Below are 115343 nucleotides of genomic sequence, written 5' to 3' on the forward strand. Positions count from 1 at the left end.
TGTTTATAGTAATATTATTACCCCATTCAGTCTACATTAAAGACTTTAATATAGACAAATAATCATTCTTGTATTGATAGTGCCTGCTAAGAATAGAGTAGTTGTAACTTTAAGAAGTTTTTAAGCCATAGTTATGAAAGTATCACGTAGGGCATTTAAACATTAGGCTATATCTGTTTATAATTTAGCCTACCTCAATCAGCGTTAAATCTTCCGGTGAGAATAGTTGGTTGGACGTTTCTATTATAGTTTGTGAAGTGATGTGATAAATACTTGATAAGTATTTAGAGTAGTAACTGTAGTCTAATGAATAAATATGAATGTTTTTAAATTTACTCATTAGGCTAAAAGGACTATTCATTTGATTTGTGAATTGTCCTAGCATGTGATTTTTGATCAGTGCTAGTTCAGAGTCTGTGATTAATCCTTGTTGTAACTTTTGTATTTCACTTTTTACGGAGGCTATTGCATCATCTTTACTGGCTTTAATGACATCTGAGGCTATAGTTAGGTAGGAGCTATATTTAAGCGCTACAATGCTTGAATGAATGCCGTAGGTATATCCTTTTTCTTCTCTTATTGTTTTCATTAATCTAGAACCGAAATACCCGCCTAAGATATGTGAGGTAATTAGACTGTTGAAATATTTATCTGAGCCTTTTATAGGCATTAACTTACCAAGTCTTATAGAGGTTTGTACTGAGTTGGGCTTTTCCAGATAAATGTTTTTAGGTTGAGACTCATCCGAAGGGTGGATTGGAGAAGTAGGCCTTGGAGGCGTTTTGATGTTGTTTGAAAAATATTTAAAAATGGACGATATTGTGGTACTTGTTATTTTGTCGGCCGTGATCAATAATTCGAATTCTGAAAGGTTACTTTTATGGAATTTAATAATATCATTTAGTGTAATGTTTGAAATGGCCTCTTCGTTTATTAGTTTTCCGTAAGGATGGTTATTTCCAAAGAGAGCATTTCTAAACATTTTTGAAGCTACTATAGAATTCTTCTGTTTTTTCGCTTTTAAATTCTGAAGCTGAATTTGTTTTAGGCGGTCAAAATTTTCTTGTGCAAAGAGTGGCTCATAGATTATTTCAGAAAATATAGGGAGCACATTTTTTAAATGTTTAGATAAAACATAAAGAGATATTGAAGGGTAGTCGAATGATGGCGATACATCTATATATGCACCGTAGAATGCTAATAATTCATTGAAGCGGGCTAGAGGATATGATTTGGTACCTTCTTTAAGAATAGCCAGTGTAAGGAATGACTGACTAATTTTTTGCTCGTGATATGAACCGCCAAAAGGGAAGAGAACTTCTAGTTTAACCACAGGTTGGGTGCCTGCGGCTAAACTAAAAGCTGTAATGTTGTTGAAATTATTTTCAGAAACTTTAGGTAAATCTAAAGTATGAATATTCTTTAAATCAGGAGCAATCGATCTATTAATCATTCACTAATCTACTACAGAATTTTGGTTTTTAGTAGCTTGATCGAAGTTAAATAATATACTAAATCTCAATGTTTCTGCTAGTGGATTTTCTTGTTTGGACGGTACTAAGTATGCAAAGTCGATTCCGAATACTTGGTATCTAAATCCAGCACCTAGAGTAAGGTATTTACGGTTTCCTTTATCTTTAGCTTCATAGAAATAACCTAATCTTGCAGCAAAGGTATTATTGTACCAATATTCTACGCCTATAGAAGTAGTTATCTCTTGTAACTCTTCACTAAAGCCATCTTGCGCATCTGTGAATGAACCAAAAATTCCGCTTAATAATGTTTTATCTTGTTCAGTACTATCTGATTGTGGGCTAGGTACTAAAAGTTTGTTGAAATCTAGGGCAAATGTAAGCGTGTTATATGGGTCAAGTCCAGCAGTGTAAGCAGCTCCTAAACGCAGGTTTGTAGGTATGAAATCTTTGCTGTCTTCATCAGAATAAGTGATTTTAGAGCCAATGTTGCTTATTACAGCTGCAAGGGCAAGGTTGGAATTGTTTCCTGCTGAGGGAAGTTCAGCGTTATAGAAAATACCTAAGTCAGCTGCTACACTATTACCAGGCTGAGCATCAGATCCACCTGTTGAAAAGCTTCCAATTAAGTTAGAGTGTATATAGCGACCTGTTAGACCTAAGCTTAAGTTTTGACTTAATAGACGAGAGTAGGTTGCGTCAAAAGCAAATTCTTTAGGACTAAAATCTCCAACAGGAGCTCCTCCTGCATTTCTTAAGAAAATATCTCCAAGGTCGAAGTATTTCATTGACACTGAAATGGCCTGTTCTTTCGAGAATTTGTAATATCCTGACAGGTAAGAAATTGACATATCATTGATGATTTTACCTAGCCAAGGAGTATAGGAAAGGGAAAAACCTATGTCATTTTCAATAAAAACCAATTTGGCAGGATTCCAATAACTAGAATTGGCGTCAGCTTTGGTAGCAGCACCTGTGTCACCCATACCACCTGCTCGGGCATCAGGTGTAATCGTTAGAAAAGGAACCGCGGTGGTAATTACTCTTCTATCTTCCTCAACACCCGTTACTTCGTTGGGATTTTGTGGTGTATTTTGAGCGAAAGCACTTATTGCTAGTAAGCCAAAAAGTATGCTTAAAAGATGTTTCATAAATAAACTGATATAACAAATAAATTAATTTACAAGTATTAGTTTCTGGTATGCAGTATTGCTAGCTCCATCTTTGAGTGAACGAACAAACAGCCTGATGTAGTATATACCAGGGATTAAATTTTTATTATTGGCATCACGAGGTGACCAAGTATACAAAGTAACATGACTAGAACTATTATCAATAGCAAAAGTAAGATTACTTATTACTTGGCCCTGATTATTGATAACATTGAGCTCTGCTTCTAGGTCTTCTCCTGCTCTATTATGATCGAAGCTGATACTAGTTTCATAATAGAAAGGATTGGGGCTATTTTCTAAATTTAATATTTTAAAGCTTCCTTCATCGCTCACAGTGAAGGATATTGTTTTCGTAGAATTATTATTATACGTGTCCCAAGCGCTTACTTTAAGGTTATGCAAACCAGGCTTCAGGTTTTCTAATGGGAAAAGTACCCAGCCTTTTTTGTAATTATCAATAGTGGCCGTATAATGATCATTTAGAATGATAACATCCTCGTTATCAATGTTTGCTGTAATATTGTTATCAACCCCATATTTTGAAATGTTGATGCCATGTTCATCTTCTAATTTTAAAACAAGGAGTGTGTTGCTACTAACTGGAGTGCCTGACCTATAAGTGCTATCACCGAAATAAATGTTTATATCTGGTCCAGTGGTGTCATTGTCAGGATTTGCGCTACTTCCTCCTACAATAATTTTGTTGTAACCTGATGCTGCATCTTGTAATGAATTGCTGCTTGAAGCGTATAAACTTATTTTTCCTTCACCTAAAGTGTAGCTAATATTTTTGGGTACTATAAAGTCAAAGGTGAAAGATCCATTTTTGACAGAAGCTTTACCTCTATAAATGGTATTTTCTCGAGCCAAAAATTGATATGGCGTACTTTCGTCTCCTTTAGTGAGCATAGGTGTTTCTTTATCGAAAATTTCAACATCTAAAACTCCATTGTAAGTTTCATTATTTACCTTGCCGGCTATTGTTATTAGACCTAATGCCTTTAAAGTATCAGTAGGTATATTGTTAATACTTTGAATAGTAATTGCCTGTTGTGGATATGCCAATTTCATGGCTGGGTCTCCCAAAAGGCTAAAGTTCCTGTTTCCTACCTTCGCAGGGTCAATAGCGTTGTTTATGCTATTGTTTTTAGTCTGTCTGATTACATCTCCTAATGTAGGGTAATTATTGTCTATTTGTTTGAAAATTTCGTTGTAGAAGGCTTTGTTTAGCTCAAAGTTGGATGCTGAGTAAACAGCTCTGCATGTGGTTATTAACCCTATAGCTCCTTTATTTTCACTTTTTAGGAGCAGTTCTCCTCCAGATTCATTGGCGGGGTCATCGTGCACTCCGAAATTACATGTGGCTGTTACAAACAAAGGAAGTTTATTGTAGTTTTCTAGCTGGTTAATAACGGATTCTGTCAATACACTTTCTTGCATCCATATGGCTCTGCCTCCATGGCCAGTATAGTTGACAACTAAAGCACCTTTATCAATTTGGTCAATTAATACTTTTTCCATTGCTTCCGATCGAGTTTGCGCCCCGTTGGAAGTTTGTTTATAATAATCTAGAAATAATTTTTTATAGTTGAAAGCGACAAAGGTTGTATCAATGTAGGTTGCTAACTGGTCAGCCTGATCAGCGTGTGTGTTATTATCTCCATCATCTGCTACAAAGACAATTTCTTTGCGCCAATTACCTAACGATGCTCTATCAGTGTTATAGTTAATGATTTTATCTACTACAATTTTTGCTTCTTCGGGAGTAGTTACAGGCAGCCTGCCAATACCCAGTTCTAAAGTGTGGTTACCCCCATTTTCCTCTAGCCATTCGCCCTCTTCATCTTCCATAAAACCATAATAATCGTCTGAAGGAAATGAATACAGAGGGTGTAAAGAGTTATTGGATTCATATATAGGAACCAAGTTTTGAACATCAATATCCAAAACGTTTTTATAATCGTAAGAACCTTTGCCAAAGAGCAGCACATATTTGAGTGTACTGCTTTTATCATATTGTTGTTTAATGAAATCTCTTATGGCAGTGATGTCTTGTTTTCCAGAACTATACTCGTTGTAAATTTGACTTACAGTGTAGACCGCGCTCGTTGTAGACGTACTGTTATGATAATTTGATAATTCTTTTGCTTCATTAATTAAGCTGTTGTGTGTTATTATAATCAATTCGGTGTTGACTGCAGCATGTAAATTTTGATTATTGATAGCGTTGATATCTGTAGGAATATCAATTTTAGATTCGTCAAAGGCGATAAATTCCTTCAAAAAATCAGTAGGCGTGCTAAATTGAAGGGTATTTCCTGAGATGCTGAAAGATTGACTATTTACTTTTAAAGGATCTGTTATGTTCCATATTTTGGTATTGGAGTTACCATTACCAACCTTAAATGTAGTAACAGTATTAGTTTTACTTTTTATCGACCTAAAGATGGTTTGTGTTTCATAGAGGTTTAATGCTCTTTGAAATTCGATTAAAAAATAATTGAGGTATCCATCGCATAGTCCAGAAGTGTTAATGGAGAAGGAGTAATCAATGTTGATATTACCTTCTTGTATATCATTTATAGTAAATGCAAATCGCTGTAAATCTTCTTGCCCTTTTATGCTATACCGGTTAGGGTTATTTTGACTAGGTGTAATATAGTTAGGTATACTTAATAAAGTTTGGCTACCGATTTTAGCTCCATTAACGTTAATATTAAAATTGGAAGTAGCAAACGACTGTGCCATAACAGCAGAGGACATAATGACACTACTACCCGTTAATAAGCCTGGTGCACTAAAAGAAAAGCGTTGGTCTTTATTGTTTGTAGAGTTGAATAATGAACTATACCATTCTCGTCCAGAATTTAACACATTAAACTTTTCATCTTCATAATAGATGAAATCGTCAAATTGGTCTATCACAGGATAGCTGCCACTGACATTTATTTCTTGACCTACTCTAGCTCCTTCTTTTTGTCCAAAAGTGAGATAATAATAATTTTTATCGCTATATATATTGTTGATATAGCTTAATGAATCATTACTATAAAAATATGAATCGGGGCCTTGAGCATAGAATATAATATAATCAGAAGGGTTAAATGCACCATCTGCTTCACCTGTAACGTAGATATTATTTTCAATTAAATCATTGGGGCGACTTTCCGCATTTTTTTGAGGTAACATACCTCCCCCATTTCCATATAATTGGAATGTTTTCGGAGAAATATTGTCTACAGGTAAGCCCGCAGATTTTAATGTGTTATAATCTAACTTATATGCACCATTTTTTTCAATTCCTATTTTTAACCATTGCCCATTTTTTAAAACGCTTGAGATTTCTTGAGCTTGACTTTTAATCGCTACAATTCCACAAAGGCAAAGAAAAATATATTTTAGCTTTTTAGACATGGCAATGCTTTCCTTATCGAATAGGATGAAATTTGTTAGAAACGTTTTTCAGTACTGTTTTTATTTAATGCTAACCTAATAAGAGACAGTAATATATAAGTTATAATAATCAAAGGTAGCGCGTAAAGTTGAAAAGTTACGATTAGCACTACGCTTGATACAACTAAAATAATAGGGAATTCATTCCCTTTCCATTTAGCCGCTTTAATTTTTAGAGAGAATAACTCTACGGGGGCTACTAATAACAAAGAAAATATTATGGTAATGGCCAATAAAACGGGGAAAGTTAATAAGTCCCGATATTGTGAGCTTTCTATATAAGTCATTGAAGAAATGAAAAGTGCATTGGCAGGAGTAGGTAAGCCAATAAACACGGATTGCTGTCTATCATCTATGTTAAATTTAGCTAAGCGCAAGGCGGAAAATACGGCTATGCTATAAGCTATAAACGGAATAAATATATTAATATCATAGGCTAATAGCATTTGGTACATCATTACTGCCGGGAGAACTCCAAATGTTACCATGTCGGCCAAAGAGTCTAATTCTTTACCTATTGGCGAGCTAACTTTAAGTAACCTCGCAACAAAACCGTCTAAGAAATCAAAAACTAACGCGGCCCAAATAAAATAGGTGGCGGCAATAACTTCACCATTAAAAGTTAGTGTAATGCCAATACACCCACAAGCTAAATTACTAGCTGTAAGGGTATTGGGGATGTGTTTTTTTATATTCAATGTGAAAAACTTTAAACGATTTTACAAAAGGGGTTAGTTAACTTTTCTTCTTTGATGGTAGTAGAACCTCCATGACCAGCAAAGACCACAAAATCGTCTCCTAAAGGAAATATTTTGTTGTGTATACTCTTAATTAAAGTTTCATGATCTCCACCTGGCAGATCAGTACGGCCTACGCTGCCTTGAAACAAAACATCGCCCCCAATACAAACCTTGTCATTATGGTTAACGAAGGCAATATGACCAGGCGCATGCCCAGGTACAAAAAGTACATCTAATTTAGTTTCTCCAAATGAAACAGTATCTCCTTCTTTTAAGTATTCATCAGCTTCGGCTTCATGATAGGCGGCAAAACCATATGAAGGGGCATAAGCTTTTACTGACCTTAATGTAACTTCATCATCTTTATGAATATGAAGTTTTACATTATAAGTGTCTTTTATAAACTGGTTGCCCAAAACATGATCAATGTGACAATGCGTATTTAATAGCTTGTTCACTGTCAATTCATTATCTTCAATGAACTTTTTAAGTTCTTCTTTTTCATAATTTTCATAACACCCCGGATCTATCACAACACACTCTTTAGTATCATCGTAGAGAACATAAGTGTTTTCCATAAATGGATTAAATACAAAAGACTTTATCTTCATCATTATATTTTTAATAATCAATTGTCAAATTTGTGTAAGGATGGCAAAATTACTCCATTTCTCCAAAAACAGAGTGAGATGAAATTAGTTACGAATTACGATTATATAATTATAGGACAAGGGTTGGCAGGTAGTGCGCTGGCTTATCATTTAATAGACTTGGGCAAAAGCGTTTTGGTAATAGATCAAAATGAACAAGTCACCAGTTCAAAAGTAGCTGCAGGTTTGTACAACCCAGTTACGGGCAGAAAAATGGTTAAAACTTGGATGGCCGATGATTTATTTCCATGCATGGTTAACTATTATAAGCAGGTAGAACAATCTACAGCTAATAGTTTTTTGCATGAAATACCAATCTATAGACCTTTTATTTCTGTAGAAGAGCAAAATGAATGGATGGGGAAAAGTGGAAGTGCAGAATATGATTTGTTTATTAAAGAGGTGCATCAAAAACCGTTGTATAGTTTTTCCAATGATCCTTATGGAGGAGTAGAGCTTGCACATTCGGGTTACTTAGATATTCCTTCTTATTTACATGCATATAAGTTAAAGCTTCAAAAGCATAACGCTTATTTGGAAGAAGAATATAAAGATGAGTATCTGAGTATTACTGACCATGTAGTAAGTTATAAAGAATATAAAGCATCAAAAGTAATTTTTGCTAATGGGTTAGGAGCATTAAACTCTCGATATTGGTCTTGGCTGCCGTTTCACTCTGTAAAAGGTGAAATTTTAACTTTAGAGATAAATCAATCTTTATCGCATATTTTGAATAGAGGGGTATTTTTACTTCCCTTGGCCAATGGCACTTTTAGAGTGGGTTCAAATTACAATAACCGAGATAAAACGCTTGATGTTACTCCTGAAGCAAGACAAGAAATAGAAGGAAAGTTAAACGACCTTATTACTTGTGGCTATGAAGTTATAGCACAAAAGGCAGGTATAAGGCCAGCAACTAAAGATAGAAGGCCCTTTGTAGGTCTACATCCTGACTATGAAACTGTTGGCCTTTTTAACGGTTTAGGAACTAAAGGAGTATCTTTAGCGCCATACTTCGCAAAGCAATTTGCCGAATACCTTGAAAAAGGCAGTGACTTGGCTGATGAAGTCAATATTAGTCGCTATTTTTCGTTATATTATGATGCATTGAAAGACATTCATGAGAAATAAAAGAATTATACCCTTAATAGCTTTAGTGTTTTTTTGTCTGGTTGGTATTTCTGCTCAGGCGCAAATGTCCTCAGAGACATTTGGAAGAAACCGAATTCAGTATCGTCAGTTTGAGTGGGAGTATTTAAGCTCAGATAATTTTGATATTTACTTCTATGAGGGTGGAGATAAAATAGCAAAAGAGGTCAATGATTACTTAGAAGAAGAGTTTGAAAAAATAACCGACCTTATCGGTTATCCGCCATATTCTAAAACTAAGCTATTTCTTTATAACTCTGTAGCTGATTTGCAGCAGAGTAACGTTGGTGTAAATGATGTTTTTTTTAGCCCAGGGGGGGAAACGAACTTTATTAAGTCCACTATTGAAGTCGCTAATCCAGGAAATATTGAACAGTTAAAAGAAGAGTTGCTGTACAAGGTATCGAGGCTATTGGTTAATGAAATGATGTTTGGAGGGAGCCTTACTGATATGTTTCAAAGTTCAGTGTTACTTAACCTACCAGAGTGGTTTATAGAGGGGGCTGCTTTGTATGTGTCAAAAGGGTGGACTATAGAGATGGATGATTATGTGCGGGAGTTGATGGACAAAAAGAGACCTACTAAACTTAATAGGCTTACTGGTAAAGAAGCCGCACTTGCAGGCCAGTCAGTTTGGAATTTTATAGCTGAAAAATACGGTAGAAGTAACATTAGCAATATTCTTAATTACACGCGCATCATTCGTAATGAAGAGAAAAGTATTACCATTACGCTAGGGATGTCTTATGACAGAGTAATGGTTGCTTGGAAAGAGTTTTATACACAAATAGATAAGCAGGTAGCCGAAAACTATGTGACCATAAAAGAAGATAACCGTATTGTTGATAAACATAATGGTAAAGGGCTGATCTATACTAACATTAAGTTAAGTAAAGACGGCACCAAGCTGGCTTATTCTGTAAATAATCGAGGTCGTTTTCAGGTTAGGATTAAAGATCTAAGTTCGGGAAAAGAAAAAACAGTATTAAAAGGTGGTTATAAGGTTATAGCTCAGGAGATAGATGCCAATTTGCCATTGGTAGAGTGGATAGATGAAAATACATTGGGCATTGTGCAAAGCAAGAAAGGGCAAATAGAATTTGTTCAGTATGATTACCCAACAAACAGTGCTTTAGCCAGACCGCTGAATAAATTTGAAAATGTAAAAAGTATTGATTTTTCGGATAACGGAAGGCTCTTTGTTGCTTCTGCAGTGGTAGATGGCAAAAATGATTTGTACTTAATGAGTACAAAACGGGATAGAACCAAAAGATTGATGAGTGATATTTACGATGATACTCATCCTTCATTTGTGCCAGGAACTGACAATCAAATTGTGTTTAGTTCTAATAGAATTACTGATACACTTAGTGTGAAAGAAAAGAAGCTTAACGGAGTAAGTGATAATTATAATTTATTTTTATTTCATTTAGATACTACTAAAAATGTGGTGCATAGGCTCACCAATACTATCAGTAAAGATACCAACCCCTTAGCCGTATCAGGCTCTAAGATTTATTATTTAAGTGATCAAAAAGGTATAACCAATATATTTTCTTATGATCTGAATACTGGTATTTACACACAGGTTACTAATTATGATAAAAGTGTGGTTAATTATGATATCAGCACTGAAGGTCAGCAGCTTGTTTTTACCATGAAGGAAGATGGTAATGATTATATTTATTATCAAAACAATTTTGACTTTACCCAGCAAATATTTACCCCATCAACCATAAGGCAGCAGCTCTTGCAAGCCAAGGCATTCAAAGAAAAACAACAAAAAAAGAAAGGAAAGCCAAAGACAATAGAACAACTGGTAGAAGAACGTTTAGCCCAAGCAGAATCTAATGAAGAAATTGAAGAGCCTGACACAGAAGTTGTAGACACTGTTATCAGTGAGCTGGATACAGCGCAAATTATAAGTGATACCACTGCCGTGGAAAAACCAATAGAAGAAAAGGAGCAAATACCAACTATTGAAGTCATAGATACAGATAACTATACTTTTGAAGAAGACACTTCAGCAACAGAAGGGGAAGACACTGAACCAACAAAGGCTGAAGATATAGATGTAGAAATCATTGATACCGATGATTATGTCTTTGATAATGATGTAGTAAAGGATGATAAAAAGGATCTTTTTCTGAATTATAGACAGCTAAGGAAAGATAATCAGATAGATGGCCCTTATCCGTATGAGCCCAGGTTTAGTACTAACAATCTACTGACCTCATTCATAATTGATCCATTGAGAGGTTTTGGCGTGAAAATAGAAACACAAATGGCTGATTTGTTAGAGAATCATAAGATTCATGGAGGTATAATGTCTACTACGGATTTAAGAAATGGTGACGTTTTTGCAGAATATCAATATTTGAAAAATAGGATTGATTATAATGTTAGGTACGATCGTAATGTCTACTTCTTTGATGAAATACTTCATCGTTTTACTAAAAACCGATTTCAGGTAGGGGCAGCGTTACCATTTAATACTAAAACACGGTTAGCTGTTAATCCTTTTTACTCTAGGGTGCACTCAGAAGATGTCGATAATTTATCTGGAGCCTATGCTGTGCCAGAGTTAGACCCTCGTACTGATGAATATGTAGGAGCAGATATTGAATTGGTGTTTGATAATTCAGTAATCAACGGGATGAATTTAATTGAAGGGACAAGAGCTAAAGTAAAGCTAGAGCACCATCAAGGGCTTTCTGATCAAAATTTGAGCTTTAGTAATATCAGTGTGGATTTTAGACATTACCAAAAGTTATACAAAGAAATAGTATTGGCAGGACGGGTCTATTATGGAAATAATTTCGGTAATAGCCCTAAGCAATATTTGCTTGGTGGTATGGATAATTGGCTTTTTTATGATGAAAACACTGAAGGGGATGGAAATCCACTTTTGTTTAATAAAGAACGATACAACACAGACTTAGTATTTACGAAATATGCTACTAACCTGCGAGGGTTTGATTATGCTACTTTAGTAGGTGAAAGTACATTGGTATTTAATGGAGAGCTAAGAGTGCCAATAATTAAAGCATTGAGCAATGGTCCTGTTTCCTCTAATTTTTTCAGTAATTTACAGTTTACAGGCTTTTTTGATATTGGCTCAGCTTGGACAGGTACTTCTCCATTTCATGAAGAAAACAATGTAAGTACTAAAACTATTGAGGAAGGTAATTTTACAATATCATTGAAAAACTACAGGAACCCTTGGTTGTATAGCTATGGTGCTGGTTTAAGAACCATTATTTTAGGGTACTATATGAAGTTTGATGTTGCTTGGCCTGTGGAAGATTATGAAGTTGGGTCACCACACTTATATGTAACACTAGGATACGACTTCTAAGTCATTTAAATTTGTGGTTTAATATTTTTTAATATTTAAGTTATAGTATGCTTATATCAATGACGGGTTATGGTTCATCAGTATTGTCTGATGACAACCTGAGTATTAACATTGAGGTGAAAACCTTAAATTCAAAATATCTTGATTTAAACTTTAGATTGCCAAAGTCTTTTTCTGAAAAAGAGATTGAATTAAGAAATTTACTTTCTGATAAACTTCAGAGAGGAAAGGTGGTGCTAACCATCGATTATACTAATGAAAAGGACACTTCTTTAAAGCAGCGCTATAATGAAGAACTTTTTACTAAATATTACGCTAATCTTAAGCACTTAGCAGATAAGGTAGTAGCTCCTTATGATGAGCTGTTTAAGTTGGCACTTAATGCTCCGGATGTGATTATCAATGATCAGAAAGAGGAGATTAGTGAAGAAGAGTGGGGACGGTTGAAAAACTTAATTACGGATGCGATTGACAATTGTAATGAGTTTAGAAAAAGAGAGGGAGCAGAATTGCAGGTTAAATTCGAGTCCTATATACAGAGCATTGATCAAAACTTGTCTTCTATAATAGCATTAGATCCTGAACGTATAGAGCGTATTAAGGCAAGAATAAAAGGTAATTTGTCAAAGTTTGTGGAAGAGGAACAATTGGACAAGAATCGTATAGAGCAGGAGTTAGTTTATTATATCGAAAAGCTGGACATTACTGAAGAAAAAGTAAGATTGAAGAGCCATTTAGATCACTTTGCAGAAGTATTGCAAGCGCCAGAGTCTCTGGGTAAAAAGTTAGGATTTATTTCACAAGAAATCGGTAGAGAAATAAATACTATTGGCTCTAAAGCTAATGATGCTTCTATTCAAAAGCATGTAGTAGCCATGAAAGAAGAACTTGAGAAGATAAAGGAACAAATTCTCAATGTGTTATAAATATAAAGGGCCATATAGGCCCTTTTTTATAAATATTCAACGGTATCTTCTAGCCCAATACTGCGAGAGGCTTTTACCAAAATAATAGCGTTTTCAAATGAATTATCCTTTAGGTGATCAACTAGCTGCTGCTTGCTATTAAAATAGAGTGCATTGCTAGCATGTTTCTGAGCACTTTTTATATCCTCTCCACACAATAATATTTTTGTAAATGAATACGATGAAATGCTTGCGCCAAGTTTTTCATGCTCGTTTATACTTTCAGGTCCTAACTCTTTCATGTCTCCAAGAATAACCACCTTATGAGCACCTTCCATTTGCGATAAGTTTTCTAGAGCACTGGCCATAGAACTGGGGTTCGCATTGTAAGCATCTAAAATAATGGTGTTACTTCCTTTTTTTATTATTTGAGAGCGATTGTTTTGAGGTTCATAAGCTGCTACAGCATTATTCGCTAATTCATTATCTACTTCAAAAAATTTACCTATGCAGAGAGCAACGGCAATATTTTCGAAATTGTATTTACCAATAAGGTGAGTAGATACTGTTTGATCATTCTCTGCCTTTATTTTCACAAAAGGAGATGCTTCTAAAAATTCACAATGATAATAGTCACCTTCTGAGGGGTAAAATAATGGGGCTTCAAAACGCTTGGCCATATTGCTGAGTATTTCATTGTTGCTGTTAATCCAAACGGTGCCATTCGTTTTAATTAGATAATGATACAGTTCACTTTTAGCACGTATTACACCTTCAAAACCACCAAAGCCTTCTAAGTGAGCTTTACCTATATTGGTAATTAGGCCATGGCTAGGTTTGGCTATACTGCTCAGTAAAGCAATTTCACCTACGTGATTGGCCCCCATTTCAATAATGGCTATTTCATGTTCTGGCTTTATGGATAATAGTGTTAACGGTACTCCTATGTGGTTATTTAGGTTGCCATTTGTGGCTAACACATTATACTTGGCTGCAAGTACAGTACGTATTAGTTCCTTGGTTGTGGTTTTTCCATTACTTCCTGTTAAGCCAATAACAGGTATTGTCAATTGATCTCTATGATAAGATGCTAGGCTTTGCAGGGCTTGCAAAGTATCATCGACCACAATGTATCGATCATCTTTTTTATATTTCTCTTCATCAATGATAACAATAGCAGCACCTTTTTCAATGGCTTGATCTGCAAATTGGTTAGCATTAAAATTTTCTCCCTTTAATGCGAAAAATACATCTCCAGCTTCAATTTTTCTTGTATCGGTAGATACTCTTCTACTGTTTAAATAATGTTTATATATATTTTCAATCATTGTTTCTTCTCTTGAATTGCTAAGATATATGAAAAAATGTCTTTTACGAACCCTTCAGTCTTGTCTTGTTATATTGTGAAATACTATTTAAAACTTTCAAATTTGAACCTACGTTAGTTATCTTAACTGTAAAACCTTCAAATGAGATACTTTACCGCATTATTTATTGTTTTAATGGCTTTTGCTAATGCTAGAGGGCAAGTAGGCTATAGCATTGAATCTTCAATAGAAGTTGATGGGCTTAAATATCCGTGGGGTGGAGGCTTAAATAGCGGACAGTATAGTAATATCGATCTGAATTTAGATGGTATTGATGATGTAGTAATATTTGATAAATCAGGGAGTAGGCTCCTTACATTTCTGTATGAGAATGGGGAGCTGAGCTATAAACCCGAATATGCGGCTTATTTTCCATCAGGGTTAAAAAATTGGGTGCTTTTTAGGGATTTTAATTGTGATGGTAAGGCAGATATGTTTACTAGCGATCCATTAGGGATGAGGGTTTATGTTAATGAATCTACAAAAGAGGCTGTAAAATGGAGGCTTTTCGATGATAGAACTCCGAGCTCTTCGCCTTTGCTAACAAAAGGGTTCACTTCTAATATCAATCTTCAGTTAAATGCTTCAGACCTGCCAGCTATAGAAGATGTAGACGGAGATGGTGATTTGGATATTTTAGTATTTAAACCAACAGCAAACTCTACAGTGGAGCTTCATATTAATTTAAGCATGGAGCGCTCTGGTAATTGTGATTCATTACAAATGGAACGAGTTACACAGCGTTGGGGAGATTTCCAAGAATGTAATTGTTATTCGTTTGCTTTTGCTGATGATGAATGTGGTGCCATTGGAGGGCGAGAAATGCATCAGGGAGGAAAAGCTTTGTTTTTATATGATGGCAATGCTGATGGTAAATTGGATGTGGTAGTTTCTGAAGAAACATGTTCTTCTTTGCGGTATTTACAGAATACAGGCACTTCAGTTCAAGCTAATTTTTCATCTTTTAACACTAGCTTTCCTAATGCTACCAATCCTGTTGATATAGATATTTTTCCTACAGTTTATAAAGTAGACATGGATAACGATGGTGTTCAAGATATAATAATATCACCAAGCTTTGTTAATAACGATAATGGTAGTATAGATTTTAAGCATTCAAACTATTACTATAAAAACACCGGTACTGATGCAGCTCCAAACTACAGTTTTAGTTCAAATGACTTTTTGCAGAGAGAAATGATAGAGGTAGGGGAGAATGCTGCTCCTGCTTTTTTTGATGTAGATAGTGACGGAGATTTAGACATGATTGTGGGCTCATACCTCGAGGAGCATTCTTCTGCATATGTCGCGCAGCTTAAGTTATATGAAAATGTGGGTAGTTCTACCACTCCTGAGTTTCATTTGGCAGATTTAGACTATCTTAATTTTTCTTCTAGACGATTATTTAATATTAAGCCTCTTTTTTATGATATCAATAATGATGGGCAAAAAGATTTAATCATAAGCGCTACTACTGCATCTGACTTTACAACAAATATATATTACCTATTAAATGATAAAGGCTTCGATAATTCAGGCACTCTGAAATTTCTTTTTAATGTAAGCGCTGCGGGAACTTACGGAGAAAATTACACTTTAGCTGATATCAATAATGATGGCCTTACCGATGTTTTAATAGGTAGGTTAAATGGTAGAGTGGAGTATTATCATAATGTAGGAACAGCCGATTTTCCAAAGTTTAGTTTAGTAGATGAGAGTTTTTATGGTCTAGATTATAGTACTTCTCGTTTAAACCCAGCTATCTCGTTTGCAGATTTAGATGGAGATGATCATCTGGATATGGTAGTAGGAGATAACTCTGGTAGAATAACGGTTTATACTGATGTACTCAATAACTTAGAAGAACCTCTTGCAGGGCAGAGTGAGTTGGTGGAAATTAATGGTATTGAAACGCTCACCACATACCAGCTAGGGAGTAGGTTAAAGCCTGTGGTTGTGAATTTATTTAATGACCAAAACCCTGGAATTATGGTGGGAAATGGAGAAGGAGGGCTGCAGTATCTAAGGTCTACAGGCAATGAATTTAATCCTGAATTATACTCATTAGATGTTTATCCAGTGCCTGTAAGTAGATCTGTGCATAGGCAAATTACCCTGAGGTCTGACATTGCAGGGCAGTTACAAGTAGTGTCAAGTTTAGGGCAGGTAGTTTACACCCAAAACGTGGAGGGTAATAAATATTATTCAATAAATGTTACGCAGCTGTCACAAGGCTATTATTCTGCAGTGGTCATTGGAGGAGGAGAGCAGCGAGTAATTCAAAAATTTATAGTTATAGAGTGAGGTTATTTTTGCACATAAAAATTACGGATAATAAATTCAGTTTTTCTAATACTTTATTTAAGAGCGCTGATAGTGATGTTGAAGTATTAGATATTGATAATTTTTCTGATTCAGTAACTGTGGCACTGACCGCTGATGTTATTCAGAAATCTGCTAAGTGTTTAATTTTCATAGATATTATGTCAGCAGAAGAACTGAATAATGTTATTAAGCTTTTTAGGGCTATGATGAATTATAAAGGTGAGCTGAAAATAGCAGTGTCGGGTACACACACTATTTTGGATAGTCTACTCATACCTTTTGAAGACCGAGTAGAACAAAGATCAGATAAAGAGTTAACAGATGACTTTAATTGGCTACTCATTTAAAAATGGAGCTTGAAATGAATCTGCATCTCTATGAGCTGGAAATTTTTTTCTATAAGACATTAAGTTGTCAGCACTAAGAAGGGTCGTTTGTATGTCTTCTGTGTTTTCTTGAAAATAGAGGGGCTCACCTTTGGGTGAATTTACAGCGCTATGCCCATTGTAGATAATTTCGTTACCATCCGTGCCTACTATATTTACACCTACAGAATAGCATAAATTTTCAATTGCCCTGGCTTTTAATAAAGTATCCCAAGCATTAATACGAGCGGCAGGCCAATTGGCTATATAAATTAATAGATCAAAATCTAGTTGGTTATCAAGGCTTGTGTTTCTACTCCAAACAGGAAAACGAAGGTCATAACATACCAGTGGGCATACTTTCCACCCTTTGATGTTTACAATTTTTCTGGTCTCACCTGCAGCAAAATGTTGGTGTTCATTAGCCATTCTAAAAAGGTGTCTTTTATCGTAAGTAACATAGCTGCCATCGGGCTGCATCCAAACTAAACGGTTGTAATATGACTTACCTTCATTAACAATATAGCTTCCGCAGATTACAGCTTTTTTTAACTCGGCCATTTGTTTCATCCACTTAAATGTGTGGAAGTTCATGGGTTCACCCAGCGCTTCCGCCTCCATGCTAAAGCCTGTATTGAACATTTCAGGCAATATTATCAGGTCGGTATCATTTTCTATTTCCCAAATTTTTTCCTCAAGCATGGCCATATTGGCCGATTTGTTTTGCCAGTGAAGAGAAGTTTGTATGGTGGTTATGGTTAAATCTTGCATAGAAGTTCGGCTGCTTGGTTTAAAGTAGATTCATTTTTGGCGAAACAAAATCTTAGTACTTTTCGGTCAGTCTTATTTTGATAAAACACAGAAATAGGAATAGAAGCTACTCCAATTTCTTTTGTTAAAAACTCGGCCATTTCCACATCTGATAAAGAAGCTATTTTTTCATAGCTAAAAAGCTGAAAATAGGTTCCGTGAGAAGGTAAAGGAGTGAATTTTGAATCGCTCATTGCACTTAAAAAATGATCACGTTTGGCTTTAAAGAAATTAGAAAGCGCACTAGTTACATCATTTTGAGATAAGTATTTGGCCAGAGCTAATTGTATAGGAGTATTAACACTAAAGGTTAAATATTGATGAATTTTTCTGATCTCTTTGGTTAGAATTGGAGGCGCAATGGTATAGCCCATTTTCCAGCCAGTAGCATGTAGCGTTTTGCCAAAAGATGAGATAGAAATACTTCGTTTGCTTAGCGCTGGGAAACGATGAATGTGGTGATGCTTGAGGTCATCAAAAATAATATGTTCATACACCTCATCACTAATAATATATAAGTTGTTGGCAATCGCTATTCTTTCCAACTCTTGCATGTCTTCCTTTGAAAGGATGCTGCCAGTAGGGTTGTGAGGAGAGTTAATAATGATCACTTTTGTTTTATTGGTGATCTTTTCTTTTACCAGCTGCCAATCTATGTTGTAAGAAGGGAACGCTAAAGGAATATGTACCGGAATACCCTTTTGAAGTAAAATGGCCGGCTCGTAACTGTCGTAAGCCGGATCAAAAACTATTACTTCGTCACCAGGTTGCACTAGTGCTGCAATACTACAAAACAAACCTTCAGTGGCTCCTGTAGTCACAGTAATCTCCTCTTCTGGGTCAATGTTTATTTGGTACTGACGTTTTATGAGGCTGGCTATTTCTGATCTTAAAAGTGGATGCCCAGGCATGGGGGCATATTGGTTGTGGCCCGCAAGCATTTCTTCGTTAACTAAAGAAATTAACTCAGGAGCTACTTCAAAATCAGGGAAACCTTGAGAAAGATTAATGGCTTCATAATCTGAAGCCATTTTAGACATAATGGAAAAAATAGTAGTCCCTGTGTCTGGTAGTTTAGAATTCAGGGAGTTCATTTTATTTAGGTAGAACTACTCTATAGTCTACTTTCATTTTTCCTTTTGTAATATTTTGTAGTTTGCCTTTAAGCATTCTTTTTTTCAAAGGAGACAGGTAATCAGTAAAGAGTTTGCCTTCAATGTGGTCATATTCATGTTGAATAATACGAGCTTTCATTCCGTCAAATTCATCTTCATGCTCCACCCAATTCTCATCAAAATACTTGATTCTGATTTTTTCAGGTCTGTTCACATCTTCCCTTATGTTAGGAATACTTAAACAACCTTCTTCAAATGCCCACGGTTCACCTGTTTCTTCCAGCATTTGCGGGTTAATAAATACTTTACGGAAATTTTCCATCCCTTCCTCTTCAATGGGGGTTCCATCTACCACAAACATTCTTAAGCTTTTTCCAATTTGTGGAGCGGCAATACCTATACCGCTTGCAGCTTCCATAGTTTCGAACATATCGGCACTAAGCTGCTTTACATCAATTTCTCCCTTTATTAAATCCTGACCTCTCTTTTTTAATACAGGGTCGCCATATACTGTAATAGGGTATATCATAATATAATTTTGCTTCTGCTATAATACAGCTGCAAAATTAGTGATAATTTTATTAAGATGGGTGACTATCTAAATACGATTGAAGTATCAGTGAGGCGCTAACCTTATCTAGGTTTCCTTTTTTTTGTCGGTCTTTCTTTTTCATGCCTCCTGCTACCATTATCTGGCTGGCCATTTTACTGGTGTAGCGTTCATCCTCTTCGTATACAGGTATGTTGGCGAAAGCTTTTTTTAACTCCTTTATAAAGTTTCTTACATAAGAGGTAGAGTCGGTGTCTTCATCTTGCAAGTTTTGAGGTAAGCCAATTACAAAAAGCTCCACTTCTTCAGTAGCAGTATACTCTTTTAGAAATTTTATAGCCTTTGGCGTATCAACTGTAGTTAATGGTGAGGCTATAATTTTTAATGGGTCAGTAGCTGCTAAGCCTACTCTTTTTCTTCCGTAGTCTATTCCTATTATTCTTGGCACTAGTTTAAAGCTATTTTTTGCGCCAAAGATGCCTTAATTTCCTTTTCTAGCATTAACGCTTTCGGAAATAAAATTTCATTTTCTACTCGGGCATGCGTGATAAGGCTACTTTCTAAGGCTTTTAGTTCTGAATAAATAACCTTAACATGCAAAGGAGTACTTTCATCAGTGTGGTAGCCTTGTGTTATTTTACGGATTCCCTGCATTTCATCATCATGCTGTTCGTGTTCCATAGCATGAGTTTGTATGGAGTGATTTTCCATTAAATAATAAACCTTGGAGATGTTGCCTTTCCCTTTTAAAAAGTTTTGCAAATATTCTATGTAAAAGAACAGTGTGTCTTCTTCCTCATATATATGATGAATGAAATCTTCAACAAAAAGAGGGAATACAAACTTAAGGTCTTTCTCTATAGCGTTATAACTAGAATGATGTGCTGAAAAATTATTGATTACCCTGGCAATGTACGGCAATTTTTGTTTGATAAAAATATAATGCGCGTGCTTAAGGTATTCTATAATTAAATCAATTGGGTAGGAGTCTAAAATCGGTGGCTGTTCCTTGCTGTCACTTACTGATTCAAGCTTTTCTATTACCACGTTAATGTTTAGCCCCCTCTCAGTACATACCTGCGCGAGGGTTTCTTCTGAATAGTCATAAAACTCTATGCCAAAGTAATATAGTACAGAGGCATAAATATAATTATCATCTACGATATCAGATATTTTTTTATGATTCAAAATTCAAATATTGGCTTGATTTCAGACTTACGAATATTGTAAATATACTAAATCTATGGTATTTTAAACGAAGGCAACATTAATTAATGCATTAAGGTTTTTGAAAATTATTTTAACATAAATATAACTGGATGAACGGGGGCATGCAGCGTTAAAATTAATGGTGGAGGCGGAGATTTATGCTGGATGAGTAGAAGAGGTATTATTTTAAGTCAACAATTGCCTGAAAGTTGCCGTTATTAATTATTATTGGTTGATAGAATAGATTTTTCACAAACACAAAAATGATTTTTTCATTGTGAGTAATTATAATAATTCAAAGTTTCAAATCAGGCTTCCTCTTATTTTATGTATAGGAATAGCAGCAGGCATTTTAATAGGAGCAAATTTTACAGATTCGCCCTCTTCAAAAAATGATTTAAGCACTAATCTTCAGAAGTTTAAGGAGGTGCTTACTTTAATAGACAAAGATTATGTGGATGAGGTGAATGTTAATAAGCTGGTAGACGATGCCATAGAGCAAATGTTAACTGAGCTAGACCCGCATAGTGCTTATATTCCTGCATCAGATGTGAAAATGGCTAATGAAGATTTAAAAGGCAATTTTGAAGGCATTGGCGTTGAGTTTAATATTTTTAAGGATACCATAGTGGTGGTTACCCCTTTGAGCGGTGGCCCTAGTGAGGCGGTAGGTGTAATGTCTGGTGATAGAATTATAAAAATTGATGGGAAAGATGTAGCGGGTGTTGGTTTCACTAACAGAGATGTTCAAACCCATTTAAAAGGAGAGAAAGGGTCTCATGTTTTAGTTACAGTAAAGAGGAAGAATAAGAAAGAGCCCATTGAATTTGATATTACAAGAGATAAAATACCTCAGCAGTCAGTAGATGCCAGTTATATGTTGTCTGATAAAATGGGATATATTAAAATTAACCGTTTTTCTGCTACTACTTATGAAGAGTTTATAGAAGCACTTAAAAAATTAAAGAAGGAAGGCATGTCTCAGTTGATTTTAGATCTGCAGGGCAACCCGGGGGGGTATATGAATCATGCTATTAAAGTGGCTGATGAGTTTTTGAAAGATGGAGAACGTATAGTGTATACTAAAGGGAAGCAATCTCGTTTTGATCAAGAAGCTGATGCTAGTAAAAAAGGTGTTTTTGAAAAAGGAGATCTTATTGTACTTATTAATGAAGGATCGGCTTCTGCTTCTGAAATAGTAACAGGTGCACTTCAGGATAATGACCGAGCACTAATTGTAGGAAGAAGAAGTTTTGGAAAAGGTTTGGTACAAGCTCCAATGGATTTGAGTGATGGCTCTGAATTAAGGCTTACTATTTCTAGGTACTACACACCAAGTGGCAGGTCTATTCAAAAACCTTATGATGATAGAGATGACTACGCTAAAGATATTGTAGAGAGATATAATAACGGTGAATTTTTTAGTGCTGATAGCATTCATTTTAATGATTCACTTAAATATCAGACCACCCATGGTAGAGTTGTTTACGGAGGAGGAGGTATTATGCCAGATTACTTTGTGCCATTAGATACCGCTATGAATTCACCTTATTTAAATGAGTTGTTTAATAGTAATTCTATTCAAGAGTATACATTTAACTATGTAGCAAAGCACAAAGATGAATTAGAGAAGCAAGGTTTTAAAGCGTTTTTTAAAGACTTTGTGGTTACAGATGGCATGTTTAAAGATTTGGAAAAGATTGGATTAGCTAATGGGATAAAGGCAAAGCCAACTCAGATTAAGGAATATAGAGGTTTATTTCAGTTGCATATGAAAGCGCAAATTGCTAGGCAAGTATGGGGTAATGATGGTTTTTATCCTATTTACAACCAAACTAATGAGGTTTTGCAGCAGGCAATGAAGCTTTTTGACCAAGCTGAAAAACTTGAACATTCCAAAATGTAAAAGTTGCATAATCGAAGTATTATGAAGTGAGGAGCGGATAAATTTCGCTCTTATGCAGGTCGGCAAGAAAGTTATTTTAATATAATGCCATGCGCATTAGGCTTCAGTCAAGGAATGAATTACTTCTATATAAAATAACTGTGCTGTTGCTTTGGGCAGCAGCCTTGTATTTATTTCTGCATGGCATTAATGGTTCTGAAAATCATATTTTGTTAAGCCTGTTCTCACTTATTTATTACTTTTTTTTCTTTTACAAGTTGTATGTCCTGAGGGCTCATTTATTGCGAGCCGTTTCTTTTGATGATAAAGGGTTTTATTATTTTATCAATAGAAAACAGAAATGGGTGCCATGGAATAGGGTGTTGAAACTGGAGCCTCATTTATATCCTGATGTACATAAAGTTGTTTTGGTAGAAGAAAATATGCGAAGTAGAGAGGTGCTTTTTAAGGCGCATTTAAGTTTTATTCACACACATGACCTGAAAACTAGCGAGGTGCTGAAGCGTTTAAATAGTTACGTAAAAAAGGCTCATAAAAGACAGGAAACAGCCGCAGTTTAAGAGGTTAAAAGTAAAAGCATTTTTTAGATATGGAATTTATTTTGGGAGTAGTAGGCATACTAGTTGGCGCTCTAGTAGTATGGCTAATATTAAGTAATAAATATAAAGCATCTTCAGGGGGGATTATTGCGCAGTTGAGGAGTAGTGATGAGAAAATTGTGTTTTTGCAAAATGAGTTAAGCGCACTGAAGAAGGAGCTGGCTCAAGAAAGAAATAGATTTATTAATGTTAATAGCCAATTTTCCTCAGCAAAAACAGAATTAAAGAATGCTCAAGAAAGGCTTCAGGCTCAGAAGGCTGAAACGCTAGAGCTACAACAACAGTTTGCTATACAATTTAGAAACCTTGCTAACGATATTTTTGAAGAGAAAAGTAAAAAGTTTACTGATCAAAATAAAGTGAATCTTACAGCGGTATTGTCACCTTTGAAAGATAGAATTTTGGAGTTTGAAAAAAAAGTAGAAGATTCTAATCGTCAAAATTTAGAACAAAATACCGCGCTGAAGGAGCAGTTATTCATTTTGAAAGAAATGAATTTGCAGATTACTAAAGAAGCCTCAAATCTTACTAAGGCGCTTAAGGGAGATTCTAAAACTCAAGGTACGTGGGGTGAATTTATTTTAGAGAGCATCTTAGAAAAGTCTGGTTTGGAGAAAGGACGTGAGTATGTAATACAAGAATCGCATACCACTGATGCAAGGAGAAGGTTGCAGCCTGATGTAGTGATTAAACTGCCCGAGCGAAAAAATATTATAATAGACTCCAAGGTTTCGCTTGTAGCATATGAGCGTTATGTTAGTGATGAAGAAAATGAGGCAGCTTCTCACCTTAGAGCTCATATTATGTCTCTTAGAAGTCATATAAAAGGTTTGGACCTGAAGCAATATCAAAAACTGCATGGAGTAGAAGGACTTGATTTTATTTTAATGTTTGTACCCGTGGAGCCCGCCTTTAGTGCTGCTGTGCAGGCTGATCCTAATTTATTTAGTGAGGCTTATGATAAAAATATTGTTATAGTGAGCCCATCTACCTTAATGGCTACGCTAAGAACGATAGCTAATATTTGGAAGAATGAGTATCAAAACCGAAATGCACTGGAGATTGCTAGGCAGGGAGGTAATTTATATGATAAATTTGTAGCCTTTACTGAAGACTTGAAAAAGGTGGGAGTGAGTATTGATCAGAGTCAGGGAGCTTATAGTAGTGCAATGAAGAAACTCTATGAGGGGAAAGATAATATTATCAGAAAGACGGAAAGACTGAGAGAGCTTGGAGCCAAAACAAGTAAAAGTATAGATAAGAATTATTTAGATAAAGCTTGATTTAGATAAAACTGTAATTAAAAATGCAAAGCATTACTCCGGATAGTAAACTAAAGAAACTGATAATAATAGGTGATCGTGTTTTAGTACGACCTATAAAACAATCTGATAAAACGCAAAGTGGTTTATTTTTACCGCCAGGTGTTCAGGAGAAAGAAAAAATTCAGAGTGGTTATATTATAAAGGTAGGACCTGGGTACCCATTGCCGATGCCTACAGATGAAGATGATTTGTGGAAGGGGAATGAAGATAGTGTAAAGTATTTGCCTTTACAGGCTCAGGAGGGAGATTTGGCTATTTTTATGCAAAAAGGAGCCATAGAGGTGATGTATGAAAATGAAAAATACCTTATTGTGCCTCAAAATTCCATTTTAATGTTAGAAAGAGAAGAAGATTTTTAAGATACCAATATGAAGGGATTGTCATTTAATGCTATGCGTGTAGGGATGAAGTATAAGCTTGTAAACTTTGGAGAGGAGTATGAGTTCGAGACTTTACAGAAGTTAAGTGGAGATAACTTTCTGCTTAAAGACTTATACACCCTTGAAAGGTATGAAGTGGAAGATTTAGTGAGGTTTGGGAAAGGGGAAGATTTTGAAATAAGAGAGATATAAAAAGAGCGACCATGGTCGCTCTTTTTATATGTTTTATAATTGTTTTTGCAGCTGTGCAAATTCTTTTGCGCAGTAAGTTAATATAATATCTGCGCCAGCACGTTTCATGCTTAGTAACATTTCGTTCATTACCGGCACTTTGTCTAACCACCCCTTTTCTGCTGCCGCCATTAGCATGGAGTATTCTCCACTTACATGATACGCAGCTATAGGAAGGTCATAATTATCCTTTAAAAGTTTTATTACATCTAAGTACGCCAAAGCTGGCTTTACCATTAAAAAGTCAGCACCCTCTTGTACATCAAGATCCGCTTCAATAAGTGCCTCTCTTAAGTTGGCAGGGTTCATCTGATAGGTTTTCTTGTCTCCGCTTTTAGGGGCTGAGTCTAATGCATCTCTGAAAGGGCCATAAAATGCACTTGCGTATTTAGCTGTGTAAGACATAATAGAAACGTTAGAGTACCCATTAGCATCAAGTATATCTCTAATATATTCGACTCTTCCATCCATCATATCTGATGGCCCTATAATATCAGCGCCTGATTGAGCTTGAGATAAAGCCATTTTTCCAATAATCTCTAATGATTCGTCATTAAGGATGATGCCATTTTCATCAACAATGCCGTCATGCCCGTCAGAACTGTAAGGATCCATTGCTACGTCAGTCATTATACAAGCTTCAGGAAATTCGTTCTTTATCTTTTGTAGTGCCTGTTGGTAAAAAAAAGAATTGTCGTGGCTTTTTGTTGCCAGTTTGTCTTTATGCTTTTCGTCTACCACAGGAAAGATATCAAACGCTTTTACGCCAAGCTTCATACATTCTTCAATCTCTCTAAGCATATTATCAACCCCCAATCTAAATATTCCGGGCATTGATTTTACTTCGATTTTTCCTTTTGGATCTTCAAGTAAAAAAAGAGGTAATATTAAGTCGTCAGTAGTTACATGAGTTTCCTGCACTAATGATCTTATTGCTGCTGATTTTCTATTTCTTCTTGGTCTTTGAATCATTGCTAGTACGGTTTGTAAGAATTGCGCAAAGATAGGCGATGGGCCTTTATTTCGGCTAGGAATGCGGTTTATTCTGAATAATTATTCAATAAAAAAGGCAGCTTTATAGCTGCCTTTCAATTATTTATTTACGAGAATTGTGTTATTGTTTTTTCTATAATATCACAGCACTCGTGAAGTTCGTCTTCAGTCATTACTAGTGGAGGAGCAAACCTGATAATGTTTCCATGTGTAGGTTTCGCTAAAAGTCCATTATCTTTTAATGCTACACAAATGTCCCACGCGGTAGAGCTATCGGGCGAATCATTAATAACTATAGCATTTAATAAGCCTCGGCCTCTAACTAATGTCACTAATTCATTTTTTTCGATGAATTGATTTATACGTTCACGGAAAAGTTCACCTAGCTTTTCTGCATTTTCAGCGAGCTTTTCTTCCTCTACTACCTGAAGTGCGGCCATAGCTACTTTACAGCCAAGTGGATTACCTCCAAAAGTACTTCCATGTTGGCCTGGTTGAATAACCTCCATTACTTCGTTATCAGCTAGCACTGCAGATACTGGATATGCCCCGCCAGAAAGCGCCTTGCCAAGAAGTAGCATGTCTGGTTTTACATTTTCATAATCACAAGCAATGAGTTTTCCTGTACGTGCAATACCGGTTTGTATCTCATCGGCAATAAATAAAGCTCCATTTTCTTTACACAATTCTCGTGCTTGTTTTAAATAACCTTGGTCTGGCACTACTACACCAGCCTCGCCTTGAATGGGCTCCACTAAGAAACCTGCTACATTGTCTTGCTTTAAAGCGTTTTCTAATGCAGCTAAATCATTATAAGGTACGTGGATGAACCCCGGAGTATAAGGGCCAAAGTTATCTCTGGCGTCACTATCGTTAGAGAATGATATAATAGTGGTTGTTCTTCCATGAAAGTTGCCATCACACACTATTATTCTTGCTTTGTTTTCGTCAATGCCGCGTTTTTCGTATGCATATTTTCTGCAGATCTTTAAGGCGGTTTCAACAGCTTCTGCTCCGGTATTCATTGGGAGAACCTTTTCGAAGCCGAAGAAAGATGTTAAAAACTGCTCATATTCTCCTAGCACATTATTATAGAAAGCCCTTGAAGTTAAGGTAAGGGTTTCGGCTTGTTCTTTAAGTGTGTTAATGATTTTAGGATGACAGTGACCTTGGTTTACAGCACTGTATGAAGAAAGAAAGTCAAAATATTTTTTACCTTCTACATCCCATACGTACACACCTTCACCTTTGGCAAGTACTACCGGAAGCGGGTGATAATTATGTGCGCCATATTTATCTTCTAATTTAATCGCTTCGTCAGATGTTAATTGATTGTTTTTTAAATCAGCCATATAAAATAAGGAATTTACTGTGATGAATAATATACTGCTACTTATCGCGGAAAGTAGCCATCCTTTCCTCATTGGTTCATGGAGAGAAATCATCCTTATTAGCAAAAGTAAGAAATATAAATAGTTATCTGAAGGGCCGTGAACTTTTGAATAATGGAGAATTGTTAATAACTTCGCGAAGTAAATCTCGAAAAATAGGAAATGTCCTGAATAATAATTCAGGTTCTGTTTTGAATATTGCCAAAATTTTTACGATATTTGCAGACCGAATTAAAAAAGGTACAAATTTTAATTTTTTATAAAGATGTCAAGAGTTTGCCAGATCACCGGAAAGAGGCCTCAAGTAGGAAACAACGTTTCTCACGCAAACAATAAAACTAAAAGAAGATTTAATCCAAATCTTCAAAAGAAGAGGTTTTATATCCCTGAAGAGGATAAGTGGATCACTTTAAAAGTGTCTACTTCTGCTATAAGAACTATTAATAAAAATGGTATTACTGCCGTTTTAAAGAAAGCCAGGGCAAACGGTAACGTATTGGTTTAAGGAGTAAAAGCATTTAATAAAACGTATTATGGCTAAGAAAGGAAATAGAGTTCAGGTGATATTAGAGTGTACTGAACATAAAGAAAGTGGTATGCCTGGCACATCAAGGTATATTACTACTAAGAATAGAAAGAATACGACCGAGCGTATAGAGTTGAAAAAATACAACCCTATTCTTAAAAAATATACTATTCACAAAGAAATTAAATAATCATGGCTAAGAAAGTAGTTGCAACTCTTCAGAAAAAAGAAGGTAAGAATTATGCGAAAGTAATCAGGGCCGTTAAATCTGAGAAGACGGGTGCCTATACTTTCAAGGAGGAAATGGTTCTTGTAGATCAGGTGAAAGACACTTTAGCAAAGAACTAAGTTCAAAACTTATTGACAATATTGTTGAAAGTCCCTTCCGGATAGTAATCGGAAGGGACTTTTTTATTATTTTCACCACTTTATAGTGTATTAGCCTGGCGCAGGTAAACAGTCTGTGCTCTAACTGAATAGATATGGCAATTTTCGGAGGTTTATTTTCCAGAGAAAAAAAAGAATCCCTCGATAAGGGGTTGGAAAAAACAAAAGATAGCTTTTTCACTAAACTGGGAAAGGCGGTAGTAGGGAAGTCTAAAGTAGATGAAGAAGTACTTGATGAACTTGAAGAGGTGCTCATTACTTCTGATGTAGGTGTAAACACTACCATCAAAATCATAGAAAGGATAGAAGAGCGTGTAGCCAAAGATAAATATCTTGGTGTAGAAGAGCTTGATGTTATTCTTAGAGAAGAAATTGCTGGATTACTATCCGAAAATAATACCACAGATCTAGCTGATTTTAGCATTCCTAAAACTGACAAAAAGCCATATGTAATTATGGTAGTTGGTGTTAATGGTGTTGGAAAGACTACAACCATTGGTAAGCTTTCAGCTCAGTTTAAAAAGCAGGGGCTCAAGGTGGTATTAGGTGCAGCAGATACTTTTAGGGCGGCAGCTGTAGATCAAATTAAACTATGGGGTGACCGTGTAGGTGTACCTGTAGTGGCAAGAGGTATGAATACTGATCCATCTGCAGTGGCCTTCGATGCTGTAAAGCAAGGAGTAGAAGAAGGGGCTGATGTGGTTATTATTGATACGGCAGGCCGTTTGCATACTAAGGTGAATTTAATGAATGAGCTCTCTAAAATTAAGAGAGTGATGCAGAAGTTTATTCCTGAGGCACCAAATGAAGTGCTGCTGGTATTAGATGGAAGTACAGGTCAGAATGCTATGATTCAAGCCCGTGAATTTACTAAGGCAACGGAGGTTACTTCATTGGCTATTACTAAATTGGATGGAACTGCGAAGGGGGGAGTGGTTATAGGCATTTCTGATGAATTTAAAATACCTGTAAAATATATTGGCGTAGGAGAACGCGTAGAAGACTTGCAGGTGTTCAATAAAATGGAATTCGTAGATTCTTTTTTCAAGAAAGCATAAACTATAAAACATTAAACTTTTTAGTTTAATGTTTTATTCAGTTGTGGGTATTGGCTGATCCTTTTTAAAAGGTATTCTGAAAATTAGCCAATAGTTAAAGTCCCAAGCTACTTTGTCTGAAGTAGGCCCAAATCCTGGTATTTCTCCCGGTATTAATTCCTGATCTTCAAATTTGGTTGCTCCAAATTTAAATCTGGCAGTATACCCGAGCCAGAAATATTTCCATAAATTAACTTTTAGACCTCCTACAAGCTCAAACCATTTTGCGTTTCTATTGCTTTCGCTTAGGCTTCTTGAGCTATTTGGGTATCCTGATTCATCTTCAATGTCATAATCCAAATCATCAGAAAAGTTTGCAAATGCATACCTTGCACCAAAGAATAAGGCACTTTTGTCGGGGTCTTTGTATAGCAGGTTGATATCAGGGCCTACTCTAAAATACGAGCCCTTTAGATTATAACTAGCGGTATTAGACGTGTTTGATTTTGATCTCGAATACCTTCCGTATTCGAAATTTAAAAAGTATTTATAGAAATCAATGTCGGCTGATATGGTGAAATTAGAGTAATTATCTTTTGTGTTGGTTTTAATAATTGAAATTACATCTGTGCCTATTCTTAAACCCGTAGGAATAAAGAGTTTGCTCGAATCTAATTTTGCTATTGCTGAGTCAGCGGTGTTAGCCACGTTTACAGAATCTTGATTCTGCGCACAAACGAAGGCTTGAGTAGTTATTAGTAATATACTAGTAATGAAAAATTTTAACATCTTCTTCGTTTGATTCAGCCAAGATTGTATTTAATATTTGGATAGAGTCCAAGTTGTTGCTGCTTACTTCTAGGTTAGAAATAATGTACTCTACTCCGCAGTCTTCAGATAAAAATCTTGATCCTATCTGATATTTAAAAGTGATGAATTCTCTTTTATATTGCGTATTGAAAGTAAAGGTAGTGCTGTCAATGTCTCTTCTTAAAGGCAGTACTACTTCGTTGGTAGTGTCTATTTCAGAGTAAATAGGCTCTTCTGCACCTTCCGCTGTTATTCTTATCAATCTTAGACTGTCGGTGCTGCCATCTTCAGCGTGGTAAAACTTAACCTTTAAGTCGTAAGTAGATTGGCTATTGCAGTCAGCGTCCTCAAAGCAAGAGGATAGCATCAGTAAAGCCATGAGTGTTAATATAATTGATTGTAATTTCATAAACTGCACAAATATAACGTATCCAGTTGAGTGCATTATATTAATTTATAAATGAAAATGAGGAGCATTACATTTTTCACTTTAATGAGCAGTTTTAGTAGCTTTGCATATATTTAAAAATCGCTATTTTGAAAACAAAGGGTAGAAAGAAGGATAAAGTAAACATCGTTACACTAGGTTGTTCTAAAAACATAGTGGATTCAGAAGTGATGCTTACTCAATTGAGAGGTAATAAAATCAATGCTACGCACGAGGCGCAGAAAGATGATGCCAATATCATTATTGTTAATACTTGCGGATTTATAGATAATGCTAAGCAAGAATCTATAGATACTATTTTGCGCTATGCTGATGCTAAGGAGGAAGGTGTTATCGATAAGCTATATGTGACAGGGTGTTTGTCACAACGTTACAGAGATGACTTAGAGGAGGAAATCCCTCAGGTAGATGCCTTTTTTGGTACTATGGAACTGCCTCTATTGTTGAAGAAATTTAAAGCGGATTATAAGAAAGAATTGATAGGTGAGAGAATTTTGACTACATCTAACCACTATGCTTATATGAAAATAGCGGAAGGGTGTGATCGTCCTTGTTCTTTTTGTGCTATTCCTTTAATGAGGGGTAAGCATATTTCTAAGCCTATAGAAGAGCTTGTGCTCGAAGCTAAAAATATGGCTAAGAATGGTACAAAAGAACTGCTTCTTATAGCTCAGGATTCAACTTATTATGGTCTTGATTTATATGGCAAGAGAAACCTTGCAGAACTGATGAAGTACTTATCGGATGTTGAAGGTATTGATTGGATTCGCTTGCATTATGCATACCCTACAGGTTTTCCATTAGATGTGCTTGATGTTATGGCAGAAAGGCCTAATATCTGTAATTATTTAGACATGCCTCTTCAGCATGGGTCTACGCGTGTACTGAAACATATGAGAAGGGGTACAACCCGTGAAAAACAGGAAGAACTTATTCATGCCATAAGAGAAAAGGTGCCAAATATAGCATTGAGAACTACGTTAATTGCTGGTTACCCTACAGAAACTGCGGAGGATTTTCAGGAGATGTACGATTTCGTAGAGCGAATGAAATTTGAAAGGCTGGGGATATTTGCCTATTCACATGAGGAAAATACCCATGCACATAATTTTGAAGACGATGTGCCTGAGAAAACGAAACAAGATAGGGCAAATGCCGTAATGGAATTACAAGAGCAAATATCTTACGACTTAAATCAAGCCAAAATAGGTAAGACTTTTAAGGTTCTTGTAGATAGAATAGAAGGCGGTAAGTACATCGGGCGTACAGAATTCGATTCACCAGAAGTAGATAATGAAGTTATTATTGACGAAACTGAGACACACATCAGGTTGGGTGATTTTGTAAATGTAGAGATTAACGATGCTACAGAGTTTGATTTATACGGAACATTAAAAGTGTAATTATCAATGAAAACGTGTTAAAACTATATGAGATTATCGCAAGTTGACTTCGCAAAGACGAGCCAGTTTTCGTCACTATTTTTAGATTATTTAAAAGGAGAAAGTCAACTTGACCGCTTCTATGGTGAAAAACCTGTTATTGATAATTTTGAAAAGCAGATAAGTAATAAAAACTTTGATGCCGATAAAAGAACTAAGCTGGTATCTGTTTTAAAAGAACAGTACCAGCATTTAAATCCCTCTCCTGAATTTACAGCCCAAATGGAGTTGCTTGCAGAAAGCAACACATTCACCATTACTACGGGGCACCAGCTCAATTTATTTACAGGCCCGTTATATTTTATTTATAAGATTGTAACGGTAATTAATATAGCAAGAGAGCTGAAGGAAAAATATCCTCAATATAATTTTGTGCCCGTATATTGGATGGCAACGGAAGATCATGATTTTGATGAAATTGACCATTTTAGGCTAAACGGTAAGAAGTATCAATGGCAAACGGAGCAAAAAGGTGGGGTAGGTCGATTTTCCGTTGAATCCATATCCAGTTTAGTAGAAAGTATCCCTGGTGTACCAGAGTTTTTCAAACAGGCCTACTTAAAGGAAACTAACTTGGCAAATGCTGTTAGAAGCTATGTCCATCATTTGTTTTCGGAGTATGGTTTGGTGGTAGTGGATGGAGATAACACAGTGCTTAAAAAGGAATTGACCAATGTTATTAAAGAGGACCTGATAAATCATACAGCTGAGTGTGTAGTTGGAGATCAGAGTAAGGCTTTAAATGATTTGGGATATAAGACTCAGGTGTTTGCCCGAGATATTAATTTCTTTTACTTAAAGGATGGGTTACGTGAAAGGTTGATTCAAGAAGGAAATAAATATGTGGTTTTAGATACTGATATTTCATTTTCTGAAGATGAATTATTAGAGGAGCTCGAGGAGCATCCCGAATGTTTTAGTCCTAATGTAATACTGAGGCCACTTTATCAAGAGGTGATACTTCCTAACTTGGCCTATATTGGAGGCCCGGCTGAGGTGGCCTATTGGTTACAATTAAAGCCTATATTCGATCATCATCATGTAGCATTTCCTGTGGTGATGCCTCGTAACTTTGCTATGGTAATTCCTCACCATATCGATAGAAAAATGGATAAATGCCAGATCACTATTGATGATGTTTTCAAGCCTAAAGATTTGCTGGCGAAGGAGCTAGTAAAGGTATACAGTGCTAAAAATTTGCAAGTAAACGGGAAGTATGAAAAGATGATGGCTTTATATGAAGAGCTTAAGGTTCAGGCTGAGGACATTGATCCTACACTCGTTCAACATGTGGATGCGCAGCAAACAAAGGCAGGTAAAGTACTTGAAAATATAGAGAAAAAATTTATTCGTGCCGAAAAGAAAAAACAGGCTGATAGGCTTGGGCAGGTAGATGCTCTTTATGATTTTCTAAGGCCAAATGGTGGCTGGCAAGAGCGAACTGATAATTTCCTTAACTTCTATTTAGAAGATGGTTTATTCATTCATGAATTAGTGGCGAATTTCAAGCCTTTTGATTATCGTTTCAACGTGCTTACTTATGATCGATAAAAATTCGCTACGAAAAACATTTTTACAAAAACGACTTCAGCTGGATTTTCAAGAATTTAAAATCAGAAACCAGCTAGTAATTCAGCAGGCAGCTGAATTTTTGAAGAAAGGCCATTTCTCTGGCTTACATACTTTCTTAGCTATAGCAGAAAAAAAAGAAGTTGATACTCTTACGCTGGTGGAACTATTGAAAACTGATATTCCTGCGTTAAAAATAATGATTTCGAAATCACTACCTAAGGGTGAACTTTCTCATTATAATTACGATGAGCATTTAACTTTAGCAAAGAGTAAATGGGGTATACCAGAGCCTGTAGAAGGTCATGTTGCTGATTTGTCAGCTATAGATGTAGTTTTTGTTCCTCTTATCTCATTTGATAAAACTGGGCACAGAATAGGGTATGGGAAAGGATATTACGACCGTTTTTTGGCTAAGGTGCCTAGAGCAAAGAAGGTAGGATTGGCTCTAACTCCACCTTTAGATCACATTCTGTTCTCTACAGAGCTAGATGTGAAGTTAGATGCCTGTATAACTCCTTTTAAAACTTATTACTTTGATTGATTAAATAACATCTTCGATTTTAAAATTTCGAGTGTTTAATTCAAATTCAAAGCCTGCAGCGTTGTCCATAAGCTTAGTGCCTAATGGAGATGAGGGCGCAATAGCAAAGTATTCTTTACTATCAATTACAATTTTTCCTGCACCAATAGCGATGTAAAACGAGCCATTGTTAGTGCTTACCAAGCTACCAACCTGAACGGATTTATATTGCTTGGAAGGGTTGACGCTAAACAGCATCTCTTTTAGTTTGGTAGCTTCATTTAGCTGTACAGCATTGTTTTCCATTTCCTGCTGCATCATCTCTCGACCAGTTTCATATTTATCTCCAGCCGAGCTCTTTGTTTCATCGTTAGCAGCTTCCTGTGCTGATCTCATAGCTGCTTTTGCATTTTGAATGCGTTGCTCTACAAAATTAACACAGTAATCATAAAGCTGCTTCTTGATTGTTTCTTTAGCTTCCATTCGCATGTTTAATTAACATGCGAATGTATGAAACTTTAATTATGTGCAAATGCAGTGGTAGAAAATTTATTTTCCTATGCCTACATTTAAGAATGAATCGTCTTTAGCCTCTAATTTGCTTTCTCCCATGAGGTACTGATCTACCGCTATAGCAGCTTCTCTTCCTTCTGAAATGGCCCAAACCACTAGAGATTGTCCTCTTCTTGCATCGCCAGCAGCAAATACATGCTCTACATTGGTTTGATATCCTTCAGTTTTCGCATTACCTCTTTCATCGGTTTCAAGGCCAAACTCACTTAATAATTTATTTTCTGGAGCTACAAAACCTATAGCTAATAGAGCTAGTTCGCAAGGTATGTCTCTTTCGCTGCCTTCTACCTCCTTAAAGCTTTGTCTGCCGTTTTCATCCTTTACCCACTCTATGTCTACAAGCTTTACTTTAGAGAGCTGTCCATTTTCTCCTATAAATTCCTTGGTTAAAATGGACCATGAACGTTCACCACCTTCTTCATGTGAAGAGGAAGTTCTTAGGGTCATGGGCCATAAAGGCCAAGGGTCGTTATCTGTTCTGTGTGTTAATGGTTTAGATAGTAATTCTATTTGTGTTACAGAAGTTGCACCATGTCTGTGAGAGGTGCCAATACAGTCCGAGCCAGTGTCACCACCACCAATTACTAATACATTTTTACCTTGTGCAGATATTTTGTTTTCAATAGTATCACCAGCTACTTCTTTGTTTTGCTGCGTAAGCATTTCCATAGCAAAGTGAACACCTTTTAAGTCTCTACCTGGTATGGGTAAATCTCTAGGTTGAGTAGACCCAGCGCAGATTACAATGGCGTCAAACTCATCATTCAGTTTGTCTACAGGTATGTCAGTGCCTATATTGCTATTGGTTTTGAATACAATGCCTTCCTGCTCCATTATCTCGACTCTACGATCGATTACCCATTTCTCTAATTTAAAGTCAGGAATACCATACCTGAGTAAGCCACCAATTCTATCTGCTCTTTCAAAAATAGTAACATTGTGACCAGCTTTGTTTAGCTGAGCTGCTGCTGCTAACCCTGCAGGTCCTGAGCCTATTACTGCTATTTTTTTCTCCGTTCTATGCTGAGGTGTTTGAGGCTTTACATAACCTAGTTCATAGGCTTTTTCTATGATGCTTTTCTCTATGTGCTCGATAGCAACCGGAGGTTTATTAATGCCTAGCACACAACTGGCTTCGCATGGTGCTGGGCAGATCCTCCCTGTAAACTCAGGGAAGTTATTGGTAGAGGTCAGTATTTTTACTGCCTCTTCCCATTGTTCTCTATAAACAGCATCATTAAATTCTGGTATAATATTGCCTAGAGGGCATCCGCTATGACAAAAAGGGATACCACAATCCATACATCTTGCTGCTTGCTTCTTCGTTTTTTCTTCAGGAAATTCAACATAAATTTCTTTATAATCATTGATACGGTCCTGAGGGTTTCTTGAAGAAGGTAACTCTCTGTTATATTGTAAAAATCCGTCTTTTTGTCCCATTATACAGCTACTTTTAATGCTTGCTTTCTTTTTAATAAAACTGCTTTGTAGTCATTAGGTATCACCTTGATGAACTTCTCAAGTGAAGCTTCCCAGTTGGCTAAAATCTCTTCTCCTAATGAGCTTTCTGTGTATTTGATATGATTCTCGATCATTTCTTTTAGCTTATCGATATCTTCTTTTTCAAGAGGATCAAGCGATACCATGCCTTTGTTACAAAGCTTATCAAACTGATCATTTTTATCATAGATGTAGGCAATACCTCCACTCATACCAGCTCCAAAGTTTTTGCCAGTAGGACCCAGGATTACAACATTTCCACCAGTCATGTATTCACAAGCGTGATCACCCACACCTTCTACCACTACATCTACTCCAGAGTTTCTTACGCAGAATCTTTCTCCTGCCATACCCCTTATGTAAGAAGTTCCTTTAGTGGCACCATAGAAGGCTACGTTACCGATAATGATGTTGTCTTCTGCTTTAAAGGTAGTAGTCTTGTCTGGGTAAACGATTAGGTTACCTCCGCAAAGGCCTTTACCGAAGTAATCATTAGCTTCTCCTGCTAATTCGAAAGTAACACCGCTGGTAGATAATGCTCCGAAGCTTTGACCTGCTGAACCTCTAAATTGATAGTGGATGGTGTCTGCCGGTAAACCTTCACCTTTGTATACTTTACTTATTTCGTTAGATAAAATTGCTCCTGCAGTTCTGTCTGTGTTTTTAATATTGAAAGTATGCTGTACTGGTATTTTGTTTTCTAGGGCTGGTTTTGCAGCCTCAAGTAGTTCCCAATCTAACACATGGTCAATTTCGTGATCTTGCTCTACTTGTTTGTAGATACCAATGTGATTAGATATAGCTTCTTTATATAAAATTGGAGATAAGTCAAGGCTTTTGTACTTCCAGTGTTCTATGTCACTTCTTAATTTAAGTACATCTGTTTGGCCTACCATTTCATTGATAGTTCTAAAGCCTAGCTGCGCCATTATCTGTCGTAAATCTTCAGCTAAGAAAGTGAAGAAGTTCACCACATGATCAGGATCTCCGGTGAATAATTTTCTTAGTTCTTCATTTTGCGTGGCGATACCTACAGGACAAGTATTGAGATGACACTTTCTCATCATAATACAGCCTTCTACAACTAACGCAGCAGTGGATATTCCCCATTCTTCAGCACCCAAAAGTGTTGCAATAGCCAAATCTCTACCTGTTCTGAGCTGTCCATCAGTTTGAACAGTAATTCTACTTCTTAGGTCATTTTTGACTAATGTCTGGTGAGCTTCTGCTAAACCAAGCTCCCAAGGTAAACCCGCATGTCTTATAGAGCTAAGTGGTGAGGCTCCCGTTCCTCCATCAGCACCAGATATAAGTACTACATCTGCATTGGCTTTTGATACACCGGCCGCCACAGTACCTACTCCAGCTTCTGAAACTAGCTTTACGTTTATTCGAGCACCTCTATTAGCATTTTTAAGGTCGTAGATAAGCTGGGCTAAATCTTCAATAGAATAAATATCGTGATGGGGTGGAGGTGATATTAAACCTACCCCCGGAGTAGAATGTCTTACTCTTCCAATCCAATCATCCACTTTATGACCAGGAAGCTGACCACCTTCACCAGGCTTAGCTCCTTGAGCCATTTTTATCTGTATCTCATCGGCATTGGTTAAGTAATAACTAGTTACTCCAAAACGCCCTGAGGCAACTTGCTTAATGGCAGAACGTTCCCAATCTCCGTTTTCTTTACGTTCAAATCTCACTTCATCTTCTCCTCCTTCTCCACTATTACTTTTAGCGCCAATTCTATTCATGGCAATGGCTAGTGTGGAGTGAGCCTCATGAGAAATTGATCCAAATGACATGGCCCCCGTAGCGAATCTTTTGAAGATTTCTTCTTTTGATTCTACTTCTTCTAATGGAATTGAATTTCTGCTCTTGAAATCCAATAGACCTCTTAAAGTAAGCGCATGTCTCGTTTGGTCATTTATTTTCTCAGCATACTTTTGGTATAGCTGAAAATTATTAGTTTTTGTAGAATGCTGTAATAAATGGATAGTTTCAGGAGTGAAAGTATGTCTCTCACCTCTTCTTTTCCATTGGTATACCCCTCCTGTTTCTAAAGTGTCGGTTTCAGCATGGAACGCACTTCTGTGTCTAGCCAAGACTTCTATAGCAAGGCCATCGAAGTCTAAGCCTTCAATACGAGAGATGGTACCTTTGAAACAGCGGTCGATTACTTTTTTACTTAAGCCTAGGGCTTCAAATATCTGGGCTGATTGGTATGACTGTAAAGTACTAATTCCCATTTTGGAAAGTACTTTTAATAAGCCGTATCCAATAGCTTTTTGGTAGTTAGCAAAAGCTTCTTCGATAGTGATATCAGCTTCTAGCTTTCCTTCTTTATGCAAGTCAATAATTGACTCTAGAGCTAAATAAGGGTTGATGGCACTTGCGCCATAACCAATAATAGTAGCGAAATGATGTGTTTCTCTTACGTCTCCGGCTTCTACAATTAAGCCAGCCTTGGTTCTTAATTTTTTATGAACCAGATGATGGTGAATAGCACCGGTTGATAATAATGATGGTATAGGTGCATAGTCTTTGTCAACATTTCTGTCGGAAATAACTAATACTTTTTTACCTTCATTAATGGCAGCTTCAGCTAATTCACAGATTTTGTCGAGGCCTTCTTCTAATCTTTTGGGTTCTCCATCAGCTTTGAATACCGCAGGTATTACAGCATAATCGAATCCAAAGTTGGCCAGGATCTTAAATTTTTGAAGATCACTATTGAGCAACACAGGTTGAGAAATGTGTATTTGCTTAGTGTGCTCAGGGGTTTCGTCCAAAATATTTAAGCTTTCTCCTACTCTGGTAAATAATGACATTACCATTCTTTCCCTGATCGGGTCAATAGGAGGATTACTTACTTGTGCAAACAATTGTTTGAAGTAATTCGCAATATGCTGGCTTTGATCAGACAGCACTGCAATCGGTGTGTCCGCACCCATAGATCCTACGGGTTCAGTTCCGCTAATGGCCATAGGCCCTAAAATTATTTTTAACTCTTCAGAGGTATAGCCATAAGCCTTTTGTCTGCAAAGCAAAGTTTCTTTATCAAAACCAACTTCTACGTCAGTAGGAGATGGTATTAACCTAAGCTTTGTTCTATGGTCTCTGATCCATTTGTCGTATGGTTTGCGCTGGGTTATTTGTACTTTGATTTCATCATCGTACATTACTTGCTTTTTGTTTAGGTCAACCAAAAGCATTTTTCCAGGCTGCATTCTTCCATTGCTTTCTACCAACTTAGGGTCGATAGGTAATGCACCAGTTTCAGAGGCAACTATTAATCGGCCATCTTTTGTAATACAATATCTAGAAGGTCTTAGGCCATTTCTGTCAAGTGTAGCGCCAATTTGATTACCATCTGTAAATACTAGGGCAGCGGGGCCGTCCCATGGTTCCATTATTGATGCATGGTATTTATAGAACGCCTTTCTGTCAGCATCCATTAATTCATTGTCTTCCCAAGCTTCAGGCACCATCATCATCATTACGTGAGGTAGTGATCTTCCACTTAACACAAGCATTTCTACTAAAGCATCAAAGTTAGCCGAGTCGGAGTGTGTTGGGTTGGTGACAGGAAGTATCTTAGCCAGTTCTTCATCCGTAAAAAGCGATGATTTCATCATGGCTTCTTTAGATTTCATTTTGGTAACATTACCACGGATGGTATTAATTTCTCCATTGTGAGCGATGTACCTGAATGGCTGTGCAAGTTTCCAGTTAGGGAATGTATTTGTAGAAAAACGAGAGTGAACGATAGATAAAGCTGAAGTCACATGCTCATTTTGAAGGTCGTAATAGTAAGGTCTAAGTTGGTTAGTTCTTAATTGGCCTTTATAAATAATTACTTTAGAAGAAAAACTAGGAATGTAAAAGTCTCCATTGTTTCCTTTTACATTAGCGCCAATATAGTGTGTTACTACATTTCTAAGCACAAAGAGTCTTCTTTCTAAGGCATCAGTATCTTTTATCTTATCGTGTTTTACAAAAAGCTGTTCTATTACGGGCTCCACGTTTCTGGCTCCAGCGCCAGGTATATTGTGGTTAACCGGAACAGACCTGTAGCCAATAATGGTAAATCCCATTTCTGAGGCTTCTTTTTCTAAAATTTCCTTACACTCTTTCCTGACGGCAGTGTTTACGGGTAGGAATAGCATACCTACACCATATTTACCTGCATCAGGTAATTGAAAATTTAACTTTTCACTTTCTAGTTGAAAGAAGTCATGAGGAATTTGTAGAAGGATACCCGCACCATCGCCAGTTTCCGGATCACTGCCGGTACCGCCACGGTGTTCCATGTTTTCAAGCATGTCGATAGCATCCTGAACTATTGCAGAAGTTTTACTGCCATCAATGTTAGCTATGCACCCTATGCCGCAGGCATCATGTTCTAGCTCTGGGGTGTACAACCCCCGCTGTTGGTCACTTTTCATAAACAATTATTTTTTATGGCTAAGTAGGCTCAGCCGAAATGAGTACAGACAAAATTTCATGAAATTAACGAAATACATCGCTCATATGCATAAAATAAGGGATTATTTTACAATTTTTTTAATTAATCCGTACTTAAATTGTAAATGCAAGAATTTAAAACGATTGCAAAGCCACTTCTCTGAAATGCTTCTAAGCTTTTACTGCCCGAACCATCTCTTTTTTACCCGGAGGCCCTGGTAAAGTACTTACTTCGAGCCCTAAAGTTGCAAGGTCTCTCTTCAATTGTCCCTTAGCACAATAAGTCACAAACACACCGTTTGAGTTCATTGAATTAGTAATTTTTTTCAAAATTTCTGTAGTCCATAATTCCTCTTGCTTATTAGGGGCAAAGGCATCAAAGAATATGATGTCAAATTTTTCGATCGGCAGTGTGCACTCTTCTAGTTTCTGATGGATCTTTTTTAGTGTGAAATTATCATGAATTAATTCATCCGCCTGCCATGTGCAGGTGTGCATTTTTTCGAACCATTCTTTGGCAGCAGCATGCTTTATGTATTCTAAATAATTAAGCTGTTCTGCAATTTCTAAGGTGATAGGGTAAGCTTCAATTGAAGTCATATGAAATGCTTTTTGATGATTGTCTGCATATTCTGCAGCCAATAAAGCATTGAGTCCAGTGCCAAAGCCTACTTCAAAAATGTTAAAAGCATTTTTATCAGACATGGAAAGAAGATGGTCAAGCCCCATTTTTAAAAATACGTGCTTAGACTCCTGCACAGCACCATGAAACGAATGGTAGGTTTCGTTCAGTGAGGGAACATACAGGGAGTGAGACCCATCTTCCGTTTTTATTAATTTAATTTGTTCTTTTTTTTCTGTCATTTGGTTATTAAAACAGTGGCAAATGCGGCTACTCCTTCTTCTTTTCCTACAAAGCCCAGCTTCTCTGTAGTTGTAGCTTTAATAGACAAATCCTCTTCTTCTATTTGCATTACTTCAGCTAAGCACTTTTTCATTTCAGGAATGTAAGGGTTTACTTTTGGTTGCTGTAAACAAATGGTACTGTCAATGTTTCCTATTTCCCATCCTTCTTTTCTAAGAAGCTCCATTACATCTTTAAGTAATATTTTGCTATCTATACCCTTAAACTTGGGGTCTTTATCTGAGAAGTGAAATCCAATATCACGCATATTGGCAGCGCCAAGTAGCGCATCACAAATCACATGGATGAGTACATCCGCGTCAGAGTGGCCTACCGCTCCTGAATGATGTTCTACTTTAATTCCTCCCAACCAAAAATCACTACCTTCTTTTAATTGATGAACATCGTATCCAAATCCTGTTCTTATTTTCATTTTTAATTTTTCAATGATTTATAATGCATTACTGTGCAGTTTTCTGGCTTTAATATGTCATTTGCCAACCTAGAAATATCAGCTGTAGTAACTTGTTGAATCAGTTCCCCTTCCTGATTTACCAGATTAGCATCACCAGATAGTGCCGCAAAAGCCAGATTTCTAGCTCTATTTAGTATTTCTATTTCAGAAAAAACAAGTGAAGATTCTGCTTGGTTTTTTACTTTTTGAAGCTCTTCCTCTTTTATTTTTGAGTTTAATAATTCGTTTATGATCTCCCAAACGGCCTGTTCGGCAATTTTAATATCTATGTTTTCGGATACACGCCCCGTAATTATTAATAGCCCGGGGTCAACAGACCCTGTAATGTACGCACCCACTGAGCTGAAATATTTTTTTTCTCTTACCAATGGTTCGTAGAGCCTGCTCGAGTTGTCTCTGCCCAGTATGTCGCTTGTCAAATCAGCAGCATAATAATCTTTGTCAAATTTTCCCGGCATGTGAAAGGCCATGTAAAGCATGTCTGCAGGCACATCAGCGCTTACATCGATATGTCTTTTCTGGGTTTGCTTGGGCTCTTGTGGTAGTTGTCTTTTGTATTCATTACCTCGAGGTATAGGAGCAAACCACTTTTCTGAGAGCTCTTTTACCTGATCAAAAGTAACGTTGCCTGCTACTACCATTATCGCTTGATTAGGAACGTAATGTTTTTTGAAAAATGCTTTAACATCATCCATGGTAGCATTTTCTATATGACTTATTTCTTTACCAATAGTAGGCCAGTTATATGGGTGTTTTTCATACACCACAGGCCTTAACTTGAGCCATGCATCTCCATAGGGCTGGTTTAAATAGCGCTGTTTAAATTCTTCAATCACCACTTTGCGTTGTACTTCAAGTACTTCCGGATCGAATGATAAGCTAAGCATCCTATCTGATTCCAACCAGAAGCCTGTCTCAATATTTTGTGCAGGCAAAGTGAGGTAATAGTTGGTGATATCTGGACTGGTGAAAGCATTGTTCTCGCCACCAGCTACTTGTAAGGGTTCATCATAATTAGGAATATTTACCGAACCTCCAAACATGAGATGCTCGAATAAATGAGCAAACCCTGTTTTATCAGGTGATTCGTCCTTTGACCCCACATCATATAAAATATTGATTACTGCCGTTTGTACATTGGTGTCTTCATGTACATATACTCTCAGGCCATTGTCTAAAGTAAAGCTCTTGAATGCTATCATGTATCAACAAAAATAAAAATATAACATCATTTTGCAGATATAGCCAATGCTTTAATTTTGTTCATATTGTGGCATCTTGTTTTAAGTAAACCTTCTAACAGATGCTGGTAATACTAAGCAAGTGACGCTGCCAACTTATAAATCCCGAAGATATGCACTTTGATCGTAAAGAATATTCAGATGAAGAGCTCATGGCATTATATGAATCATTAATGCAACCGCGCTTAATAGAGGAAAAAATGCTTATTCTGCTCAGGCAGGGAAAAATAAGTAAGTGGTTTTCGGGTATTGGGCAAGAAGCCGTAGCGGTAGGAGTCACCAAGGCACTGGCTGCTGATGAATACATTCTTCCAATGCATCGTAATTTAGGTGTGTTTACTGCGCGAGATATTCCTTATGAAAGGTTGTTTGCTCAATTTCAGGGTAAGTTGCTGGGATTTACAAAAGGAAGAGATCGCTCATTTCACTTTGGTACCAATGAGCATCATATTGTAGGTATGATATCACATTTGGGGCCTCAGCTTGGTGTTGCAGATGGTATAGCTTTGGCTAATAAGTTAAGAAATGAAACTAAAGCCACTTTGGTGTTTTCAGGTGATGGTGGAGCCAGCGAGGGAGATTTTCATGAAGCACTAAACGTAGCGGCCGTTTGGGATTTGCCCGTGATTTTTGTGATAGAGAATAATGGTTATGGACTTTCTACTCCAAGTAGCGAACAGTTTAAATGTGCCAGTTTTGTGGATAAAGGTCCTGGTTATGGCATGGATGCCATTAAAATTGATGGTAATAATGTTTTAGAAGTATATGATACCATAAGGCAGTTAGCCGAAAATGTGAGAAATAATCCTAGGCCTGTTTTGGTGGAAGCTATAACTTTTAGAATGCGTGGCCATGAAGAGGCTTCTGGTACTAAGTATGTTCCTAAAGAGCTCATGGATAAGTGGGCATTGAAGGATCCTGTTCACAATTATGAAAAATACTTACTAGCTGAAGGGGTTTTGAGCGATAAGAAAATTAAGTCTATTCATAGTAAGATAAATAAAGAGATTGAAAAGGGGCTAGAGCTTGCCTATGCAGAGCCAACACCAGAGGCTAATACCGAGGCAGAGCTTGCTGATGTGTTTGCTCCTTTTGATCAGCGAGTGGTAGAGCCAGAGGGGAATGAGAAATCTCAAAAGAGGCTTATAGATGCTGTTTCTGAAGGGGTGAAGCAAAGCTTGCAGAAATATGAAGACCTGGTTATAATGGGGCAAGATATAGCTGAATATGGAGGTGCTTTTAAGGTGACAGAAGGTTTTGTGAATGAGTTTGGTAAAGAAAGAATTCGTAATACACCGTTGTGCGAATCTGCTATAGTAGGAATTGGATTAGGTTTGTCTATTAAGAATTATAAGTCAGTTATTGAAATGCAGTTTGCTGATTTTGTGACATGTGGCTTTAATCAAATTGTTAATAACTTGGCAAAGTCACATTATAGATGGCAGCAAAATGCTGATGTAGTAGTGCGAATGCCTACCGGAGCTGGAGTAGGAGCAGGCCCTTACCATAGTCAATCAAATGAGGCATGGTTCTTTCATACTCCTGGTTTAAAAATTGTTTATCCTTCTAATCCTGCTGATGCTAAAGGGTTGCTATGTGCGGCAATAGAAGACCCTAACCCAGTTATTTATTTCGAACACAAATATTTATACAGATCATTATCTGCAGAGGTAGCCGATGCTTATTACACCACTCCTATTGGTAAGGGAGTAGTTGTACAAGAAGGTAGTGACATGTCCATTATTACCTATGGATTAGGAGTGCATTGGGCACTGGATGTTTGTTCTCAGTTTCCTGATTATTCCATAGAAATTATTGACTTGAGAACACTGCAGCCATGGGATAATGAAGTGGTTAGAAATTCTGTTGAAAAGACAGGGCGAGTGCTGGTATTAAATGAAGATTGTTTAACAGGAAGTGTGGCTTCAGAGATTAGTGCGTGGGTTTCAGAGTTTTGCTTTAAAGCTTTAGATGCTCCCGTAATGAGGTTAGGTAGCTTAGATACTCCTGTGCCATTTACCCGCAGTTTAGAGGAAAACTTCTTGCCCAAAAGCAGACTACCGGAAAAAATTAAGGAATTGCTGGAATTTTAATTAAATTAGTGCGTTTAAAGGCTAATTGAAATTTTATTTTTTAAGGCGCTGCCAACGTTGAAGAAACTCGGCCAAATACTACCTTTTAAGTTTATGCCCATAATAAGACTCGTTCTGTGCTTGTCGTTGACTTTTTTTGCCATTACGGTAGTAGTGCCTGATGCTCATGCACAAAATAAAAAAACCGAATATCAGCGGATAAAGGAAAAAAGAAACAAAAAAAATAGGAGCCTAAAAAGAAGGGGCGATAAAGGCAAGTCGAATAGAGGCAAGATAAGGGCCACCCGCTATAAAATAAGATCAAGACAAGGAGAAAAAGCGTATAAGGGTGACGTAGCCGGAAGAAGATTTCAAACCAAACGATCTACAAGACCAAACTGGGGTGGGCAGGCGAAAGTTAATCCTTATGCTGGTAGAAAACGAACAAGTGAAGCTAGTAGAGCTAAGGCATCGAAGCAGACACCTCGTTATTCATCTAGAGGAAGAGAAAGGGCTTGGAGTGGTGATGTGGCCGGCCGTGCTATTAGAAGTAGATCATCAAAACCTATATACTCCAACAAAAGAAAATACAGCGGAGGTAATTTCAACTCCATTTCTCGCAATTCAGAAAGCAAAGGAAAAGTAAAGCGAATTGTTCCTAGGTCTGCGTCAGGTGCTTATAAGGTAAGGCGCAGGGAAAAACCTTATGCTAATAGAGAGCGATCAAGGTGGGAAAAGGCCTATAAAGGTGATATTACCGGCAGGCGAGTACGAACTACAACGAGTAGTATAAAGCCTAATTTGCAGAGACCCAAGAGAGTAAAATACAGCAGCAGTGGAAGGAGAGGAGATAAAGCATATAAAGGAGGACGAATTACTTCAGGCTTCAACAGATTCTCACGGTCATCTAATGGCTCAAAGAAAAGAGAGAAAGCTTGGAAAAACGATATCAGTGGCCACAAGTTGAGAAATAATAGATCTCAACGACCAAAGTTCAATTCTAGTAACTTTAAGCCATATAGCAATAGAACTAAAGCGGGAGATAACGCTTACCGAGGCAAGATGAAGGGTGGAGGATTTAAAAGCGCGTCTTCACGAAAAGAAAGAGCTGCATCACAGTTGTCACACGGCAGGCCACCAGGATCAGGAACTAGAAGAGGAGGCATGTTTCAAGGCAATGTTAGAGCTTCAAGGCCATTAAAAGGAGGGGGAAGCATAAGCGGTAGATCACGTAACAATCATGGGAGAGCGCTGGAAGGAAGAGGAACAAGGAGTCAAGATAGAAGGTCGGCAGCCTTTCAAGGTAATGTACGTGGCGGAAGAGTATTTAAAGGAGGAGGAAGCATTAGTGGTAGATCTAGAAATAACAAAGGAAGAGCAGTAGAGGGCAGAGGTACTCGTAGTCAAGATAGAAGAACGGCAGCTTTTCAAGGTAATGTGCGTGGCGGAAGAGTGTTTAAAGGTGGTGGCAGCATTAGCGGTAGATCTCGAAATAACCATGGAAGAGCAGTAGAGGGCAGAGGTACTCGTAGCCAGGATAGAAAGACAGCGGCTTTTCAAGGTAATGTGCGTGGAGGTCGAGTTTACAAAGGTGGTGGCAGCATTAGCGGTAGGTCACGCAATAACCATGGAAGAGCGATAGAGGGTAGAGGTACGCGTATGCAGGATAGAAAAACTGCAGCTTTTCAAGGTAATGTACGTGGTGGAAGAGTGTTTAAAGGAGGTGGTAGCATTAGCAATAGATCACGTAATAATAAAGGGCGTGCTGTTGAAAGTAGGATGCCTCGAAGTCAAGATAGGAAATCTGCAGCCTTTCAGGGTAACGTGCGTGGAGGAAGAGTATTTAAAGGAGGCGGTAGCATCAGTGATAGGTCTCGAAATAATAAAGGCCGTGCTGTCGAGGGTAGAATGCCTCGAAGCCAAGACAGAAAGATTGCTGCATTTCAAGGCAACTTCAAAGGAGGGAAAGTGTTTAAAGGAGGAGGAAGTATTAGTGGTAAACTTTGGAATAACGATGAAAGGCCTATAGAGAGCAGAACGCCTAGGAGTCAAGATAAGAAAGGAGCAAAATTTCAAGGCAACTTAAAGGTTGATAAAAATAGGATAAAGGACAATGCGGCTAAAAGTGCAAACTACACTGGTAATATAAGAAGGTATTCGTATATGACTAAATCAGGGCCGGAAGATTATCTGAAGCATAAAGGTAACATAAAGAGAGATTTCAGGTATAATAGAAATAAGCTGGCTTCTAAGAAATCCTTGAAAGGGGAAGGTCCTTCTTTTGCTATGATAAAGGCAGGTAACTATCATGGAAATGTGAAAGTAAGCCGTACAAAGGTGCATGTGAAAGGTAGACATCCTGATGCCAAGTATGTTGGTATGAGGTCTAACGGTAAAAAAGAGAAGGAAAAGACTTTCAGTTTTAAGATTTTATGGTCAAAACTGTTTAAGAAAGAAGAAAGCCAGCCAGATAATTTGAAAGAAAAACATGGAAGGCCAAGATATGATAAGAAGGAAGATGGCCTTTGGAATGATTGATATTAAAAATATGGAGTGGATAAAATTAGATAGCGAAGCGCTATTAGATCAAATAAAAGAAGAATCTAATCAAAGTGCAGTGATGATTTTTAAGCATAGTACTAGGTGTTCGATCAGTAGTATGGCTTTGAATAGGTTGGAGAGAGCGTGGTCGGCAGAAGAAATGACTTCTGTAAAACCATATTATCTGGATTTGATCACTTACAGAGATATTTCAAATAAGATAGCTGACATCTTCAATGTAACTCATGAGTCGCCTCAGGTTTTAATCATTAAAGACGGTAAGGTAGCTCACCATACTTCTCATATGGGAATTAGCTATGAAGATGTCAAAAAGAATGTTTGATTTTAAAAATCAAAAGTAACAGTCTGCTGTATGTCCTTGTCCAGGCTTAAAGCTACTGGGCAAGTGAGTGCAGCTCTTTTTAAAACTTCCTTTTGTTTGTCGGTGGCCACTAAATTGGGGTGAGTAAAGGCTACTTTTATTTCGGTAATTTTTCTTGGCTTATCGGCCATTACTTTAGTTACCTCTGCTTTCAAGCCTTTTAAGTCAATGCCTTCTCTATTGGCAGTAATTCCCATTATTGTCATCATACAGCTGCTTAGTGCGGAGCTAACCAAGTCAGTGGGAGAAAAAGCTTCACCTTTTCCGTTATTGTCTGTAGGGGCATCAGTTATAATGCTATTGCCCGATTTTATGTGTTCTGCAGTTGTTCTTAGGTCGCCTAAGTATTCTGTGGTCATTGAATGTGCCATACTTTTGTAAAACTATAATTACTTGATTTTCGTTACGATTTATAAAATCACTAAATTTAGCGAATGTTTTATTTTATATGCTAAGTATGGCTAAAAAGCTCTTTTTAATTGTACTCTGGCTTAGTCCTTTTGTAGTGAATGCGCAGGAGATAGAGGCTGACCAGTATGAATCTGAATTTATTTGGGGTATTAATAAAAATACGGCAGGAGGATTGATAGGAGGTTTGGTTTTGCGAAAATCAAAAAAAATAGGCCCTGATAAATACCAAAGCTTTGGCATCGAGTTGGTCAATGTAAAGCACTCCCAAGAAATTAGGCGTAATTCCGTACTCACGGGTAATCTTTTTATTTATGGTAAAAAGAATTACTTATATGCTATAAGAGGTCAGTATGGTAGAGAAATGGTTTTGTTTAAAAAAGCGCCAGAGCAAGGGGTGGAAGTGAAGTTTATTGGAGCAGTGGGGCCTTCTATAGGAATTGTAGCGCCATATTATGTTGACTATATCATCAATAACCAGGATAACATTAGATCGGGGCAATACAATGAACAGCGCTATGAGCAAATTTTGGGCCCAGGAAACCTGTTTCAGGGTATTCAAAAATCAAAAATACAGATGGGACTTAATTTAAAGGCGGCACTAAGTTTTGAGTTAGGTACTATGAAAAGCCACGTTACAGGATTTGAAGTGGGCTTTTTGGTAGATGCTTATGCTAAGGAAGTGGAGCTTATGCCTGCCGTAGATAATCATGCCGTATTTCCTACAGCATTTATAACACTGTTTTACGGAAGTAGAAGATAATTGTACTTATGCACAATTATTGATCTCTAATTCCTAATTTTGAGACAATAAAATTATTACTGATATGATAGAACTACCGGTAATTTCCGCAGGGGAAGAAAAAAAGAAGCGTAAACCCAATTGGTTAAGAGTAAAGTTGCCAGTGGGTAAAGAGTATGCCAAGGTAAGAAAGCTGGTTGATGATCATAAATTACATACTATATGTGAAAGTGGTAACTGTCCTAATATGGGTGAATGCTGGGGAGCAGGTACTGCTACATTTATGATACTAGGTAATGTGTGTACAAGAAGTTGTACATTTTGTGCTGTGGCTACCGGGCGTCCACCAGAGTATGATGAGGAGGAGCCACAACGAGTAGCGGAGGCAATAAAAACTATGGGAGTAAAGCATGCTGTGTTAACATCAGTTAACAGAGATGAGCTTAAAGATAGAGGCGCTGAGATTTGGTATCAGACAGTAGTGAAAACTAAAGAGTTATCACCTTCCACAACTATAGAAACCTTAATCCCTGATGTAAAGGGTAACTGGGATGCGCTCTATAGAATGATAGAGGGAGGCCAAGAGGTAGTTTCGCATAATGTTGAAACAGTAGAAAGGTTGTATAGAAGAGTAAGACCTCAGGCTAAATACCAAAGAAGTCTTGATCAAATAAAGAAAACAAAAGAGGCAGGAATGCGAACCAAAACAGGTATTATGTTGGGGGTTGGCGAAACTGTGGATGAAGTGCATAAAGCTATGGATGACTTAGCTGCGCATGGTTTAGATATATTGACTTTAGGTCAGTATTTGCAACCTACAAAAATGCACTTAGAAGTTGCTGAATTTATTCACCCAGATCAGTTTGATGCCTATAGAGAAGAAGGCTTGAAGAGAGGGTTGAAATATGTAGAGTCAGGTCCATTGGTAAGGTCATCTTACCATGCGGAAAGGCACGTTAATGTTCCTATTTAATGCTTCTTAAAGGATAGATATAAAAAAAGCCGATTTAGAATTCTAAATTGGCTTTTTGTTTTAATACTTTTATTATTTCTTGTCTACAGCAGGCTTATTGTCTCTGTTGGCCAATTCCCAGGCTGTATAGAAAACTAATTTTGCTCTTTTGGTGTAAACATCAAAAGTGATTTTGTCTATCGTATCTGTTGGCTGATGGTAATCTTCGTGCGTTCCATTGAAGTAGAAAATGATAGGCACATTATGCTTAGCGAAATTCCAGTGATCAGATCTGTAGTAAATGCGATCGGGGTGGTTTTCGTCATTAAAAGTATAATCCAGATCGAAGTTAGTATAAGTCTTATTAGCATTCTCACTGATTTCGTGTAACTCGGTAGATAAACGGTTAGAGCCAACTAAGTAAACGTAGTTAGGGTTATCTTTATGGCCTGGGTCGATTCTCCCAATCATATCAATATTAAGGTCCACCACTGTATTTTCTAATGGGAAAACCGGGTGCTCGGCATAATAAGCAGATCCTAAAAGTCCTTTTTCTTCGCCAGTCACGGTCATGAATAGTATGCTTCTGCGAGGTCCATGTCCATCTTTTTTGGCTTGTACAAACGCTTGTGCAAGTTCCATTACTGCCGAAGTTCCAGAGCCATCATCATCTGCGCCATTGTAGACTTTGCCATCTTTTATGCCTTCGTGGTCATAATGTGCTGTTATTACTACTAATTCATCTTTTTTGTCAGAGCCTTCTAAGTAACCCAAAACATTTTCGCTTTTAACTTCAGTTACTTTTTGCTGAGTCTGATATTTAATTCTGCTGGTTTTTACTTTGGTAATGGACTTTTTGCTGTCACCGTTAGCTATGCTTTCTAGCTTTTTGAAAGAAGTTTTAACCATGTCACCTGCTAAAGATGGAGACACAATAAACATACCTCCGTTAGCAGAAGCATCAGTCTCTGGTTTGTTCACAGACAGCCTTCCATTAGAAAGGTATCTGCTAAACCGGCTTGCCGTGTTTTCAAAAGATTCATCAGTAGAGTCAATAACTGCGAAAATGATATTTGCGCCAGCTTGGTAAATGCTCTCGGCTAATTTAGGGTCTCTAAAATCATCTATAAATACTAATACGGCTTTGTCTTTTATATCCACTTTGGCAATTTCCTCTTCAGATCCGTTACCAACAAAAACAACTTCAGTACTTACTATTCCTTTAGTGGTTTTGCTTCCGTAGTAAATCACGTCTTTAAAGTTGCTTTTTCTTTCGCCATTTACTTCTACAAATGTTTCGCCAGGTATGCTTGAATATAGGGGTACTGGCTGTAAATAACTTTTAGTATTGCCAATGCTTACAGGAGGTATTAATCCCAACTCTTCAAAATGCGCACTGATAAAAGCAGCTGCCATTTTCTGTCCTCTTTTACCTGTCTCTCTTCCTTCCAGAGCATCAGATGCTAGGATGGATAAATAATCGTATAAATCATCTTTGGTTATAGTGGCAGCGTACTTTTCGGCAACGGGGTCTTTCTGAGCAAAAGATGGTGCAGAAAAAGTAAGGATAGCCAATATTGCAATAAGCTTTTGCATAATATGTTATAGCTAATAATGAATAAATTAAAACTCTCAAAATTAAGCAATTTCAATTCATGAATTAGGCATTATAAAATAATTGTTACGAACGGTTAAAAACAGGTATATCTCACCTTCAGGATAGGTTTAATTGATGGATGAAGAGCGAATTTTCTTCTAAATAAATTATACCTTTGTGCACCCCAAAATAATGACTAAAAGCTGGGTGCTTTTTCAACAGAAATTACTCATCTAATGAAACTGGAAATTAATAACTTAGAAAGATTTGACACGCGCCACAACGGGCCGGATGAAGAGCAGGTAAAGGAAATGTTGAAGGTGGTTAATGCTGATTCGATTGAACAATTGATTGAGCAAACTATTCCTAACTCTATTCGATTAAAGAACGAGCTTAATTTACCTGTAGCTAAAACAGAATATAAATTTCTGAGTGATTTCAGGAAGCTAGCAAAAAAGAACAAGATATTCAAATCGTTTATTGGAGCAGGATATTACAATACGGTAGTTCCTCCTGTTATTTTAAGAAACGTTTTGGAGAATCCGGGTTGGTACACAGCTTATACTCCGTACCAAGCAGAAATTGCCCAAGGCAGGCTAGAGGCGTTAGTGAATTTTCAAACGCTGATCATTGACCTTACGGGTATGGAGATTGCCAATGCCTCATTATTAGATGAAGGTACCGCAGCAGCCGAAGCCATGAGTATGTTAGCAGGAGCAAGAAAGGGACCTAAGAAAAAAGCGTCTAAATTTTTTGTGGATAAAAATGTTTTCCCTCAAACTGTAAATATCCTCGAAACCAGATCGGTGCCAGTAGGAATAGAATTAGTGATTGGGGATATTAATGAATTAGATTTAACAGATCCTGAATTATACGGTGTTTTAATTCAAAACCCAGATAATAATGGTGAAATAAAAGATTATACTCACCTTATAGCTTCCGCTAAAGAACAAAATGTTTTTGTAGCTGTAGGGGCTGATTTGATGAGCCTGCTGCTGATGAAATCTCCTGGTGAAATGGGAGCTGACGTAGTTATAGGTACTAGCCAAAGGTTTGGTGTGCCTATGGGATACGGAGGTCCTCATGCAGCATTCTTTGCTACAAAAGATGCTTATAAGAGACAGATTCCGGGGCGAATAATTGGAGCTTCGGTTGATAAGCAAGGAAACTCTGGTTACAGAATGGCATTACAAACCAGAGAGCAACATATAAAGAGAGAAAAGGCTACTTCAAATATTTGTACTGCTCAGGTGCTGTTAGCTGTAATGGCTGGTATGTACGCAGTATATCATGGGCCTGTAGGGCTGAAGAAAATAGCTACAAGAATTCACGGTTTAACACAACTGTTGGCCAATGGCTTGGCTTCTTTGGGAGTAACCCAAGTTAACAATGCATATTTCGATACACTAAAAGTGGAAGGAATAGATGCTGTGGCATTGAAAAAAGAGGCGGAGGCTTCTGAAGTTAATTTTAGATATTTTGCTGATGGCGCCATAGGAATATCTTTAGATGAAACTACTCGTGTGGCAGATGTGGAGTTGATCCTTTCTATCTTTGGAAAAGTGAGTGAGAAAGTAGTGGCGTTTGATATAGCTGCGGAATCAGACAAGTTAGCTTTGTCATGGAATGATGATTTGGTTAGAACTTCTGATTACTTAACTCACCCAGTATTTAATACTCATCACTCAGAGAGTGAAATGCTTCGTTACATCAAGAAGCTTGAAAATAAAGATTTATCGTTAGTACACTCTATGATTTCATTAGGGTCGTGTACTATGAAGTTGAATGCTACATCGGAAATGATACCTGTTACGTGGAGTGAGTTTTCTGATATTCATCCATTTGCACCAAAAGACCAGGCAGAAGGTTATCACGAATTGTTTAAAGACTTAGAAGAGTGGTTATGTGAAATCACTGGGTTTGATGCGGTTTCTTTGCAACCTAATAGTGGTGCTCAGGGAGAGTATGCTGGGCTTATGGTGATAAGAGCATATCATAAAAGTCAGGGGCAAGAACATAGAAACATAGCCTTAATACCGTCATCTGCTCATGGTACTAACCCTGCTAGTGCGGTAATGGCCGGCATGCAAGTAGTTATTGTAAAATGTGATGAAAAAGGAAATATTGATGTTGCTGATTTAAAGGAAAAGGCAGAGCAGCACCAAGAAAATTTATCGTGTTTGATGGTGACTTATCCTTCAACTCATGGAGTGTTTGAAGAGAGTATTATTGAAATATGTAATGTCATTCACGAAAATGGTGGACAGGTTTACATGGATGGAGCCAACATGAATGCTCAGGTAGGCTTAACCAGCCCTGCTAACATTGGTGCAGATGTTTGTCATCTTAACCTGCATAAAACATTTTGTATTCCTCACGGAGGAGGAGGTCCTGGAATGGGGCCTATTGGAGTGGCAAAACAATTAATGCCATTTTTACCAGGCAATGCTGTGGTTAAATCTGGAGGAGAACATGCAATAGACGCAATATCTGCAGCTCCGTGGGGTAGTGCCAGTATATTGAGTATCTCTTACGCTTATATTGCTATGATGGGGCGTGAAGGTTTGAAAAGGGCTACGCAAATGGCGATACTAAATGCCAATTACATGAAAGAAAGGCTTTCGGAATATTTTCCAGTATTATATACAGGGGCTAACGGAAGATGTGCTCATGAAATGATTGTGGATTGTAGAGAGTTTAAGAAAGCGGGGGTAGAAGTTGAAGATATTTCTAAAAGGTTAATGGATTACGGATTTCATTCACCTACTGTTTCATTCCCGGTGGCTGGTACATTAATGATTGAGCCAACAGAAAGTGAATCTATGGAAGAATTAGATCGTTTCTGTGATGCACTTATTAGTATCAGAAAAGAAATTGCTGAAGTTGAAGCTGGTACGGCTGATAAGGATAATAATGTATTGAAAAACGCACCGCATACGGCTGCTGTTATCACTTCCGATACTTGGGAGTTCCCTTATTCAAGAGAAAAGGCTGCTTATCCATTGGCTTATATTAAAGAAAATAAATTCTGGCCATCGGTTGGGAGGGTAGATAACGCTTATGGTGATCGTAATCTTATGTGTAGTTGCTTGCCAATATCAACCTACCAAGAAGATGATGCTGTTGAGGCATAAGATAAGTCTAAAAAGTTAAACTAAGAACCCGCAATCCTGCGGGTTTTTTGTTTTTATGGAATATATTTTTTGTTTGTAATCTCAGTAGAATACTATTTGCATGTAAGTTTTTTGTGAGTTTTTTCGCTAGTTATAACGATTTAATCAAATTTTCATATGTTTTGAGATGTAAGTTTTTGTTAATCAATAATTTCGGTAAAATGCTTTTGTTTAGAATTTTATTTTGAATATTTGCGCGTTTTTAAATTTTATAACCTAAACCGAAAAGAATATGACACATAAATACCGTTTCAGGTATGTTGCATCCCTGTGTCTTCTGCTTTCAGCGAGCAGCGCCTTCTCACAAACAGGGAAAGTTCTTAAAACCGTTAAGAACGATGAAGGGACAGTAAAGAGCTTAGTATTTGACACTAAATCTCCACAAGCAAGAATGTCAAATGTGAAGCAACTGTTTAAAGCACACCTTAGTGCTACTGATAATGATGAACTAAGGGTAAGAAATGCATTTGTAGATCAGGTAGGAGTGGAGCATACTCGATATCAGCAATATTACAAAGGCATTAAAGTACAAGATGGAAGTTACATTGTACATGCTAAAAATGGATTAGTAAATGCGATGAATGGAGAATTTCAGTCATTGTCAGGCATAGATACTAAACCATCAATTTCTTCTGAAGCTGCTTTGCAGGCTGCTATGGCTTATGTAGGAGCAGATTTATATTTATGGGAAAATGCTGAAGAAGCTGCTTTAATTAATTACGAAAAGCCTCAAGGCGAATTAGTAATTATAGATAAGAAGCTAGCTTACAAGTTTGATGTGTATGCATTAAAGCCTATAAGCAGAGCAGAGATATTTGTAGATGCTGCATCTTCAGAAATCATATTTAAAAATGATATTATTCACCATGCAGATGCTATTGGTACTGCAGCTACACGTTACAGTGGTTCTAAGCAAATTCATACCGAAAGCTATAGCGGTGGTTATCGTTTAAGAGATGTTAGTCGTGGTCAAGGTATTGAAACCTACGATATGAACATGGGCGTTAATTATAATAATGCGGTTGATTTTGTAGATAACGACAATAATTGGACTTCTAGCGAGTGGAATAATTCTAATAAAGATAATGCTGCATTAGATGCTCACTGGGCTGCTGAAGAAACCTATGAGTATTTCTTAGGAACTTTTGCGAGAAATAGTTTTGATGGTAACGGAGCTAAAATCAAAAGTTATGTTCACTTCGATTTAGTGGAATACGGTTATCCTAGCAATGATAATGCATTCTGGGATGGAAGTCGTATGACTTACGGTGATGGAACTAGTCTTCCTCCATTAACAACTTTAGATGTAGCTGCTCACGAGATCGGTCATGCTGTATGTACCTATACTGCTAACCTTAATTATTCTTATGAGTCAGGAGCTATGAATGAAGGCTTTAGTGACATATGGGCGGCTTGTGTAGAGTACTTTGCTGCACCAGATAAGCAAACTTGGTTGCTAGGTGAAGATTTAGGTACTGTTATCAGGTCTTTAGAAGATCCAAAATCTGCAGGTCAGCCAGATACTTACCAAGGCTCTTACTGGGCTACAGGTTCTGCTGATAATGGAGGAGTACATACTAATAGTGGAGTTTTAAATCACTGGTTTTATATTTTATCGCAAGGTAAAAGTGGATCTAACGATAAAGGAGATAGCTATAGTGTAACTGGTATAGGTATTGAAGATGCGGCTAGAATTGCTTATCTGCTAGAGTCCGCTTACTTAAGTAGTGGATCTGATTATGCAGATGCAAGAGAATACGCTATTCAGGCAGCAATAGAGTTGTTTAAAGATGGAAACGCTCCTGATGAGATGCCTGCAGAGGCAATAGCAACACAAAATGCATGGTATGCTGTAGGTGTTGGTGCTGAATATAGTGAAGGTGGAAATGATGGAGGCGGTGATGATAACGGTGGTGGAGACCCTGGATCGTGCGCGCAAGGAGCTGTTAAGTTAACACTTACTTATGATAACTACCCTGAAGAAACATCATGGACACTTAAAAATAGCAGCGGTGCTACTGTGGCTAGTGGAAGTGGTGCTAGTGCATCGAAAAATGCTACTTATACTGAAACTTTTGATTTAGCTGCAGGTACTTATTCATTTACTATAGCTGATCAGTATGGCGATGGTATTTGCTGTTCTTATGGAAACGGAAGCTATACTTTAACTGATCAAGCTACAGGCAGTACATTGGCTACTGGTGGAGCTTATGGTTCGGGCGAAACAGTTTCTATATGTGTAGATGGTGGAAGTGATGATGGAGACGGAGGTTCTACTCCTCCATCTAATTACTGCTCGTCTAAGGGGTCAAACTCTAGTGATGAGTGGATCGATCTAGTGTCTTTAGGGTCTATAAATAATAGTACTTCTGCTAATGGCGGATACGGAGACTTTACTTCTAAGAGTACTAACTTACCTAAAGGTAGTAGCCAAACTATTACTTTTAGTGCCGGTTTTAGTGGCTCTTCATATAATGAGTATTGGTCTGTATGGATTGACTATAATAGAGATGGAGATTTTACTGATGCAGGTGAGCAAGTGGTAGCTGGGTCTTCAAGTAGTTCTGGTAATTTAAGTGGAACATTTACAGTGCCTACTAGTGCTTCAACTGGTGCAACCAGAATGAGAGTAGCAATGAAGTATAACGCTGCTCCTTCATCATGTGAATCGTTTAATTATGGTGAAGTTGAAGATTATACTGTAAACATCGGTCAGAGTTTTGCTATGACAGCGGCTACCGAAGCAACGCATATTAATGCAACGGCTATTGGTAACGAAGTAAGTGGAAATTTAATAACGGTATCTCCTAACCCTGTTAGTGCAGTGGCTAAAATAGCTGTAGCTAATGCGGCCGAAGGTTATACGTTAGAATTAAGAACTCTCAATGGAAAGGTAATTGAATCGAGAATTGTAACCAACCGTGAAATGTCTATCGACATGTCAGGCTTGCCTAATGGTATATATATCGTTTCGGTGAAGACTCCGAGAGAAGTGATCAATAGTAAGATTGTTAAGCAGTAATTAACAATAATTGGATGATATATTAAAAAGCCGGCATGTTGCCGGCTTTTTTTTTGGTCAAATTTTTAAACTTACAGGAGTAAGTCTGTGCTTGTCAAGTCATTTATATGCAGTTCGCTTTGATAATTGTTGTTAATAGAAGATTTTCTGTTTTTTAAATATTTGTTAAATCCAAACTTAGGCCAAGGGAATATTTATCATTCATGCTTGCTTACTGGTGTAATATTTGGTGTTTTATTGATCTATTGTAATAATATTTGGTAAATGATTATTTCTAATATTTGCGACTCATAAAATCATTAACCTAAACAAATTTTATTATGAAACATCATTACCGTTTAAGGTATGTTGTGTCTGCATGCTTGATGCTAACAGCAGGGCATGCATTTTCGCAATCAGGTAAAGTTTTAGAGTCACGTACTGCTGACAATGGAACTTTAGAATTTGCTAAGTTCAATACTCAAGAAAGCCCTGTGAGTATGACTAGCGTAAACAAATTATTTAAAGACCAACTTTTTACTTCTGAAAACGAAGAGCTACGTGTAAAATCATCAGTTGTAGATGAGCTAGGCATGGAGCACGTTCGTTATGAGCAATTCTACAAAGGAATAAAAGTTGAAGATGGTAATTACATTGTTCACTCTAAGGCTGGTGTAGTAGCAGCTATGAACGGAGCTTATCAAGACCTAACCAAGCTTGATGTTACTCCTTCTGTTTCTGCAGAATCTGCTTTAAAAAGTGCAATGAGTCATGTAAATGCTAAAACTTATCTTTGGGAAAACAAAGGTGAAGCTAAAGCAATAGGTTATGAGCAGCCTAAAGGAGAGCTTGTAATTATTGACAAGACTTTAGCTTACAAGTTTGATATCTATGCTACTTACCCAGTTTACAGAGCTGATGTGTACATCAATGCCAAAACAGGTGAGTTTATTAGTGAAAACAAAAAAATCCATCATGCTAATACTCCTGCAACAGGAAGTAGTTTGTATAACGGAACAGTTTCTTTCACTGCTGATAGTTATTCTGGCGGTTACCGTTTACGTCAAACATCTTCTGGCGGAGGAGTTCAGACTTATGATTTAAATAACGGAACCAATTATAATAATGCTTCTGATATTACCAGCAGCTCTACTTCTTTTAGTGGTAGTTCTACAGGTGTTCAAGCTCATTGGGGAGCAGAGCAAACTTGGGAGTATTACAGCAGTGTTCATCAAAGAAATTCTTATAATGGCAACGGAGCTGTAATTAGATCTTACGTTAGTTATTCTACAAATTATGTTAATGCATTCTGGGATGGAAGCCGTATGACATATGGTGATGGTAACAGCCAGTATAGCCCACTAGTATCTTTAGATATTTGTGGTCATGAAATTTCCCATGGTGTAACAGAGTATTCATCTAACCTTAATTATAGCTACGAGTCAGGAGCATTAAATGAGTCGTATTCTGATATTTTTGGTGAGTGTATAGAAAACTTTGCTTCTGGTAGTAATGATTGGTTAATGGGTGAAGACATTGGTCAGGCATTCCGCTCTATGAGTAACCCTAATGCTTACAGCCAGCCCGATACTTACTTAGGTAGCTATTGGTATTCAGGTTCTAGTGATAATGGAGGTGTACATACTAACAGTGGAGTTATGAATCACTGGTTCTATATTCTTTCTGTAGGAAAATCAGGAACTAATGATAATGGAGATAGCTATAGCGTAACTGGTATAGGTATGACAGCAGCTAGTCAAATAGCTTACAGAACAAATAACAACTATTTGACTTCTAGCTCTGATTATGAAGATGCTCGTAACTACTCTATCCAATCTGCAGAAGATATTTTCGGAGAGGATTCTGATGAAGCAATCGCAACACAAAATGCATGGTATGCTGTAGGTGTTGGTGAAGCGTATGGCGATGGTGGTGGTGATCCAGATCCGGATCCAGATCCAGACCCAGATCCAAATCCAGGAAACTACTGTGCTAGTAAAGGAAATACAGCTACTTATGAGTGGATTGATTATGTAGCTTTAGCTAACATGACTAATACTACTGGTTCTAATGGTGGTTATGCTGACTTTACAAGTACAAAAGTGGCTAATGTAACTAAAGGATCTAGCTATACATTATATGTAAGTGCAGGAATGTCAGGTGGTACCTATCTAGAATATTGGGCTATTTGGATTGACTTTAATGCTAACGGAACATTTGAATCAAGTGAATTGGTAGAAAGCGGTTCTGCTTCAAGTACTGGTACTTTAAATGGTGTTGTAAGTATTCCATCTACTGCCGTTACAGGTACTACCAGAATGAGGGTAAGTATGAAGTATGCAGGAGCTCCTTCAGCTTGTGAAACTTTCACTTATGGTGAAGTAGAAGATTATTCAGTAAACATCGGATCTTCTTTAACTTTAACGGGTGAAGATGTAGCTGTAGCTAAGACTTCTTCAATGGTAACTGAAGAGTTAGGAAATGAAGTAGCTCGTGAGTTATTCACAGTGGCTCCTAACCCAGTAAATGATATTGCTACTGTTCAACTTTCAGAAAGAAATAATATTCAGTCAGTGAAATTAATAGACTTAAATGGTCAATTAATTAAAAATATTGAAATCTCTTCTAATGAGCTGTCTGTGGATATGAGTGCCTTGCCACAAGGAATTTATATTCTATCTATACAAACAGCTAGAGAAGTTATTAATAATAAAATTATTAAGGAGTAATCTCCGCTGATCAATAAACTGTATCAAAGGCCTACTAATTTAGTAGGCCTTTTTTTTATGACTAAAAACCTCTATGATAATAAAATAAGGTTAATTTGTAATTCTTAAATACCGAAATTTTTATGATATTTGCGTAATTATCTATTAATCAATAAACTACATATTTATGGTTGTCTTTAATTGTACCCGTAGCATTTGGTTATTGGCCCTGATGCTGTTGTGTAGTGCTACACTTTCTGTTGCACAAAATGAATCTCCAAATCAAAGCCCTGATCCACTTTTCTGTATTCAAGGTAGTCATGTTCGGCTAACAATTACTTTCGATCGCTTTCCTAATGAAACTTCATGGGCATTAAAAAATAGCATGGATAGTGTAATTGCACAACAAGGAGATTATGATAGGGCTGAATATAGATGGACTACCATAGATACTTCGTTTGTTCTTGCACCTGGAGGCTACGAGTTTTCTATTTACGATAAATATAAAGATGGTATTTGTTGTACTTATGGCAATGGATCTTATACTTTAACAGATGAAAATACAGGTGCTATTATAGCTTCTGGGGGTGATTATGGAGCAGGAGAAACAATACCGTTATGTATAGACCCTATTAATGCAGGTCGCGATATTTTTGAGCCTACTACCCCGCAGGGCATAGAGGCAAGTGTTATTACTTTTAATGGTGCAACCATTAACTGGCAGCCTTCCACTGATAATTCTTATGTGGAGGGGTATAAAGTATTTTTAGGTAATCAATTAATAGATACAGTTACCAGTACTACATATAGTTTGGCTAATCTTGTTGAAGATCAAACTTATATATTTGGAGTGCAGGCCTATGATTCCGCAGGCAACGTATCTTTACTAGCGGAGTTAACATTTAATACAGGAGATCAATTTACTAGTTATTGTGCGTCAAGTGGTGATGTAGCAGACTATGAATGGATTCAAAGGGTGAAATTAGGAGGTATTGATAATATTTCTGGTTCTAATGGAGGGTATGAGAATTATACTTCTTTTGTCGCTGATCTGGGGAGGGGTACTGATGATACAATAGGGTTTCAGGCGGGCTTCCCAGGAAATAGTGTATATGCAGATAATTGGAGAGTATGGATAGATTTTAATCAAGATGGAGATTTTGAAGATAGTAATGAATTGTTGATTGATGGATCTACTATAAATGCTGGGAGTTTACTAACCGTACCTATTTCTATTCCTGAAGAGGCGTTATTGGGTGAAACCGTGATGAGAATAGCAATTAAGTATGGAAGTGCACCACTTCCATGTGAAGAATTTATGTATGGAGAGGTTGAAGATTATGGAATTAATATTACTGATAGTGTAATTGCAGTCACACCTGATGCGTCTAGATTGGCCGTATACTCTGAGATTAGTAACATATCAATCAGTCCAAATCCGGTGCAAGATTATGCTAGAATTAGCCTGCCAAAAGAGACTAGTGAGGTGAAGGTATATGGAGTGAATGGTAAATTAGTAGCAGTACAATCTTCGGCAGGGGGCTCGGCCACTATTAATATGCAAGATCAGCCAAGAGGGGTGTACATTGTAAATGTCTTTCTAAAATCTGGCGTAAAACAACTTAAGTTAATTAAGCAATAGATGAATAATAAAAAAGCCGGCTACTAGCCGGCTTTTTTATTATAATTTATTTTTCATAATAAATAACGTGCATTAAGGTATTACCCACCGCATCTAATGTTTCTTTACTAATAATGTCCATATTGTCCTGGTGTGTATGATGAAATGCTCCGAAAGAATTATCTACCGGATCGTGAGCGATAATGTCAACCATAGGTATCTTCGCTACTTTATTTACAAAGTAATGATCATCAGTAACTGCTCCGCCCTGTCTATTAACAAAGTAATTGCTATAACCTAGCGACCTTCCAGTATTCCATACTTTTCTTACAATTTGGCTGGCGAAATAATTAGAATAATCCTCTACCCAAAATTGGCTTCCTTGGCCGCCTACCATATCAAGAAGCACTCCGTAATAGGCGCTATAGTTACCTTTGTGCTTAGCCCAATATTGAGATCCCAAACACCACCAGCTTTCTAAGCCTTCAGGTAGCTCCACGTTTCCTGCATCCATTGTTTCTCCCCAGTCTTCGCCATCAAAAAGCAATATATCTACTCCTACCTCTGGCATCTCGTTTACTTTTAATAAACGAGCTATTTCTAATAAAACTGCTACGCCACTGGCTCCATCATTAGCCGCATCTATAGGCTTATACTGATCTACCGTATCTTTATCTGCAAATGGGCGTGAATCCCAATGAGCCGTTAATAAAATTCTTTTTTTACTTTCAGGCTTGAAAGCCGCCATTATGTTTTTTAAATGTACCGTTTGGTTGTCAAACGTGGTGGCATCAAATTCCTGAACCGATACCGTAGCGCCATAAGTCTTAAATTGATTAATAAAATAATCAGCCGCCTGCATATGCGCTTCAGTGTTAGGTACCCTAGGGCCAAAGTCTACTTGCTTTTTCACAAAAGCATAAGCTGAGTCTGCATTAAACCTAGGTACGCTGGCTGTATTTGTTTCGGGTTTAGCTGAAGCTTCCTTTTCTTTTTTATCCGAACCCCCACATGCGCTGAGTATAAATAAAAAAAGAAAAACCGCTAATTTGATGTTGTTTTTCTCGAAAATCATTGTTTATAAGTAGATAAACGTCTTGTTGTTATATAAAGTACAATAATAACTTTTTAGAACGGAAATACCTTTTAATTAGTTTGTCTCATACTTTTTTTGTAAAGCAAACAAAATTGATGTAAATTTGCATTGAAAATAGATAATTAGTTTCTGAGGGGACGCGGGTCCCCTCTTTTTATATTCTTTTTTCAGTTTTATATGGAGTTGAAACAAACGATTTACGATATAGTCGAAAGGCATTTACCAGACGACACTTATTTTATTGTTGACGTAGTTATAAAAGCTACTAAAGGCCCTAAAAAAGTGCTGATTTTAATAGATGCTGATGAAGGGGTAAATATTGATGCTTGTGCCGATGTAAGTAGGGCAGTAGGGAATGAAATTGAAGCTGATAGTGTTATAGAAGATGCATACAGACTCGAAGTTTCATCTCCAGGCGTAGATTATCCATTACAGAATATTAGGCAATATCAGAAAAATATCGGGAGAACTGTGAAAATTACCTTAGAAGATAAAGAACTAGAGGGGGTATTAAAAGCAGTTAATTCTGAAGATGTTGTGGTAGACCAAATTGTGAAGGCAGGAAAAAAGAAAGAGTATAAAGAGGTGCCGATACCATTATCGGAAATTAAAAAAACAATAGTTCAGATTTCATTTAAATAGTAGAAAAATGGATACCGGTATATTAATCGAGTCTTTTGCGGATTTCGCAAAACAAAAAAATATAGATAGACCTACTATGATTCGTATTCTGGAGGATGTCTTCAGAACTATGATTAGGAAAAGATTTGAAACCGATGAAAACTTTGATATAATCATTAATGCGGATAAAGGTGATTTAGAAATCTGGAGATTCCGTGAAATCGTAGACGATAACAGTGAAGATATCTGGGATCATGATAAAATCAGCTTGACTGAAGCAAGAAAAATTGAGCCGGATTTTGAAATTGGAGAGGAAGTAGCGGAAGAAATTACATTAGAGGATTTTGGTCGTAGAGCAGTAATGACTGCACGTCAAACTCTAATTCAAAAAGTGAAAGACTTAGAAAAAGATATACTTTTTCAAAAATATAAAGACCTTGTTGGCGAAATTATCGCAGGTGAGGTGTACCAAATATTAAGTAGAGAAGTACTACTTACAGATGCTGAAAGTAACGAGATATCAATACCTAAAAACGAGCAAATACAAAAAGACCGTTTCCGTAAGGGCGATCAGGTAAGAGCTATTGTTGATAGAGTTGAAATGATCAATGGTAACCCTAAGATCATATTGTCAAGAACTAGCCCTGTGTTTTTAGAAAGACTTTTTGAAAGTGAAGTTCCAGAAGTGTACGATGGACTTATTACTATTAAAAAAGTAGTGCGCGAGCCAGGAGAAAGAGCTAAAGTAGCTGTGGAATCATATGATGACAGAATTGACCCTGTTGGTGCATGTGTAGGTATGAAAGGATCTCGTATTCATAGTATAGTAAGAGAATTGCAAAATGAGAATATTGATGTAATTAACTATACTGATAATATAGAGTTATATATAACAAGAGCGCTAAGTCCCGCAAAAATTTCTAGCATTAAAATTAGTGAAGATGATGGGCGAGTGTCAGTATATTTGAAGCCTGATCAGGTTTCTTTGGCCATAGGAAAAGGAGGTCAAAATATTAAACTGGCAAGTAGATTAGTAGGGTTAGAAATTGATGTGTTTAGAGAACTTGGAGAATTTGAAGAGGAGGATGTTGATATTGACGAATTTGTGGATGAGATTGAAGACTGGGTGTTAGATGAGTTGAAACGCGTAGGTCTTGATACCGCAAAAAGCGTATTGGCACTATCTAAAGAGGAACTTGAGCGCAGAACGGACCTTGAAGAAGAAACTATTACCAATGTAATGCAGGTTCTAAAACAAGAGTTCGAATAAGCAAATTTTTAATAATCATAAAAAAAAGGGATATTTGAGTATGTCAGAAGAAAAAAACATGCGGCTGAGTCAGGTAGCTAGGAAGCTTAATGTTGGTAGAACTACCATCATTGAATTTCTTGCTAATAAAGGCTTCGAAGTAGATAGTAGTCCAAATTCTAAAGTTACAGGGGAACAATTTGCGATGCTATCGAAGGAGTTTGCTGCATCTGCTTCTGAGAAAAAAGAAGCTTCTGGTCTTACTATTGGCACTAAACATAACGAGCATGTAGTTATTGATAGTGAAAATGATGGGACTAAGAAATCTGATGACGAGGAAAATATATTAATAAAAAACTTATCTACCGGCAAATCTTCAGCCTCCAAAGAATCCCCTAAAAAAGAAGAAAAGCCAGCCGAAAAGAAAGAGGAAAAACCTGTAGCTAAAAAGCCAGAGCCGAAGCCAGAAAAGGAAGAAGCTCAGGATAAGCATAAATTAAAAGGTTTAAATATAGTAGGTAAGATTGATCTCGATAAAAAACCGAAGAAGGAAGAACCTGCAAAGGCGCCTGAAGTGAAGAAGGAAGAAGTGAAGCCAGAGCCTAAACCAGAACCTAAACCGCAACCACAAAAAGTGGAAGCCAAAAAGGTGCCTGAAGAGCAGAAAAAAGAGGAGAAGCCGAAGGAACAACCAAAGGCTCCGAAAAAAGAAGAGATTAAGGGGGGAAGCACCGAGCCTAAGAAAGAAAGTAAGGTTGAAGAAAAACCTAAGGTGGAAATAAAGAAAGAAACTCCAAAAACTCCTCCTGTAGTGGATACTAAGCCCAAGCAGGAAGAGAAGAAACAAGAAAAACCTAAACAGGAGCCAGCTCCTAAACAAGAGGTTATTGAGGCTAAAGCAGATAAGCTTAAAGGTCTAAAAGTAGTTGGTAAAATTGAATTGCCTGTAGAAAGAGAGAAGAAAAAGGATAAGCCTGTTGCTTCTTCTGATAACAGAAATGATCAGAAGAAAAAGAAGCGGCCTAGAAAGCGTATCCATAGAGATTCTCCTCACGGTGGCAACAATAACAATAATAACAACAACAATAATAATTCTGGGAATAACTCAGGAAGGGGACGAAATCGTAAGCCTAGAGTGGAGAAAGAGGAACCTTCTGACAAGGAAATCCAAGATAAGATCAAAGCAACTTTAGCTAAGCTAAGTGGTAATAAGAAGAAAAGTTCAGGTTCTAAGTATCGTAGAGAGAAGCGTTCTGCTATAGCTGAGGCTAAAGAAGAGCAAATGCTTCAAGAAGAGAAAGAATCAAAAACATTGAAGGTAACAGAATTTATCTCAGCAAACGACCTAGCGTCTTTGATGGATGTTTCTGTTAACGAAGTGATTTCGGCTTGCATGAGCTTGGGAATGTTCGTTTCTATTAACCAAAGATTAGATGCTGAATCTATCACTGTTATTGCAGACGAATTTGGTTTTAATGTAGACTTTACATCTACTGATGATGACCTCGAAATAGAGGAAGAGGAAGATGCAGAAGCTGATTTATCGGAACGTGCGCCTATTGTAACCATCATGGGACACGTTGACCACGGTAAAACATCATTGCTTGACTACATAAGAAGTTCAAAAGTAACTGCAGGTGAGGCTGGAGGGATAACACAGCACATTGGTGCTTATGATGTAATGACAGAAAGCGGTCATAAAATTGCTTTCTTAGATACTCCTGGTCACGAAGCCTTTACAGCCATGAGAGCAAGGGGTGCCCAAGTTACGGATATAGTAATTATTGTGGTAGCTGCTGACGATGATGTAATGCCTCAAACAAAAGAAGCTATAAATCACGCTCAGGTGGCCGGTGTGCCTATTGTTATTGCTATCAATAAAATAGATAAACCAGGTGCTAACCCTGATAAGGTAAGAGAATCATTATCTCAAAATAATATTTTAGTAGAGGACTGGGGTGGTAAATATCAAAGTCAGGAAATATCTGCTAAAACAGGTCAAGGTGTAGATGAATTACTAGAAAAAGTAATTCTTGAAGCTGAGATGTTAGAACTTAAAGCTAATCACGGCAAAAAAGCTGTGGGTACAGTGATTGAAGCTTCTTTAGATAAAGGAAGAGGTTATGTAGCTACACTTTTAGTTCAGAATGGTACATTAAACGTTGGTGATGTAATATTGGCAGGAGCTTACTACGGTAGGGTGAAGGCCATGTTTGATCACATCGGAACACGTATGCAAGATGCAGGGCCTTCAACACCGGTATTGATGCTAGGGTTAGATGGCGCACCTCAGGCAGGTGATAAGTTTAATGTGATGGATAGCGACCGTGAAGCGAGAGAAATAGCTAACAAGAGAGAGCAGATACTTAGAGAGCAGAGTATCAGAACTAAAAAGCATATTACTCTTGATGAGATTGGTAGACGTTTGGCTATCGGCTCATTTAAAGAACTTAACGTAATTGTTAAAGGTGATGTGGACGGTTCTGTTGAGGCACTTTCTGATTCATTGTTAAAATTAAGTACTGAAGAAATTCAGGTGAATATAATCCATAAAGGAGTAGGTCAGATTTCAGAGTCTGATGTATTGCTAGCTTCAGCTTCTGATGCTGTAATTGTAGGTTTCCAAGTTAGACCTTCTGTTTCAGCAAGGAGAATTGCAGATAACGAAGAGATAGAAATTAGATTGTACAGTGTAATCTATGATGCTATCAATGATGTTAAGGATGCAATGGAAGGTATGCTTGACCCTGAGGTGGAAGAAGTGATTGTGGGTAACCTTGAGGTAAGAGAGGTCTTTAAGATTTCTAAGATTGGAACTGTAGCAGGTTGTATGGTTACTGATGGTTACATCAAAAAGAATAACCCTATACGTTTAATTAGAGATGGTATTGTGGTGTATTCTGGAGAGATGGGACAGCTGAAACGTTACAAAGATGATGTGACAGAAGTGAAGAATGGCTACGAGTGTGGTCTTAGCATTAAGAACTTCAATGACATTAAGGAAGGTGACGTAGTAGAAAGTTATGAAGAAAGAGAAACTAAGAGAACATTATAGTAATCTTTCGGTTAATATATTACTAAGATATGAAAAAGGGCTTTAGGCCCTTTTTTGTTTAAATTATTCAGCTGTTTATTAGACAATCACTCTGAAAAATGTTAATATTATTTTAGAGTGTGACAGCAAATTGTAATGAATAGAATATAAACGTTTTATAAAAACTCTGATTTTTTCTTTTCTTTTTTTGTAATAAAGAATATTAAAAGTGCTGAGTTATTTATAAATTGTGCGTTAATTAAATTTATTGTTGTTTAACACGAAACCTAATAAGAAGACATTTAAAGTAATAGGCCATGGGAGTAACTTCTACACAATCTTTTGAGACCTGGAATATGTGGGCGCAATATGCAGCCTTCGGATTGGCGGGCTTATCAATATTAATTTTTTTAGGCCATATCATTAAGTTGGCTACTACTAGTGATTCTAAAAATAAGTACGATTACATCAATCGTAGTGAAATTAATATATTATTAACTAGCGGCATTTTGTTAATTATTGCAGGTGCATTATTCGCTAACTCATTTATTCTTGAGCTTAACTCGCTTTGGTTATTTGTACGCGTATTTATGACCATATGTATGGGGTTAATTTTGGGGGTTATCATTCAAAACTTACTTAAGTTTTATTACCCATTCTATATAGAAAAACGTCTTAAGAAATTGAGATATAAGCCACGTGTATCTCCTAAGACTGGTAAGCCAATGAAGTTGCTTAGTGAAGAAGAAGAAGATGTTTATTTAGATGAAGGTATGCAGGCTGAGGAGAATATCTTCTCAATAGATTATGATGTGTGGGTTGATGAGGAAACTGGGTATACTAAGATTGAGAAATATGCAGGTCACTTACACGCGTTGCAGTGTCCTGAATGTAACTATCAAACATTTAGAGTTTCTAGAGAAGAGATTTTGAAGTCTCCGTCATCAGTGGAAGAAGGCGAACTTATGAAGCATTATGAGTGTGGTTACTGTGGATATAAAGCTAAGAAAACATTTAAGATTTCGGTTTTAAATGGTAGCCAGAATGCTGGTACAGCTACCACTGCTTAAGAAATACTCAAATAGATATAAATAAAAAGGTCGCCTAGTGCGACCTTTTTTATTGTCTAATAGTTGAGATCAAATCTTGTGGTAATTTTATTTGATCAGAGTAAAACTTCATTCTCGAGTGATGATCATCAAGCAACTCAATTTTTTCTATCTTGTCCAGTTTGTGGTTGTAAAAAACTTCTATATAAAAATTATTCAGTAGGTATAGATTGATTTTGTATCCATAATATCTGATAGACACGATAAAGGTCCCATCTATATAAATGGTTTTGAGTTTGTCTTTTAGAGGAAGGTTTTTGAAACGGCTTGCACTAATCATTAGGTGAACTTAGTGAATTAAATGGCAAGATGAAAAAATTTCTATCTGATATAGAGGAGTGTAAAATAAAAAAGCCTTTCACATCTGTGAAAGGCTTTTGGGTGGAAGATGGGACTCGAACCCACGACCTCCTGAACCACAATCAGGCGTTCTAACCAACTGAACTACAACCACCGTTTGTGTTTAGTGGTGCAAAGATAATGAAGCACCTCTAATTTGCAATACTTTTGGTTGAAAAAAATTATTTTTTTTCAAAGTTTAATCTTTTACCTAAAGTTGAATCATTAATTACACCATTGGCATAGGCATGGTGCCCTGAAATAAAGGTGTGCTCTACTGAGCTGCTAAATTTTTGTCCTTCAAATGGAGACCAGCCGCATTTGGCCAAAATATTATTTTTGTTAACAGTCCATGTGCTATTAGGGTTAACTATTGCTAGGTCAGCATAGTACCCTTCTCTTATAAATCCTCTTTTGGAGATATTGAAAAGAATGGCAGGGTGATGACTCATTTTTTCTACCACCTTTTCTATAGATATTTTCCCTTGTTTAACAAATTCCATCATAGCAACTACGCTGTGCTGAACTAGAGGGCCGCCAGAAGGAGCATTAAAGTAGGTGTTATTTTTTTCTTCAAGGGTATGCGGTGCATGATCTGTAGCTATAACATCAATAGTGTTATTTATAACAGCATTTAATATAGCCTGTTGATCAGCTTGGGTTTTAACGGCAGGATTCCACTTAATAAATGTTCCTTTGTTGTCGTAATCCTTATCATTAAACCACATGTGGTGAATACAGGCCTCTGCAGTTATTTTTTTTTGCTCCAGCGGAATGGAGTTGTCAAATAGAGATAATTCTTTTTCAGTAGAGATATGTAGAATATGCAATCTAGCGCCATGTTTTTTAGCTAATGCCACTGCGGTAGAAGAAGATTTATAACAGGCTTCTTCGCTTCTTATCAAAGGATGATACTTTATAGGTAAGTCTTCTCCGTATTTCTCTTTATATATGTCGGTGTTTTTTCTTATTGTGGCTTCATCTTCACAGTGGGTAGCTATAAGCATAGGTACCTGAGAAAATATGTTGTTCAATGTAGTTTCATTGTCTACAAGCATGTTTCCCGTAGAAGAGCCCATGAATACCTTAACGCCACAAACTTTGTCAGCGGGCGTTTTTAATACTTCTTCTAGGTTGTCGTTGCTGGCTCCCATAAAGAAGGAGTAATTGGCTAATGAAGATTTGCTAGCGGTGTTGTATTTGTCCTCAAGAAGTTCCTGCGTTAGTGTGTTTGGAACGGTGTTTGGCATTTCCATAAAACTGGTAACACCACCTGCTACTGCAGCTCTAGATTCTGTAAATATATTGGCCTTATGCGTGAGCCCGGGCTCTCTAAAATGAACTTGGTCATCTATTGCCCCAGGAATGACATAATGTCCGTTTGCATCAATTATTTCATCAATATCAGAAGCTGATATATTCGGGGCGATTTTTTCGATATATTCGCCTTTTATTAATATGTCAGCGGCAAAGGTCTTACCTTCATTCACGACATTAGCATTGGTAATTAAGGTAGATTTCATAGATTGCAAATGTCTGGCTTTAAGTGACAAGCCGCAAATAAACTGATTGTATTTTATGGATAATGATATATCTGGGTTTGAATCATTCAAATTAAACAGGCAGCTGTTAAATGCTATAGCAGAAAAAGGCTATACTTCCCCCTCTCCAATACAGGAGAAGGCAATACCTCTTATCTTGAACGGTCATGATGTGATGGGGATAGCTCAAACGGGTACAGGAAAGACTGCTGCTTTCGTGTTGCCTATTTTAATGAAGGTGAAGTATGCGCAGGGAAATGATGCGCGTGCACTTATTTTGGCGCCTACCAGGGAATTGGTTTTGCAGATAGATGAAGCAATTCAGGATTTAGCCACATACACTGATGTAAGGCACGTTTGCTTATATGGAGGTATAGGTCCAAAGACTCAGATAGAGGAGGTTAATAATGGTGTCGATATTATTGTGGCTACACCAGGTCGATTTATGGATATCTACCTTAAAGGTGAGTTGGTTACTAAGTTTATAAAAACTTTGGTGTTAGATGAAGCTGATAAAATGATGGATATGGGGTTTATGCCTCAGATTCGGAAAATATTGGAAGTAATACCTGTGAAAAGGCAAAACCTGCTATTTTCTGCCACTATGCCGGATAAGGTACTAAAGCTCTCCGAAGAATTTTTGGAATTCCCTGAAGTAGTAGAAGTTGCGCCACAAGCAACTACTGCCGAAAAAGTTAGTCAGGTGCTTTACGAAGTTCCGAATCTACGAACTAAAATTAATTTGTTGGTTCATTTACTAAAGGATGAAAGCTTAAACCGAGTATTAATATTTACCCGAACTAAATCAACTGCTGATAATATATTTAAATATTTGGACAGGAAGCATATCGGATCAGTTCGAGTTATTCACTCTAATAAAGGCCAGAACAGTAGAATAAATGCTATCAATCAGTTTAAAGCTGGAGAATTGAGGCTACTGGTGTCTACGGATGTTTCTGCTCGTGGAATTGATGTTGAGGAGGTTTCGCATGTAATTAACTTTGATGTGCCTTTAATATATGAAGATTATGTGCATCGAATAGGGCGTACCGGTAGGGCAGATAAGGATGGTCAAGCTATTACTTTTGCGAATATAGCTGAAATGCTACATATAGCTAAAATTGAGAAAATCATTAGAGACACTATTCCTGTGCTACAATTACCAGAAGAAGTTGAAGTGACGGAAACCTCTAAGCAGGAAAGGCGAGATATAGAACTGGATATAGATATTTTTAAAAGAAGAGAGAACCCTGATTTTAAAGGGGCTTTCCATGATAAAAAAGAACGACCTGATAAAAAGAAGAATACTAAATCTAACAAGAGAGGGAAAGGGAAGAGAAGAAGGTAGATTAATTAGCTAATCCAAATTAATTATTACAATAATAACTTATGCAGAATATTTATAGACTGATTCTTATAGCAATTATTTGTATGCCTAATGCCTTATGGGCTCAAGATGCAGATGAGGCTATGCTCAAGAAAATATATGATGAAGCTTTAACCGGAGGCAAGACTTATGAAATGCTTGATTATTTAAGTAATGAGATAGGAGCTAGATTAAGTGGTTCACCAGAAGCTGCGGCTGCAGTGGAGTGGAGTAAGCAAGAAATGATGAAATATGGCTTTGACACTGTTTTTTTACAACCCGTAATGGTGCCACATTGGGTGCGTGGTGTAAAGGAAATAGTAAAAGTTACTGATGCAGGTAAGTATGGTAGCTTTGAGTTGAATGCTTGTGCTTTAGGTAACAGTGTAGGCACAGGGAATGCTGGTGTATGGGCTGAAGTGGTTGAGGTAAGAAATTTTGAAGAGTTAAAGAAATTAGGTAAGAAAAACATACAAGGTAAAATTGTTTTTTTTAGCAGGCCTATGCAATCAACTCTATTAGATCCTTTTGAAGCATATAGTGGAGCGGTAGATCAGCGTGCTTTTGGACCATCAAAGGCAGCGGCTCTAGGTGCTGTGGCTGTTGTGGTGCGGTCTATGGCCATTAATAATGATGACATACCCCATACGGGCGGTTTAAGGTATGATGATGATGTTAAGAAAATTCCAGCAGTGGCCATAAGCACTAACGATGCTGAAAAGCTTTCGTCCATATTGAAAGATAAGGTAGACGCAAAATTATACATTGAAACTCATTGTGAAATGCTGCCCGATGTACTTTCTTATAACGTGGTTGGGGAAATGAGGGGAACAGAAAAGTCTAATGAATATATTGTTGTGGGAGGTCATTTAGATTCATGGGATTTAGGAGATGGTTCTCATGATGATGGAGCAGGTTGTGTGCAGTCTATTGAGGTGCTTAGGCTATTGAAGGAGTTGGGGTATAAGAATAAGCATACGATAAGAGCTGTAATGTATATGAATGAAGAGAATGGCTTAAAAGGTGGGATTGAATATGCTAAACTTGCTCGTGAAAATAAGGAAAAGCATATAGCTGCAATAGAATCGGATCGTGGAGGTTTTACTCCTATAGGATTTACTTCTGATAATAGTAAAACAGCGGTTACTAAATTAAAAGCATGGTCTCCACTGTTGCTACCTTATGGATTGTACGATTTTTCTAAAAAGGGGAGTGGAGCTGATATTTCTCCATTAGCTGATCAAGGTGTGGCTTTATTTGAGTTTCTCCCGGATCCGCAACGTTATTTTAATTATCATCATACTACTGCGGATACATTTGATAAGATAGATAAAAGAGAATTAGAGTTGGGTGCAGCAGCAATGACCACCTTGGTATATTTGATAGATCAACATGGCTTATAAAATATAATGCCCATAAAACAAAAAAGGAGCTCTTGAGCTCCTTTTTTGTTTTATGCACTTAATGGGTTGAGCATTAAATGCCATTTGGGTTTAGGTTGAATATAAATTCTTATCTACGAATGGCTGAATTCGTAATTGAGTTGCAATTTCTTAAAATCTCTTTTGAATAGAAAGCTAAAAGGTTTCATAACCTTACTCAAGCATTTATAAAAGCATTATAGATTCGTGCACTTGAAAAAATGCATCAATATGGTTAATTGCATTGCTGTTGAAAATAATAATACATTAAATGTGAAGTATTTAGATTAAATAATATTTTAAGTATTGTTGATTTGTTTATATATATATCGTTTAAGTACTATATTGTGTTTTAATTCGAATTCTATGAATATTTATATTTATTTGAATTGGCAAACTTGAGTAAAGACTACTTAAGGATCTTTATATTTTAAATAAAATAATAATCTTACATAAGTATAAGTAAGAGCCTTTCAGGACAGTAAAGACTTTTTATCTATTGAAATGTTATTTATTTTATATTTCCCATTCATTAAAAGTTCTTTAAATTATAATCTTTGACATATGTATAATTAGAAGTTATCTAACCTTTGATATTTATGCCTATTCTTACAGCTTCAGCGAGAGTGAAATTTTCAATTGCTATTTATTAATCTTACCTTATATAGTTCTGTTCTTCTGTAAAATTCATACGATGTGTTCTTTTTGCTTCCATTTTATTGCGTGTTTTTAAATTAGTTTGGCTTTAGGCTATAATTTTATGTTATATACAAACTTATTATGGCTATTTAAGAAGATTAAGATGGCTGAATTACTTCAATAAATAAGTTGATTGTTACATTCTCTTTTTTGGAAACAAGTCTCAAATAAGCAAACATTCTAAATGTAGAAATCCATAATATCCCTTTAGAGCGTATATACAGGCATATGGCATGGCCTGTGATGCCATTATGCTAATAATGCACAAGGAATAATATTTTTTAATCTACAATTATGGTGAAGAAAGTTACTTTTTTGCTGGTTGCTTCAATCAGTTATTTTTCATTTAGGGTGAGTGCTCAAGAAATGGACACTACTCTTTATGAGATGAGTCTGCAAGAATTGATGGATATAGAGATAACATCAGTATCTAAAAGGTCTCAAAAACAACATGAGGTAGCAGCAGCGACTTATGTTATTAATCAAGCCGATATAAGGCGGTCAGGTGCAACTCGCCTTCAAGATCTATTACAGATGATGGTGCCGGGAGTGTTTTTTAATTTTAATAATTACAATGATAGTGACTTCGGATTAAGGCAAAATACTGATGGTTTTTTGGGAAGTGTATTAGTGTTGGTGAATAACGTGCCTTACCAATCGCCTTATTCTTCGTCTTTTAACTTTGCTAATTTTGATATCAGCTTTGATGAAATTGAGAGAATTGAAGTGATACGTGGCCCTGGAGGTACTATCTATGGTGCAAATGCAGCTACGGGAGTAATTAATATTTTTACGAAAAAGCCTGATGGTGAGGAAAATTGGTCTGCTACTTTAAAGCAAGGAACCAGAGGGCTAGTGGCACCTGAAGTGCGATACGCCACTCAAATGTCTGAAAAATCACATATAAAAGTATTTGCTAAAGGTAATTTCTTTAATGGGTTTAAACCTATGGATGAATTTGATGGTGAGTATGTAACTGTACCTGCAATGAATTTAGACCCTAATACTAACTTGCCTGATGGGACCAGTAGCGGCACCACTGTTATTGAAAATTCGTTAAATGCCGATGTTTATGAAACGAATAAAATAATGACCGGATTAGAGCTTCAGTCTAATTTGGGAGAAGGAGCGGTGTTGAGTACGCATTTTTTCTATTTTAACCATAAAAGAAATATGTATGCCCCTTCTGTATTAAGCCCTGATACTGATTTTATTTTATTGGAACAAAAGAATAAGAGGGTGGTGTCCAGTGTGAGACTTGATAAGTCTTTTAACGATATGCATAATGTCTTTTTTCAGCTATCTGAAAATAAAGAGTCTACTGATGAGTCAGGAGGTATAAGGTCAACTTCTACATTGAATTTTGAAGCGCAAGACAATTTGCAGTTGGGGATGCATCGATTAAGTTCAGGTTTAAATTTAAGAAGAGTTGACTTTAGGATAGGCCCATTAGACCCATCCCTTGGCGTTAGGTATACTGAAAATAACGATGTGGCTTATTTATGGGGCGTGTTTGTTCAAGATCAGTTAATATTCAATGATAAGCTAGATGCAACGGTAGGAATAAAGGCAGAAACATGGACTTTGGTTGATCATAAGCCGGAGTTCTCTCCTAGTGCTAGAATAGCCTATAAGCCAACAAAGAAAATTACCTTCTGGGGAGCTGCTTCAAGGAGTGTAACCACGCCAGGTTTCATACAAACTAATATAGAATTGACATTAGTGCCAGCCAATCAGATGTTTCCTTATAGAATAGCTTTAATTAATGGAGATGATACCGATCAATCTGAGTATTTGACCAGCGAAGTAGGGTTTAAGACTTCTTGGGATCACTTAGCCTTAGATATTACTGGTTTTTATAGTAAGGCAGATAAGCTGGTGGGAGTAGCCACAGGTGAGATTACACCGTCTCCGGTTAATTCTAATGAAGATATTTACTCTATATTATACGCTAATGTATATGAAGCAGATAACTATGGTGTAGAGTCCGTATTAAAATTTTTTCCTACCTCTAGCGTGAGGTTTGAGTTGTCTCATGCTTGGTTTAAAACAGATATTGAAGGTAAGAATAACCCTGTTACCGGAGAAAAGGTGGAATACATTAAGCCTTCGGTGCCTCAAATGCCTGAACATGTTTTTAGGTTGAAGTCTTACTTTACCTTACCTTCTGATATTGAGTTTACTGTAAATAGCATGTACCATACTAAAACAGGAACCAATGCTTTTTTGTATGATCAACAGCGAACACCTGGTTTAGGTGAAGTGGGCTATCAGTTGCAGAAGCCTGAGGCGCGTTATAGGGTTGATTTTAAAATAGAGAAAGTTTTCAATAATAGAAAGACGAGTGTGTTTCTGTGGGGCAATGATATTTTTAATAATGGTTATTTGGCTAATTATAACTCGTTACAGACTGGTATACCAATGCAAATACACAGGATAATAGGAGCTGGAGCTAGCGTGAAGCTTTAATGAGAAGGAGTCTTGTGCTCCTTATTTTTTCGGCCTCCAAGGTTGTGAGTAATGCTTTGCCGAAGGGTAACAAGTGTAGTGCTGATGTTAATAAATGGATAGTAAGCGGCAGAACAATGTTTATTGGGTTAGTTTTTTTTCTTGCCTGCCATTCTACTAAACATTCTTTTTTCGAATTCCCAGAAGAAGTTAAACAGGCCAAATACAAAGCCGTAAAAAAGTAATAGCACATTGTATACCGGGAATATTAATATGTAATAAACAATGGTAAAGAGTACGGTCCTTTCGTTTTTATCCGCAAATAATGAAAGGACTGGCTCTTTTAGAAAAAAGACAGTAAATCCTGTACATGCAAATACCACCAATATTAGAATGGCCTTAGTCCCTGAGACATTCCATCTTTTTTCTAGTTTGCTGAGCCAGTTCGGTTTTTTCATAGCTTATTCAAATAATCTCCATATTTGATCTTTCGGTACCGCAGCCGTAATGCTTATTTTTTCTTTTTTTACAGGGTGCTCGAAGGAAAGATGCCGGGAATGTAAATAAATGCTATTGCTGTTTTGCCCTTTATCTCCCCCATATTTTACATCACCAAAAATAGGACAGCCAATTTTCGCTAGCTGAGCTCTTATTTGATGTGGTCTACCTGTTACTAGGCTTACCTCCAGCAAATAGTATTCACTTATTCTTCCAATTAATTTATACGATAAAATAGCTTTTTGGCCGCCTTTTTTATCGTTATTGAATGCTGTGGTTTTATTTATTTTACCATTCTTCTTTAGCCAATGCGTTAATTCACCTTGCGTGTTAGGAGGTCTTTTGTTGGTTAATGCCCAATATTTTTTTTGAATATTACGCTCTTTAAAGAGATTATTCATTCTTTCTAAACCTTTGGAGGTTTTAGCTAAGGCTACAACTCCGCTTACAGGTCTATCCAACCTATGAATAACTCCTAAAAAAACATCGCCAGGCTTATTGTACTTATTTTTAATGTACGCCTTTGCCTGTTCTGCCAATGTTTCATCTCCGGTAGTGTCTCCCTGCACTAATAATCCAGCAGGTTTGTCTACTATCAGCAGATGGTTGTCTTCGTATAAAACTTGTTTTGACTCTAGCATATCGAACGTGTGATCAGATGGTAATTAAAATTCAGAAGTAAAATGAAAATCAATTTCAGGAAAATTATCCTGAACCATAGTTAACCATGCTCTGCTCTCAGCCATAAAAACGAGTTTTCCGTCTTTATCTTTTGCAATGTGTCGGGCTTTTGAAGAGGCAAATTCATTAAGCTTTTTCTTATCTGTACTACTTATCCAGCAGGCTTTATATAAGTTCATGGGCATGAAATCACAAGAAGCACCATATTCATTTTTTAACCTGTGTTGAATTACTTCAAACTGAAGTACCCCTACCGTTCCTACTACTTTTCTTGAACCTATTTCGTAAGTGAAAAGCTGCGCTACACCTTCTTCCATTAATTGGCTTAAGCCTTTTTCTAATTGCTTAGTCTTCATGGCGTCTTTATTGACTACCTCTTTGAATATTTCGGGCGAAAAGCTAGGGATACCTTTGTATATTCCTTTTTCTCCTTCAGATAAAGTATCACCAATTTTCAGGTTTCCTGTATCATAAAGTCCTACAATATCGCCAGGCCATGCTTCGTCAACTATTTCCTTTTCCTGCGCCATAAAAGCAGTTACATTAGAGAAACGTATTTTTTTGTCAGCTCTTACATGGTAGTAATTCGTTCCTCTTTCAAATTTTCCTGAGCATATTCTAATGAAAGCAATTCTGTTTCTGTGATTGGGGTCCATGTTTGCATGAATCTTGAACACAAAACCAGTGAATTTTTTCTCATCAGGTGTAATCAACCTTTCTTCTGTTTCTCTTGATTTTGGCGCGGGAGCAAGCTCTATAAAGCTGTCCAGCAATTCTTTTACGCCAAAGTTATTAACGGCACTACCAAAAAATACCGGAGCCACATTACCCGCAAGGTATTCGTTTACATCAAATTCAGGATAAACACCCTCTATTAATTCTATGTCTTCCCTCAGCTCAGCGGCATAACTTTCGCCAATTTCTTTGTCAATGGTGGTGTCATTAATGTCTTTAATACTAATGCCTTCATCATCAATTTTTGTCTTACTGGCTTTAAATAAGTGCAGGTTTTTGTTGAATAGGCTGTAGACCCCCTTAAAGGTTTTACCCATGCTTATGGGCCAGCTTAAAGGTCTTACCTTAATATTAAGTTTTTCCTCTATCTCATCTAATAAATCGTAAGGGTCGCGGCCTTCACGGTCAAGCTTGTTGATAAAACAGATTACAGGTGTATTTCTCATCCTACACACCTCCATTAGTTTTTCTGTTTGTATCTCCACTCCTTTAACACAATCTATTACCATTATAACGCTATCCACAGCCGTAAGTGTACGGTAAGTGTCTTCTGCAAAATCTTGGTGACCAGGTGTGTCAAGGAGGTTTATCTTTTTGCCATTATAGTTGAAGCCCATTACCGATGTGGCTACCGATATACCTCTTTGTTTTTCTATCTCCATCCAATCAGAGCGAGCATGCATTTTAATCTTATTTGATTTAACTGCTCCTGCCGTTTGAATGGCTCCTCCAAATAAAAGTAGCTTTTCAGTTAATGTGGTTTTTCCCGCATCAGGGTGGCTAATGATACCAAACGTTCTTCTCTTCTCTATTTCTTCTTTAATGGCCATGAATCTTGACTATGTAAAATAAATGCGAAGTTACATAATTCGGTTTAGACTTTAAGGCTAATAAGTGGTAAGAGCTAGGCTATATACATGAAATGGTGAATTTTTGATAAAATTCCGGTGTGCAGCATTTAACCTGTTCAATATTTGGTGTCGCGGTTAATATATTTTTATAACTTCTTGATTTAGCAGTATTTAAGTGAGATATTATATGACATACCAAAATATAATCTTATGAAAAAAATTACTTATTTGATTTTAATAACCTTTATGACTGCTTTTGTATTTAGCTGTGCAGAAGATGGAGATCCCGGGCCTACAGGAACAGATGGGGTAGATGGAGTAGACGGTGAAGATGGTGAGGATGGTGTAGGATTTGAGGAGTTGACTGAAGATGGAAATGTTATGGTTTATTATGATGGTACTTTGCCAGATGGTACGGCCTTTAAAGATACCGTAAACTTTAAATATACGATAGGTATATTTTCTACCGTTCAGTACGATTCTCAAGACTCTGTAGATGTGGTAGAAGTAGTGAAATTTAAAGATCCTGCTTTTCCTATTTATGAATATGGATCTTATTTTATTATAGACTTCGAAGTAGATACCTTGCTTTCTAGTGGAGGTTTTGTTCTCGATGATATAACTCTTGTAAACTTTTATAAAACAGACGATTTTAATGCATACTATATTGGGATCGGTGATGTAAGCACTGATGATATTACCATCTCTAATTATAGCTACAGTGCAGATACTGGTATGTTGAAATTTAACTTTGCGTTTACATCTGCTGAAGACGAAAATTCTACAGATTATGAGTTAAAAGTTTCAGGTATGGTTAACGTTAAGGTGTACAGAGCTGATATGTTCCCCTCCTGATGTAAAAAATGTCATTTTAAGTAATAAAAAGGGACTGTCTTTGGCAGTCCTTTTTTATTATCACTTTTTAAGCTGTCATTTTGTCGCACTCTTTCAATTGGCATAACCATTGATAAGTTGTAATTACGAAAAAAACTGAAATTATTAATTCATAAATAAGGACTTAATTATCATGGGAAAAATAATTGGAATTGACTTAGGTACTACCAACTCTTGCGTTGCCGTGATGGAAGGTAATGAGCCTGTGGTGATCCCTAATAGCGAGGGTAGAAGAACTACTCCTTCGATTGTAGCTTTTCTTGAAGATGGAAAGGGAGAGAGAAAAGTAGGGGATCCTGCAAAAAGACAAGCTATCACCAACCCTCAAAATACTATTAGCTCTGTAAAGAGATTTATGGGTAAAAAATTCTCTGAAGTTAGTGATGAGAAAAAAGCCGTTTCTTACGGATTAGAGCAGGGAAATAATGATACAGTTCGAGTAAAAATCGGAGATAGAAATTATACACCTCAAGAGATTTCAGCGATGATACTTCAAAAAATGAAGTCTACAGCTGAAGATTACTTGGGAACTGAAGTAAAAGAAGCGGTAATTACTGTGCCTGCTTACTTTAACGATGCTGAAAGACATGCTACCAAAGAAGCTGGTCAAATCGCAGGTCTTGATGTGAAAAGAATTATCAACGAACCTACAGCTGCAGCTTTAGCTTATGGTCTTGATAAAAAAGATCAAGATATGAAAATCGCTGTGTATGACCTTGGTGGTGGTACATTCGATATTTCTATCTTAGAATTAGGTGACGGTGTTTTTGAAGTGAAATCTACTAATGGTGATGTTCATTTAGGTGGTGATGACTTCGATCAAAAAATAATAGATTGGTTAGCTGAGGAGTTTTTGAAAGACGAGAACGTAGATCTTAGAAAAGATCCTATGGCTTTACAAAGACTTAAAGAAGCTGCTGAAAAGGCGAAAATTGAATTATCTAGCTCTACTGAGACAGAAATTAACTTGCCTTACATTATGCCAGTTGATGGTGTGCCTAAGCACTTAGTAAAGAAATTGACAAGAGCTAAATTTGAGCAAATCTGTGATGACTTAGTAAGAAGATCAATGGATCCTTGCCAAGCAGCACTTAGAGATGCTGGTTTAAGCGCTTCTGAAATTGATGAAGTGATCTTAGTAGGTGGTTCTACCAGAATACCTAAAATACAAGAAGAAGTTGAGAAGTTCTTCGGTAAGAAACCTTCAAAAGGAGTTAATCCTGACGAAGTAGTGGCTATTGGAGCGGCTATTCAAGGTGGTGTGTTAACAGGTGAAGTAAAAGACGTATTATTATTAGATGTTACGCCATTATCATTAGGTATCGAAACTATGGGTGGTGTTTTCACTAAGTTGATTGAGTCTAATACTACAATACCTACAAGAAAATCTGAAGTATTCTCTACTGCTGCTGATAACCAACCTTCTGTGGAAATCCACGTTTTACAAGGTGAGCGTTCTATGGCTAAGGATAACAGAACAATTGGTAAATTCCATTTATCTGATATTCCACCAGCACCAAGAGGAGTTCCTCAAATTGAAGTAACATTCGATATTGATGCTAACGGTATCATGAATGTATCGGCCAAGGATAAAGGAACTGGTAAAGAGCAGAAAATTAAGATCGAGGCTTCTTCTGGATTAACAGATGAAGAAATCGAGAAAATGAAGCAAGAGGCGCAAGCTAATGCTGATGCAGATAAAGAAGCAAAAGAGAAAATCGATAAAGTAAATGCGGCTGACTCTTTAATCTTCCAAACTGAAAAGCAGTTGAAAGAATATGGCGAAAAATTATCAGATGATAATAAAGGCAAGATCAACAGTGCTTTAGAAGAATTGAAAAAAGCTCATCAGTCACAAGATCTAGCAGCCATTGACACTGCTATGGAAGGTCTTAACAAGGCTTGGGAAGGTGCAGCTCAAGAAATGTATGCAGCTACTGAAGGACAACCAGGTGCTGACGCAGGAGCGCAACCAGGTGCGGATGCTCAACAAGGACAATCAGGCTCTGATAATGATGTGTCAGATGTTGAATTCGAGGAAGTGGATGACAATAAAAAGTAATTCACTGATTTAATATAGATTGTAAAAGGGGCCTTGTGCCCCTTTTTTTATGGCTATATGTAGCTATTTACGCAACAAAATTTTATAAACTGGTCAATTTATTTAAAATGATTTTAAATTTGCGACCTCATATTAAAAACAAATAGTTAATAATGATTATCTACAAATTTGGCGGAACTTCGGTAGGATTACCCGAACGTATGCACAAAGTAGCTGAACTGATCACTGCAGACCAAGAACCGAAAATTGTGGTGCTTTCAGCTGTTTCAGGTACAACTAATGCTTTAGTGGAAATAGGAGAATTGCTTCTCGCACGAAAACAGAAGGAGGCCAAGGGTAAGGTAGAGTCATTAAAGAAACACTATTCTCAGTTTATTGATAATTTGTACAATACAGCAGAAGGAAATACTCAAGGGACTACTTTGATTAATAGCTTTTTTACTGATATTGATGCTCTAACGAGTATTCCTGATTTTAATGAAGGAAACAATAAAACCCTTTTGGCTTACGGTGAAATCATGTCAACGAATTTATTTCATCAGTACCTTCAAGAGAGGGGAATAGAAAGTGACTTGCTTCCTGCTTTAGATTTTATGTCTATAGATGAAGATGGCGAACCTGAAATTGAAAAGATTTCGGAAAAGTTGAAAAGCATTATTGCTGACAGGCCATCTAAACCTTTATATATTACACAAGGCTTTATTTGTCGTAACCACGAAGGTAAAACTGATAATTTACAAAGAGGAGGTAGTGATTATACCGCTTCGTTGATAGGTGCAGCTATAGCCGCTAAGGAGGTGCAAATATGGACTGATATTGATGGCATGCACAATAATGACCCTAGGGTGGTAGATAATACTTTTCCTATTTCGGAGCTCAGCTTTGATGAGGCTGCCGAGTTGGCTTATTTTGGCGCTAAAATATTACATCCATCATCTATTTTGCCTGCTCAAAAGTATGGTACCCCTGTAAGGTTGAAGAGTACTATTGATCACGAAGCGCCAGGAACAGTAATTAATGCAACGGAAGGTGTGGCTGATATTAAGGCTATAGCGGCTAAGGATGGTATTACTGCCATTAAAATAAAATCTACCCGTATGTTATTGGCCCATGGCTTTTTGAGGCGTTTGTTTGAGGTTTTTGAAAAATATAAGACTTCAATCGATATGATTACTACTTCGGAGGTGGCTGTATCGGTAACTATTGACAACGATCACTACCTAGCAGAGATTATAGAGGAATTGGGTGCATTTGGGTATGTAGAGGTAGACAAAAATCAGAGCATAGTGTGTATCGTAGGAAACCACATTACAGAGAAACCCGGAGCTTTGAAGAATATTTTTGATGGATTAAATGACATTGCCGTGAGGATGATTTCTTACGGAGGAAGTAAGAATAATGTCTCTATTCTTGTTGATTCAGGATATAAAAATCAGGCACTTAAGTCGTTGAATGAGTCTATCTTCACGCAATAAAGTATAGAATGCTATAAACGAAAAAAGGAGCTAAACAGCTCCTTTTTTCGTTTATAGTAAATTGTAGTTTTCTATTAAAGGAAAGCAAAGAATACTAACCATACTAATATTAGTAACGGTAGTAAAAATGGAATGGAGAACCTGATGATGTATCCGAAGAAAGATGGCATTTTAATACCTATCTGTTCTGCAATAGATTTTACCATAAAATTAGGTCCATTACCTATATATGTCATTGCTCCAAAGAATACAGCTGCAATGGAGATAGCCTTTAAGTCTAGTAAGCTATCGTGGAAAACACCACCTTGCGCAAAGGCAGATACATCCTGAATGTTGCTGATTTCACCACCTTGAGATGCCATAGCTGCAGTTAAGAAATTAAGATAAGTAGGTGCGTTATCTAAAAAGCCCGATAGCATACCTGTGCCCCAATAAAGGGTGTTGTAGCTTATGAGCTCAGCTCCTGCTGGGCTGGCTGCAAAGCCACTCACGAGCTCTAGTGCCGGCATCATGGTGCCAAATATTCCAATGAAAATAAAAGCAACCTCTCTGATAGGTTCAAAGCTAAACTCATTTCCATAGATGGCGGTTTTATTGGCAAATTTGAATGAGAAAAATGCTACTGAGAACATGATCATTTCTCTTAAAAAAGAAAATTTTTGCCCATCGTAATGTATCGCAGGTACCCATTCAAGTACGTTTGGATCTAAAAATACAGAACCAATTACTACGGCTAGCCATAGGAAGTTTCTATAACCCACAAGCTTTATTTTGTTGCTGTAAGTCATCTCTTCATCAGAAAGGCCGTGGCTAGATTTGTTGTTTTTATCTAAAACATAAAAAGTGATTAATAAAGCAACTAAGGCAAAAAGCCAAGCAGCAATATTATGCTCTAATGTCCAGAAGAAAGGAATACCCTTTAGAAATCCTAAAAATAATGGAGGATCACCAATAGGAGTTAAACACCCACCAATATTACTAACACTAAAAATAAAGAATATGATGTGGTAAGCTTTTATTCTGGTTTTGTTTAGTCTTATGTATGGTCTTACCAATAGCATTGATGCTCCGGTAGTTCCTATTAAATTGGCAACTACAGCCCCGGTAAATAATAATATGATATTAGCCATAGGAGTGGCTTTTTTGTCAATATCTATCATTATGCCCCCAGAGGCAATGTATAATGATGCCAACAGTGCTATAAATTGAACATATTCTGCTAAAGCATGTATTGGGGCGTGCGTATTATGTAAGACAAAAACATAATACAGCACTACTATAGTAGCCAAAATAATAGCTACAATGGGGTAGTTTTTATGCCAGAAATGCTCGTAGAATAATGGGCCTGTTGCTATCATTAATAGCAACATTACAAATGGTATTACGGTCCATCCGGGCGCGGTGGCATGATGCGCTTCGCTGTTTTGCCCATGTTGTTGTTCCGAATGTGACTCGTCTTTTTCGTGTTCTTCTATAGGTACACCCTCGCTATGTTGAGTGTTAGTAGTTGTAGTAGCCAGTGCCTCTTCTTCATTACTAAATGAAGGGATGGCAATGAAAAACAAAGAAAAAACCAGTAAAATTTTAAAGAGCGATTGACTCACCAATTTAATTTTTATTTACAATAATTTAATTCACAAGGATTTGGATACATCACTTTAGATGTATACACTAAGCCATATTACTCAAAGTTATAGAATCTTATATAAACATTCTTGCTTCTAAGGTTAATTAGAAGTTAAAATGGTAATGAAAATTTACAATCTCAATACTTTAACTTTTAGTAGGTTAGATGAATATGTAGTTAGTAGTCATATTCATTTACTAATTTTTTGCCAACTTCATTAACATTTGAAGTTATACTATTAGTTTATTTACAATTCTTACTTAAGCATATAGATGCCTCTATTATAAGCAAATTTTCTAACACCGGATTAAAATTATGTAATATTTAGTCTTAGTACAGCCAAAATAATGAAGGTTAGAGATTAGGTGGCGGTTCACAGTGCGGCTAAGAAAGCGAAGGTAACGGTTCCTTGCATGCTGTTACCTGATTTTGCCACACATTTGTTAGAGCCTGAAGAGAATCATTGTCCAATTCAAATAACTGTTGAGTCATAACTCTAGTAAAACGACAGAGATCCAATACCTCTATGAAATTAGTTGAAAATGCTTTAGATTGATTACTATAATAGAAATAAGGGAATGTTTGTGTCTCTTATATAATTGTTATAAGACATATGAAGTCTCTACTATTAATTTTGTTAACAGGGTTATCTTTTAACTTGACATCCTTTGGACAGACCGTTAAGGAACAGTTGGGCCTGTGTGAATTGGATTCAATTGATTCCGAGAAAGTACTTTTCAATGTAGATACTCCACCAACTTATAAAGGTGGCATGTCACAGTTTTATAGTGACTTGATATCTAATCTCCATCTATCAGATGATATCAAAACCTACGGTGCGCATACCAAATTCTATTTTTCGTTGGTTATCGACCCGTCTGGTAAAATCCGTAACTTTTGCGAAGCTAATGGCCATTTAACTCTTTTATCATCGGATTCTCTTAGGAATATAGATAATTGGACTTCTGGGACTCTCGATGGTAAGGAAGTGCCTGTGAGACTTGTTATTCCGGTTTATATAAATGTTGATTAACGGACTAAAGATATGTGACGCATTAGTGAGAGTAACATTGAGCTGGGTTTTGTTCGATTTATCTGTCGCCCAGAGCTGGTTGGAGTTTCCGGTTCTAAGGGGCAATTATCTGGTGAAGCTCAGTGGTTATCTGGAACTGTTGGTTAAATCCAGTCGGTTTCACTATTTTGGTGTCTTATAGTCTCGGTGGTGCACACATGACTATTTATGAGTGTTAGCAATAATTACTTCATGGTTGTAGAAATTTCATCAGATGATAAACTGCGTAAATCACACATCAACTATCTAGGTGGCCATTTCAACGTGATCAATAAACTAGGGCTTAAAGGTACTGGTTCTACCAAGTTTATTTACCTTGATGGAATTGATGAATTCAATGGTCTGAAAACATTATCGCAAGACTTGAATACAGTGTCTTTCGAATTGTTAAAAAAGGGGCTAGTGTTAAGATTTTCAAAGAAGAACATTCAAAAGGCCTTGCTCTTAAAATATTCTGATATTTATTCAATATCAGTTGTATCTCAAAAAATTAGAAAGTTCTATAATGGTCGAGAAACAATAGTGAAAAAGGCAGACATTAATCTTCTATTTAATGAAAAAGAATTAGTTCTGGGATTATTACCATCAAACTACAATTCAGGTATTGACTTCTTATCAAAAAGACCAATTAGAAAACTTTGTACTCATAGGCTTAACCCAGAAATTTTAGAGGATAAAAACTTTACTGATTGGCTTACTTTGCTTAACCATTTAATTTAAGCTACTGCCCACAACTCGCATAAAATTACTGCTAAAATAGTCACGTCACGCTTTATGTAGTGGTGTTGTAAGTTATACACAGCACCCTGATGGATTCAAGCCAATTTATTTTAAGAAATTGACTTGAATCATTATATATAAGTTTTGAACTATTGTGTAGCTAAGACTTTTCCCTTCAGTTTATTTTTCTCTTAAGGAGAGCCTTTTTTGTTTATACTGGCTACTTTTAGCTTTAGTCCTTCACATTTTTACTTAATGAATGCTAGGGTACCGCTAAGTCGTTACACTAACAGTTTTAGCGCTATTTCAAAAGAAGTTTTTGCTATTTCTGTTTTTGAACTGTTTTGTTTGAAAGTTTTCTCCAATGCCTTACGGATTCTTAGAGAGGTGTCACTAAAAATAGCATCATCCTCTAGGCTCACTTCGGCCTCCATAAGGTAGGCAAACACTCTGGCCATGCCACAGTTAGCTATAAAATCTGGTATTACAGAGAAATTGCTGTCGGCATAAAGACCTGTAGGCCCGAAGAATATTTCAGGGTCTGCAAAGGGTACATTAGCTCCACAACTAAAAACTTCTAAGCCAGAGTTGATCATACGCTCTACTTGATTTTTGGTGATTAGCCTAGAGGCAGCTGCAGGAATAAACACTTCAAAGTGCAAATCCCATATCTTCTCATTGATTTCATTAAAAGGAATCATATCATCTGCAACTAGCTGATTGCCATTTCTATTAAGAAACATGTCTTTTATTTCTTCGTGCGAAAAGCCATCTTCATTAATCACTCCACCATCACGATCAATGATGCCCACTATTTTAACTCCCATCTGCGATAGGTAAAAACCTGCAGCAGCGCCTACATTACCCCAGCCTTGAATTACAGCCCTTTTTGTTTGTAAGCTGCCACCCCATAAATCATAATAATGCTTTACGGCCTCGCTTACGCCATAGCCTGTTATCATATCGGCCACAGTATATTTTTTGGTTAAGGATGGAGAGTATTTTTCGTCTTCCAAGACTTTAATTACTCCTTGCCTAAGTTGACCAATTCTATTCACTAGGTGGGCTTCAGTGGGTTGAAAGTGCCCTGTGAATACACCTTCTTGCGGATGCCAAACGCCAACATCTTCAGTAACGGGTATCACTTCATGAATTTCATCTACATTTAGGTCTCCTCCAGTACCGTAATAATATTTTAGAAGCGGCTTAACAGCGGTGTACCAACGTTCCAATACTCCCTGCTTGCGAGGGTCGTTGGGGTCAAAGTTAATTCCTGATTTAGCCCCGCCTATTGGAGGGCCAGATACTGTGAATTTAACTTCCATCGTTTTGGCTAGTGACTCTACTTCGTTTTTATCGAGTCCTTTTCGCATTCTGGTACCTCCGCCAGCAGCGCCACCACGTAACGAATTGATTACTACCCATCCCTCTGCTTCCGTTTCCGGATCTTGCCATTCAAAAACTATTTCAGGTCTCTTGTTTTCAAATTTTTCTTGAAGCTTTTTCATAGTATTTATTTCATAAGGTCTCAAAACTACGAAAAAACTTATTGCTTATAATGTAATTACGCTTCCGCCCACACTATCTTGGCTGGCGCCTGTTACACTTGCTAAGCAGTTAATTTTGTTTTCTAGTCTCAGTACTCCCAAAAATGCAAATATGATGGCTTCCTTAAATTTGATCGTATCTTTTGAGGGAATTACTAGTTCGATGTCTGGTCTAAGGTAGTGCTGAATTCTTTCTATTAAATAAACATTAAAAGTGCCGCCACCGGTGAAAAGAGCTCGGCCGTTATTTTGGCAGCTTTGATTAATGGCATTAGCTATTTGCAGGGCACTATGTTCTGTAATGGTATGCAAAAGGTCTTCTAAAGGCTCAGAGCTAGAGTCTAAGTACGATAATATATTTTCTTGCACCCATTCATATCCCAGCGATTTTGGAGCTTCGGCTTTGTAGAATTTTAATTCATTAAACTTGTGGAAAAAGCTATCTATTAGAGTGCCCTTTCTTGCTAATTCGCCATTCTTATCATAGTCGTGCCCAAGTTTACTGGCCAAGTAGTTAATGGGCATGTTGCACGGAGAAATGTCATAGGCTATTCTAGTATTTTCTTTTTCATAAGATAGATTAGCTATGCCTCCTAAATTGATGCATACCTCGAAATCCGAAAACAAAAGCCTATCACCAATGGGCACCAATGGAGCCCCTTGGCCACCCAAGGCTACATCTAATGTACGGAAGTCAGAAATTACGGGAAGCTGAGTAATGGCAGCAATTTGATTGGCATTGCCTATTTGTAGCGTAAAGCCATTTTCAGGTTGATGAAAAATGGTATGACCATGAGATGAGATATATTGAATTTCAAAGTCCCTTTCTTTAATGATGTTGGCCACAGATTCACCTATCCATTTACCTAATTGATGGTCTAGCTCAGTGAGTTCAAGGCCTGATAAAGAAGTGGCTTTTTTCAGCGTTTCTAGTATTTCTTTTGGGTATTCTATTTCAATACCTTCTATGAGTTGATATTTCCATTGTCCTTTTTGTTTGTAAAAATCACAGTATGCCACATCTAACCCGTCAAGCGATGTGCCTGACATGAGACCTATAATTTTGTAAGAGTTTTTTGTGTCCATCGAAATATCCAATTGTTCGTTTACGGCTGAAAATTATGAAACTACTTTATTCTTGAGATAAATTTTCCATGTTAAAATAATTTAACACACTATGTTATTTCATTTTAACACTTTTTCGTGGACTATTGTAATATGAATCTTATTGTAGATTATGGTAACACCAGAGTAAAGTGGGCAGTGTTTGATCACACTCAACTGATAAAAGTGGGGTATGGAGAGGAGGAGCTTCTCCAATTAGATAAATCATATCAGTTTAAATATGTCTATATCAGTTCGGTTTTAGAAAGAAGTTTTGATTGGACAAAAAACATAGATGCATCTGTTCTGTATCTGGATAGAGAGAATAAACTTCCATTTAATGTTGATTATAAAACGCCTAATACCCTGGGGTTAGATAGAATAGCAGCCGTAGCAGGAGCTCAGAGTTTATTCCCTGAGCAGAATTGTTTGGTTATAGATATGGGTACATGTATAACCTATGAAATAATAGATGATGCAGGCACCTATTTTGGAGGAGGAATTTCACCCGGGATGCAGATGAGATTTAAGGCAATGCATACTTTTACTGCTAAGTTGCCGTTAATTGAACCTGAAGAAAATGTGCCTTTGGTAGGACAATCTACTAAAGATTGCATGTTAAGCGGTGTAATTAATGGCATAGTTGCCGAAATTCATGAAATTATTCGGATGTATAACTACAAATTCGCAAATTTGCGGATTATAGTGTGTGGTGGGGATGCTCAGTTTTTTGAAAACAGACTTAAACCTGACATATTTGCTGCCCCAGAATTGGTTTTGAGAGGCTTAAACAGGATTTTACTTTATAATGTATAAAAATAAGATAGCAATTTTTTTCCTATTGTCAATGAGTTTTTGCTCATTGAAAGTATTTGGGCAAGCTGCCAAATCTCCGTATACCTCTTTGGGTATAGGTGATATTTATGGTCTTGGCTTGGCTCATAATCAAGGAATGGGTGGTTTGGGTATTAGTAACGGTAGCTATTGGAATCTTAATAATATCAATCCTGCATTGCTACCTTATAATTCACTTACTGTTTTTAATGCTGGGTTTATTGGTGAGCAAAGGTCTTTAGATAATGGAATCACTAAAGAAAAAAGCTCAGGGGGTAACTTAGCATTTTTAGCTACAGCTTTTCCTGTAAAGCCAGGCAGATGGACCACCGGAATCGGGCTTATGCCTTATAGTAATGTAGATTACGAATTTACTACCATGGCAAAGGTTCAGGGGGCAGATAATGATATTATTATTACAGAATCAGGGGCAGGAGGGCTTAATCAGCTTTACTGGTCTAATGGTGTTTCGATCAATAAAAATTTGAACGTAGGATTAAAGGCTACTTATATTTTCTCAAATATAGAAAAGGAATTCACTGCTGATATTCAGGGCATTGAAGAAGGTGTGTTATTAGCAAGTAATGTCACAGAACGTCTTTCAGTGTCTGACTTTATGTTTTCTGGAGGTTTGGCATTTAGAAAAGACTCTATCTTTCATAATAAGATAAGGTTTAATGCTGGCTTAACTTACGATTTTAATACAGATGTAAAGGCTAAGATGTTTAGCTCAGGAGAGCAAATTTATAATAACTTACCAATATCTGTTGATACTTTATCTAACAATGTAAGAGGTTCAATAACCCTTCCTCAGGCTATAGGAGCAGGTATTTCATTCTCCAACGGTTTTAAATGGACAGTAGGGGTAGATGTTAAATTGCAAAAATGGTCTGATTATAAATCTTACAAAGGGGGTAATGATGGCTTTGAAGATGGAATGAAAATTATAGTAGGAGGTGAAATTACGCCAGACTATAGCTCTGTTACTAGTTACTTAAAAAGAGTGACTTATAGGCTTGGAGCGAGTTATGAAGATACACCATATGTAATAGATGGTACACAAGTGAAAGACTTTGGCATTAATTTTGGCTGGTCTTTACCTGTAGGCCGATTCTCAAGTTTAGATATGGCCTTTAAATGGGGACAGCGTGGTAACATAGCTGACACCAGAATACAGGAAGACTACTATAAAGTTTACTTTGGTCTAAACTTTAATGACCAGTGGTTTATTAAAAGAAAATATGATTAAGTAATAATTAAAATGATGATGAAAAGTAAAATAATGAAGCGCATCTTTTTGTTAGCAGTTATCTGTTTGCAAACGTATATGCTGCAAGCCCAGTGTAATGATTGGAACTGGCCGGAGGACAAGGCTAAAGCTCAGGAAAAAAACGTATTGTATACTGATGCTCTTAGAAATGATGATTTTGACAAGGCTCAGAAACCTCACATGTGGTTATTAACAAATGCGCCTAAGCTTAATACTTCTATCTACATTAACGGAGAAAAAATTTATAAAGGCTTAATTGATAAAGAAACTGATGATGCTCGTAAAGCGGTGTTGATAGACTCTTTAATGCTTATCTATGACATGAGAATAGAGAATTGCGGAGAAGAGGCTGATGTAATTGCGAGAAAAGCTTACCAAAACTATGTGTACAACATTAGAAATAAGAGCAAGCTTAAAAATGTAATGGAATTATTCGATAAAGCTTATGAGCTTAACGGAAACGATATTCCTTACTATATGCACGTGCCTTATATGAGTGCTATCGTATACAACAAAAAATATTTACAAGACATCTCTGATATGGAGATTTTAGATAGATATGATAAAATCACTCAGGCGGTAGATTACCAATTAGAAAATGACACTGCTCATAAAGATAAACTTGAAGACTACAAAGGTAAAATTGATGGTTTGTTAGTGTCAGTAATTGAAGTTGACTGTGATTTCGTTAAGCAAAATTTAGCTCCTCAGTTTCAGGCTGATCCTTCAAACGTGAAATTGGCTAAGAAAATATTTGCTTTCATGTTGAACGCAAAATGTACTGATGATCCATTATGGTTACAAGCAGGTGAGGTAATTGCAGAACAAGAGCCTGATTACGGATTGTACAAAACTTTAGGACTTAAATATAAGTCTACAGACAGAGCTAAGGCTGAGAAATATTTCAACAAAGCTTTAGAATTAACTAAAGATCCTTCTAAGCAATCAGAAATGTACATTCAGTTAGGTGCTATTAAAAGCGGTAGTGCTGCATTGCAGATGTACAACAAAGCTTTGTCTATAGATCCAAATAATAAAGATGCTTACAATGCTATTGGTTATGCATACTACCAAAGCTTTGATAGCTGTAAAGGTGGTCAGGATATCGTAAAAGATAGAGGTGTATTCTTAATTGCTTACGATATGTTCCAAAGAGCAGGAAACTCTAAAATGATGAATTCTGCAAAAGAGCAATTCCCATCAAAAGAAGAAATATTTACATATAACTATGAAAATGGAGCTTCTTTAACTGTTAGCTGTTGGGGAGTTACCACTACTATCAGAAGTAGAGATTAATTATAATTAACATATTGAAAGAGGCCATATGAAGGATTTTTCTTCATTGGCCTCTCTTTTTGTATATGAAGTCTACATTCAAATACCTTTTTTTACTTTTATGCGCTACGGCTATTAGTTGTGGCGATGATGGTGAACAGAAGGCCGAATTAGCTCCTTATGAAGGGCCTTTGCAAGAAGCAAGTGATCTGGAATTATACTTTAGTGAATCAGCTACAGTGCAAGTGAAATTGGTTACAGAGCAGTTGCTTGAATATGCTACCGGAGATAGAGAGTTCCCTAAAGGGCTTTACATGGAGTTTTATGATGAAGAAGGGAAGCTGGAGTCTACACTGAAGGCAAATGAAGCCTATTATTTTAGTGAAGCTAATAAGTGGAGAGGGAGAGGCGATGTGCAGGTTAAAAACATAGAGAATAACCAGGAATTGGACACTGAAGAGTTGTTTTGGCTGCCTACAGAAGAAAAAATACAAACCGATAATTTTGTAACTATCAAAAGGCCGGGGCAAATATTGTATGGAGATGGCTTAGAGGCAAAGCAAGATTTCAGTTACTATGAAATCAAGAAAGTAAAAGGAATATTTGATATAGACGAAGAAGATGAATAAATTATTTCCTATAATCATATTTTCATTATGTGTTGGACTATTTGTAATTGGAGTCCATCAATCAATGACAGTGGGAGTGACCGAATCCTACTGGATTTTTATGTTATGTTTAGGTCTATTATTTTTATACAAATTACTGAAGGATAAAAAAGATAAGCCTTCGAATTAATACATGGATTTAAACCTACTTCTTCCTATTTTTCTAACATTGTTGTTTTCAGCCTTTTTTTCGGGCATGGAAATAGCCTTTGTTTCTGCAGATCGTTTACATATTGAACTCCAAGGCAAAAAAGGGGTGAGGTCAGGCAAAATTCTAACATCATTTATTAATAACCCTAGCCGTTTTATAGGCACTACCCTTATTGGAAATACCGTAGCATTAGTAATCTATGGTATTTTTATGACCAAATTATTAGACCCACTTATTTTTCAATTACTTCCTGCCAGGCTATCAAACGAACTTATTTTGCTGGTTTTGCAAACCATAACCTCTACGCTATTAGTTTTATTAACGGCAGAGTTTTTACCCAAAAGCGTGTTTTTGATTAACCCCAATTGGATGCTTTCAATTTTTGCATTTCCTATGTATGCTATATACTGGGTAATGGGGCCTGTAGTGTGGACTATCGTTTCTCTATCCAAACTTGTAATTACAAAAATTATGAGATTAGAGTATTCTGAAGATAGGCCAGCATTTAAACTAACTGATTTAAATAATTACATAAAAAATACGTTGCAGTCAGACGAAGACACCAATGTAGAAGTTGATACTAAAATTTTTAATAATGCTCTGGAATTTAAAACCATCAGAGTAAGAGAGTGTATGATTCCGCGTACGGAGATCATAGCCGTTGATATACAGGATGATATACAAGACTTAAGAGAGGCTTTTATCGATAGCGGGCATTCAAAAATTTTAGTTTATGAAGACTCCATTGACAACGTAATTGGATATTGTCACTCATTAGAGTTGTTCAAAAAGCCAAAAGAAATAAAAAATATATTAACTTCGATTTTGATTGTCCCTGAAACTATGCTTGCCAATGAGCTAATGATTCAGTTTATTAGCGAACGCAAAAGTTTGGCATTAGTAGTGGATGAATTTGGAGGGACAAGCGGAATAGTAAGTATAGAAGATATTATAGAGGAGATTTTTGGTGAAATTCAGGATGAGCACGATGATGAAGACTGGGTGGAACAAGAAATTTCTGAAAATGTATATTTAATCAGTGCACGACATGAAATAGACTATTTAAACGATAAATATAACTGGAATCTTCCTACAGGAGATTACGAGACATTAGGGGGCTTGATTCTTTCTATCAATGAAGACCTGCCTCAGGAAGGTGATATTATTACACTTCCACCCTTTGAGTTTGAAGTGAAATCTACCAATGATATAAGGATGGATATCATAAAACTCACCATTGATTTAAATAATTTTGAAAACAAAAAAAGTAGCGACTAAAAAAAGGTAGTTTGATTTTAGTAGGATACTACTTAAATTTGCGCCTCTTTAACCTAACTCATTATAATAATGGCATTAATAAATACTCTGAGGAATAAGATGGGAAAACTTGTGGTAATAGTTATATCACTAGCCATTCTCTCTTTTGTCTTAGCTGATCTGGTTGGCAAGAATTCATCGTTATTCGGTAATAGCAATGATGTAGGTGAAATTGCAGGAGAAAAAATTTCCTTACAAGAATATCAAAACTTAGTTCAGCAAAGAGAAGCAGAATATGCTTTACAGTATAATCGTCAGCCAACTGAACGTGACAGGCCTTTACTAAGAAATCAGGCTTGGGAATTACTCATTACAAAATACGCTTTCAATAAGCAGTATGATGAGTTAGGTGTAGAAGTTAGCAGTGACGAAGTTTGGGATATGATGCAAGGTAAAAATCAAGACCAAAGCATTAAAAGCTTCTTCGGAAACCCTGAAACAGGGGAGTTTGATAGACAGCTATTCCTTAACTTTTACAATAACCTTGAGCAACAAGCTCCTATTTACCAAAACTACTGGGCAGTTATTAAGAAAAATTTAAGACCTGGTAGAGAAAGAGTAAAGTATGAAAACTTGATTGTAAAGGCTAATTATGTAACTAAAGCGGAAGCTCAAAGTGAGTACAATGCTCAAAACACTACTGCTGAAGTAAAATACTTATATGTTCCTTTCTACGCTGTTGGCGATTCTGCTGTGCAAGCTTCTGATAGCGACATCAAGTCTTACTATAACGAACATAAAGAAGAATATAAGGTAGACCATACTAAAGGTTTAGAATATGTTTCTTTCTCTATTGTGCCATCGTCAGAAGATAGTGCTTACGTAAAAGAAGATGTTCAAAAAATTGTTCAAGAATTTAAAGAAAGCAAAAACGATTCAATTTTTGCTGGAGCAAGTACTGAAGGTGATGCCTTCTATCAGAAATATAGTGTAGGAACTTTACCTGCACAGCTTAAGGCCAACGCTGGTAACCTTTCTGAAGGTGATGTTAGAGGACCTTACTTGAGCAACGGTGGATATGTAGTATACAAAGTGTCAAGCATTTTTGAAGACACTGTGTCTTATGCTAAAGCTAGCCACATCTTAATTAAAGGAGATGATGATAAGGCTAAGGCAGAAGCTCAAGATATATTAAACCAAATTAAGAACGGAGCTAGCTTTGCTGAAATGGCTCGTGAGCACGGTACTGACGGAACTGCCAGTAGAGGTGGGGACTTAGGCTGGTTCGAGTCTGGAAGAATGGTTCCTGAATTTGAAGAGGCTGTATTTAACGCTAAAAGCACTGGCTTAATTGATCACTTAGTTAAAACTCAATTTGGATACCACATTGTAAAGGTTGACGAAGCCAAAACTAATACATCTTATAAAGTAGCTAGTATCGAAAGAAAAATTACTGCTAGTGACGAAACAAGAAATGTAGCTTTTAGAAAAGCTGATATTTTCGCTTCTAATGCTGGTGATATAAAGTCTTTTGAAGAAGGTGCTGAAAAAGAAGGAGTGAATACTACGCCAGTAGCTAAACTTAAGCCTAATGATACAAGAATTGGTGTTTTAGGAGAAGCTCGCCAAGTAGTTCAGTGGTTATTTAAAGATGCTTCTAAAGGTGATGTATCTAGAGTATTTGAGTTAGACGACAGCTATGTGGTAGCAGTAATGACTAACGAAATAGAAAAAGGATACCAGCCTATCGAAAACATTAAATCTGAATTAACAACAAAAGTTAAAGAGCAGAAAAAAGGAGAGCAAATTATTGCTAAGCTTAAAGGATTATCTGGCTCGTTAGATGAAATGGCATCTTCTTATGGTGCTGATGCTAACGTTTATTCAAGCAGTGATTTGAAATTAAATGTAAACTCACTACCAAGTGTAGGTTATGATCCTAAAGCTGTAGGTAAAGTGTTTTCTCTTAAAAAAGGAGAAAAAACAGCTCCTTTTGCATCTCAAAACGGAGTGCTTATCATAGAATTACAGAATATAACAGAAGCTCCTGAAGTGGCAGATTATTCTAGCTATAAGAGCCAAATAGAGCAAAGAACTCAAAGTAGAGTGGCTTACAATATTGGTGAAGCAATAAAAGAAGATGCTGATATCAAAGATAACAGATACAACTTCTATTAAAATATAATATTATATGATTAAGCAAAAGCGGAGAGGATATCTCCGCTTTTGCTATTTAATGACAGGTATAATTAATTACAACAATGGATAATTCATCGATAGATTCATTTAAGGAAAAATTAGATATAGAGTACACTTGGCCTGCGTTATACATGTTCAAGTTTATTGTGCCTCAAGATAAGGCAATAGAGATTAAAAATATTTTTGTTGGTCATGAGATAAGAGAAAAGGCCTCGAAAAATGGTAATTATATTAGTGTTACGGCAGAGGTAATGGCAGAGTCTAGCGATAAAGTGGTGGAGTTTTACATTGCGGCCAGTAAAGTGGAGGGCGTTATAGCTCTTTAAATATGAATGTAATTAAAGAGCTTAGCTTTGGTGTCTTATGTGTGTGCTGCCTATTTTCCTGTGGCCCAAACCGGGAGAATAAACAGGCTAGCATCTCTGAGTCAGACGAGACTTTAGTTCATAGCGATTCTTTAGAGGTAATAGACACATTAAATAAAGAGGAAGATAATAATGTGCTTTCCTTTAAGAATAAAGTTGAAAAATATGAGGACCCGGGTAGAGTCACTTGGCAGAGTCCAGATGTGATTATAAAGGTATTGGCTCCCTTAGAGGGGGAGACAGTCGCTGATATTGGTGCGGGTACGGGGTATTTTACATTTCGTTTGGCTAGGGCAGGTGCTAGCGTTATTGCTATTGATATAGAAGAACAGTTTCTATCATACATTGATGAGAAACGCTTTGACACAGATAGTATTTCGCCTGATAATATTGAAACTAGGCTTAGCCATGAAGACAATCCGTTGCTGAAAAATAATGAAGTAGATAAGGTATTAATGGTGAATACCTATTATGTGTTGAACGACAGGGTTGAATACCTAAAGCAAGTGAAAGAAGGAGTGAAGAATGGAGGAATGATATGTATTGTAGATTTTAAGATGGGACGAATGACAGTGGGGCCAAAAGATGCCGACAAGGTAGCGTTAGAAGTGGCAGAGCAAGAATTAAAACAAGCGGGCTTTGTGAATGTTGTAGCAGATGAAGAGAGTCTTCAATATCAATATATTATTACTGCACAAAAATTATAACTATGTGGACAGAAGAAAATAATAGACTAACTAAAACTTTTACGTTCGATAATTTTATAGAGGCATTTGGCTTTATGTCGCAGGTGGCAATTATAGCTGAAAAACTCAACCATCATCCAAACTGGTCTAATGTTTATAATACAGTGAGTTTTGAGCTTAATACGCATGATGCAGGCGATGTAGTGACAGAGAAGGATCATGAGCTTGCAAAAGAAATTGATAAGTTAATTAAATAGAATACTTGTGGCAGAAACGCAATTGTATTTGGTGCCAACCCCTATTGGCAACCTTGATGATTTTACTTACAGAGCAGTAAAAATTTTAAATGCAGTAGATGTGATACTCGCAGAAGATACTCGTACTTCTGGTAAGTTGCTCAAGCATTATAATATATCGAAGCCATTACAGAGCTATCACATTTTTAATGAGCATAAAACTGTAAATACTTTAGTAGAAAAACTCAATGGTGGTGCTATTATGGCATTAGTTACCGATGCAGGTACGCCATCTATTTCTGATCCTGGTTTTTTATTGGTAAGGGAGTGCCTAAAAGCGGGTGTTAAAATTGAATGCCTACCTGGAGCTACTGCTTTTGTACCTGCTTTAGTTAAATCTGGTTTGCCGTCTGATAAGTTTGTTTTTGAAGGGTTTCTGCCTCACAAAAAAGGTAGAAAAACAAGATTAGAGTTTCTTGCCCAGGAGGAACGTACTATTATTTTATACGAATCTCCTCATAGGCTGGTGAAGGCTCTAGGCCAGTTAATAGATCATATGGGAACCGAACGAGAAGTGTCTGTGTCCAGAGAGTTGACCAAGCTTCATGAGGAAACGGTAAATGGTACTTTAGAAGAAGTGAAGAAGCATTTTGAAGAAAAAACGGTTAAAGGGGAAATAGTTATAGTGGTCCATGGGAAATAAGATCAATCAAAAGGTGTTTTTGATAGCAATATCGCTATGTTTTCTATTAATCAGCAGGTGGTCAGGAGTGTTTTCATTTCTTATATTTTTAGCATTGTCGCCTTTATTTGCCATTTATACTGAAGCTGAAGAAGAGTTTTCTATTAAAAATATGGTTAGTGCACAACTGATTATTACTGCTCTTTTGGTGGTCAGTTTTAGTGGTTGGGTGTTTTTAGAAGATTCGGTAGAGCTTTCTATACTACATGGAGCCATTTTTGGTTTTGTGGTGAGTCTAAGCTTTTTAGTATATAGTTTCACTAATTATTACTCTAAAAATAGAATAGGCATCTTCACTATCACTATTTATTGGCTTGCTTTTGCTTACGCGTTACTTACTTTCAGCCCCAAGTATACTTATTTCTTTTTAGGTTCTGTATTTGAACATAATAGATTCCTTATTTCTTGGGATGTACATACAGGCTTGCTAGGAGTGAGCTTATGGATACTTATGGTCAATATTCTATTTTACTTTGCCTTGCTCAAAGATAGAGCTGTGTTTAAAGGACAAATCCGGTGGGTTAGTATAGGCTATACTTTGGCTGTAATATGTATTCCTTTTTTGATTACTACCGGTACTGATGCCATTATGCCAGCTGATATTGTTTCTGGAGCATCGTTCACTAAGCAAGTGTCTGGTAATGGAGAATATCTTGGCAAAACAGCAGTCTGGGTGTCAGCGTTAGTAATTATGTATAGCTTCGTTAAAAAAAATGTAAAGAAATAGATTATGGCAGTATCATTAAATACCGTATTAGATGCAACAAAGCAGTTGGTTATGGAGGTGGGATCTTTCATTAGGGATGAAAGTAAAACTTTTAAAACTGCGGATATAGAGCATAAAGGATTTAATGATTTGGTGTCATATGTTGATAAAGGTGCAGAAGAGCGGTTAGTGAAAGGTTGCAAGGTGATTCTTCCTGAGGCTGGTTTTATTACAGAGGAAGGTACAGAAACCAATAGAGAAGAAGAATTTAACTGGATTATCGATCCTCTTGATGGTACTACAAATTTTACCCACGGTCTACCTATTTATGCCATTAGCATTGCCTTAATGCAGCGCGATAAAATTGTAATGGGCATAGTCTATGAAATTAATAAGGATGAATGCTTTTATGCTTCATTGGGTGAAGGTGCATTTTGTAATGGGGCTCCTATAAAAGTCTCGGAAATCAGTAAACTCAGTGATAGCTTATTAGCCACTGGCTTTCCGTATTATAATTTCGAAGACATGTCTAAGTATTTAAATATTTTGAATGATTTTATGCAGTCAACGCATGGGCTTAGAAGAATGGGGAGTGCAGCAGTAGATTTGGCATATGTTGCCTGTGGGAGATTCGAAGGATTTTTTGAATATAATTTGAACGCTTGGGATGTGGCCGCTGGTGCATTTATTGTTCAGGAAGCAGGTGGGGTGGTAATGGATTTTAAAGGTGGTGATGATTATATTTTTGGCCGTGAAATTGTGGCAGCATGCGGCATCAGCAAAGAAATGCTGTCGGTTATTCAGAATAGGTGGCAATAACGAAACTAATGCTATTGGGCGTTCGTTGGATATAATATGGTACAGCAAATAATAACACTAGTTTTATTTTTAGGAGCGGCCTTTTATTTAGGTAGGCTTGTGTATAGGCATTTTAAAGGAGACGCATCTTGCGGTAGTAACTGTAAATGTGAGTCACCTGTTAAACAATATAAGACAGTAAAAGTAAGGGCTAAAAATTAAGCTTAGGCCCATATTTTTGTTCCTTCAGTGCAGTTCTTGCACATGTCTATTTTACTTCTAGATTTCATTACGGTTTTTCTAAAACGTATATATTCAGGGCTTTTCCAAACTGCCTCAAAGGTGTTTTTATTTAGATTGCCCATTTGATGCTGAGCATCTTTATCAAAACAGCAGGGTATAACTTTTCCATCCCAAGTTATAACACTGGAGTGCCACATTTTCCAGCAGTGGTTCAGTAACTTGTTTTTAATAGAGTAAGTGTTGTCTTGGTTTTTTCGATATCTACTGTACTTATCAATTGTGGGGATTAAAGAAGACCCATTTTTATAGTCGTAAATTTGTGCGGTTTTTAAGCCTATTTCATCTACTCCAAGTTTATCAGCGAGCTGTTGTAAATCGTTAATTTGATGTTCATTCGGCTTTACAACCAAAAATTGAAAAATCACATGAGGTGTTTTAGAGTTCAATTCTTTTTTCCACTTCAAAATATTTTTCGTTCCTTCTATTACTTTGTCCAGTCTTCCTCCCACTCTGTAAGATTCGTAGGTTTCTTGTGTAGTGCCATCAATGGAAATAATTAATCTATCTAGTCCTGATTCTACTGTTTTTCTGGCTACTTCATCATTTAGGTAGTGTGCATTTGTAGATGTAGCAGTGTATATATTTTTATCAGAGGCATACTTTACTAATTCGAGAAAATCTTTGTGTAAGTAGGGCTCTCCTTGAAAGTAGAAAAGCAAATAGAGTAAGGAGCTTTCTAATTCATCTATTATTTTTTTAAAAAAATCACTTTCCAGCATCCCTGTCGGCCTAGTGAAAGAGCGTAACCCACTAGGGCATTCGGGGCAGCGCAAGTTGCACGAAGTAGTAGGTTCTATAGAGATGCTGATAGGAAGGCCCGCGATTTTTGAAGACTTGAATAGCCGAGAGTATACGTAACTAGAAGTTATTTTAAACGCATTCCAAGCCCTCTTTCTATTGAATTTTGAAATGAAATTGATGCCGTCTCTTAAATTGCTATTCATTGTGGTAAAGATAAGCAATAGAGTTGCATAAGAAATATGTCAATAGAAATACTTCATTTGTGGTATATCTGAATAAGAAAGGAGTCATTTTCTTTAACTTAGAGGTCTAACCATGCGTATTTGATATTTACGATGAAGCATATATTGTTAATCCTGCTATTGATCCCTGTATTGGGGTTTTCTCAAAAATTGAGATTATCATCTAAGTCTGAAGTCAGAATTTTGACATGTGGTCCTTTTCAGGGCGAGTTATATTCAGCCTTTGGACATAGTGCCATTAGGGTTATAGATCCGGTGACTGGTTACGATGTAATTTATAATTACGGGGTTTTTGATTTTGACCAACCTAATTTTTATTTGAATTTCGCCAGAGGGTATTTGCATTATAAACTCGATCTGCAGGATTATAACCGATTCAAAAACTATTATATATACTTTAATAGATCTATTCATGAGCAGGTATTAAACCTTACTGCCAAGCAAACTCAAGATTTGGTCGATTTTCTAAGGAAGAATGCCATGCCTGAAAATCAGTACTACTATTATGATTATTTCTATGATAACTGCGCCACCCGAGTTAGAGATGCTTTGAAAAAGGCATTAGGAGATGATCTGGAGTTTGATGTTTCGCATATAGATACAGATTATACAATTCGTGATCTCACAGATATTTATTTGAAGCAGCAGCCTTGGGGTGATTTGGGTATAGATATTTGCCTGGGTTTACCAATGGATAAAACTGCCACTGCAGATATGTATATGTTTTTGCCAGACTACATTGAAAAGGCTTTTGCTCATGCTTATGTGAATCATAATGGAAATGTAGAACCTTTAGTGAAGAATACGGTGGTGACTTATGAATCTACCCCGGAGCCTGATCAGGCCAGTGTTGTTACACCGTTTATGTTCTTTTCATTTGTATTTATTTGTGGGGCTTTTGTAACTCTTTTGGGCTACCGCAATAAAAAATCATATTTTGGATTTGATGCGTTTCTATTTACAGTAGTAGGGTTAGTGGGCTGGTTGTTGTTTTTGTTATGGGTGGCTACCGATCATTCTGCTGCTGCAGATAATTTTAATTTACTTTGGGCATTGCCACTACATTTTCCTTTTGGGTTACTGTTGTTGAAAAAGACCAAGCCCGCATTTCTAAGGTATTATTTTCAATTGACATGCCTTTTAAGCTTAATGTTAATCCCTACATGGTCATTTTTGCCACAGAATTTACATTATGCGTTAATTCCATTGGTAATACTCATCATGCTTAGATCTTTCTATATTCAATATAGGTTATCCGCTGAAGCTTAGCATGTTAATTAATTTTAAACTATTGAATAAAAATTTCTGATCTTTTCTTGTAAAAATCTCAAAGGCTCATTACGTTTGTAGCATCAATTCGATAAACTCATCTGAGAGAGTCGATTTATAAAGAAGCGTGGAGAGACAGGCTCTTAGAAGCGCTAGCAACCTGGTCACCAATCCAAGGTGCTACTTCCTGATCCCAAGAATGTCCGTCAGGTGACGGAATAGGGAGAATATAAATTGATGGAAATGAAAAGATCAATACAACATCAAACAGGCCTTTTGGCAACTTTTCAGCGATCAATAGTTGCGCTACAATTCATTATTATTAATTCGAAATTAAGCATGTGTTGCTGCTAATCCTTTAAGGATACCCGCAGCAATAATCTGAATTTTTTTGGTATACCTGTAAAATAGCAGGACTACTACATCTCATTCTATTTCAAATTATCTTATTAATAATATAAAGAATTAACAAAATGGCTAAAGCGCTCAATTTCGAAACATTACAATTACATGCCGGATATGAAGAAGCCGAAGCTTCTACACGTTCTAGAGCAGTGCCAATATATCAAACATCGTCTTATACCTTTAAAGATTCTGAACATGGAGCTAATCTTTTTGGCTTAAAGGAGTTTGGAAATATTTATACCAGAATAATGAACCCTACTAATGATGTCTTTGAGAAAAGAATAGCAGCATTAGAAGGAGGAGTGGCTGCTCTGGCAGTGGGTTCTGGGCAGGCAGCACAGTTCATAGCTTTAAATAATATACTTACTGCAGGAGACAATTTTGTTTCTACTTCTTACTTATATGGGGGTACATATAATCAGTTTAAGGTAGCCTTTAAAAGGTTGGGGATAGAGGTGAAGTTTGCAGAAGGTGAAGCAGCAGCTGATTTTGAAGCTAAAATAGACGATAATACCAAAGCAATATATTTAGAGACTATAGGTAATCCTAGTTTTAATATTCATGATTTCGATAAAATCAGTGATTTGGCTCGTAAATATGACCTGCCGTTAGTTGTGGATAATACTTTTGGAGCTGGTGGTTACTTATTCAGGCCTATAGAGCACGGTGCTGATGTAGTTGTGGCATCTGCTACTAAGTGGATAGGTGGCCATGGTAATTCTATTGGAGGAGTGATAGTTGATGGAGGAAGTTATAATTGGGGTAATGGTAAATTTCCTCAGTTTTCTGAGCCATCAGAAGGTTATCACGGACTTAATTTTTGGGAGACTTTCGGAGATAACAACCCTTTAGGATTGCCTAATGTAGCCTTTTCAATAAGAGCTAGGGTGGAAGGCTTAAGAGATTTTGGCCCTGCATTGAGCCCTTTCAACTCATTTTTACTACTACAAGGGTTGGAAACATTATCCTTACGAGTGGATAGGACAGTTGAAAATGCTTTGGAGTTAGCCACATGGTTAGAAAATCATCCGAAAGTAGAAAAAGTCAATTATCCAGGTCTTGCCTCGAGCAAGTATCATAGCCTGGCAAAAAAATATTTAAAAAGAGGTTTTGGTGGAGTGCTTTCTTTTGAATTAAAAGGAGGTAAAGACGCAGCAATAGAATTTGTTGATAGTCTGAAGTTAATCAGTCATTTAGCAAATGTTGGGGATGCCAAAACATTAATAATACAGCCTTCTGCTACTACACATCAGCAACTTTCTGAACAAGAGCAGTTGGCAGCAGGAGTACTACCTAACTCACTAAGGTTGTCGGTAGGAATAGAAAATATTAACGATTTAAAAGACGATATAACAAATGCCTTTGACCAAGTCTATAGCGCCTGATCACAAGAAGCCTAATTTGAATACCTATAAATACGATCACGAGTTCAGAATGGAGTGCGGTGAAGTGCTCCCTGAACTTGAGATCGCTTACACCACGTATGGTAGGTTATCTGAAAAAAAGGATAATGTAATATGGGTGTTTCATGCTTTAACGGCTAATGCTGACCCATTTGAATGGTGGCCCGGACTAGTGGGAGGAGAGGATTTGATTAATCCTGATGAACATTTCATTATCTGTGCAAATATTTTGGGGTCTTGTTATGGTACCACCGGTCCAGGAAGTATAGATCCTAGAACGGGTAAAATATATGCTTTCGACTTTCCATTGCTCACGGTGAAAGATATGGTGGAGGTGCACCGTATCCTTAGGGCGCATTTAGGTATTGAAAAGGTGTATTTAGGTATTGGAGGCTCTATGGGAGGGCAACAGTTATTAGAGTGGTCATCAACTGATCCGGATTTATTTGAAAATATATGTGTGATTGCAACTAATGCACGTCACTCTGCATGGGGGCAGGCGTTCAATACCGCTCAGAGAATGGCTATTGAGGCTGACCCTACTTATAAAGATAAAACGGAAGAGGCTGGAAGAATGGGGCTGAAAGCTGCACGTGCAGTGGCTATGCTTTCGTATAGAAATCAGACTACCTATAGAAAGACTCAGACCGATTTTGATGATAAACTTGATGATTTTAAAGTAAGTAGCTATCAATATTATCAGGGCGATAAACTTACAAAGAGGTTTTCTGTAAGCTCCTATTGGTATCTCAGCAAGGCTATGGATAGCCATAATATTGGTAGGGGCAAGCAATCAGTAAGACACGGGCTGAAAGCTATAAAGGCGCGTACACTGGTAATCGGGATCAGATCCGATATATTATTTCCTTCTGCTGAGCAGAAGTTTATAGCAAAGAATATTAAAGGAGCAAAACTCGCTATTATAGATTCATTTTATGGACACGATGGGTTTTTAATAGAAACAGAAGAACTGGCTAAAGAATTAAAAGAATTTTTAAAATAACATAAGATGAGTAAGTATACCATTGGACTTTTTGGTTTTGGATGTGTTGGAAAAGGGCTTTACGAAACATTAAAGGCAAATCATGAAGTGGATGCCAACATCGTAAAGATTTGTGTTAAAAATAGAGATAAAGTGCGCGAAGGCGTGCCTGCTGATATATTAACTTATGATCAGGATTCTATTTTAAATGATGATGATATTAATGTTGTAGTAGAGCTTATTGATGATGCCGATGCAGCCTATGCTATTGTAAAAAGGGCATTGAAAAGTGGAAAGGCTGTAGTGACTGCCAATAAGAAAATGGTAGCGGAGCATTTAGAAGAGTTAATTGCTTTGCAAGAAGAGTACAAAACTCCTTTATTATATGAAGGGGCTGTATGTGGAAGTATTCCTATTATTAGAAATTTGGAGGATTACTATGCATCGGAACAAATTTCTGAAGTAAAGGGGATTTTCAATGGTTCTTCAAATTACATACTCACGCAGTTGTTTCAGGGTGGGCAAACATATGAAGATGCCCTAAAGGATGCTCAGGAGAAGGGGTTTGCCGAAACGGATCCTACGCTTGATGTAGGTGGGTTTGATCCTAAATTTAAATTGAGTATTGTAATCAGGCATGCCTTTGGCTTAAACGTTCAGCCCGAAAAAATCTTCAACTGGGGCATTCAAAATATATCTAAAGAAGATATAGAATTTGCTACTGAACAAGGTCTAAAGATTAAGTTATTAGCCAAGGCACACCTGCAAGGAGACGTGCTTTCGGTAGTGGTGGCGCCTCATTTTATAGATAGTAATAGCCCATTATACCATGTTGAAAATGAATATAATTGTGTACTAATTAATGGTGCCTATGCTGAGAATCAAACTTTAATAGGTAAAGGTGCTGGGAGCTTACCAACAGGGTTGGCGGTTTTAGCTGATGTAGTTTCTTTAACCAAAGGATATAACTATCAATATAGAACTCCGGTGGAGGCTAATGCTAAAGGGGGTGAAGTGAATGTGTACCTACGAGCCGAAGATATTGAAAAGGAACAATTGGACTTATTTAATGAAGTGAGCGAGAAGTTTTCTGGCAAAGGTCATAGTTATGTTATTGGTACAATCGATGTTGATAACTTGAGCAAAATTTTATCAGAAACATCAGATAGTAATGTTATTTTTACTGGAGACGCTTCCGTAGCCACAGCTATTCCTAAGCTTACTTATTCGTACGTATAAATTTTCTACTAATATATTATTGAAGGCTCCAGAAATGGAGCCTTCGTAGTTTTATTATAGTAATGTCGATGGCTGATATATTTTTACATACCCATCATCTTCTGAGCTTACAATTAAAGTGCTTCTATTATTGGGACTATCCTCGGCAGAAATGAAAATAATGCCTTCTGGAGCATCACCTGTGGGTAATAGCTGTAAAAACTGAGGGCTATTTGGGGTGCTTAAATCGTATACCGCTACAGCATCTACACGCTCCATGCCAATAAAGCCAATAACTTTTCCATCGATTATTCCTGTAGTAACGCCTTCCGGCTCCACACCTTTGTTGTCACTGCGTCCGTCATCATACATGTTGGCTTCAGCCACTTTTCTTTCCATTTCACTTCCGCAATCATATACCAACTCGCCTGAGGTTGTCCAGATGCTGAAAGATCGTGCTCCAGGCACATACAGTTCATTATATATATCGCCTTCTTTTCCCAGTGTGTTGGTTATAGTCAGTCTTTGCAAAATTTCAGACATCTCACTTGAGAAATTATTAGAAAGGTTGATATCTTCTACCCTATCTTCTTCACTAAATCCTTCGTAATCTCTGGTGTCACCCTCATTAGCCGTGATAATATACTCTTTATTGCTAGCCGTAAAGTAAGCTAAAGCATCGGGTTGGTAAATTCCTTTTACGGGTACGTTTATAAATTCAATCTTATCATCTTTATCATTCGGGTCAATTTCATTGCCTGGCAGGCTGAAGTCCTTAAAGCCCAATGGGTAGATATTGCTAATTACACCATTAGTTATGTCTACCTGTGCCATGCCATTATTTTCTTGCAAGCTTACCCATGCAGTTTTAGAGTCAGCCGAAACCGTAATGTATTCCGGTTCTATGTCTTGGCTAAAATTGGCTTCAGGTCCGTAAATTCTAAACCCTTTACTTATTAAATCATTCATTTGATTTTCAAAAGCATCGAAATACAAGGTTTTTACACTGTAACCATTTTTAATATTTATGATAGAAACTGAACCTTTTGGGTCATTAGAGTAGGTGTCATTAGGCTCACCTTCATCAGCTGTTAAAATATAATTGCCATCAGGTGAGAAAGTTACCATGTCGGGTAATGCACCAACATTGATCTCATTTATTTTCTCTAGCGACTGAGTATTGAAAATGACTACTTTTCCATTTTCTTGTTTGTTATTTGCTTCAATTGCTGTGGCTAACATTCCATTTTTAACCGCAACGCTATTAATTCCGCCACCATAAATAGAAATATCCACGCTATTCACAAATTTTGGTTTCGAAGGATTCTCGATGTTAATAATGTCAAATCTTGATGTGTTAGCATTATTGACTACAAATAGCTGCTTGGTGGTAGGATCATAAGCTGATATTTCAGCAGCAGCTTCACCGCCATCTAATGCTATAGAGCCGATTTCAGTAAATGAGGCCGGGTCTTCATTAATGATTTTTGGTAATAGTACTAATGAAAAAGTGTTATGGTCAGTTGCAGTGAAATCTTCATTGCTAATGATTTGGAACTTTATTTCCTTAGAAGTGAGCATCTCTGTATTAATACCTATCACTTGCATGATGGCCTCGCTACTTCCTGCATTTACCTTTATAGAAATAACGGATCCTTCACTTTCTGGTAGCATTTTAAAGTCACTGCCATATTCTGCTGTTGAGCTAGATGCTATTTCAATGGAAGCAATTCTTTCAAATTCAGTAGTGGTATTGGAAGTTAATTTAATGTTAATAGTATCGCCTTCAGAGGGATAAATTTCACCACTGGTGGAAGTAAATGCAATGGTAGAATCAGGCTGATTGGCGGTGTCATCATCATCGCAACTGATTATAAAACAGAAACAACAAAGTAAAACACTTAAAATAGTCTTTTTCATAGTAAATAGTTTATGCTTGATTAGTTGAACCCGAAATAACTCAACCACCCGGCAAAACCAGTTATTAAAAAGTTAACTTACTATTAATATCCCTTGCTCAATGCAAAATATATGTTACCAAGAACTTTTCTCAATAGTGTTTTCCTTCAAAATTTACTCAGTGAGATTATAGTTTTAGGTATTTACTAAATATATTTGTACTCCCTGTTAGGGACTACAATTTTTTATTGAGTATAATCATTCGAATTCGATGAGTACAGTTATTATTACGTCTATAATAGCATTTACACTAATCATAATGCTATTAGTATTTATCTTGCTATTTGCACAATCAAAGTTGGTGCAGTCAGGACCTGTAAACATTATTATTAATGGTGACGATAAAAACCCTATCGTTACATCTGCGGGTTCTACATTGCTTTCAACATTATCTGCACAGAAGATATTTTTACCTTCTGCTTGTGGTGGTGGTGGAACATGTGCCATGTGTAAGTGTGTAGTAGAAGAAGGTGGTGGGGAAGTATTGCCTACCGAAGTTGGACATTTAAGCCGCGCAGAGCAAAAGGAAAACGTTCGTCTTTCTTGCCAAGTAAAGGTGAAGGAAGATTTGCACATACGTATTCCTGAAGAGATCTTCGGTATTAAGAAGTGGGATTGCGAGGTGGTATCTAACTACAACGTATCTACTTTCATTAAGGAGTTTGTTGTAAAATTACCTGAAGGTGAAAGTTTAGAATTCGAAGCTGGTGGATATATTCAGATTGATGTTCCTGCTATTGAAGTGAAATTCTCAGACATGGATATTGCTCCTAAGCCGGAGCTTGGTCACCCTGAAGATGTATTCCAATCTGATTGGGATAGCTTTAACCTTTGGGATTTAGTGATGAAAAATGATGAGCCTATCTTTAGAGCTTATTCAATGGCTAACCACCCTGCTGAAGGTAACATAGTAATGCTTAACATACGTATTGCTACTCCACCTTGGGACAGAGCAGCAGGTAAATTCATGGATGTTAACCCTGGTATTTGTTCTTCTTACGTATTCTCAAGAAAACCTGGTGATAAAGTTACTATTTCAGGTCCTTATGGAGAGTTCGCGATCAACTACACAGACAGAGAAATGATTTACATTGGTGGTGGTGCTGGTATGGCTCCTTTAAGAGCGCAGGTGTTCCATTTATTCCATACATTAAAAACAGATAGAAAAGTATCTTACTGGTATGGAGGTAGATCTAAGAAGGAGTTATTCTATGTAAATCACTTCAGAAAAATTGAAGATGACTTCTCTAATTTCCAATTTAACATAGCTCTTTCTGAGCCTTTAGAAGAGGATAATTGGAAAATAAAGAAAAGTTTGGGTGATAGAGATGCTGATGGATATACAGGATTCATTCACCAAGCATTATATGATAATTACTTAAAAGATCACCCAGAGCCAGAAGAGGTGGAATTCTACTTATGTGGACCTCCATTGATGAATGCAGCGGTTCTAAAGATGTTAGATGATTTAGGAATTCCGCCAGAAAACATCAGATTTGATGACTTCGGAGGATAATTCATAATAAAATTATTGTAAGCCCTAAAGTGTTAAGCTTTAGGGCTTTTTTTATTTTATATTCGCTACTTCATTGATTAATTTTAATCAGTAAAACTGCTTTATATGGATCTTAAAATCTTTTTTTCTCCTTTAGATGAGGAGCTTTTTTCGGACATCACCAGTGCAAGTTCATTCTATAAAAGCATTCAGGTGTATGCTGATAAAATGCCCAAATATAAAGACGCTGATATTGCTATTATCGGGATAACGGAAGAGCGTGGCACGTATGAAGAAAATAAAGGATTAGCCAACGCAGCTTTAGAAGTAAGGCGTAAGCTATATAAGTTAAAGAAGGGTATAGGGCATTATAAAATAGTGGACTTGGGAAACTTAAGGGCTGGAGTAGATCTGGGAGAAACGCATTTAAGGGTGAAGGAGGTATGTCAAATTCTTATTGAGAATAACGTATTGCCAATATTAATAGGTGGGTCACACGATATCGATTACGGTCAGTTTCAGGCTTATGAAGATATGGAAAAGCTTATCAGTATGTTAAATGTTGATGCGTTTTTAGATATGGAAGATGATTCAAGTAGTGCGTTGAGTAAATCTCATATCCATAAAATATTATTGCACGAGCCTAATTTTTTATTCAACTACAGCCACTTAGGTTATCAAACATATTTAGTGGATCAGCAGGCGATAACTATTCTTGAAAAGCTGTATTTTGAGTCTTATAGAATAGGGGAAATTAGAGCTAACATTGCTGAAATGGAGCCTATCATTAGAAATGCAGACATGCTATCTTTCGATGTAGGTGCTTTAAAAAGTACAGATGCCCCCGGTGTTTTTGATGCACAACCTTTTGGGTTAACAGGGGAGGAGGCTTGTCAGATATGCTGGTATGCTGGGTTAAATGAGAAGTTGAGTTCTGCGGGTTTTTATGAGTACAACCCTGCTTACGATGATGATAACATGAAGACAGCGGCTGTAGTAGCTACTATGATATGGTATTTTATTGAAGGGTTTTATTGCAGGAAGAAAGAGAAGGATTTTAAGAATAATGACTATTTACGGTTTGTGGTGTCTATGCCCTCAGCTCCAGAAACATTGATGTTTTACAAAAGCAAATTGAGTGAAAAATGGTGGATGGAGGTTCCTTACCCTCAGAGTAAGGGTAGGTATGCTCGCAATTGCATCATTCCTTGCTCTTATACGGATTATCAGATAGCCTGCAAGGGTGAACTGCCAGAGAGGTATATAACGACTCACGCAAAGCTTATATAGGGCTTGTGGCGTGTTGTGTAATAATAACAAAAAAGGCTAGATAAATATTATCTAGCCTTTTTTGTTATGCATTGAGCTGCTGCTTTTAGTCTTCTATAAGACCGTCTGCAAGTACTACAATTTTATTATTTAATACTTCCACAACTCCACCAGTGATGTGAATTTGATTTTCACGACTGCTTGATTTATAAATAAGTTGTCCGTCACCTAAGGTACTTACTAAAGGAGCGTGATCATTCATTACTTGAAATGAACCGTCAGTTCCAGGAAAAGTAACTACAGTTACTTTTCCTTCAAATACCTTTTTAGTGGGTGTAACTATTTCTAGTAACATATATTTTTAGTTATGGTGCTATTGAAATTTTATGGAGTTATTATTTTGCGTCAGCAAGCATTTTCTCGCCTTTTTCAATAGCTTGTTCGATAGATCCTACAAGGTTGAAAGCCATTTCAGGAAGGTGATCTAACTCTCCGTCCATGATCATAGTAAATCCTTTGATAGTATCTTTAATATCAACAAGAACACCAGGGATACCTGTAAACTGCTCAGCAACGTGGAATGGCTGAGATAAGAATCTTTGTACCCTTCTAGCTCTGTGTACTACTTCTTTATCTTCATCAGATAATTCATCCATACCAAGAATAGCAATGATATCTTGTAATTCTTTATATCTCTGAAGTATCTCTTTTACTCTTTGTGCACATCCGTAATGCTCAGCACCTAGTATTTCTTCACTTAAGATTCTAGAAGTTGAATCTAATGGATCTACCGCAGGGTAAATACCAAGCTCAGAAATTTTTCTTGAAAGTACCGTTGTAGCATCAAGGTGAGCAAAGGTTGTAGCAGGAGCAGGGTCAGTTAAATCATCTGCAGGTACATATACTGCCTGTACAGATGTAATTGATCCTTTTTTAGTAGATGTAATACGCTCTTGCATAGCTCCCATTTCTGTAGCTAGTGTAGGTTGGTAACCCACTGCAGAAGGCATACGTCCAAGAAGTGCAGACACCTCAGAACCTGCCTGAGTAAAGCGGAATATGTTATCAACGAAGAAAAGAATATCTTTTCCTTGTCCTTCGCCATCACCATCACGGAAGTACTCAGCAATTGTTAAACCAGAAAGTGCTACTCTTGCACGAGCACCTGGAGGTTCGTTCATCTGTCCGAATACGAATGTTGCTTTAGATTCTTTAAGTTTTTCTCCATCAACTTTAGAAAGATCCCATCCTCCTGCTTCCATAGATTCCATGAACTCGTCACCGTAGTTTACGATTCCTGATTCAATCATCTCTCTCAATAAATCATTTCCTTCACGGGTTCTTTCACCCACACCAGCAAATACTGATAAACCTGAATAAGCCTTTGCGATGTTGTTGATTAATTCCTGGATAAGTACGGTTTTTCCTACTCCCGCACCACCGAAAAGACCAATTTTACCACCTTTAGAATAAGGTTCGATAAGGTCAATTACTTTGATACCAGTGAAAAGCACCTCTGTAGAAGTAGATAAATCTTCAAACTTAGGAGCTGCACGGTGTATCGGTAAGCTAGATTTTCCTTCAGGTTGAGGAATACCGTCAATTGCCTCACCTACAACATTGAAAAGTCGCCCTTTAATATCCTCTCCAGTAGGAACAGTAATAGGAGATCCAGTATCAGTAACTTCCATACCTCTTACCAGTCCTTCGGTACTTTCCATAGAAATAGTACGAACTCTATCTTCGCCTAAGTGTTGTTGGCATTCTAAAACAACCTTCTGTCCGTTTGATTTAGTAACCTCTAATGAATCTAGGATATTAGGTAACTTAGCACCCTCAGCGTCAAAGCTAACGTCCACTACGGGGCCTATTACCTGGGTAATTTTACCAATATTTGCCATTTTATCTTATTTTATAGAAATGATTAGTGCCTCAGTATTTCAGACCGCAAAGCTAATGTTAAAAACCAGATAAAGCAAAGGCAATACGTTTTTTTTGTGCTATATGAAAGATAATCAGCTATCAGCGCGCAAAATTATTCTAAATGTGGTGCCTTCATTTTCCTCTGACCATTTTACAAATATTTTACCTTGGTGGTATACGTCAATAATTCTCTT

Annotated in this window: 94 protein-coding genes, 1 tRNA gene and 1 riboswitch (1 of these 96 running past the window's edge); of the genes, 57 read left to right on the plus strand and 38 right to left on the minus strand. The window is 36.9% G+C overall.

Annotated features, from left to right (window positions below; genetic code table 11):
* Window positions 1-184: 184 nt before the first annotated feature.
* From ACXACQ_RS06490 to ACXACQ_RS06510, 5 genes are read right to left on the minus strand one after another with little or no spacing between them, the layout of a single operon-like run.
* Window positions 185-1453: a M16 family metallopeptidase gene (locus ACXACQ_RS06490; protein WP_474975121.1), complete on the minus strand. Its 1269-nt coding sequence runs from the start codon at window positions 1451-1453 to the stop codon at window positions 185-187.
* Between the two features lie 3 nt (window positions 1454-1456).
* Complete coding sequence (gene porV, locus ACXACQ_RS06495; RefSeq protein ID WP_474975122.1) at window positions 1457-2623, minus strand: type IX secretion system outer membrane channel protein PorV; 1167 nt, start codon at window positions 2621-2623, stop codon at window positions 1457-1459.
* A 24-nt stretch (window positions 2624-2647) separates the two neighbouring features.
* Entirely contained in the window at window positions 2648-6058 is a 3411-nt protein-coding gene (gene porU, locus ACXACQ_RS06500) for a type IX secretion system sortase PorU (protein WP_474975123.1), read from the minus strand.
* Between the two features lie 35 nt (window positions 6059-6093).
* Window positions 6094-6795: a CDP-diacylglycerol--serine O-phosphatidyltransferase gene (gene pssA, locus ACXACQ_RS06505; RefSeq protein WP_474975124.1), complete on the minus strand. Its 702-nt coding sequence runs from the start codon at window positions 6793-6795 to the stop codon at window positions 6094-6096.
* Window positions 6796-6806: 11 nt separating this feature from the next.
* On the minus strand, window positions 6807-7451 hold the full coding sequence (locus ACXACQ_RS06510) for an MBL fold metallo-hydrolase (RefSeq protein ID WP_474975125.1): 645 nt from the start codon (window positions 7449-7451) through the stop codon (window positions 6807-6809).
* A gap of 75 nt (window positions 7452-7526) precedes the next feature.
* Here ACXACQ_RS06510 and ACXACQ_RS06515 point away from each other — a divergent pair, with 75 nt between their 5' ends.
* Genes ACXACQ_RS06515 through ACXACQ_RS06525 form a run of 3 tightly spaced genes read left to right on the plus strand, consistent with a single transcriptional unit; the run spans window position 7527 to window position 12920 of the window.
* The gene (locus tag ACXACQ_RS06515; RefSeq protein ID WP_474975126.1) at window positions 7527-8618 is read left to right on the plus strand and encodes an NAD(P)/FAD-dependent oxidoreductase; all 1092 of its coding nucleotides are present in this window, start codon (window positions 7527-7529) and stop codon (window positions 8616-8618) included.
* On the plus strand, window positions 8608-11994 hold the full coding sequence (locus tag ACXACQ_RS06520; protein WP_474975127.1) for a translocation protein TolB: 3387 nt from the start codon (window positions 8608-8610) through the stop codon (window positions 11992-11994). Before ACXACQ_RS06515 ends, ACXACQ_RS06520 begins: the two co-directional genes overlap by 11 nt.
* A 47-nt stretch (window positions 11995-12041) precedes the next feature.
* A complete protein-coding gene (locus ACXACQ_RS06525) occupies window positions 12042-12920 on the plus strand; it encodes a YicC/YloC family endoribonuclease (protein ID WP_474975128.1) in 879 nt (292 codons plus the stop codon).
* A gap of 26 nt (window positions 12921-12946) precedes the next feature.
* Here ACXACQ_RS06525 and ACXACQ_RS06530 read toward each other — a convergent pair whose 3' ends face one another.
* Entirely contained in the window at window positions 12947-14227 is a 1281-nt protein-coding gene (locus ACXACQ_RS06530) for a UDP-N-acetylmuramoyl-tripeptide--D-alanyl-D-alanine ligase (RefSeq protein WP_474975129.1), read from the minus strand.
* 141 nt (window positions 14228-14368) lie between these two features.
* Between ACXACQ_RS06530 and ACXACQ_RS06535 the strand changes: the two genes are divergently transcribed.
* The gene (locus tag ACXACQ_RS06535; protein WP_474975130.1) at window positions 14369-16570 is read left to right on the plus strand and encodes an FG-GAP-like repeat-containing protein; all 2202 of its coding nucleotides are present in this window, start codon (window positions 14369-14371) and stop codon (window positions 16568-16570) included.
* Complete coding sequence (locus ACXACQ_RS06540; RefSeq protein WP_474975131.1) at window positions 16567-16938, plus strand: hypothetical protein; 372 nt, start codon at window positions 16567-16569, stop codon at window positions 16936-16938. Before ACXACQ_RS06535 ends, ACXACQ_RS06540 begins: the two co-directional genes overlap by 4 nt.
* Here ACXACQ_RS06540 and ACXACQ_RS06545 read toward each other — a convergent pair.
* Genes ACXACQ_RS06545 through ACXACQ_RS06565 form a run of 5 tightly spaced genes read right to left on the minus strand, consistent with a single transcriptional unit; the run spans window position 16927 to window position 20619 of the window.
* Window positions 16927-17727: an amidohydrolase gene (locus tag ACXACQ_RS06545; RefSeq protein WP_474975132.1), complete on the minus strand. Its 801-nt coding sequence runs from the start codon at window positions 17725-17727 to the stop codon at window positions 16927-16929. The genes ACXACQ_RS06540 and ACXACQ_RS06545 overlap by 12 nt on opposite strands.
* Window positions 17715-18860, minus strand: coding sequence for a methionine aminotransferase (locus ACXACQ_RS06550; RefSeq protein ID WP_474975133.1), 1146 nt, complete (start codon window positions 18858-18860; stop codon window positions 17715-17717). The genes ACXACQ_RS06545 and ACXACQ_RS06550 overlap by 13 nt, the downstream gene beginning before the upstream one ends.
* A 1-nt stretch (window position 18861) precedes the next feature.
* Window positions 18862-19410, minus strand: a complete 549-nt coding sequence (gene def, locus ACXACQ_RS06555; protein WP_474975134.1) for a peptide deformylase — start codon at window positions 19408-19410, stop codon at window positions 18862-18864.
* A 52-nt stretch (window positions 19411-19462) separates the two neighbouring features.
* Window positions 19463-19879: a Holliday junction resolvase RuvX gene (gene ruvX / locus ACXACQ_RS06560; RefSeq protein ID WP_474975135.1), complete on the minus strand. Its 417-nt coding sequence runs from the start codon at window positions 19877-19879 to the stop codon at window positions 19463-19465.
* Window positions 19879-20619, minus strand: coding sequence for a hemerythrin domain-containing protein (locus tag ACXACQ_RS06565; protein ID WP_474975136.1), 741 nt, complete (start codon window positions 20617-20619; stop codon window positions 19879-19881). Before ACXACQ_RS06565 ends, ruvX begins: the two co-directional genes overlap by 1 nt.
* Window positions 20620-20917: 298 nt before the next feature.
* Here ACXACQ_RS06565 and ACXACQ_RS06570 point away from each other — a divergent pair, with 298 nt between their 5' ends.
* The 5 genes from ACXACQ_RS06570 (at window position 20918) to ACXACQ_RS06590 (ending at window position 25042) form a co-directional block, all read left to right on the plus strand.
* Window positions 20918-22546, plus strand: coding sequence for a S41 family peptidase (locus ACXACQ_RS06570; RefSeq protein ID WP_474975137.1), 1629 nt, complete (start codon window positions 20918-20920; stop codon window positions 22544-22546).
* A gap of 89 nt (window positions 22547-22635) precedes the next feature.
* On the plus strand, window positions 22636-23106 hold the full coding sequence (locus tag ACXACQ_RS06575) for a hypothetical protein (RefSeq protein WP_474975138.1): 471 nt from the start codon (window positions 22636-22638) through the stop codon (window positions 23104-23106).
* Between the two features lie 29 nt (window positions 23107-23135).
* Window positions 23136-24428 carry a DNA recombination protein RmuC gene (locus tag ACXACQ_RS06580; protein WP_474975139.1) on the plus strand — a complete coding sequence of 431 codons (1293 nt, stop codon included), beginning with the start codon at window positions 23136-23138 and terminating at the stop codon, window positions 24426-24428.
* 23 nt (window positions 24429-24451) lie between these two features.
* Entirely contained in the window at window positions 24452-24829 is a 378-nt protein-coding gene (locus ACXACQ_RS06585; protein WP_474975140.1) for a co-chaperone GroES, read from the plus strand.
* A gap of 9 nt (window positions 24830-24838) precedes the next feature.
* Window positions 24839-25042 carry a hypothetical protein gene (locus ACXACQ_RS06590; protein ID WP_474975141.1) on the plus strand — a complete coding sequence of 68 codons (204 nt, stop codon included), beginning with the start codon at window positions 24839-24841 and terminating at the stop codon, window positions 25040-25042.
* 33 nt (window positions 25043-25075) lie between these two features.
* Here the strand turns inward: ACXACQ_RS06590 and hemB are convergent, their stop codons facing one another.
* Both hemB and rocD read right to left on the minus strand, forming a co-directional pair.
* Window positions 25076-26053: a porphobilinogen synthase gene (gene hemB / locus ACXACQ_RS06595; protein ID WP_474975142.1), complete on the minus strand. Its 978-nt coding sequence runs from the start codon at window positions 26051-26053 to the stop codon at window positions 25076-25078.
* A gap of 128 nt (window positions 26054-26181) precedes the next feature.
* On the minus strand, window positions 26182-27426 hold the full coding sequence (gene rocD / locus ACXACQ_RS06600) for an ornithine--oxo-acid transaminase (RefSeq protein ID WP_474975143.1): 1245 nt from the start codon (window positions 27424-27426) through the stop codon (window positions 26182-26184).
* A 304-nt stretch (window positions 27427-27730) separates the two neighbouring features.
* On the opposite strand from rocD, the gene rpmB reads away from it, so the two are divergent.
* The 4 genes from rpmB to ftsY all read left to right on the plus strand — a co-directional run bounded on the left by rpmB (window position 27731) and on the right by ftsY (window position 29436).
* The gene (gene rpmB / locus ACXACQ_RS06605) at window positions 27731-27970 is read left to right on the plus strand and encodes a 50S ribosomal protein L28 (protein WP_474975144.1); all 240 of its coding nucleotides are present in this window, start codon (window positions 27731-27733) and stop codon (window positions 27968-27970) included.
* Window positions 27971-27998: 28 nt separating this feature from the next.
* Complete coding sequence (gene rpmG / locus ACXACQ_RS06610) at window positions 27999-28181, plus strand: 50S ribosomal protein L33 (RefSeq protein ID WP_474975145.1); 183 nt, start codon at window positions 27999-28001, stop codon at window positions 28179-28181.
* 2 nt (window positions 28182-28183) lie between these two features.
* Window positions 28184-28339 (plus strand): DUF4295 domain-containing protein, encoded by a 156-nt coding sequence (locus ACXACQ_RS06615; protein WP_474975146.1) that lies wholly within the window; start codon window positions 28184-28186, stop codon window positions 28337-28339.
* A gap of 134 nt (window positions 28340-28473) precedes the next feature.
* Window positions 28474-29436 (plus strand): signal recognition particle-docking protein FtsY, encoded by a 963-nt coding sequence (ftsY, locus tag ACXACQ_RS06620; protein ID WP_474975147.1) that lies wholly within the window; start codon window positions 28474-28476, stop codon window positions 29434-29436.
* Between the two features lie 33 nt (window positions 29437-29469).
* Here ftsY and ACXACQ_RS06625 read toward each other — a convergent pair whose 3' ends face one another.
* On the minus strand, window positions 29470-30204 hold the full coding sequence (locus ACXACQ_RS06625; RefSeq protein WP_474975148.1) for a DUF6048 family protein: 735 nt from the start codon (window positions 30202-30204) through the stop codon (window positions 29470-29472).
* A complete protein-coding gene (locus tag ACXACQ_RS06630) occupies window positions 30182-30634 on the minus strand; it encodes a DUF6452 family protein (protein WP_474975149.1) in 453 nt (150 codons plus the stop codon). Before ACXACQ_RS06630 ends, ACXACQ_RS06625 begins: the two co-directional genes overlap by 23 nt.
* A gap of 128 nt (window positions 30635-30762) precedes the next feature.
* On the opposite strand from ACXACQ_RS06630, the gene rimO reads away from it, so the two are divergent.
* The 3 genes from rimO to ACXACQ_RS06645 are packed head-to-tail and all read left to right on the plus strand — an operon-like array spanning window position 30763 to window position 34228.
* On the plus strand, window positions 30763-32076 hold the full coding sequence (gene rimO / locus ACXACQ_RS06635) for a 30S ribosomal protein S12 methylthiotransferase RimO (protein ID WP_474975150.1): 1314 nt from the start codon (window positions 30763-30765) through the stop codon (window positions 32074-32076).
* A gap of 27 nt (window positions 32077-32103) precedes the next feature.
* A complete protein-coding gene (gene bshC / locus ACXACQ_RS06640) occupies window positions 32104-33666 on the plus strand; it encodes a bacillithiol biosynthesis cysteine-adding enzyme BshC (protein WP_474975151.1) in 1563 nt (520 codons plus the stop codon).
* Entirely contained in the window at window positions 33656-34228 is a 573-nt protein-coding gene (locus ACXACQ_RS06645) for a 5-formyltetrahydrofolate cyclo-ligase (RefSeq protein ID WP_474975152.1), read from the plus strand. Before bshC ends, ACXACQ_RS06645 begins: the two co-directional genes overlap by 11 nt.
* Here ACXACQ_RS06645 and ACXACQ_RS06650 read toward each other — a convergent pair whose 3' ends face one another.
* The 6 genes from ACXACQ_RS06650 to ACXACQ_RS06675 all read right to left on the minus strand — a co-directional run bounded on the left by ACXACQ_RS06650 (window position 34229) and on the right by ACXACQ_RS06675 (window position 43328).
* The gene (locus tag ACXACQ_RS06650) at window positions 34229-34690 is read right to left on the minus strand and encodes a 3-oxoacyl-ACP synthase (RefSeq protein WP_474975153.1); all 462 of its coding nucleotides are present in this window, start codon (window positions 34688-34690) and stop codon (window positions 34229-34231) included.
* A gap of 66 nt (window positions 34691-34756) precedes the next feature.
* Complete coding sequence (locus tag ACXACQ_RS06655) at window positions 34757-36220, minus strand: glutamate synthase subunit beta (RefSeq protein ID WP_474975154.1); 1464 nt, start codon at window positions 36218-36220, stop codon at window positions 34757-34759.
* A complete protein-coding gene (gene gltB / locus ACXACQ_RS06660; RefSeq protein ID WP_474975155.1) occupies window positions 36220-40728 on the minus strand; it encodes a glutamate synthase large subunit in 4509 nt (1502 codons plus the stop codon). Before gltB ends, ACXACQ_RS06655 begins: the two co-directional genes overlap by 1 nt.
* A 190-nt stretch (window positions 40729-40918) precedes the next feature.
* Window positions 40919-41611, minus strand: coding sequence for a tRNA (5-methylaminomethyl-2-thiouridine)(34)-methyltransferase MnmC2 (mnmC2, locus tag ACXACQ_RS06665; RefSeq protein WP_474975156.1), 693 nt, complete (start codon window positions 41609-41611; stop codon window positions 40919-40921).
* Window positions 41608-42084 (minus strand): 2-C-methyl-D-erythritol 2,4-cyclodiphosphate synthase, encoded by a 477-nt coding sequence (gene ispF, locus ACXACQ_RS06670; protein ID WP_474975157.1) that lies wholly within the window; start codon window positions 42082-42084, stop codon window positions 41608-41610. The genes mnmC2 and ispF overlap by 4 nt, the downstream gene beginning before the upstream one ends.
* A gap of 2 nt (window positions 42085-42086) precedes the next feature.
* Window positions 42087-43328 (minus strand): M16 family metallopeptidase, encoded by a 1242-nt coding sequence (locus ACXACQ_RS06675; protein ID WP_474975158.1) that lies wholly within the window; start codon window positions 43326-43328, stop codon window positions 42087-42089.
* 152 nt (window positions 43329-43480) lie between these two features.
* Here ACXACQ_RS06675 and ACXACQ_RS06680 point away from each other — a divergent pair, with 152 nt between their 5' ends.
* The 3 genes from ACXACQ_RS06680 to ytxJ all read left to right on the plus strand — a co-directional run bounded on the left by ACXACQ_RS06680 (window position 43481) and on the right by ytxJ (window position 48323).
* Window positions 43481-45460 (plus strand): alpha-ketoacid dehydrogenase subunit alpha/beta, encoded by a 1980-nt coding sequence (locus ACXACQ_RS06680; protein WP_474975159.1) that lies wholly within the window; start codon window positions 43481-43483, stop codon window positions 45458-45460.
* A 93-nt stretch (window positions 45461-45553) separates the two neighbouring features.
* Entirely contained in the window at window positions 45554-47977 is a 2424-nt protein-coding gene (locus ACXACQ_RS06685) for a hypothetical protein (protein WP_474975160.1), read from the plus strand.
* Window positions 47943-48323, plus strand: coding sequence for a bacillithiol system redox-active protein YtxJ (ytxJ, locus tag ACXACQ_RS06690; protein ID WP_474975161.1), 381 nt, complete (start codon window positions 47943-47945; stop codon window positions 48321-48323). The genes ACXACQ_RS06685 and ytxJ overlap by 35 nt, the downstream gene beginning before the upstream one ends.
* Before the next feature lie 2 nt (window positions 48324-48325).
* On the opposite strand, the gene ACXACQ_RS06695 is transcribed toward ytxJ, so the two are convergent.
* The gene (locus ACXACQ_RS06695) at window positions 48326-48733 is read right to left on the minus strand and encodes an OsmC family protein (RefSeq protein ID WP_474975162.1); all 408 of its coding nucleotides are present in this window, start codon (window positions 48731-48733) and stop codon (window positions 48326-48328) included.
* An 86-nt stretch (window positions 48734-48819) separates the two neighbouring features.
* Between ACXACQ_RS06695 and ACXACQ_RS06700 the strand changes: the two genes are divergently transcribed.
* Both ACXACQ_RS06700 and lipA read left to right on the plus strand, forming a co-directional pair.
* Entirely contained in the window at window positions 48820-49533 is a 714-nt protein-coding gene (locus ACXACQ_RS06700) for a hypothetical protein (protein ID WP_474975163.1), read from the plus strand.
* 64 nt (window positions 49534-49597) lie between these two features.
* The gene (lipA, locus tag ACXACQ_RS06705; RefSeq protein WP_474975164.1) at window positions 49598-50485 is read left to right on the plus strand and encodes a lipoyl synthase; all 888 of its coding nucleotides are present in this window, start codon (window positions 49598-49600) and stop codon (window positions 50483-50485) included.
* A 72-nt stretch (window positions 50486-50557) separates the two neighbouring features.
* Here the strand turns inward: lipA and ACXACQ_RS06710 are convergent, their stop codons facing one another.
* Window positions 50558-52060, minus strand: coding sequence for a M28 family peptidase (locus tag ACXACQ_RS06710; RefSeq protein WP_474975165.1), 1503 nt, complete (start codon window positions 52058-52060; stop codon window positions 50558-50560).
* A 237-nt stretch (window positions 52061-52297) separates the two neighbouring features.
* On the opposite strand from ACXACQ_RS06710, the gene gcvP reads away from it, so the two are divergent.
* The 4 genes from gcvP to ACXACQ_RS06730 all read left to right on the plus strand — a co-directional run bounded on the left by gcvP (window position 52298) and on the right by ACXACQ_RS06730 (window position 62585).
* On the plus strand, window positions 52298-55195 hold the full coding sequence (gene gcvP / locus ACXACQ_RS06715) for an aminomethyl-transferring glycine dehydrogenase (protein WP_474975166.1): 2898 nt from the start codon (window positions 52298-52300) through the stop codon (window positions 55193-55195).
* Window positions 55196-55466: 271 nt separating this feature from the next.
* Complete coding sequence (locus ACXACQ_RS06720; RefSeq protein WP_474975167.1) at window positions 55467-58256, plus strand: M4 family metallopeptidase; 2790 nt, start codon at window positions 55467-55469, stop codon at window positions 58254-58256.
* Between the two features lie 320 nt (window positions 58257-58576).
* A complete protein-coding gene (locus ACXACQ_RS06725; RefSeq protein WP_474975168.1) occupies window positions 58577-60964 on the plus strand; it encodes a M4 family metallopeptidase in 2388 nt (795 codons plus the stop codon).
* A 166-nt stretch (window positions 60965-61130) separates the two neighbouring features.
* On the plus strand, window positions 61131-62585 hold the full coding sequence (locus ACXACQ_RS06730) for a GEVED domain-containing protein (RefSeq protein WP_474975169.1): 1455 nt from the start codon (window positions 61131-61133) through the stop codon (window positions 62583-62585).
* A gap of 46 nt (window positions 62586-62631) precedes the next feature.
* Here ACXACQ_RS06730 and ACXACQ_RS06735 read toward each other — a convergent pair whose 3' ends face one another.
* On the minus strand, window positions 62632-63639 hold the full coding sequence (locus tag ACXACQ_RS06735; protein WP_474975170.1) for a M28 family peptidase: 1008 nt from the start codon (window positions 63637-63639) through the stop codon (window positions 62632-62634).
* A 198-nt stretch (window positions 63640-63837) separates the two neighbouring features.
* Between ACXACQ_RS06735 and ACXACQ_RS06740 the strand changes: the two genes are divergently transcribed.
* From ACXACQ_RS06740 to ACXACQ_RS06755, 4 genes are all read left to right on the plus strand, one after another.
* On the plus strand, window positions 63838-64302 hold the full coding sequence (locus tag ACXACQ_RS06740; RefSeq protein ID WP_474975171.1) for a ribosome maturation factor RimP: 465 nt from the start codon (window positions 63838-63840) through the stop codon (window positions 64300-64302).
* A gap of 7 nt (window positions 64303-64309) precedes the next feature.
* Window positions 64310-65551, plus strand: coding sequence for a transcription termination factor NusA (gene nusA / locus ACXACQ_RS06745; RefSeq protein ID WP_474975172.1), 1242 nt, complete (start codon window positions 64310-64312; stop codon window positions 65549-65551).
* 40 nt (window positions 65552-65591) lie between these two features.
* A complete protein-coding gene (gene infB, locus ACXACQ_RS06750; protein ID WP_474975173.1) occupies window positions 65592-68585 on the plus strand; it encodes a translation initiation factor IF-2 in 2994 nt (997 codons plus the stop codon).
* 296 nt (window positions 68586-68881) lie between these two features.
* Window positions 68882-69634: a hypothetical protein gene (locus ACXACQ_RS06755; protein ID WP_474975174.1), complete on the plus strand. Its 753-nt coding sequence runs from the start codon at window positions 68882-68884 to the stop codon at window positions 69632-69634.
* Window positions 69635-69683: 49 nt separating this feature from the next.
* Here ACXACQ_RS06755 and ACXACQ_RS06760 read toward each other — a convergent pair whose 3' ends face one another.
* From ACXACQ_RS06760 to ACXACQ_RS06770, 3 genes are all read right to left on the minus strand, one after another.
* Window positions 69684-69953, minus strand: coding sequence for a hypothetical protein (locus ACXACQ_RS06760; protein ID WP_474975175.1), 270 nt, complete (start codon window positions 69951-69953; stop codon window positions 69684-69686).
* Between the two features lie 99 nt (window positions 69954-70052).
* Window positions 70053-70128, minus strand: a tRNA-His gene (locus tag ACXACQ_RS06765).
* A gap of 66 nt (window positions 70129-70194) precedes the next feature.
* Window positions 70195-71535 (minus strand): dihydroorotase, encoded by a 1341-nt coding sequence (locus ACXACQ_RS06770; protein WP_474975176.1) that lies wholly within the window; start codon window positions 71533-71535, stop codon window positions 70195-70197.
* A gap of 55 nt (window positions 71536-71590) precedes the next feature.
* Between ACXACQ_RS06770 and ACXACQ_RS06775 the strand changes: the two genes are divergently transcribed.
* From ACXACQ_RS06775 to ACXACQ_RS06785, 3 genes are all read left to right on the plus strand, one after another.
* A complete protein-coding gene (locus ACXACQ_RS06775) occupies window positions 71591-72901 on the plus strand; it encodes a DEAD/DEAH box helicase (protein ID WP_474975177.1) in 1311 nt (436 codons plus the stop codon).
* 83 nt (window positions 72902-72984) lie between these two features.
* Complete coding sequence (locus ACXACQ_RS06780) at window positions 72985-74322, plus strand: M28 family peptidase (protein ID WP_474975178.1); 1338 nt, start codon at window positions 72985-72987, stop codon at window positions 74320-74322.
* Between the two features lie 1011 nt (window positions 74323-75333).
* Complete coding sequence (locus tag ACXACQ_RS06785; protein ID WP_474975179.1) at window positions 75334-77508, plus strand: TonB-dependent receptor plug domain-containing protein; 2175 nt, start codon at window positions 75334-75336, stop codon at window positions 77506-77508.
* A 128-nt stretch (window positions 77509-77636) separates the two neighbouring features.
* Here the strand turns inward: ACXACQ_RS06785 and ACXACQ_RS06790 are convergent, their stop codons facing one another.
* Genes ACXACQ_RS06790 through ACXACQ_RS06800 form a run of 3 tightly spaced genes read right to left on the minus strand, consistent with a single transcriptional unit; the run spans window position 77637 to window position 80231 of the window.
* Window positions 77637-77945: a DUF6787 family protein gene (locus ACXACQ_RS06790; protein ID WP_474975180.1), complete on the minus strand. Its 309-nt coding sequence runs from the start codon at window positions 77943-77945 to the stop codon at window positions 77637-77639.
* A gap of 3 nt (window positions 77946-77948) precedes the next feature.
* Window positions 77949-78626, minus strand: coding sequence for an RluA family pseudouridine synthase (locus ACXACQ_RS06795; RefSeq protein WP_474975181.1), 678 nt, complete (start codon window positions 78624-78626; stop codon window positions 77949-77951).
* 24 nt (window positions 78627-78650) lie between these two features.
* A complete protein-coding gene (locus ACXACQ_RS06800) occupies window positions 78651-80231 on the minus strand; it encodes a peptide chain release factor 3 (protein ID WP_474975182.1) in 1581 nt (526 codons plus the stop codon).
* A gap of 231 nt (window positions 80232-80462) precedes the next feature.
* Here ACXACQ_RS06800 and ACXACQ_RS06805 point away from each other — a divergent pair, with 231 nt between their 5' ends.
* From ACXACQ_RS06805 to ACXACQ_RS06815, 3 genes are all read left to right on the plus strand, one after another.
* Window positions 80463-81107 (plus strand): hypothetical protein, encoded by a 645-nt coding sequence (locus ACXACQ_RS06805; RefSeq protein WP_474975183.1) that lies wholly within the window; start codon window positions 80463-80465, stop codon window positions 81105-81107.
* A 172-nt stretch (window positions 81108-81279) separates the two neighbouring features.
* Window positions 81280-83208, plus strand: coding sequence for a molecular chaperone DnaK (gene dnaK, locus ACXACQ_RS06810; RefSeq protein ID WP_474975184.1), 1929 nt, complete (start codon window positions 81280-81282; stop codon window positions 83206-83208).
* 152 nt (window positions 83209-83360) lie between these two features.
* Complete coding sequence (locus ACXACQ_RS06815) at window positions 83361-84683, plus strand: aspartate kinase (protein WP_474975185.1); 1323 nt, start codon at window positions 83361-83363, stop codon at window positions 84681-84683.
* Window positions 84684-84757: 74 nt separating this feature from the next.
* Here the strand turns inward: ACXACQ_RS06815 and ACXACQ_RS06820 are convergent, their stop codons facing one another.
* Window positions 84758-86287, minus strand: a complete 1530-nt coding sequence (locus ACXACQ_RS06820) for a sodium:proton antiporter (protein ID WP_474975186.1) — start codon at window positions 86285-86287, stop codon at window positions 84758-84760.
* 636 nt (window positions 86288-86923) lie between these two features.
* Here ACXACQ_RS06820 and ACXACQ_RS06825 point away from each other — a divergent pair.
* Entirely contained in the window at window positions 86924-87343 is a 420-nt protein-coding gene (locus ACXACQ_RS06825) for a hypothetical protein (RefSeq protein ID WP_474975187.1), read from the plus strand.
* A 231-nt stretch (window positions 87344-87574) separates the two neighbouring features.
* Window positions 87575-88102: a hypothetical protein gene (locus tag ACXACQ_RS06830; protein ID WP_474975188.1), complete on the plus strand. Its 528-nt coding sequence runs from the start codon at window positions 87575-87577 to the stop codon at window positions 88100-88102.
* Window positions 88103-88383: 281 nt separating this feature from the next.
* On the opposite strand, the gene ACXACQ_RS06835 is transcribed toward ACXACQ_RS06830, so the two are convergent.
* Both ACXACQ_RS06835 and ACXACQ_RS06840 read right to left on the minus strand, forming a co-directional pair.
* Complete coding sequence (locus ACXACQ_RS06835) at window positions 88384-89610, minus strand: Glu/Leu/Phe/Val dehydrogenase dimerization domain-containing protein (RefSeq protein WP_474975189.1); 1227 nt, start codon at window positions 89608-89610, stop codon at window positions 88384-88386.
* 45 nt (window positions 89611-89655) lie between these two features.
* Window positions 89656-90735: an anhydro-N-acetylmuramic acid kinase gene (locus tag ACXACQ_RS06840; RefSeq protein ID WP_474975190.1), complete on the minus strand. Its 1080-nt coding sequence runs from the start codon at window positions 90733-90735 to the stop codon at window positions 89656-89658.
* 132 nt (window positions 90736-90867) lie between these two features.
* Here ACXACQ_RS06840 and ACXACQ_RS06845 point away from each other — a divergent pair, with 132 nt between their 5' ends.
* From ACXACQ_RS06845 to ACXACQ_RS06905, 13 genes are all read left to right on the plus strand, one after another.
* Window positions 90868-91569, plus strand: coding sequence for a type III pantothenate kinase (locus ACXACQ_RS06845; RefSeq protein ID WP_474975191.1), 702 nt, complete (start codon window positions 90868-90870; stop codon window positions 91567-91569).
* A gap of 31 nt (window positions 91570-91600) precedes the next feature.
* A complete protein-coding gene (gene bamG, locus ACXACQ_RS06850; RefSeq protein WP_474975192.1) occupies window positions 91601-92836 on the plus strand; it encodes a BamG family beta-barrel-assembly machinery protein in 1236 nt (411 codons plus the stop codon).
* 33 nt (window positions 92837-92869) lie between these two features.
* On the plus strand, window positions 92870-94153 hold the full coding sequence (locus tag ACXACQ_RS06855; protein WP_474975193.1) for a tetratricopeptide repeat protein: 1284 nt from the start codon (window positions 92870-92872) through the stop codon (window positions 94151-94153).
* 65 nt (window positions 94154-94218) lie between these two features.
* Window positions 94219-94761 carry an LPS export ABC transporter periplasmic protein LptC gene (lptC, locus tag ACXACQ_RS06860; RefSeq protein ID WP_474975194.1) on the plus strand — a complete coding sequence of 181 codons (543 nt, stop codon included), beginning with the start codon at window positions 94219-94221 and terminating at the stop codon, window positions 94759-94761.
* A gap of 172 nt (window positions 94762-94933) precedes the next feature.
* Entirely contained in the window at window positions 94934-96229 is a 1296-nt protein-coding gene (locus tag ACXACQ_RS06865; protein WP_474975195.1) for a hemolysin family protein, read from the plus strand.
* 69 nt (window positions 96230-96298) lie between these two features.
* On the plus strand, window positions 96299-98386 hold the full coding sequence (locus ACXACQ_RS06870; RefSeq protein ID WP_474975196.1) for a peptidylprolyl isomerase: 2088 nt from the start codon (window positions 96299-96301) through the stop codon (window positions 98384-98386).
* A gap of 83 nt (window positions 98387-98469) precedes the next feature.
* A complete protein-coding gene (locus ACXACQ_RS06875) occupies window positions 98470-98733 on the plus strand; it encodes a DUF493 family protein (RefSeq protein WP_474975197.1) in 264 nt (87 codons plus the stop codon).
* A 2-nt stretch (window positions 98734-98735) separates the two neighbouring features.
* Entirely contained in the window at window positions 98736-99479 is a 744-nt protein-coding gene (locus ACXACQ_RS06880) for a class I SAM-dependent methyltransferase (protein ID WP_474975198.1), read from the plus strand.
* A gap of 2 nt (window positions 99480-99481) precedes the next feature.
* Window positions 99482-99715 (plus strand): 4a-hydroxytetrahydrobiopterin dehydratase, encoded by a 234-nt coding sequence (locus ACXACQ_RS06885; protein WP_474975199.1) that lies wholly within the window; start codon window positions 99482-99484, stop codon window positions 99713-99715.
* A gap of 7 nt (window positions 99716-99722) precedes the next feature.
* Complete coding sequence (gene rsmI, locus ACXACQ_RS06890) at window positions 99723-100397, plus strand: 16S rRNA (cytidine(1402)-2'-O)-methyltransferase (protein WP_474975200.1); 675 nt, start codon at window positions 99723-99725, stop codon at window positions 100395-100397.
* Window positions 100387-101163 carry a hypothetical protein gene (locus tag ACXACQ_RS06895; protein ID WP_474975201.1) on the plus strand — a complete coding sequence of 259 codons (777 nt, stop codon included), beginning with the start codon at window positions 100387-100389 and terminating at the stop codon, window positions 101161-101163. Before rsmI ends, ACXACQ_RS06895 begins: the two co-directional genes overlap by 11 nt.
* A 3-nt stretch (window positions 101164-101166) precedes the next feature.
* A complete protein-coding gene (locus ACXACQ_RS06900; RefSeq protein ID WP_474975202.1) occupies window positions 101167-101961 on the plus strand; it encodes an inositol monophosphatase family protein in 795 nt (264 codons plus the stop codon).
* 36 nt (window positions 101962-101997) lie between these two features.
* Window positions 101998-102162 (plus strand): FeoB-associated Cys-rich membrane protein, encoded by a 165-nt coding sequence (locus ACXACQ_RS06905; protein ID WP_474975203.1) that lies wholly within the window; start codon window positions 101998-102000, stop codon window positions 102160-102162.
* A gap of 2 nt (window positions 102163-102164) precedes the next feature.
* Here the strand turns inward: ACXACQ_RS06905 and ACXACQ_RS06910 are convergent, their stop codons facing one another.
* Entirely contained in the window at window positions 102165-103187 is a 1023-nt protein-coding gene (locus tag ACXACQ_RS06910; protein ID WP_474975204.1) for an SPASM domain-containing protein, read from the minus strand.
* Between the two features lie 132 nt (window positions 103188-103319).
* Here ACXACQ_RS06910 and ACXACQ_RS06915 point away from each other — a divergent pair, with 132 nt between their 5' ends.
* The 4 genes from ACXACQ_RS06915 (at window position 103320) to ACXACQ_RS06930 (ending at window position 108524) form a co-directional block, all read left to right on the plus strand.
* Window positions 103320-104495 (plus strand): lipoprotein N-acyltransferase Lnb domain-containing protein, encoded by a 1176-nt coding sequence (locus ACXACQ_RS06915; protein WP_474975205.1) that lies wholly within the window; start codon window positions 103320-103322, stop codon window positions 104493-104495.
* A gap of 112 nt (window positions 104496-104607) precedes the next feature.
* Window positions 104608-104703: riboswitch (SAM riboswitch) on the plus strand.
* A gap of 265 nt (window positions 104704-104968) precedes the next feature.
* A complete protein-coding gene (locus ACXACQ_RS06920) occupies window positions 104969-106285 on the plus strand; it encodes an O-acetylhomoserine aminocarboxypropyltransferase/cysteine synthase family protein (RefSeq protein WP_474975206.1) in 1317 nt (438 codons plus the stop codon).
* Window positions 106263-107306, plus strand: coding sequence for a homoserine O-acetyltransferase family protein (locus ACXACQ_RS06925; RefSeq protein WP_474975207.1), 1044 nt, complete (start codon window positions 106263-106265; stop codon window positions 107304-107306). The genes ACXACQ_RS06920 and ACXACQ_RS06925 overlap by 23 nt, the downstream gene beginning before the upstream one ends.
* Window positions 107307-107312: 6 nt before the next feature.
* Window positions 107313-108524, plus strand: a complete 1212-nt coding sequence (locus tag ACXACQ_RS06930; protein ID WP_474975208.1) for a homoserine dehydrogenase — start codon at window positions 107313-107315, stop codon at window positions 108522-108524.
* Between the two features lie 54 nt (window positions 108525-108578).
* On the opposite strand, the gene ACXACQ_RS06935 is transcribed toward ACXACQ_RS06930, so the two are convergent.
* A complete protein-coding gene (locus ACXACQ_RS06935; protein ID WP_474975209.1) occupies window positions 108579-110423 on the minus strand; it encodes a choice-of-anchor I family protein in 1845 nt (614 codons plus the stop codon).
* 250 nt (window positions 110424-110673) lie between these two features.
* Here ACXACQ_RS06935 and nqrF point away from each other — a divergent pair, with 250 nt between their 5' ends.
* A complete protein-coding gene (gene nqrF / locus ACXACQ_RS06940) occupies window positions 110674-111978 on the plus strand; it encodes an NADH:ubiquinone reductase (Na(+)-transporting) subunit F (protein WP_474975210.1) in 1305 nt (434 codons plus the stop codon).
* Window positions 111979-112083: 105 nt separating this feature from the next.
* The gene (locus tag ACXACQ_RS06945; protein WP_474975211.1) at window positions 112084-113247 is read left to right on the plus strand and encodes a formimidoylglutamase; all 1164 of its coding nucleotides are present in this window, start codon (window positions 112084-112086) and stop codon (window positions 113245-113247) included.
* Window positions 113248-113332: 85 nt separating this feature from the next.
* On the opposite strand, the gene atpC is transcribed toward ACXACQ_RS06945, so the two are convergent.
* The 3 genes from atpC to ACXACQ_RS06960 all read right to left on the minus strand — a co-directional run.
* Window positions 113333-113581: an ATP synthase F1 subunit epsilon gene (gene atpC, locus ACXACQ_RS06950; RefSeq protein WP_474975212.1), complete on the minus strand. Its 249-nt coding sequence runs from the start codon at window positions 113579-113581 to the stop codon at window positions 113333-113335.
* A gap of 40 nt (window positions 113582-113621) precedes the next feature.
* Window positions 113622-115127: a F0F1 ATP synthase subunit beta gene (atpD, locus tag ACXACQ_RS06955; RefSeq protein ID WP_474975213.1), complete on the minus strand. Its 1506-nt coding sequence runs from the start codon at window positions 115125-115127 to the stop codon at window positions 113622-113624.
* A 114-nt stretch (window positions 115128-115241) separates the two neighbouring features.
* Window positions 115242-115343 carry the final stretch of a sensor histidine kinase gene (locus tag ACXACQ_RS06960; RefSeq protein ID WP_474975214.1) on the minus strand. It continues 1119 nt past the right edge of the window, so only the last 102 of its 1221 coding nucleotides appear in the window; its start codon lies off the right edge, out of view — the gene reads right to left on this strand; its stop codon occupies window positions 115242-115244.

This window comes from Fulvivirga sp. AWR4_260, from assembly GCF_056158185.1.

What these genes read in the sequence shown, in the direction of transcription:
- ACXACQ_RS06490 (WP_474975121.1), bottom strand. Translation starts at nt 1,453, where the DNA reads ATGATTAATAGATCGATTGCTCCTGATTTAAAGAATATTCATACTTTA.
- porV (WP_474975122.1), bottom strand. Translation starts at nt 2,623, where the DNA reads ATGAAACATCTTTTAAGCATACTTTTTGGCTTACTAGCAATAAGTGCT.
- porU (WP_474975123.1), bottom strand. Translation starts at nt 6,058, where the DNA reads ATGTCTAAAAAGCTAAAATATATTTTTCTTTGCCTTTGTGGAATTGTA.
- ACXACQ_RS06510 (WP_474975125.1), bottom strand. Translation starts at nt 7,451, where the DNA reads ATGATGAAGATAAAGTCTTTTGTATTTAATCCATTTATGGAAAACACT.
- ACXACQ_RS06515 (WP_474975126.1), top strand. Translation starts at nt 7,527, where the DNA reads ATGAAATTAGTTACGAATTACGATTATATAATTATAGGACAAGGGTTG.
- ACXACQ_RS06520 (WP_474975127.1), top strand. Translation starts at nt 8,608, where the DNA reads ATGAGAAATAAAAGAATTATACCCTTAATAGCTTTAGTGTTTTTTTGT.
- ACXACQ_RS06525 (WP_474975128.1), top strand. Translation starts at nt 12,042, where the DNA reads ATGCTTATATCAATGACGGGTTATGGTTCATCAGTATTGTCTGATGAC.
- ACXACQ_RS06530 (WP_474975129.1), bottom strand. Translation starts at nt 14,227, where the DNA reads ATGATTGAAAATATATATAAACATTATTTAAACAGTAGAAGAGTATCT.
- ACXACQ_RS06535 (WP_474975130.1), top strand. Translation starts at nt 14,369, where the DNA reads ATGAGATACTTTACCGCATTATTTATTGTTTTAATGGCTTTTGCTAAT.
- ACXACQ_RS06545 (WP_474975132.1), bottom strand. Translation starts at nt 17,727, where the DNA reads ATGCAAGATTTAACCATAACCACCATACAAACTTCTCTTCACTGGCAA.
- ACXACQ_RS06550 (WP_474975133.1), bottom strand. Translation starts at nt 18,860, where the DNA reads ATGAACTCCCTGAATTCTAAACTACCAGACACAGGGACTACTATTTTT.
- def (WP_474975134.1), bottom strand. Translation starts at nt 19,410, where the DNA reads ATGATATACCCTATTACAGTATATGGCGACCCTGTATTAAAAAAGAGA.
- ACXACQ_RS06575 (WP_474975138.1), top strand. Translation starts at nt 22,636, where the DNA reads ATGCGCATTAGGCTTCAGTCAAGGAATGAATTACTTCTATATAAAATA.
- ACXACQ_RS06580 (WP_474975139.1), top strand. Translation starts at nt 23,136, where the DNA reads ATGGAATTTATTTTGGGAGTAGTAGGCATACTAGTTGGCGCTCTAGTA.
- ACXACQ_RS06585 (WP_474975140.1), top strand. Translation starts at nt 24,452, where the DNA reads ATGCAAAGCATTACTCCGGATAGTAAACTAAAGAAACTGATAATAATA.
- ACXACQ_RS06590 (WP_474975141.1), top strand. Translation starts at nt 24,839, where the DNA reads ATGAAGGGATTGTCATTTAATGCTATGCGTGTAGGGATGAAGTATAAG.
- hemB (WP_474975142.1), bottom strand. Translation starts at nt 26,053, where the DNA reads ATGATTCAAAGACCAAGAAGAAATAGAAAATCAGCAGCAATAAGATCA.
- rocD (WP_474975143.1), bottom strand. Translation starts at nt 27,426, where the DNA reads ATGGCTGATTTAAAAAACAATCAATTAACATCTGACGAAGCGATTAAA.
- rpmB (WP_474975144.1), top strand. Translation starts at nt 27,731, where the DNA reads ATGTCAAGAGTTTGCCAGATCACCGGAAAGAGGCCTCAAGTAGGAAAC.
- rpmG (WP_474975145.1), top strand. Translation starts at nt 27,999, where the DNA reads ATGGCTAAGAAAGGAAATAGAGTTCAGGTGATATTAGAGTGTACTGAA.
- ACXACQ_RS06615 (WP_474975146.1), top strand. Translation starts at nt 28,184, where the DNA reads ATGGCTAAGAAAGTAGTTGCAACTCTTCAGAAAAAAGAAGGTAAGAAT.
- ftsY (WP_474975147.1), top strand. Translation starts at nt 28,474, where the DNA reads ATGGCAATTTTCGGAGGTTTATTTTCCAGAGAAAAAAAAGAATCCCTC.
- ACXACQ_RS06625 (WP_474975148.1), bottom strand. Translation starts at nt 30,204, where the DNA reads ATGTTAAAATTTTTCATTACTAGTATATTACTAATAACTACTCAAGCC.
- ACXACQ_RS06630 (WP_474975149.1), bottom strand. Translation starts at nt 30,634, where the DNA reads ATGAAATTACAATCAATTATATTAACACTCATGGCTTTACTGATGCTA.
- bshC (WP_474975151.1), top strand. Translation starts at nt 32,104, where the DNA reads ATGAGATTATCGCAAGTTGACTTCGCAAAGACGAGCCAGTTTTCGTCA.
- ACXACQ_RS06645 (WP_474975152.1), top strand. Translation starts at nt 33,656, where the DNA reads ATGATCGATAAAAATTCGCTACGAAAAACATTTTTACAAAAACGACTT.
- ACXACQ_RS06650 (WP_474975153.1), bottom strand. Translation starts at nt 34,690, where the DNA reads ATGGAAGCTAAAGAAACAATCAAGAAGCAGCTTTATGATTACTGTGTT.
- ACXACQ_RS06655 (WP_474975154.1), bottom strand. Translation starts at nt 36,220, where the DNA reads ATGGGACAAAAAGACGGATTTTTACAATATAACAGAGAGTTACCTTCT.
- gltB (WP_474975155.1), bottom strand. Translation starts at nt 40,728, where the DNA reads ATGAAAAGTGACCAACAGCGGGGGTTGTACACCCCAGAGCTAGAACAT.
- mnmC2 (WP_474975156.1), bottom strand. Translation starts at nt 41,611, where the DNA reads ATGACAGAAAAAAAAGAACAAATTAAATTAATAAAAACGGAAGATGGG.
- ispF (WP_474975157.1), bottom strand. Translation starts at nt 42,084, where the DNA reads ATGAAAATAAGAACAGGATTTGGATACGATGTTCATCAATTAAAAGAA.
- ACXACQ_RS06675 (WP_474975158.1), bottom strand. Translation starts at nt 43,328, where the DNA reads ATGATAGCATTCAAGAGCTTTACTTTAGACAATGGCCTGAGAGTATAT.
- ACXACQ_RS06680 (WP_474975159.1), top strand. Translation starts at nt 43,481, where the DNA reads ATGCACTTTGATCGTAAAGAATATTCAGATGAAGAGCTCATGGCATTA.
- ACXACQ_RS06685 (WP_474975160.1), top strand. Translation starts at nt 45,554, where the DNA reads ATGCCCATAATAAGACTCGTTCTGTGCTTGTCGTTGACTTTTTTTGCC.
- ytxJ (WP_474975161.1), top strand. Translation starts at nt 47,943, where the DNA reads ATGATAAGAAGGAAGATGGCCTTTGGAATGATTGATATTAAAAATATG.
- ACXACQ_RS06695 (WP_474975162.1), bottom strand. Translation starts at nt 48,733, where the DNA reads ATGGCACATTCAATGACCACAGAATACTTAGGCGACCTAAGAACAACT.
- ACXACQ_RS06700 (WP_474975163.1), top strand. Translation starts at nt 48,820, where the DNA reads ATGGCTAAAAAGCTCTTTTTAATTGTACTCTGGCTTAGTCCTTTTGTA.
- lipA (WP_474975164.1), top strand. Translation starts at nt 49,598, where the DNA reads ATGATAGAACTACCGGTAATTTCCGCAGGGGAAGAAAAAAAGAAGCGT.
- ACXACQ_RS06710 (WP_474975165.1), bottom strand. Translation starts at nt 52,060, where the DNA reads ATGCAAAAGCTTATTGCAATATTGGCTATCCTTACTTTTTCTGCACCA.
- gcvP (WP_474975166.1), top strand. Translation starts at nt 52,298, where the DNA reads ATGAAACTGGAAATTAATAACTTAGAAAGATTTGACACGCGCCACAAC.
- ACXACQ_RS06720 (WP_474975167.1), top strand. Translation starts at nt 55,467, where the DNA reads ATGACACATAAATACCGTTTCAGGTATGTTGCATCCCTGTGTCTTCTG.
- ACXACQ_RS06725 (WP_474975168.1), top strand. Translation starts at nt 58,577, where the DNA reads ATGAAACATCATTACCGTTTAAGGTATGTTGTGTCTGCATGCTTGATG.
- ACXACQ_RS06730 (WP_474975169.1), top strand. Translation starts at nt 61,131, where the DNA reads ATGGTTGTCTTTAATTGTACCCGTAGCATTTGGTTATTGGCCCTGATG.
- ACXACQ_RS06735 (WP_474975170.1), bottom strand. Translation starts at nt 63,639, where the DNA reads ATGATTTTCGAGAAAAACAACATCAAATTAGCGGTTTTTCTTTTTTTA.
- ACXACQ_RS06740 (WP_474975171.1), top strand. Translation starts at nt 63,838, where the DNA reads ATGGAGTTGAAACAAACGATTTACGATATAGTCGAAAGGCATTTACCA.
- nusA (WP_474975172.1), top strand. Translation starts at nt 64,310, where the DNA reads ATGGATACCGGTATATTAATCGAGTCTTTTGCGGATTTCGCAAAACAA.
- infB (WP_474975173.1), top strand. Translation starts at nt 65,592, where the DNA reads ATGTCAGAAGAAAAAAACATGCGGCTGAGTCAGGTAGCTAGGAAGCTT.
- ACXACQ_RS06755 (WP_474975174.1), top strand. Translation starts at nt 68,882, where the DNA reads ATGGGAGTAACTTCTACACAATCTTTTGAGACCTGGAATATGTGGGCG.
- ACXACQ_RS06760 (WP_474975175.1), bottom strand. Translation starts at nt 69,953, where the DNA reads ATGATTAGTGCAAGCCGTTTCAAAAACCTTCCTCTAAAAGACAAACTC.
- ACXACQ_RS06770 (WP_474975176.1), bottom strand. Translation starts at nt 71,535, where the DNA reads ATGAAATCTACCTTAATTACCAATGCTAATGTCGTGAATGAAGGTAAG.
- ACXACQ_RS06775 (WP_474975177.1), top strand. Translation starts at nt 71,591, where the DNA reads ATGGATAATGATATATCTGGGTTTGAATCATTCAAATTAAACAGGCAG.
- ACXACQ_RS06780 (WP_474975178.1), top strand. Translation starts at nt 72,985, where the DNA reads ATGCCTAATGCCTTATGGGCTCAAGATGCAGATGAGGCTATGCTCAAG.
- ACXACQ_RS06785 (WP_474975179.1), top strand. Translation starts at nt 75,334, where the DNA reads ATGGTGAAGAAAGTTACTTTTTTGCTGGTTGCTTCAATCAGTTATTTT.
- ACXACQ_RS06790 (WP_474975180.1), bottom strand. Translation starts at nt 77,945, where the DNA reads ATGAAAAAACCGAACTGGCTCAGCAAACTAGAAAAAAGATGGAATGTC.
- ACXACQ_RS06795 (WP_474975181.1), bottom strand. Translation starts at nt 78,626, where the DNA reads ATGCTAGAGTCAAAACAAGTTTTATACGAAGACAACCATCTGCTGATA.
- ACXACQ_RS06800 (WP_474975182.1), bottom strand. Translation starts at nt 80,231, where the DNA reads ATGGCCATTAAAGAAGAAATAGAGAAGAGAAGAACGTTTGGTATCATT.
- ACXACQ_RS06805 (WP_474975183.1), top strand. Translation starts at nt 80,463, where the DNA reads ATGAAAAAAATTACTTATTTGATTTTAATAACCTTTATGACTGCTTTT.
- dnaK (WP_474975184.1), top strand. Translation starts at nt 81,280, where the DNA reads ATGGGAAAAATAATTGGAATTGACTTAGGTACTACCAACTCTTGCGTT.
- ACXACQ_RS06815 (WP_474975185.1), top strand. Translation starts at nt 83,361, where the DNA reads ATGATTATCTACAAATTTGGCGGAACTTCGGTAGGATTACCCGAACGT.
- ACXACQ_RS06825 (WP_474975187.1), top strand. Translation starts at nt 86,924, where the DNA reads ATGAAGTCTCTACTATTAATTTTGTTAACAGGGTTATCTTTTAACTTG.
- ACXACQ_RS06830 (WP_474975188.1), top strand. Translation starts at nt 87,575, where the DNA reads ATGGTTGTAGAAATTTCATCAGATGATAAACTGCGTAAATCACACATC.
- ACXACQ_RS06835 (WP_474975189.1), bottom strand. Translation starts at nt 89,610, where the DNA reads ATGAAAAAGCTTCAAGAAAAATTTGAAAACAAGAGACCTGAAATAGTT.
- ACXACQ_RS06840 (WP_474975190.1), bottom strand. Translation starts at nt 90,735, where the DNA reads ATGGACACAAAAAACTCTTACAAAATTATAGGTCTCATGTCAGGCACA.
- ACXACQ_RS06845 (WP_474975191.1), top strand. Translation starts at nt 90,868, where the DNA reads ATGAATCTTATTGTAGATTATGGTAACACCAGAGTAAAGTGGGCAGTG.
- bamG (WP_474975192.1), top strand. Translation starts at nt 91,601, where the DNA reads ATGAGTTTTTGCTCATTGAAAGTATTTGGGCAAGCTGCCAAATCTCCG.
- ACXACQ_RS06855 (WP_474975193.1), top strand. Translation starts at nt 92,870, where the DNA reads ATGAAGCGCATCTTTTTGTTAGCAGTTATCTGTTTGCAAACGTATATG.
- lptC (WP_474975194.1), top strand. Translation starts at nt 94,219, where the DNA reads ATGAAGTCTACATTCAAATACCTTTTTTTACTTTTATGCGCTACGGCT.
- ACXACQ_RS06865 (WP_474975195.1), top strand. Translation starts at nt 94,934, where the DNA reads ATGGATTTAAACCTACTTCTTCCTATTTTTCTAACATTGTTGTTTTCA.
- ACXACQ_RS06870 (WP_474975196.1), top strand. Translation starts at nt 96,299, where the DNA reads ATGGCATTAATAAATACTCTGAGGAATAAGATGGGAAAACTTGTGGTA.
- ACXACQ_RS06875 (WP_474975197.1), top strand. Translation starts at nt 98,470, where the DNA reads ATGGATAATTCATCGATAGATTCATTTAAGGAAAAATTAGATATAGAG.
- ACXACQ_RS06880 (WP_474975198.1), top strand. Translation starts at nt 98,736, where the DNA reads ATGAATGTAATTAAAGAGCTTAGCTTTGGTGTCTTATGTGTGTGCTGC.
- ACXACQ_RS06885 (WP_474975199.1), top strand. Translation starts at nt 99,482, where the DNA reads ATGTGGACAGAAGAAAATAATAGACTAACTAAAACTTTTACGTTCGAT.
- ACXACQ_RS06895 (WP_474975201.1), top strand. Translation starts at nt 100,387, where the DNA reads ATGGGAAATAAGATCAATCAAAAGGTGTTTTTGATAGCAATATCGCTA.
- ACXACQ_RS06900 (WP_474975202.1), top strand. Translation starts at nt 101,167, where the DNA reads ATGGCAGTATCATTAAATACCGTATTAGATGCAACAAAGCAGTTGGTT.
- ACXACQ_RS06905 (WP_474975203.1), top strand. Translation starts at nt 101,998, where the DNA reads ATGGTACAGCAAATAATAACACTAGTTTTATTTTTAGGAGCGGCCTTT.
- ACXACQ_RS06910 (WP_474975204.1), bottom strand. Translation starts at nt 103,187, where the DNA reads ATGAATAGCAATTTAAGAGACGGCATCAATTTCATTTCAAAATTCAAT.
- ACXACQ_RS06915 (WP_474975205.1), top strand. Translation starts at nt 103,320, where the DNA reads ATGAAGCATATATTGTTAATCCTGCTATTGATCCCTGTATTGGGGTTT.
- ACXACQ_RS06920 (WP_474975206.1), top strand. Translation starts at nt 104,969, where the DNA reads ATGGCTAAAGCGCTCAATTTCGAAACATTACAATTACATGCCGGATAT.
- ACXACQ_RS06930 (WP_474975208.1), top strand. Translation starts at nt 107,313, where the DNA reads ATGAGTAAGTATACCATTGGACTTTTTGGTTTTGGATGTGTTGGAAAA.
- ACXACQ_RS06935 (WP_474975209.1), bottom strand. Translation starts at nt 110,423, where the DNA reads ATGAAAAAGACTATTTTAAGTGTTTTACTTTGTTGTTTCTGTTTTATA.
- nqrF (WP_474975210.1), top strand. Translation starts at nt 110,674, where the DNA reads ATGAGTACAGTTATTATTACGTCTATAATAGCATTTACACTAATCATA.
- ACXACQ_RS06945 (WP_474975211.1), top strand. Translation starts at nt 112,084, where the DNA reads ATGGATCTTAAAATCTTTTTTTCTCCTTTAGATGAGGAGCTTTTTTCG.
- atpC (WP_474975212.1), bottom strand. Translation starts at nt 113,581, where the DNA reads ATGTTACTAGAAATAGTTACACCCACTAAAAAGGTATTTGAAGGAAAA.
- atpD (WP_474975213.1), bottom strand. Translation starts at nt 115,127, where the DNA reads ATGGCAAATATTGGTAAAATTACCCAGGTAATAGGCCCCGTAGTGGAC.